Below are 115,343 nucleotides of genomic sequence, written 5' to 3'. Positions count from 1 at the left end.
TAAGGACAGGATTTGATGACTTTATTTTAAGTGAAATTTGTTCTCTTTTTGCTGCTATTTTTTTATCTACTTCTAAGGTAAATGATTCATCCTTTGGTTGGTTTGTAATACTTATTTCAGCTTTTGGAGTTTTTGCTTCTTTTATTTGCGTGTTAGAATCTTTATTAGAATTGTTTTTTTTACTTGTTGAATAAGGATTTATTATAAAAAGATCGGTTTCAGAAACTTTTGAATCTTTTTTGTTTAACATCCAGTTTGTATAGGCAATAAGTTTATAGTTACCTGTACTAAATGTTGTTGGTATAAAAAAATCGCCTTGTCCAGTTGCCTTGTCCAGATGAATTTTGTTCATTAAAACAACCTGGTTTTCTTCGTTGACAATTTTTACATGAGCAATTTTGCTTATGTCACTTAGGTTGTTATTTGATGGATTTAAACAATAAAACTTACAATGTAACGTCTCTCCCGCAACTAAAGTTGTGGTGTTTAAATGAACAAATATATTTTCGCTCGTGGCTTTAGTTATAGTTTCATTTTTACTTAATGAACTATTCTGTGCAATAGCTGTATTAATTGCTATTAACATCACGATACTTATTATTATTTTTAATCTATCCAAAATAAAGGTTTAATGTTAGATGAAATTTTGGTGCAGTCGCCACAAGGTGAGGGAACAAATATAATTACTTCCATATTATCTCGGGATCCATAAAATATTTTCTCAGGCACAGGTGATTTAATTAAGGCAAGTATCGTTGAGCCTGCACAACCTTTAGCGTCCCAACAGTTTAGTAATTCTGCTGATGTACAGTCAAAAGCAAATGGCGGATACGGATCATCTGCAAATAAAGCTCTAAAATCTACAAAGATTCTTTTTGATGAAACAGAAGACACTTCAAAATAACCAATTACCTTCTCATCAGGATTGTCATCTGATTTTAAATTACCGTAATTAAATCCGGGTTGAACTTGAGAAAAAAGGCTTGAAGAAGTAGAAAGGGTCTTTAAAGTGGTATAATACGTATACGATTCTAAGTTTTGAATATATTGACGTACAATAATACTGTAACGCTCATTAAGTACGGGATTTTTGATATCTATAAATCTTATCGGGAGATTGATACGGTCTTCACTCAAACCCACTGTACTCAATAGAATTAAATCATCTGATTTTTTTGTCGAATAGCATATTCTGGTTTCGCCTTCCCTTGGAACAATAAGATATTTTGGTTCCTCTATGTTTGGACTGCCTGAATCCACTATAAGTTTATTACGATTCCAATAAGGAGATACTACTTTGTATGTTTCTTCATATTCGTATCTGTAAAACCGTGATTTTCCGTTTGGATCAAAGCTACTTACCATTATTTGTACGCCTTTATTTCCATCAATAGTTGCTGCTTTTGACTCTACCTCAATTTCATTAACTTCGGTTAAAGTTTGTACTGCAGAGGAATATGATTTTCCATCTTTTGTTATAATGTTTAAGCGATAAGATTTTCCTGGAATTGCCTGAAAATCATTTTTTGAGACATAAAGACCTGAAAATTCCTCAAGTTCAAACTCAAAAGTATTTTTATCACTGTCGGTTACATAAACGTTTGCTCCTTTTTCAAATGTTGGTCCATTTTCCTCAAAACGATATGATTTCGTAATTTTTATTTCCTGTTTTTTTAATTCATTTGTAATATTTGCCTGAACTACAAGTATGCTTTCAAACGTAGAATTTGTTTGAAAAACATATTGCTCTGTACAGCTGCTAATAGAAAAAGAAAAAAGTATTAAAACAAATGTTTTATATAAAAGTCTGATAGGTCTGATTATAAATTCCATTTATTTTGATTATTAAAATTTGACATTATATGTTATGGTCGGTATCGGCACGGAAAATATAGACGTTTTATAAGCTTTTATCTGGCCATCTGTTGTAATAAAAAAGATAGAATAAGGATTATTTCTTCCTAAGACATTATAGACAGATATATTCCAGAAACTATGTGATAATTTTTTTATTTTATGATTGCCTTCAATATTAAAACCAAGATCTAGTCTGTAATAATCAGGAATTCTAAATTTGTTTCTATCACTATATAAGGTGTATTCCATGCCATTATAAACATAACTTCCAATAGGATAGGTAATTGGTCTTCCTGATTGATATACAAAATTACCAGATAAACTATATCTTTTAGTGAATTTATAATTTAATACAGCACTTACTTCATGCGGCTTGTCGAAGTTTGTTGGGAAATAATGTCCATTATTAACTTTTTCATCAATAAACTCGGTATTTATTCTAATAAAAGTTCGTGAATAAGTGTATCCTAGCCAACCATTAAGCTTTCCAGCATTTTTTTTCAGTAAGAATTCAACCCCATATGCTTTTCCTTCGCCTTGCAAAAGCTGAGTTTCGGTATTTTCATTCAGTAATAATTCAGATCCGACTTTATAGTCTAATAAATTATTAGATTTTTTATAATAGCCTTCTAAACTTAGTTCGATATTATCATTATCAAGATTTTTATAAAAGCCCAATGAATATTGTTGTGCTTCTTGTGGAGCAATATTTAAATCAGATAGCTTCCACGAGTCAGTTGGTGATTGAGTCGTATTATTTGTTAGTAAATGTATGTATTGAAAGGTTTTATCATAACTTGCCTTTACGGAGAAATCATCGGTAAACAAATAGCGTGCTGCTATTCTCGGTTCAAAACCGCCATAAGTTTTAATGACTTCATTTTTCTTATAATGTTGTGTTTCAATAACGGTATTGTCATTAATGGGGGCATTACTCTCATAAATTCTTTGTGTTGATTCACCAAGTGCAGAATATGTTGAGTAACGCAATCCTAAGCTAATTAATATTTTTTCATTAAGAGTGTAACTGTCTGAAAAATAAAGAGCAGATTCCAGGGCTTTTTCATCTTCTATATTTATTGGAATTATAGTTGATTTAGGATCTTTAGGATTAAGATATCCCGGGTCAACATTGTAAAGCTTACTAGAAATACCATAATTAAAGGCATGTTTGCTATTAAGTGAATAATTAGCATTGGCTATAATTTGAGTTTCATTTAATTTGTATCCATAATTAAAAGAATTTGGAGTTCCATTATTATAGTCAATATTAAATTTGTAATTACTATTGGTAAATATTAAGTCGGTTTTGCTTTTGCCGCTGAATGCATGATTCCATTTTAATGAAACCAATGCATTACTATATTTATAAACTGAATCAGAAGAAATACTAAAGCGATCTTTACTATAATATAGTGTAGATTCAATATTATTATTGGTGTTTATTTTGTGGTTGTATTTTATAATTCCATCAAAAAATGCTGCCTGACTATTTTTTAAAGATTCATCATCCAGACTCTTTAAAATCCATTCAGAATAAGTAGTTCTTACGCCAACTAATAAGCTGGATTTGTTTTTTACTATCGGAGTTCCTATCGTAAGATTACTGGTAACAGAGCCTATTCCACCTTCGCCAGAAAATTTCTCGGGATTACCATTTTTAGAAGCAATGTCAAAAACAGATGATAATCTTCCTCCGAATCTCGCAGGAATACTACCTTTATATATGTCTACTTTGCTGGTCGTATAGGGATTAACGGCCGAGAAAAAACCTAAAAAGTGAGACGTATTATATAAAACTGCATTATCTAAGAGGATTAAATTTTGATCGTCTTTTCCTCCTCTAACATTAAATCCCGCAGAACCTTCTCCTGTAGTTTTTATTCCCGGTAGAGTTGTAGCAACTCTAAAAATATCTCTTTCACCAAGAACCAGAGGGATGTTTTTTATTCCTTCAACATCAATGCTGGAAACTCCTGCAATAACATTTTTTACATTTTTGTCTGCATTCTGCTTTATAATGACCTCGTCTAATTCATTTATACTTTCATATAAGGTAATGTCTAATTGACCATTATCATAAACCATTAAAGTCTCTGTATCTTTTCTATGATTGATTGATTCAACTTCAATGTAGTTAAGACCAAATGGTACCTGAAGGGTATAATATCCTTCACTATTAGTAACTGTACTTATGTTTTGATCAAGTACTTTAATGCTTACGTTAGAAACTGTTTTTCCTGTTTTTTTATTTTTTATAAACCCTGAAAGTGTATAGAATTTTGACTCTCCACCTTTTTTTTCTTTTCCAACATAGGTAATGCCCGAATTAATATTGTCGTGTTTTAAGGTATCATATTGTTGCTGAAATATAGGTTTTGCTAAAACTATAGCTTCAGTTTTATTTGGCTGAGCAGTGGTTGAAGATTCAAAATAATCATCAGGCAGCGAATCGTAAATAATGCTGTTTTTTGTCAGGATTATTTCTTTGTCAGATATAAAATAATTTAGATCGGTTTTCTCAAAAAGATTAGTTAATATATATTCAATTGAAGTATTCTCGTATGTTTTATTGATGATAATAGTTTCGGTTTTAAGCCAATTTTGATCAAAGTAAAATTTATAATCAGTAATTTTTTCGATATTTTCTAATGCTGATTTTAAATCGGTATTATTAAATTCAATAGAGATATTTTTTGTTTTTTCCTGACTAAAAGATAATGCATGAAAAGCTAATAGAAATAGTGCTAATATAATTTTTCTCATTTTTAATTGGATACATTATTGGAAATAGTGTTTATTTCTTTTATTAAATTTTCAATAAAAACTTTATTGTCTGATTCCTCTAACTGAGCATTGTTATTATAATATTTTTTTATTGTGCTTTTATACTCTGGAAAAATTTTAATAATGTCACTTTTTGAACTGATCCTATAATAGGCTTCTTTGTACTTTAAAATAAATTCGTTTTTTTCTTTAAACTCATCAGTGCTATTTTGATTAACCCCATCAGAAATAGTTTTAGTGTCAATTACTTTTGTTCTGCTCTTATGATGTTTAATATAGAGAATGTTGTTTTTAGAAAAGATAATTTCCTGATAATAGCCAGTCATAAATACGGGACATGAAGGATTCTCGTAGTTTATATTAACAAACTGCTTGTCATAAATACTAAAATTGGCGGTTTTTTCTTTAATTACATTTATCCCCATATAGTCAAATTCGCCAATTGGCCTACAAACTAAAATATCATTGTTAACATCGTATTTAAGTTCGACATTATAATAATCCTGATCTTCATACTTAAGGGAGCCAGTAGTGAATTTTCTTGAAGCATAATAGCTATGGCTCTTGTCCAGTGTTATGTAATAATTTACATGGCGGGAACCATTGTAAATGGCTAAATTTTCCTTCCCAATTGTATTGTCAAACCAATTATTGATTGGAGTTTTATTATAAGTTGTTTGACTGTGGAGGGCGCAAATATTTAAGAATAATCCAAATAAAATAAGGAAAATCGATTTTTTTTGATAATTTTTCAAAAGATTCTGTAGCTTTTAATGAATTGTTTTGGTAATTTCAAAAGTATCAAAAAAATGTTACAAATTTCACGGATAAGTGTTAAATTGTAATATAATATATATGTTTTAAAACGAAAAACCCCAATTCAAATGAATGAATTGGGGTTTTCTATGAATAAACCTTTAGTAAACTAAGATCTGATTACTCTTTTTTCTCCTCACGTGGAGGTCTTTGTAAAAGTGCTTTTCTTGACACTTTTTCTTTTTTAGTTTTAGGATCAACACCTAAGTATTTTACTTCAAAAACATCACCCATGTTAACTACGTCAGTAACATTTTCAGTGCGTTCCCAAGCTAACTCAGATACGTGTAATAAAACTTCATTTCCTGGTGCAGCAGTATATTCAACTACAGCTCCAAAATCTAACATTTTAATTACTTTTACTTCGTAAGCTTCTCCCATTTGTGGTTTAAAAGTGATTGACTTAATTTTAGCCAATACTGCTTCAATTCCAGCAGGATCTGTACCTAAGATTTCGATAACACCTTGCTCATCAACTTCGTTGATTACAATAGTTGTTCCTGTAGCTTTTTGTAATTCCTGAATTACTTTTCCACCAGGTCCAATTAATGCTCCAATAAAGTTTCCAGGAATAGTTCTGGTAATGATTTTTGGTGCATGCGCTTTTACATCAGCTCTTGGCGCAGCAATAGTCTCAGTTAATTTTCCTAAAATGTGTAAACGTCCTTCACGTGCTTGCCCTAAAGCTTGCTCCATGATGTCATAACGTAAACCATCAATTTTAATGTCCATTTGACAAGCTGTAATACCATCAGCAGTTCCGGTTACTTTAAAGTCCATATCACCTAAATGATCTTCATCACCTAAAATATCAGACAATACAGCAAATTTATCACCGTCAGTAATTAATCCCATAGCAATTCCAGAAACTGGCTTTACCATTTGAACTCCAGCATCCATCAAAGCCATTGTTCCAGCACAAACTGTTGCCATAGAAGAAGAACCGTTAGATTCTAAAACTTCAGAAACAATACGGATTGTGTAAGGACAATCAACAGGAATCATGTTTTTTAAAGCTCTTTGAGCTAAGTTACCGTGACCAACTTCTCTTCTTGAAGTTCCTCTTAGAGGTTTTGCTTCACCAGTTGAGAAAGGAGGGAAATTATAGTGTAAGTAGAATTTCTCTTCACCTTGTTCAGATGGAGAATCAATTTGGTTAGCTTCTCTGGAAGTTCCTAAAGTTACTGTTGCCAAAGCCTGAGTTTCTCCACGTGTAAATAAAGAAGAACCGTGAACTCTTGGTAAATAATCAACTTCACACCAGATTGGTCTGATGTCTGTTGTTTTTCTACCATCTAAACGAACTCCTAATTCTAATACTACATTACGAACAGCCTCTTTGTTTGTTTTGTAGAAATATTTAGAAACTAAATCTCCATCAGCAGCTAATTCTTCTTCTGTAAATAAAGCTTTTACTTCTTCTTTTACTTCAGCAAATGCAGCGCTTCTTTCGTGTTTAGCCGATCCAACTTTTGCGATATTATAAATTTTATCGTAAGCTGCAGCTTTTACTTTTTTGTAAATTTCTTCGTTTTCCTTCTCACCTTCGTAAGTACGAATTTCTTTTTTACCAAAAGCAGCCTGCAAACGCAATTGTGCCTGAATTTGAACTTTAATAGCTTCGTGAGCAAATTTAATTGCTTCAACCATTTCAGCTTCTGAAATTTCTTTCATCTCTCCTTCAACCATTGCCACAGAATCCAAAGAAGCTCCAATCATCATATCGATGTCTGATTTTTCTAATTCTGTTCTGCTTGGATTGATTACAAATTTTCCGTCGATACGTGCAACACGTACTTCTGAAATTAAGTTATAAAAAGGAATATCTGAAACAGCTAATGCTGCAGATGCAGCTAAACCAGCTAAAGCATCTGGCATAACTTCTCCGTCATGAGACATTAATTGAATCATAACCTGTGTTTCAGCATGATAATCGTCTGGAAAAAGTGGACGTAAAACACGGTCAACTAATCTCATCGTTAATACTTCGCTATCACTAGGGCGTGCTTCTCTCTTAAAGAAACCTCCTGGAAAACGTCCAGCTGCTGCAAATTTTTCGCGATAATCTACCGTTAATGGTAAAAAATCAACATTTGGGTTAGCGCTACGTGCAGATACAGCTGTTGCAAGTATCATCGTGTCGCCCATTCTTACTACTACCGAACCGTCAGCTTGTTTAGCTAAACGACCCGTCTCGATTGTGATGCTTCTGCCATCACCTAAATCGATCTTTTCTACAAATAATTGTGGAATCATAATTTTTCCTTATTGGTTATACAATGGGTTTTAGTTGTGTTGTAGTTGTTGTGTGTAGTTGTTGTTTCTAAAACCCAATGAAAAACCAAACTTTTTTTAATGTCAATATCAATTTCAAAAATCAATATTAATGTGTTTGTAAAGTTAAAAATCTAAAATCTGATTTTTAAAATTTTAAATAAAAAAAGAGGCACTTTCGCACCTCTTTCCTATATTGATTATTTTCTGATATTCAATACTTTGATAATCTCACGATATCTGTTGATTTCTTTCTTTTTCAAGTAATCCAACAGAGCTCTTCTTTTACCTACTAATAGTACAAGTGAACGCTCAGTGTTGTAATCGTGACGATTTTTTTTCAAGTGCTCAGTTAAGTGTGAAATTCTGTAAGTGAACAATGCAATCTGACCTTCTGCGCTTCCAGTGTTTGTTGCATCACCGTGTTGTGCGAAAATCTCTTCTTTCTTTTCTTTAGTTAAATACATTCCAATATTATTTAATGATTTTTATGTATGTCTTCACAACTTTTGTAAGACGGGTGCAAAAATACATCTTTTTTCTGAAAAAATAAATTTAAAGATTGAAAATTTTGAAGATTAAGTAATTTAAAGTTCAATTAATGTCATTTTGATGATTTGTAATGCTATATTTTTTAGAATAATTTCGCAACCTCTTGATTTACAAACTCCAAAAAGCGTTCATCAGCTTCAGTAAACGGATCGATAACATGACTGTCAATATCAATCTGGCCAATGTTTACTCCATTAACAAACAATGGAACCACAATTTCTGATTTTACTGTAAAGCTACAAGCAATATAATTGTCCTGAGCAGCAACATCAGGAACCACAAAATTAGTATTACTTTCAGCAACTTGTCCGCAAATACCTTTTCCAAAAGGAATTACAGTATGGTCTGTTTCTGCACCTATATAAGGACCAAGATGTAAGGTTTTATTTTCGTGATTCGCAAAATAAAAGCCAACCCAGTTATAGTATTCTATATTTTCGTTTAATAACTGGCATATTGCCAATAATTTTTCGTCTCTAACGTTATTGTTGTCAGCAACAATAGCACTTATTTTTGGTTGTAATTCCTGAAATGTCATGATATAAAAATTTTATACAAAAGTATTTAAAGCTAATATCAAAAAATACATAAATTTGAAAAAAAATTCTCTTGAAAAAATATTTATTACAATTTAAACCTTTCTTGATTTTTATAGGCACTTTCTTTTCGGCTTATATTGTGCTGACCCTACTTTATAAATTTTATTTGAACAGTTTTTCGGACAATGATGTTGATGGAATAACTACTATTGTGAGTCATAATTTAGAACAGTTAATGCAGTTATTTAATTGTGATGTCATTATTCATAAAAGTGTATTACATCCTTATTTTGAAGTGTGGTATAAGGGAAAGTTTACAATCAGAATTATCGAAGGTTGCAATGCAATAAGTGTTATTATTCTATTTGTCTCTTTTGTAATTGCTTTTTCCGGAAAATTCAAAACGACTTTATTGTTTATAATAGCAGGAAGTGTTTTAATCTATATTTTAAATGTGCTTCGCATTGCAATTTTAACTGTTTTGCTATTTTCGTTTCCTGAAAATGAACATATTTTGCATGGAGTTTTGTTTCCTTTAATTATTTACGGATTGGTTTTTATCTTATGGGTATTTTGGGTTAATAAATTTTCAAAATATGCTAAGTAAATTATTGGAACATAAGGTTAGAATTATAATCACAATATTTATTGTAATGTGTTTTGGATTGATAAGAACTTTTGAAAGTCAATTGTTTTATGATCCATTTCTGGATTATTTCGAGTCGAATTTCAAAAATTGGCCATTTCCTCCGTTTGATGTTTTTAAGCTTTTTTGCGGACTTTTCTTTCGATATTTTTTAAATACTATCCTATCGTTGATACTTATTTATACACTATTTCGCGATAGAGAAATTTTAAAGTTCAGTACTTTTCTTTATGTTTTTTTTTTAGCACTGCTCTTAATGTTATTTTTTGTGATTCTGAATTATTTCCCTAATGGGAATTGGTTGCTTTTTTACGTTAGAAGATTTATTATTCAACCGATATTTGTTTTGCTTTTCATTCCTGCATTTTATTATCAGCAGGTAAATTTTAAAAAATAACATTTCATTTAATCTTTTCTGCGGTTTTTTAAATAGTTTTGCAGTATGAATTTAAAAAAGTGCACAGGATTATTTTTAGCGTTCCTATTGTTGGTTTCCAACATTGGGTTTGCTTTTGATGTGCATTATTGCGGAGGAGAAATTGCCTCTGTTTCCTTAAATACTTCAGTTTCGGTATCTCCGGAAAAGAGATGTTGCGGATCTTCCGAAAAAAAATCATCTTGTTGTAAAGATAAAATAGTGCATATCGAAAAGAAATCGGATAATGCTACTTTCAAAATATTCTTTTTTCAAATTGCTTTTCCGGCAGTAATTCAGGAATACAAACCAATTGCGTTTTTATCTGTTCCGAATTTCAAAAGCAATCAAATCATTTCGTATTATTCTGATGCGAATGCGCCCCCCTTATTCAAATTATACAATCAATATATTTTCTACTCCTGATTTTAATGTTTTAGAATCAAGTCTTTTTGTGGCTTGAAATGCACTGTTTTTAGTTTCTCTAAACAGTTTTCTAATTACTATTAAAATCATTTTTATGAAAAAAAATATCATGTTTTTTGGTATGATTTTGCTTTCAGTATCTGTTTTTTCTCAGGAAGATTTACAGGAAGTAAAAGTTACTAAAAAGCAAAAAGGAATAAAAAAATCCTATACACTTACTTCCAATACAACCGTAATTACAAGTAAAGAGTTATTAAAAGCCGCTTGTTGTAACCTGGCCGAAAGTTTCGAAACCAATCCGTCGATCGATGTCAATTTTTCTGATGCTTTAACGGGAACTAAACAAATAAAAATGTTAGGTTTAACAAGTCCGTATTTAATGATTACGGAAGAAAACATTCCGTCAGTTCGTGGTGCTTCTCAGGCCTATGGATTATCTTTTACACCCGGAACCTGGATAGAAAGTGTTCAGATTACCAAAGGAGCCGGTAGTGTAATTAACGGTTATGAAAGTATTTCGGGACAAATAAACACGGAGCTTTTAAAGCCTCTAAGCGATATTCCGTTTTTTCTGAATGCTTACGGTTCTACCGATGCCCGTTTTGAATTGAATACGCATTTCAATAAAAAAATATCCGATAAATGGGCGACAAGTTTGTTCGTTCACGGAAACACCCGTGTAGCTAAAAACGATATGAATAATGATGGATTTCTTGATAATCCGTTAGGGAAACAAATCAATATTTTAAATCGATATCAATATTATAATCCCGAAAGTGGGTTGGTTAGTTTTATCAATTTCAGATATATGAATGATAAAAAACAAACAGGAGAGGTTGATTTTGATAAAGACAGAGATCGCGGAACAACAAATCATTGGGGATCAGAAATCAATACTGAACGTTTTGATGTGTCGACTAAAATTGGTTATGTTTTTAAAGATATGCCTTACCAGAGTATTGGTTTTCAAAACGCTTTTAACAGTCATAATCAAAATTCTTATTTTGGATTGAATCTGTATAATATTAAGCAGAATAGTTTTTATTCGAATTTAATTTTTAATTCGATTATCAATAATACGAAGCACAAATTTACCACGGGTTTAAATTTTACTTATGATCAGTATCAGGAGTTTGTGAATGTAACAGATTATAGCCGAATTGATAACTCAGTTGGAGCATTCTTCGAATACACTTATGATAACACAGATAATTTCAGTTTAATATTAGGAGGAAGAGTGGATAACCATAATCGATTAGGTTTTTTTGTAACACCTCGTTTGCACATGCGCTATAACCCGTGGGAAAATGGGGTAATTCGTTTTTCTGCTGGAAGAGGAAAACGTTCGGCTAATATTTTTGCTGAAAATCAACAACTTTTTGCAAGTTCCAGAACTTTTTCGATATTAGATAATAGTGGAAAAATTTACGGTTTGAATCCTGAAATTGCCTGGAATTATGGAGTGAGTTTTTCACAGAAATTTAGGCTTTTCAATAAAAATGCTGAAGCTGGTTTTGATTTTTACAGAACCGATTTTCAAAATCAGGCTGTGGTCGATTTGATGCAAAGTCCGCAGGATGTTTTGTTTTATAATTTAAAAGGAAGTTCATTTGCGAATAGCTTTCAGCTGGAATTTAATTATGAGTTAATTCATAATCTGAATTTGAGAACGGCATACAAATATTATGATATCCAAACAGATTATTTAAGGGGAACTTTTCAACGTCCGCTTCAGGCCAAACATCGTTTTTTAGGAAATTTAGAATATGAGACTCCACTAAATAATGATAAACAATGGAAGTTTGACTATACTTTTAATTGGTCCGGAAAACAGCAATTGCCATATACCGCATCAAATCCTGTAGAAGATCAATTTCCGGATTTTTCACCTTCATATGCCGTAATGAATCTTCAGATTACAAGAGTTTTTTCGCCAGTTTTCGAAGTATACATTGGTGGAGAAAACATTGGGAATTATAAACAGCAAAAAGCAATTCTAGGTGCCGAAGATCCATTTGGACCGAACTTTGATGCTTCTGTAGCTTACGCTCCAATATTTGGACAAATGTATTATGCAGGATTACGTTTTAAAATAAAATAAGAAATATAATATCAATTTTAAAAATCAATTACAATAACACTAAATAATTAATACAATGAAGAATTTAATTTTAATTGCAATGATCACTTTTTTAGGTTTTTCGGCTCAGGCTCAAACTAAAAAAAATAAGAATTTAAAATATACTACTGAAGTTAATGGAAACTGCGAGCAATGTAAAAAGCGTATAGAAAAAGCGGCATTTAGCGTACCGGGAGTTAAGACTGCCAGTTGGGACATTAGTTCGCATCAGTTGACGGTTATTTTGAATGAAGAAAAAAGTTCACCGGAGGATTTGAACAAAGCCATTGCGAAAGTAGGGCATGATACAAAAGAGGTAAAAGCAACACAAACAGATTACGATAATTTACATACGTGTTGTAAGTACGAAAGAGACTAATATTTTTTAGAAAGCCAAGTATTGGCTTGGCTTTCTTTATCGTTAATTTATCTTTAAAATGCCGTAATTTATTGTGGTTAAACTAAATTATTCTTACTTTCACAAACTTATAAATGTAACCAAACTCATTTTATGAATAATTTTGATTGGACTCAATTAGTCAACCCTGAATTTTATATAACTTTAAGTATCGGCGGTTTTCAAATTGGTTTATACATAGTGCTGTTTATCGTTTTTGCTGAGACAGGACTTTTTGCAGGTTTTTTTCTTCCCGGAGACAGTTTGCTTTTTTTAGCAGGTATTTACAGTCGTGACTTAATTCAAAATGTATTTTATATTCCTAGTGATTTTTTAAATGTTTTTTTGCTTTCAACACTAGTAGCCATCATGGGGGTTTTAGGAAACATGACAGGCTATTGGTTCGGTGCTAAAAGCGGTTATTATTTATTTAAGAAAGAAGATAGTTTTTGGTTTAAAAAGAAGTACCTGTTACAATCAAAGGATTTCTTTGAAAAATACGGTGGAAAAGCAATAATTTACGCACGTTTTTTACCAATTTTCAGGACTTTTGCTCCAATTATAGCCGGTATTGTTTCTATGGATAAAAAGAAATTTATGTTCTATAATATTTTGAGTTCTTTTTTATGGTCCTTTATATTAATTTTTTCCGGACATTATTTATACGGCGTCTTTTTAGAGCAGGGGATAGATCTAAAAGAACATATAGAATATATTATTATTATTATTATAATTATATCTACTTTTCCCGTTTTGCTTAAGCTATTAAAGAAAAGACCGATAGAAAAGATATAAAGTACAAATTCAAGAACATAAAAAAGTCCGAAGTTTAATAACCTCGGACTTTTTTATGTTTAAAAACTACTATGTTTAAAAACTACTATGTTTTTCAAGTATTAAGTTACGTTCTAAATTTTCCGCTAAATCAATTAAGAATTTTATATTTAATTTGGAATTTGAAATTTCACAAATTGATTTTAAATTACCATTCATTTACTTTATTGGCATCCATTTTTAAGAATATAAACAATAAAATAGTGAATCCCCAGAGTCCGGAACCTCCATAAGAAAAGAAGGGTAACGGAACTCCAATTGTTGGAAAAATCCCGATAACCATTGCAATATTCACAAAAAAGTGCGTAAATAAAATAGCAGCAACACAATAACCATAAACCCTGCTGAATTTTGTTTTTTGTCTCTCAGCTAAGTATATCACACGTAAAAATAAACCAACAAAAAGCGCAATTACCACAAGTGACCCGGCAAATCCCCATTCTTCACCAACTGTTGTAAAAATGTAATCGGTATGCTGTTCAGGTACAAACCCACCTTTGGTTTGGGTTCCTTCCAGAAAACCTTTTCCAACCCAGCCACCTGATCCAATGGCAATTTCTGACTGATTTGTATTGTATCCGATACCTTTCATATCGACTGTTTTACCTAATAAAATATTAAAACGATCTCTATGGTGTTGCTTAAAAACGTTATCAAAAACATAGTCTACGGATAAAACAAAAGCAGAAATACCAACTAGTATTATACTGCTTAATATGATATTTCTGTCTACAACTCTTCCTTTAAAATGAATAATCATCAATACGGCTAATGCTATTAGAATAACTACGTAGGGTTCTAAAACAAGTGTCAGGACAAACAATAAAATGGTGATAAAACCTGTCCATACATACCATGACGGCAGACCTTCTCTATATAATACTATAATAAAAATACTGTAGATAAGGGCACTTCCAGGATCGGGTTGAGGTAAAATTAATAATACAGGTAAAAACACAATTGCTAAAGCCTGAACTTGCCTGTTTACGTCTTTTAGATTAATTTGAGTGTCACTTAAATATTTGGCCAATGCCAATGAAGTTGCAGCTTTTGCAAACTCAGAAGGCTGTAATGTGAAACTTCCAATAGCATACCAGCATCTTTGTCCGGCAATTGTTTTTCCGAATACGAATAATCCTGCCAATGATAATAAGGAAACCCCAAAAATAATACTGGCGTATTTTTCATAGAATTTTCCATCAACAAAAAGGACAACGAAAATTAGAGGAATAGTACAACCAATAAAAATTAGTTGTTTTTGATAAGTTCCTTCTGTCGATAGTAATGATGAAGAATAGATGTTCAGCCACCCTAATGTTACTAACGCAGTATAGATAAAAACACTTACCCAGTCGATGTTATTTTTTACACTTTGATTTTTCATTTGAAATAATCTTTGTTAGTTTTCTTTAGTGGTGTCTACAGGTATATTTTTGACTTCTACTTTCGGTTTTACAATTTTAGCTCTCATAACAGAATCTTTTGGAGTAGATTCAATTGCACTCGCTGCTGTTATACCACCAACCTTAGCATACTCGCTTAAAAGACTTTTGTTTAAAACACGAATTTCTAAATCATTTCTTGTGATTTTCTTTCTCAAATATTTTTCGATCATCAAACTGGCAATTGGACCAGCAACAGTTGCACCAAATCCTCCGTTTTCAATCATAATAGCGATAGCTATTTTTGGATTTTCTTTTGGAGCAAAAGCCACAAATATAGAGTGATCTTTAAGCTGAGTTCTTTTTCCGTTTATTTTAGCAAAGTTTTCTGCCGTACCTGTTTTTCCACAAATATCAATACCTTCTACTCTAAGAGCGTAAGCTGTTCCTTTGTTGTACACATCAAATAAACCACTTATTACAGGAGGAAAGTATTTTTGATCAATTGTTGTAACGTGTTTAGTCGTAAACTTAGCATCAATTTTTTTTCCTTCAATCTTTTTAATGATATGAGGTGTATAATAATACCCCTGATTGGCAACTGTTGCCATCATATTTGCTAATTGAATAGGAGTCATTAAAACTTCTCCCTGACCAATAGAATTGGATATAATTGTTGTGCTTCTCCAACCTCCATTAGGGTAAATTTTCTTGTAGGTTTTAGATGTTGGGATATTTCCTTTTTTACCGGTTGGTAAATCATATCCCATAAACTGACCTAAACCAAAACTCTTTACGTGATCACTCCACACATCAACAGCTTGGCCTGGATTTGCATATTTATTAATCATTAGCATGTATACATTTGCAAAATAGGTATTACATGAATTGTAAATACCATTATGCAATTGATGTGGACCAAAACCGTGGCATTTCATAAAACGGCCTCTACCATAACTAAATCCATGATGACACATGAAAGTCGTTTGCTCATTAATAACACCTTCTTGCAAAGCAACCAAACCAGTTAATATTTTAAATGGAGAACCAGGAGGATATTCCGCTAAAAGTCCTCTGTCATATAAGGGTTTTGCAATCGAATCGTGATATAAAAGGGTATAGTTTTTAGATCGTTGTCTTCCTACCAAAATACCAGGGTCATAAGATGGTGCAGTAACTAATGCTAAAATTTCACCAGATTTAGGTTCAATAGCAACAATTCCACCTCTTTTATTAATCATCAATTCCTCTCCGTATTTTTGAAGTTCAGCATCAATGGTTAAATTAATGTCTTCTCCGGCAACAGCGATCGTATCATATTTTCCATTTTTATAGGAACCTATTTCTCGGTTGTATTTATCTTTTTGGATGTATTTTACACCTTTTATACCGCGTAAGATTTCTTCGTAGCTTTCTTCGACACCTTGTTTTCCAATTAAATCCCCACTATTGTAATAAGGGTTTTTAGCAATTAATTTTTCGTTTACCTGAGTGATAAATCCAAAAATATTAGCGCCATAATCTACTTCATAGTCACGAAGCGATCTTTTTTGAAAATAGAACCCTTCGAACTTTCTGATTTTCTCCTGAAAAGCAGCAAATTCACTTTTGTTTAATTGTGATAAAAATACAGAAGGTAATCGCGGACTATATACTCTTGCTTTAGCTACTCTTTTTTCGTAATCTTCTTTTGTGATGTTTAATAAAGAACATAACTCATCAACATTCAGGTCTTCTTTAATGTCGCGAGGAATAACCATAATATCATAAGAAGCCTGATTGGCAACTAATAATTTGCCATATCTGTCATAGATATAACCTCTTTCAGGATAGTCATACTGTTTTTTTATCGCGTTATTCTCTGATTTTAATTTAAATGAATCATCAATAACTTGCAAATAAAATACCCTGATCAGCAGCAAAGATGCTGCGATAATAATTAAAGAGGGCAGCAAAACTTTTCTCATCGTTTATTGGGCTTAATAAGATATATTATTATGATTGAAATAATTATTGTAAAAATTGTACTAAATAAAGTTCGGAGTAGAATATCCCAAATAAATTTAAACTGAAAAGCTTCGAGTATAAATAATATTATGTGATGCAATAAAACAGAAACCAGAATAAACGAAAAGCGCTCAGGTGTCAGGGATTCGTTTAGTTTTATGGTTTGATATTCGTAACTCAATCCAAACGAAAATTTAAAAATATAAGGTCTGTAATAAGCTAGAATAACACATGCTGTGGCATGAATACCTCCTGAATTACAAAACATGTCCATGGTAAGGCCAAGTAAAAAACTTGAAATTATTAAACCTGATCTGTTGCTGTTTACAGGATATAGAATAATATACAGAATGTACGGAAAAGGACTTATGTATCCTAAAAAATTCATATTATTAAAAATAACAATCTGAATTGCCAGTAACATAATAAATCGAAAAATATTGACTAACAATGCGCTATTCATCTTTTTCCTTGTTTTCTAAATTAATAAGTTCTTCTCTGTCTTTACTCTTGATTATATAAACGTGACCTAAGTTTGTCATATCATTAAATAACTTAACTTTTATGACATAATAACTTGAGTTGTCTTTTTTGTAAACAATGTCTACTGTACCAATATTAATTCCCTCAGGAAATATAACAGACTGTCCGCCTGTAACGATAGTATCTCCTTTTTTTACAGAAGCTAGTCTAGGAACATCCTCAAGCTGAACAAATCCTGTACTTTTACCATCCCAGGTTAATGAACCAAAGTGATTTGATTTTTTTAGTTTCGCGTTGATTTGCGATTTCATATTCAAAATACTTATCACTGTTGAATATCTTGGTGATGTGTTATCTATCACTCCAATGATCCCTAAACTATTAATTACTCCCATATCTGGTTTAATGCCGTCATTTGCTCCGGAATTTAACGTAATATAGTTTTCGTGCCTGTTATAAGAGTTATGAATTACTTTTGAAACAATAATGTCAGCAGGTTTTACTCCTTTTACGCTGTCCGCCAACGGTATTTTTGTAGTATCCTCTTTATTAAAAAGGAGGCTTTTTAATCTTGCGTTTTCAAGTACAAGTTCGTCGTTTTCGGTTCTTAAATTCAAATATTCATTAATATGATTGATTTTTTCATAAACACCTCCGCTTAAAAAATTAGCTGAACTGATTACTTTGCTTCTGTGATAGGAATGGGATTGAATGCTGAGAACCAACGAAATACCTAAAAGCAGCAAAAACAGCAATCGGTTACTGTTTCTTATAATAAAATTAAAAATTTGCTGCATTTCTTGTTTGGTTATTTTGTTTCAGGATATGCTTTAAGGTTTCAAATTTTATGAGAGTCAAATTTGATCATTTGACTCTCATAAAAAAAATATTAGTTATTATTTTGAATCTTATTTAATTAAGATACTTTTAAATTTAGCAATGTTTTTTAATGCCATTCCAGTTCCACGAACTACCGCTCTTAAAGGATCTTCGGCAATGTAAACAGGTAAGTCTGTTTTTAGTGAAATACGTTTATCAAGACCTCTTAACATCGATCCACCACCAGCTAAATAAATACCCGTGTTGTAAATATCGGCTGCTAATTCAGGAGGAGTTTGAGATAAAGTCTCCATTACAGCATCTTCGATACGTTGAATTGATTTGTCTAATGCTTTTGCTATTTCACGGTATGAAACATCTACTTGTTTTGGTTTCCCGGTAAGTAAATCTCTACCCTGAACTGACATATCTTCCGGAGGTCCATCTAAATCTTCGATAGCAGCCCCAATCTGAATTTTAATTTTCTCAGCAGTACTTTCTCCCACAAAAAGGTTGTGTTGCGTACGCATGTAATAAACGATATCGTTTGTGAAAACGTCACCTGCAATTTTTACAGATTTATCACATACAATTCCGCCTAATGCAATAACAGCAATTTCGGTTGTACCACCTCCAATATCAACAATCATATTTCCTTTTGGCTGCATGATATCGATACCAATACCAATTGCTGCTGCCATAGGCTCATGAATTAAATAAACTTCTTTTCCGTTTACTCTTTCACAAGATTCTTTTACAGCTCTCATTTCAACCTCAGTAATTCCAGACGGAATACATACTACCATGCGTAAAGCCGGAGTAAACATTCTTTTTTTCAATGCCGGAATACTTTTAATGAACATATTGATCATTTTTTCTGAAGCATCAAAATCGGCAATTACACCATCTTTCAAAGGCCTTATGGTCTTGATGTTTTCATGCGTTTTACCTTGCATCATGTTGGCTTCCTTACCAACAGCAATGATTTTGCCTGATATTCTGTCACGTGCAACGATTGACGGACTATCAATAACAACTTTATCATTATGAATGATTAAAGTGTTTGCGGTACCAAGGTCTATCGCAATATCCTCGGTCATGAAATCAAAAAATCCCATAAGTTTTTTAGGGGTTTAAAATGTTATAAATAATTATCGAACAAAGTTAAACAAATTAATGTTTAAAATGACGTGTTCCTGTAAATACCATTGCAAGATTATTTTCGTTGCAATAATTGATGCTTAATTCATCTTTTATCGATCCACCTGGCTGAATTACAGCTGTAATTCCTGCTTTTTTAGCTAATTCTACACAATCCGGAAAAGGGAAAAATGCGTCACTTGCCATTGAGGCTCCTGTTAGGTCAAATCCGAAAGCTTTTGCTTTATCAACTGCCTGCATCAAAGCATCCACTCTTGATGTCTGACCAGTTCCTGATGAAATTAAAGTTCCGTTTTTAGCAAATACGATTGTATTTGATTTTGTGTTTTTACAAATCTTCGAAGCAAAAATCAAATCCTCTATCTCCTGAGCAGTTGGCTCTGTTGTTGTAACGGTTTTTAAATGCTCTTTATTATCTGTAATAGTATTTCTATCCTGAATTAACAAACCATTAAGACATGTTCTTACTTGTCTTGAAGGCAATTCAACTTCATTTTGAACTAATATAATTCTGTTTTTCTTTTCTTGTAAAACAACAATTGCTTCGTCATCATAACTAGGTGCAATGACAACTTCACAGAATAATTTATTGATTTCCTGTGCTGTAGCTAAGTCGATTTTAGTGTTTGCAATTAAAACTCCACCAAATGCTGATGTTGGGTCGCAAGCCAAAGCAGCTAAATAAGCTTCGCTAATTGTTTTTCTTGAAGCTAAACCACAAGCGTTATTATGTTTTAAAATAGCGAATGTTGGTCCGTCAGTTTTAAATTCATTAATTAAATTTACTGCAGCATCAACATCTAATAAATTGTTATATGACAATTCTTTTCCGTGAATTTTTTTGAACATTGCGTCAAAATCTCCAAAGAAAAATCCTTTTTGATGCGGGTTCTCACCGTATCTTAAAACCTGACCATCTGCAATGCTTTCTTTGTAAATAGTTTCGTCAGTATTAAAATAATTAAATATAGCACCGTCATAATGAGAAGAAACGTGGAATGCTTTTGTAGCAAGCAATCTTCTGTTTTCTAATGTTGTCGCTCCATTTTGTTCTGTAATCAAATCCAGAAGCAAACTGTATTCGTTTACTGAAGCTACAATTACCGTGTCTTTGAAGTTTTTTGCACCGGCACGGATTAATGAAATTCCGCCAATATCAATTTTTTCAATAATATCTTGTTCGCTCGCACCTGAAGCAACCGTTTTTTCAAAAGGATATAAATCAACAATTACCAAATCAATCTGAGGAATATCAAATTCTTTCATTTGCTGAACATCGCTTTCATTATCCTGACGATTTAAAATTCCGCCAAAAATTTTAGGGTGTAAAGTTTTTACTCTTCCTCCAAGAATTTCAGGAAATGAAGTAATATCTTCAACTGGAACTACAGGAATTCCAAGGTTTTTTATAAAATCTTCAGTTCCTCCAGTAGAATATAATGTGACGTTTTGCTCGTGCAATTTTCTAACGATTGGCTCTAGTCCATCTTTCGAAAAAACAGATATTAATGCGGATTGAATTTTTTTTGTTGTGCTCATTGTGTAGTTATGTTTTTCAGACTGCAAAAGTAGTTTTTTTAAATATTATTTTAAAGAAAATTAATGTAACATTCTCTTAAAAAAAACTACTGATGAGTAAGTTAACTTTTATTAGGTTTTTGATTTTAATTTATTGAATTTTACTTTATTGAAAAATACGAAAATATGCTACTTTATTTAAGATTATTAAAGGAAAGTCTAAGCTTTGCCATAAATGCTTTGCGAAATAACAAATTGCGTACATTATTGTCGTTGTTAGGGGTTACGATTGGTATTTTTTCGATTATCGCTGTTTTAGCTGCCGTTGATTCTCTTGATCGTAAAATTTCTAAAGATTTAAGCAGTTTAGATAAAAATACAATTTATTTAATGAAATTTTGCTTTGGACCATCTGAAATTCCACAATGGAAAAGAGAACAGTTTCCAAATGTGAAATATGATGAATATATCGCTTTGAAAAATTCTCTAAACAATACAGATCAGGTTGGTTATCAGCTTTTTGTTAGCAGGGAAAGTTTAAAATATGATTCGAAAACTGTAGCTGATGTAAATATTGTTCCATCTTCTTATGAAATGGTTGATATTGACGGATTGAGTTTTGATAAGGGAAGATTTTATACGGAATCTGAATCCAATTCGGGATCGCCCGTAATTGTTCTGGGTTATGAAATTGCAAACGGACTTTTTGGATCTGATGATCCTATCGGAAAAAGTATTCGTTTGTATGGACAACGTTTTTCTGTTATTGGCGTTATGACAAAACAGGGGGCTGGTTTTTTTGGAGATAGCAATGATACCTCTGTTTATTTGCCGGCTAATTTTTTGCGTAGGATGTACGGTGATAGTGATGCAATGACACCGGTAATTGTATTAAAACCTGTGAAAGGAATCGATATGGATGCTTATAAGGCTGAAGTTGCACAGAAACTAAGAGCTATTCGCGGAATGAAAGCGGGTGAAATTGATAATTTCTTTGTTAATGTACTTTCCGGGTTTACAGATTTTATTGACGGTATTTTGGGTCAGATGAATGTTGTTGGATGGATTATCAGTGGATTTTCTCTTTTAGTTGGAGGGTTCGGAATTGCGAATATTATGTTTGTTTCGGTTAAAGAGCGAACGAACTTAATTGGAATTCAAAAATCACTTGGAGCTAAAAATCGTTTTATATTATTTCAGTTTTTATTTGAAGCGATAATTCTTTCTGTTATTGGAGGAATAATAGGACTTTTAATGGTTTGGGGGATTGCACTGATTTTAACGAAAGTGCTTGATTTCGAATTTGTTTTAAGCTTTGGGAATATAATTTTAGGAACTACGTTAGCAGCTATTATTGGATTAATATCCGGAATTCTTCCAGCAATTTCCGCAGCCAATTTGGATCCGGTTGAAGCAATTCGAACTGGAATGTAGTACGTTTTTTGTGTTATTAATTGTGATTTTTTTTAAAGGACTAGATAATTAGATACCTACTTGTTAGGTATGCAATTTAAATCAATAAATAAATGAGCTTTAACTTGAAACCCGTCGATACCGTTGAGTCTATTTCTAGAGAAGATTTTAAAAAGAACTATTTAGATAAGAGAAAACCTTTAATTATAAAAGGATTAACAAAAGACTGGCCTGCAAGAGAAAAATGGTCAACGGAGTATTTTAAGCAAATTGCAGGAGATATTGAGGTAAAACTAGTTGATAATTCCAAAGCAGATCCTACAAAAGTAATCAATGCCTCTATTGCTAGTATGAAATTTGGTGAATACCTGGATTTAATAAAAAGAGAACCAACACAATTACGCATTTTTTTCTTCAATCTTTTCAAACACAGACCCGAATTAATTAATGATGTAAAAATTCCAAAAGAATTAATGGGTGGTTTTATAGAAAGCATGCCTGCCATGTTTTTTGGTGGCTCAAGCGCCTTCACCTTTTTACATTATGATATCGATTTACCGCATCTTTTTCATACTCATTTTGGAGGTCGAAAACATATTATATTGTTTGACTATAAATGGAAAAAAAGACTTTATTGCGTTCCCAATACTACTTATGCTTTAGAAGATTATGATGTTGCTAATCCTGATTTTGAAAAATTTCCCGCTCTAAAAGGTGTCGAAGGATATGAAGTTTTTATGGAACATGGAGATACTTTGTTCATGCCAACCGGAATGTGGCATTGGATGCGCTACGTAGACGGTTCTTTTTCCCTGAGTCTTCGTGCATGGGATCGATCAATAACGCGTAAAATGGCCAGCGTTTGGAGTTTGTTTATGCATGGCGCGGTTGATAGCGCAATAAAAGTAGTTTTTAGAGAACGTTATGCGATATGGCGTGAAAAGTTAGCTTTTAAAATTGCTGATAGAGAATTGAAAAAGGGAAAACCTAAAAATTAGCAGAATTTAGAATTATCTTTTTCAATTAAAAAAATAAAAAATGGAACGCGCAGAAAAATCCCGTAGGAATGAAATATTGGTAGCAACGGAATTTATTCCGTTGGAAAAATGAAGAGAGAATTTAGAAGTTCCGTAGGAACGATACATTTTCTATTTTAATGATTTAGTTTTGGTTTTATAAGAGGAAATTTTATTCTGTTTCTATCCCATTTAATGATGTCGGAATAATAAGGCTCATTATTTTTCTTATATTTCAAAACAGTATCTTCTTCCTGAGTAGTTCTTCGAATGAAATATAAATCTTTTTCTTTTAAATAAGATTCAATCGCTTTAATTAAATTAAAATAGTTTTCCGATTTTAAAGTATCTAACTTTGATGATATTATAGTTATATTTCTAAAATTATCCTTATGATTTAATTTTATAAACTCAGAAAGTGCAATAGGTGGTATTTCAATTAGGTCCTTAGGTTGTAAATTTATAAAATAAGGAATTGTGTCAAGCGGCTCAGTTATGCAAACACGTCCAATTTTCTCTCTTTGAAAATAGTATATTTTTGAATTATTATCAATTATAAAAGTATTTGTTCCATAAGCTACTCCTCCTGGTAACGGTGGAGGTGGAGGAATATTCGTGTCTCTTGGTTTATTAGAAATATTAGAGATAATAGAATGTTTAGAAATCACATAAGGAGTATTTTGTATTGTGTTTTCTTTTTTGGTGCAATTTAAAAAACATAAACAAACCATTAAAACGCTAAAAAATTTCGCCATAAAAATAAGATTTAAAATAAAGATATAAAAAATCCCATTTGCCTTAGCGAATGGGATTCTATATGTTTCAGAAGTTTTAAAACTATCTAATGGTATTATTTTGAATCAAATCGATATACAAGTTGATCTTGTCTTTCAATTCTTTTCTAGGCGTGATAAAGTCTAGGAAACCGTGCTCTAAAAGAAATTCCGCAGTCTGGAAACCTTCTGGTAAATCTTTACCTGTAGTATCGCGAACAACACGAGGGCCGGCAAAACCAATCAAAGCACCTGGCTCAGAAATATTGATATCTCCTAACATAGCATATGATGCAGTTGTTCCTCCAGTTGTTGGATCTGTACAAAGTGAAATGTAAGGCAATTTAGCTTCAGCTAATTGAGCTAGTTTTACAGAAGTTTTTGCTAATTGCATTAACGAATAAGCAGCTTCCATCATACGAGCTCCACCTGATTTAGAAATCATAACAAAAGGTAATTTGTTTTTGATCGCGTGATCAATACCTCTGGCAATTTTTTCTCCAACAACAGCTCCCATAGATCCTCCAATAAAGGCAAAATCCATACAGCAAATTACAAGCTCTTTTCCTTTGGATTTTCCAACTCCTGTACGTACAGCGTCCTTAAGGTGTGTTTTTTCCATTACATCTTTCAATCTTTCTGCATATTTTTTTGTATCCACAAAATGCAGAGGATCTTTTGATGTCATATTTTTATCTAACTCAACAAATTCGTTGTTGTCGAATAAAATTTCAAAATAAGTAGCGCTTCCAATTCGAACGTGAAAATCATCTTCTGGACTAACAAATAAGTTTCTGGCTAATTCGTCAGCATCAATAATTTTTCCGGTAGGAGATTTGTACCACAATCCTTTCGGAACGTCCATTTTATCTTCTGTAGCGGTCGTAATCCCTTTTTCCTGTCTTTTAAACCAAGCCATTTTTTTAATTTTAAGAATGTAGATTTTAAAGTTTAGATTATCAAAACTGATTCGAAATTTAAATTCCAGGCTTTTTTAGAAGTCCGGAATCTAAATTCAGAAATCTAAAATTTAAAGTGTATTTACGTTATTCAAGTCTGCAAAAGCTTGCTCAAGTCTTGCATTGAATGTCACTTCGCTTTCACGAACCCATCTTCTTGGGTCATAATATTTTTTGTTAGGAACATCAGCACCTTCCGGGTTACCAATTTGAGATTTCAAATAGTCAATGTTTTTAACCATATAATCACGAATTCCTTCAGTATATGCAAATTGTAAATCTGTATCAATGTTCATTTTGATAACTCCGTAGCTAATTCCTTCTCTGATTTCTTCAAGTGTAGAACCTGAACCTCCGTGGAAAACGAAATCTACCGGGTTATGTCCAGTGTTGAATTTGTTTTGAACGAAATCCTGAGAATTTTTTAAGATTTTTGGAGTCAATTTTACGTTTCCTGGTTTGTAAACACCGTGAACGTTTCCAAAAGCAGCTGCAATTGTAAATTTAGGACTTACTTTAGATAATTCTTCGTAAGCATAAGCTACTTCTTCCGGTTGTGTGTATAATTTTGAACTGTCAACATCAGAGTTGTCAACGCCATCTTCTTCACCACCTGTAATACCTAGCTCGATTTCTAATGTCATACCCATTTTACTCATTCTTGCTAAATACTCTTTACAGATCTCGATATTTTCTTCGATTGGCTCCTCAGACAAATCGATCATATGTGAACTGAATAATGGTTTTCCTGTTTCTGCAAAATGTTTTTCAGATGCATCTAACAAGCCATCAATCCAAGGTAATAATTTTTTTGCACAGTGGTCAGTGTGTAAAATTACAGTTGCTCCGTAAGCTTCTGCCAATGCGTGAATATGTTTTGCTCCTGCGATTCCACCAGCAATTGCTGATTTTTCACCTGCGTTAGACAATCCTTTTCCTGCGTTAAATTGTGCTCCTCCGTTTGAAAATTGAATGATAACTGGCGCATTAAGTTTCGCTGCAGTCTCAAGAACTCCATTAATTGTGCTTGACCCCGTAACATTTACTGCTGGAAGTGCAAATCCTTTTTCTTTCGCATAATTAAAAATCTCCTGTACCTGATCTCCTGTAGCTACTCCTGGTTTAATATTGTGTGCCATTGTAATTTTTTTTAGTTGTTTTTAGGTTTTTAGGTTGCAAAAATAAGAATTAATTAGCATTAGAAAGGATAATTTATTCCAAAATTTAAAACCGAGTGCCCAAAATTGTACTCTTTGAACCAGCGGTCTCCCTTCTCATGTGCCGGATTATAAGTCTTGAAGCCTAAATCTAATCGAATTACAAAAAAGCTTAAATCGTATCGTAATCCAAATCCTGTGCCTAAAGCAATCTCAGCTAAATCGTTTACGTTGTTAAATGTTGCCTTTTCATCGGTGACATTATCGAGCACATTCCAGATATTTCCGGCGTCTGCAAAGACAGCTCCCTTAACATCTCCGAAAACCTTGAATCGGAATTCGGCACTCAGTGCAATTTTCATATTTGCCTCGTTAAAATCATCTAAAGCATCGGTACTTCCCGGGCCTAATGAGTAAGGTTGCCACGCTCGATTATCATTTGAACCTCCGGAATAATAACTTCGTGAAAACGGAATATAATCTGAATTGCCAAAAGGAATCGCAATTCCGAAAAAGCTTCGAACGGCCAAGACTTTCTCTTTTCCAAAATCCCAGTGTTTAATGTAATCTACCTCCGTTTTAAGATATTCTGAATATTCCAAATTGAATATTTCGTAATTACCATTTATATTTTTTTGAAGATTAGCTATACTCGAAACAGCAGATAATAAAGTTCCGGCCGATTCTATTTTGGCTTTAAATTGATAGAAAATATTGTCAGCAAGATCTTTTTTAGTTGTTTTCGTAAACGTGTAACTCGAGGCTAATATAAAATCATTTTCGGTCAGACGAACTCTTCGTTCTTCGATACTCTTCACGTCTTGATATTGCTCATCCGCCGGCGTTAAGGCTGTCTGTTCTGTTAAAACATCATTAGTAAACCCAGTCGTTCCTGATGAAATTATTAAATTTCCATCTATATCAACATTTAGAGGATCAACGTTATAATTTCTACCAATTCCATTTAATTCGTCATAAGAAGAGGTGTATACATTAAAATAATTATCAGGATTTAAGTTACGAACAAATTGCGCATTCAATACTTCAAGTTTCGCAGTATTCAAACGTTTTGGAGACCAGTTGTAAGATAATCCTCCGGTAAAATTTTCTTTATCCAAACCAATATTTCGCTGTTTTGAGAAACCTGCAGCAATAATGGTCGAAGGAATCATCCTTTTCGGAATAATTTTTTCGGTTCCAAAAGGCATTAAGATCCTTGGGAAATTAAGTTTGGTGTCAATTCCGTATTCCGAGACATTAAAGAAATTGTCATTAGGGTTAGCCATATCTTTTGATGATCCGACATTTACACGTGCCGAAATTTCTAGTGTTTCAGCTCGGTTAAAAACATTACGAATCGTTTCTGAAACACTGGCTCCAATTCCAAAATCCTGAATATTAGAATGTGTTACATCCAGAGTAGCTCCAAAACTATATTTTTTTCTGGGTGTCAGATATACATTGGCTATTAATGATTGCGCCGTCGAATCTCGTTTATCAACTTCATATTGTATAGAAGGATAATTAAAAATCTTCAGGTTGTTTAAATAACGCGAGGAAAGTGTTGTTCTCGTATCAGAATAAGTGCTTCCTTTATTAATAAAAATAGCATCAGTAATGGCCCGCGGTTTATATTTTAGCTTTTTATAACTGTACAAATTAAAGTTTTTGTAAGTCGTACTATCTGTTATTTTGTTTTTTGCATTGGCTGCCGAATAGTCTGTATAAATGTTTACATCGCTTATTTTATACAATTTAAATGGTTCAGTTCTGCTTGAATCTCTTTCCTGAATATTATTATTGTTAATTTTTAAATTAATGTCTGCCTTATTTTTTTTGCCAATTGTATCTATATCAAAAGTAATATAAGTTGGCTGGAAGAAATATGCACCATGATTTCTGAAATAAGTGGTTATGCGATTTTTTTCTTCTTCAAAATCTGAAGTTTTATATTGCTTTCCGGATTTTAAAACTGAAGGTTCCGGATTTGTTTTATATAAGGAATCTAAAGCCGGAGTTAAAATAGTTGTTCTGATAGAGTCTAAAGTGTAGCCGGGACCAGTAAGAATATTGTAATTTATTCTCGCTTTTTTTGGTGCTATGCTATCAATTGTGTAATCAGTTTTTACATTAAAATAACCATTATTGAAATAATAGAATTTTAAACGTAATAAAGATTTTTTTGTTTTTGTAGTATCAATAATAACTGGCGGTTCACCAGTGTTTTTTAAGAATTCATGTAAACCTTTATAAAAAAATGATTGTCCAAGTCGGTCAACTTGTTTTGCTGATAGAAATTTAGCCTGACGCTCGTACAAGCCCGGATGATTTTTAAATTTAGCCTGATAAGTAGAATCTGGATTTAAATTGGCTAAATTGTACAAATTTAAACGCAATTTATACCCTAACAGAGTTCCATTTGGTTTTTGGTACATCTGATTTGATGCAGTTTCATCATTGGTATTCTTTCCATTAACAAGAATATTATTTTTTACAAGAAGTTTTTTTCCATCAGGAACTCTTTTTACAGCATCACAAGCGCAAATAAATATTGCTATTAGAATAAATGCTATTATTTTTGTGGAATTATTTTTCAAGTGTTCTAAAATATTTAATTCAAAAGTACATTATTTTATGGTTAGTAAAAACCAAATAAAACTTATAACAGGCTTGCATCAAAAAAAGCAGCGTTTTGCAAATCAATTATTTTTTGCCGAAGGAGTAAAAGTAATTCAGGAATTGTTGCAATCCAATTTTGAATTAGAGCATTTATACACGACTTTAAATGATTTTGAGACTGTTCAGCCTTCAAAGCGCACTCTCGTTAATGAACAGGAACTTAAAAAAATAAGTGCTTTGGCAACTCCAAATTCTTGTTTAGCTGTATTCAAAATCCCTGCCGAAAATAAAGTAATCGACTCAGGATTAATCATTGCGCTAGACGATATTAGAGATCCCGGAAATTTGGGAACAATTTTACGTCTTTGTGATTGGTTTGGTGTCAAACAAATTATTTGCTCTAAAGAAACAGTAGATATCTATAATCCAAAAGTAGTCCAGGCCACAATGGGTTCTATTGCCAGAGTAAATGTCAACTATATTGATTTAAAAACTTTTATCACACAAACAAAATTACCTGTTTTTGGAACTTTTATGGACGGTGATAACATCTATCAATCAAATTTGCCTCAAAATGGAATCATTATTATGGGTAATGAAGCCAATGGTATTTCAGCAGAAATTGAAAAAATAGTAACCAGCCGAATCTCAATTCCAAGATTTGGAGAATTACAAAAAACAGAAAGTTTAAATGTAGCTACCGCAACAGCAATTATTCTTAGTGAATTTAAACGAAATAGTTAAGAATTTGTTTTAATGAAAAGTGAAATTAATTAAAATTGCTCGCGATTTCATAGAATCGATATTATCTGTCCAGGGACTAGGTCCTTTTGCAGGGTTATCACGAATTAATTCATCCGTAATTCCAAACACACCTCTGATCGAAGGAGAGAAAATAAAATATTCCGAGAAGATATCAATTCCAAAACCTAGCTCGTAGGCTGCAGTCCAGGGCTTTACTCTGAATTTTCCTTCAAAATTATCATCTTGCGATTTTGAATTGCTTGATAAATTTAATGTAGTCGACATTCCACCTACTAAATAGGGACGAATGTTCCCAGTTCTTAAGGCTGAGAATTTCAATAACAAAGGAAAGTGGATATAGGTGCTGTTTACTTCTCTTAAATAATCTTGTTCCGAAGCCATATTTGGATAATACAGATCACGTTTTGTATAGTACAAACCTGGTTCAAAACGTAAATTAATATATTCCTGCAGTCTTAAATCGGCAACAACGCCGACATTAAAACCAGTAGTCTTTTTTACCTGAATATCAGGACCGGGATTTTTGTAGTCAAATTTAAAATCAAAACTATTAAAACCTAAAAAATAACCAAAATACAGGCGTTGTTTTTGCCAGTTTTCAAGATTGATTATAGGATCTTTGCTAAACATACTTTTAGCAAATTGCGAATATCCTTTTGTCGATAAGACTAATAAAAGTAAGATTACTGTTTTTTTCATACTATTTTTTAGAAGCAGAATAAATGGTTGCAACTCCAAAAGTTTGAGGCATTGCCACAACATCTATAAACCCAATTTTTCTCAAAATATTGTTTAAGGCCTCTCCGTAAGGAAAAACGGCTGCGGATTCTGATAAATAGCCATAAGCCGAATTATCTTTTGAAAATAATTTTCCGATTATTGGAAGTATATTTTTGCTGTAAAACCTATAACCTTGTTTATATGGAGTTTTATCCGGAACTGAAGTTTCTAAAATAACAAATACGCCGCCTGGTTTTAAAACTCTTAAGATCTCAGAAAAACCTTTTTCCAGGTTTTCAAAATTTCGTACTCCAAAACCAACGGTAATGGCATCAAAGTAATTGTCTTCAAAAGGAATATTTTCAGAATCACCTAAAACTAAATCTATAATATTAGAAAGGTTTTTATCTTCAACTTTCTTTTTACCAACTTCAAGCATTCCTGCAGAAATATCCAAACCAATGATTTTTTCAGCCTTAGTCTGAGCCATTAAAATAGCTAAATCGCCCGTTCCTGTTGCGATATCAAGAATTATTTTCGGATTAGTGTCCGATACGATTTTTAATACTTTTTTTCGCCATTTAATATCGATTCCAAATGAAATTACGCGATTCAAATTGTCATAGTTCCCAGAGATGTTATCAAACATTTGGGCAACCTGCTCTTTTTTTCCTAAAGAGGAGTCTTTATATGGGGTTATTTTTTCAGACATTTTTTTTATTTACGCAAATATAATACAAACTGTGTTAACTGTAATTGCGTTTTTAAATTTGTAAATCAAATGTTTTAGAATAAGCTATTTATAAACAGCTGATTTGTGTTTTTGACTCTCACTAAAAGCGGGTATTTTCAAAAAATCACTAAAAGTGGGTATTGTGCAGTGCTTGATTTATGGTCACTTTTGCTAAAGATAAAATGATGAAATTTTAATGATTGATAGAATATAATGACTTAAATCAAATGAATACTTTCTTGCACTGGTAATTTCATTTGTTCTTGTAAGTAGTTTTGAAAGTGTTGTTTTAAACCACAATACTGTTTTTTAAAATAAGTGCAAAATACGTTCTTAGGATTAAATTTGTTTTTGGAAATTTTAATTTTCTTGCCTTTAATATCTTAGTGGTATTTGTTATTAAAGGCTCTTTTTGAGATTTATTCTCAAATAACTTTAAATGTTATTCAGCTAATTCAAATGTTTTAAACATTTGTGATTTTTACAAAAACTACTTCCTGAAAGAGTCAGATCAAAAAAAATCAATCGTTTTAAAAAACATCCTTCAAAAGAGGATGTTTTTTTTATTTATCGTCGAATGTAAGTTTCGTAAGTATAATCATAAAGATGTTTTTCGTCTCTAAAATTTTCTTCAGATTCAACTAATTGCCAGTCGGTTTTATCAATTTCAGGAAAATACGCATCGGCATCAAAACTATGATGTACTTTAGTTATTTCTAATATATCTGCATGCTCCATTCCTAAATTGTAAATTTCGCCTCCGCCAATGATGTATGAATCTTCATTTTCAGGACAAACAGTAATCGCTTTTTCTATACTATCAACGACAATACAGCCTTCCGGATTGTAATCTTTTTGTCGTGTTATTACAACATGAACTCTGTTTGGTAATGGTTTTGGGAAGCTTTCAAAAGTTTTTCTTCCCATAATAATATGATGATTCGTTGTGAGCGATTTGAATCTTTTGAAATCATTTGGCAAATGCCATACTAACTCATTATTTTTTCCAAGAGCATTATTTTCTGCAACGGCCGCTATCATTATAATCATGGTATTCTAACTAAATTTTATTATCGGTATCCTCATTTACTCTGGACTCTAATTGACTGATTCTTTTTTGCTGTAAAGCAACAAGTCTGTCAATTTGTTCTCTTTCCCATTTTTTATTCATGAAACGGTCTGTGATGTAGACTTTTATAAAATGTAAAATGAAGATAAAAAACCAAATTGTAATGCCCCAAATACACCAATTTTGATCTGTGTTAGCTCCAAAATCAAAAAATCTGTTCGCAATAAATAAAAATAAGCTGCCTAAAAGAAAAAGCACAAAATGAAAATATAGGATTTTTTTCTGCCTAAGTCTTCTTCGGGCGTATTCGTATTGTTCGTGCACTTCTTTTTCCATAAGACAATTGATGAATAATGAGGTTATAAAGTTAGAATTTATTTTGAAATCATGGTATTTTTGAGTGTAGAATATTTGGATTCAGGAGATTGATAAATGAGAAACACAAAATTATAGGTGCTTTAAATTATTGATAAGGTTAAAAAGAACAGCTGTTTTTGCTATTATCATAAATCGGTAAGGCAGCTATTGAATGTTCAGCTGAATTTCTGTAATTTAGGTGTATAAATCTAAAAACTAAATAGTTATGTCTTTAAAGAAACAATTTATCAAAACAAAACCAGTGTGTAAAGTTACATTTTCTGTGGAGGCTAAAGATGCAAATTCAGCTGCTGTAGTAGGAGATTTTAACAATTGGAATCCGGAAGAAGGAACTTTGAGTAAGTTAAAAAACGGAACTTTTAAAGCAACTTATGACTTAGTGAAAGATGCTATTTATGAGTTCAAATATGTAATTGACGGATTATATGTAAATGATCCTGAAGCTGATTCTTATAAATGGAATGATTTTGCAGGAAGTGAAAATAGTGTTTTAGTTGTATAAAAAAATCCGCTCAACTAAGCGGATTTTTTTATTTATACAGCAACACTTCCTTTTATGCCAGCATGTGGTTCATAGTCTAAAAGTGTAAAGTCGTTATAATCAAAATCAAAAATATTTTTGATCTCTGGATTTAAAATCATTTTTGGCAATGATTTTGGCTCTCGGCTTAATTGCAGCTCTAATTGCTCGATGTGATTGTTGTAAATATGTGCGTCTCCAAAAGTGTGAATGAATTCGCCTGCGTCTAAATCACAAACCTGGGCGATCATCATAGTTAGCAATGCATAAGAAGCTATATTAAAAGGAACTCCTAAAAATATATCAGCACTTCGTTGGTATAACTGACAAGAAAGTTTGCCTTTTGTCTCACCTTTTTCAATATCGGGACTTGAAACATAAAACTGAAAAAAGGCATGACAAGGAGGTAAAGCTGCCTTGTTGTTGGCAACGTTTTCTTCAAATGATTTTTTCGTGTCTGGTAAAACAGATGGGTTCCAGGCTGAAACCAACATTCGGCGACTATTTGGGTTTGTTTTTAGTTCTGTAATCAACTCAGAGATCTGATCAATTTCTTCGCTGTTCCAATTACGCCATTGATGCCCGTAAACGGGTCCTAAATCTCCATTTGAATCTGCCCACGCATCCCATATTTTTACTCCGTTTTCCTGAAGATATTTAATATTGGTGTCGCCTTTTAAGAACCAAAGCAATTCGTAAATGATAGATTTTAAGTGTAATTTTTTGGTCGTAACCATTGGGAAACCTTCACTTAAATCAAAACGCATTTGGTAACCAAAAACACTTTTTGTTCCTGTTCCTGTTCGGTCTCCTTTTTGGCAACCGGTTTCTAAAACATGTTTTACTAAATCTAAGTACTGCTTCATGATTGCTTTAAACTTTAGGCTCTAAACTTTAGGGCTTTTTCCTAATATTTAAAGCTTGTTTTTTTTATAGTTTTGCTTTAGCTTATAGACTAAAGCTTATGGCTTACAGCCTAAAAATTATCTTTTCGAAATTTCGTCTCTAATTTTTGCTGCTTTTTCATAATCTTCCTGAGAAACGGCCTGATCTAAAAGCTCGTTTAGTTCCTGTAAAGTATGTTTTGCATAGACATCACCAGATTGGTTGCTTTCTTTTTCATGACCAAAAGTCTCCGGATTAGAAAGTACGTCGTCAATTTCCTGAGCACCAGAATCGGTGTCCGCAGTATTCGATTTTAAATAAATTCCCGCTTTATCCAAAATGTTTTTATAAGTGAAAATCGGAGCGTTAAAACGCAGCGCCAATGCGATTGCGTCAGAAGTTCTGGCGTCAATAATTTCTTCTATTTTATCTCTCTCGCAGATTAAGCTTGAATAAAAAACACCATCAACCAATTTGTGAATGATCACTTGTTTTACAACAATATCAAATCTTTCAGCGAAGTTTTTGAATAGATCATGTGTTAATGGGCGAGGAGGTTTTATTTCTTTTTCTAAGGCAATAGCAATCGATTGGGCCTCAAAAGCTCCAATAACAATTGGTAATTTTCTTTCGCCATCAACTTCATTCAAAATTAGGGCATAAGCTCCATTTTGAGTTTGACTGTATGAAATTCCTTTTATGGACAATTTTACTAGACTCATATATATGGGTAAAAAAGGGCAATTAATGCCACATTTTAATACTTTTTTTGATTGAAAAATAAAGGTGCAATTTTAATCAAAAAATATGGAACAAAAAAGCTACCTAAAACAAAGATACGATTATCTTGTTTTTAGGCAGCTATATTTTTATAGAGAATTTTAAATTAAGAATGTTGTGCTTTAAAAGCTTTTAATTTCTCAATTAATTTTGGTACAATTTCGAATGCATCTCCAACAACACCATAATCAGCAACTTTAAAGAAAGGTGCTTCAGGATCGCTATTGATTACTACTTTTACTTTTGACGAATTGATTCCGGCAATATGCTGAATCGCTCCTGAAATTCCAACTGCAATATATAAATTTGTTGCAACTGGTTTTCCTGTTTGTCCAACGTGCTCGCTGTGAGGTCTCCATCCTAAATCAGAAACGGGTTTAGAACATGCTGTTGCAGCACCTAATACAGCCGCTAAATCTTCGATTAATCCCCAGTTTTCCGGACCTTTTAATCCACGTCCTCCAGAAACTACTACATCAGCATCAGCGATAGATACTTTTCCGGTTACTTTTTCTACAGATTCTACTTTTACACCAAAATCATTGTCTCCAATAGATGGGTTGAAGTCTTCTTCAGTTGCAGATCCTGCACTTTCAAAAATTCCGTAAGAGTTTTTAGCTAAACCAAGAACTTTTACATCTGTACTGATTTCAGTAATGTTGAAAGCTTTGTTTGAGAAAGCATTTCTCTTTACCTGAAAAGGTGAAGTACTAACTGGTAATCCAACAACATTTGAAGCAAAACCTGCATTTAGCGCCACTGCCACTAATGATGAAAGGTAAATACTGTCTGTTGTAGAAGAAAGCAATACTAATTTTGTCCCTTCTTTTTCAGCAGCCTGTTTTATAACATCGGCGTAAGCCTTAGCTGTAAAGCCTGCTAATTTATCGTTGCTTACTTTTAGAACTTTATCAACTCCGTATTTTGACAATTCGCTTACGTCGCTCGTATTTACAGTCAAAGCCGTTACGGTTGTTCCTAATGATTCTGCTACTTTTTTAGCGTAAGAAGCTAATTCAAAAGCAACTTTTTTAAATTTTCCTTCTGCAGATTCTGCATATATTAATATTGACATAATTTTTTGTTTAGAAGTTTAAAGTTTGCTTCGCCTGTTCGAGCAAAGCTCTCGGGTCAGGTTTCAAGTTCATAAACTGAGACTGAAAACTGAGACTAAATACTGATTACTAGATTACCTTCGCCTCGTTGTGTAATAAATTAACTAACTCATCTAAATTATCAGGAGAAACTAATTTCACTGCTGATTTAGGAGCTGGTTTTTCAAATTTCACTGCTTTTGTATTTACAGGAGCATCAACTGGTTCAAGAATAGTTAAGGCTTTTGTTCTTGCAGTCATAATTCCTCTCATGTTCGGAATACGCAAATCTTTTTCTTCAACAAGGCCTTTTTGACCTCCAATAATTAAAGGTAGGGTAGTGCTTACAGTTTCTTTTCCACCATCTATTTCACGAACTGCTTTTACATTGCTTCCTTCAACTGTTAATGAAGTACAAGAGTTTAAAAAGTTAGAACCTAAAATTCCTGCAATCATTCCAGGAACCATTCCACCATTATAATCTAAAGATTCTTTTCCTGCAATTACTAAATCGTAACCCCCATTTTTAATTACTTCAGCTAATTGTTTTGCAACGAAAAAACCATCAGTTGGATTAGCGTTTACACGAATAGCTTCGTTTGCGCCAATTGCCAATGCTTTACGCAAAGTTGGCTCTGTATCAGAACCTCCAACATTAACAACGGTTACAGTTGCTCCTTGTTGTTCCTGAAACCAAATTGCACGTGTTAAACCAAACTCATCATTAGGATTAATTACATATTGCACACCATTGGTATCGAATTCTGAATCACCATTGGAGAAGTTAATTTTTGAAGTAGTATCAGGTACATGGCTGATGCAAACTAATATTTTCATAAGTATATATTTTATATTTATAATATGCTTTGACAAATTTAGAAATTAAAATCGGAATAATATACTATGCATGCATAATATTTTTTAAAAACTATTACGTTTTCGAAGATTATGGAATTTGAAGGTGTTTTTGTTTGAATATGGAATTGAAAATTCAGTTATTTAGTCTGATTCATAGGAATTTTGCAATAGCGTTTCATTGAACAGTTGTTAAACTTAAAGGCAATTTATACTACTTTTTGATTTGTGTCGTTATTACGATGGAATTTGCTGAAATCAGAATTAAACAAATAAGCCAGAGTTTGTCTAAAAAATGTTTTTACGAAAGAAACAATCACAATTATATCGATTTCGTAAATATCACAATAAATTTTTAAAAGTTAAAAGCAAAGAAGAGGAGGAAGTTCGTGTGATTTTAAATTCAATTTATGCTTTTAAGTTATTTAAAATATTTATTTTTGCTCTTCAGAAAATTCAACATACAATATAAATATGAGAACAATACAATTTAGAGAGGCCATTTGTGAAGCGATGAGCGAAGAAATGCGTCACGATGAATCCATATATTTAATGGGCGAAGAAGTTGCAGAATACAACGGAGCATACAAAGCTTCAAAAGGTATGCTTGCTGAGTTTGGCGAAAAAAGAGTAATTGATACTCCAATTGCTGAGCTTGGTTTTACAGGAATTGCAGTAGGATCAGCTATGAATGGTTGCCGTCCTATCGTTGAATATATGACTTTCAACTTCTGTTTAGTTGGTATTGATCAAATTATAAATAACGCTGCTAAAATGCGTCAAATGACAGGAGGACAATTTAATGTACCTATCGTTTTTCGTGGACCAACTGCTTCTGCAGGTCAATTAGGAGCTACTCACTCTCAGGCTTTAGAGAACTGGTTTGCAAATACTCCGGGTCTTAAAGTTGTTGTGCCTTCTACTCCTTATGATGCAAAAGGACTTTTGAAATCTGCTATTCGTGATAATGATCCTGTAATTTTTATGGAATCTGAGCAAATGTATGGTGATAAAGGTGAAGTACCAGACGGAGAATATACAATTCCATTAGGAGTTGCTGATGTTAAACGTGAAGGAACAGATGTTACTATCGTTTCTTTTGGAAAAATCATCAAAGAAGCTTTTATTGCTGCTGATGAATTAGCTAAAGAAGGAATTTCATGTGAAATTATCGATTTAAGAACAGTTCGTCCGATGGATAACGAGGCGATCTTAAAATCAGTTAAAAAAACAAATCGTTTAGTAATTTTAGAAGAAGCGTGGCCATTTGCAAGTATTTCATCTGAAATCACATATATCGTTCAGGAACAAGCTTTTGATTTTCTTGATGCGCCAATTCAACGTATTACAACTGCAGATACTCCTGCGCCTTACTCTCCTGTTTTACTAAAAGACTGGTTGCCAAACGCAGCTGATGTAGTAAAAGCAGTAAAGAAAGTAATGTACAAATAATCAAATAAACAATACTTATAAAACTTCATCAGTCATATTAATTGATGAAGTTTTTTTTTTGCCAGATGATGAAGAAAATAATTTTACTCAGCCTGTTTTTTGTATTTGCACTTGCGAATATAGTTACTGCACAAACTAAAGTGAGCGGAATTGTTTTGGACAAACTGAATCAGCCTATTCCGTTTGCAAATATTGTTTTTAAAGGTTCAAACACAGGAATAGTTTCCAATGAAGATGGTCGTTTTTATTTGGAATCACCCAATACTTATACCGCTTTATTAGTTACATCTGCTGGATTTTCGGATAAGGAAATTCCACTAGAAAAAGCTGTAAATTATAATTTTAAAATAGTTTTAGGCGAAGCCGAAGCTTTAAACGAAGTTGTAATTTTTACCGGAAAAACATCTAAAAAGAATAACCCGGCATTAGATATTTTGAGGAAAATTTGGGAAAGAAAGCGTAAAAACGGTTTGTACCAATTCAATCAATATGAAATGCAGAAGTACGAAAAAGTCGAGTTTGATATGAACACGATCGATAGTGCTTTTATGAAAAATAAACTCTTCAAAGGAATGGAGTTTGTGTTTGATCATGTGGATACTTCTGATGTTACCGGAAAAACATATCTGCCAATCTTTATCAATGAATCAGTTTATGACGTTTATGGCGACAATAAACTGAAGAAAGTAAAAGAGAATATTAAAGGAAGTAAAACCTCTGGTTTCAATGGAAATCAACAGATTTTATCTTTTGTAAAAGATCTTTATTCGGATTATAATATTTACGACAATCACCTTACATTTTTTGATAAAAGTTTTACAAGTCCGCTTTCAAAAACTGGAATTGACGTCTATAACTATGTCTTAAAAGACAGCGCTTATATCGATAAAAAATGGTGTTATAATATTGTTTTTTATCCAAGACGTAAAAATGAGTTGACTTTTAAAGGAGATTTCTGGGTAAACGATACCACTTTTGCTATCAAGAAAATTAATATGGGTGTTACTAAAAGCGCCAATATTAACTGGGTAAAAGATATTTACATCGAACAGGAATTTGATGTAGAAAATGACTCTGTCTTCCTTTTAACACGAGATTATATGATGTCTGATTTTGCCTTGAATAAAAAGGAAAAATCAAAAGGGGTTTATGGAAAACGAACCACTTTATATCGAAATCATAAATTCAACATTCAGAAACCCGAGAAGTTTTATAAAGAAGAGGTCAATTATATAGACAATGCCGTTTACGATCGGCCTGATGAATTTTGGGACGAAAATCGTTTCGAGAAATTAAATAAGGACGAACAGGGTATTTACAAAATGTTAGATACTTTACAAACCGTCAAACGATTTAAGCAAATTTATAGTTTAGTTTCTATTTTAGGAAGCGGTTATGTCGAGTTTAAAAACTTTGATTATGGCCCAATTTTCTCCACATTTGGATACAACGAAGTCGAAGGGTTAAGAGTACGTGTAGGTGGACGAACCTATTTTGGACCAAATGATCCGTGGCGTATACAAGCTTATACGGCCTATGGTTTTGATGATAGTAAATTTAAATATGGTGTTTCTGGAAAATGGATGGTTGATAAGAAAAAACGATTCATCATTTCCGGAGGAAACAGGCGGGACATTGAACAAATTGGTGCGAGCTTAACCACAACAAACGATATTTTAGGCCGAAGTTTTGCTTCTTCTGCGCTTTTCACAACGGGAAGTAACGGGAAATTAACCAATATTAATTTGAGTAACATTTCATTTGAAATGGAACCCATGAAAAATTTCGTTGTTCAGGCAGGACTTTCTTATAGAACTTTAGAATCGGCTTCACCTACTTTTAGTCTGGATTATTATACCACTTTGCCAAGTCCTTCAAATCCTGCAGGAGTTGTTGCAAGTGCGGTAACACAATCTGAAGCTAATATTCAATTTGAATTTATGCCAAATCGTAAAACTATTGGTTTTGGAGTAGAACGTGACCTTGTTGATAGTCCGTTTAGTCATTTCTTTGTGAACTTTAGTTATGGTTTAAAAGGAGTTTTTAATAGTGATTTTGCTTATGAAAAAATACAGATTTACTATAAACAACCTATTATTATTGGTGCTCTGGGAAGATCGAATGTTATTTTGGAAACAGGAAAAACTTTTGGTACAATTCCGTTAGGATTAATGAGTGTAATTCCGGGTAACCAGACTTATTTCACAATTGAAAACACGTTCAGTAACTTGAATTTCTACGAATTCATTACAGATCAATATACTACTTTGCAATGGAATCATGATTTTGGAGGAAGATTATTCGCCAGAATTCCATTTATGAGAAAATTGAACTGGAGAGAGTTTGTTGGTGTAAAAGGAGTTTACGGAACTATTTCAGACGCAAACAGAGCTATCAATGCTTCAGATCAGCCTTATAATGCACCGGAAAATGTATATTGGGAATATAATGCCGGAATCGGAAATATCTTCAAAGTGTTTAGAATCGATTTCTCCTGGAGAGGAAGTTATTTAAATGCTCCGGATGCTAATAAATTTGCAGTAAAGGGATCTTTTGGATTCTATTTCTAAAAAATAAAAATTATTGCCACAAAGACGCCAAGTCGCTAAGATTATTTCTTTGCAACTTGGCGTTTTTCTATATACTATATTATTTCAAGCAGATTTTGCAGATTTGAGCTGATTAACGCAGATTTTATAATTTCAGTTTAAGGAAATGAATCTGATAAATCTGCAAAATCTGCGCGGAAAAAAACTTTGCGACTTGGCGTCTTTGCGAGATTCTTTTTTATTTAATTTTGGATTAGACTTAAAATCACATTATGCAAGAAGCAATCGATTTTCTATCAACTAAAAATCCAATATTTCAGGAAATTATTGAGAAATATGGTTTACCTCCAATTCCGAAACGCCCTCAGGGTTTTGAAACTTTGGTATTGTTAATTCTTGAACAGCAAGTCTCTATAGATTCGGCGAAAGCCACATTTTTAAAAATAAAATCTTATACAACTTGCAATCCTGAAAATATGTCGATTTTATCAGATGAAGAATTTCGATCTTTAGGTGTAAGCCGTCAAAAAACAAAATATATCAAAATTTTGGCTGAGGCAGTATTAAATAAAGAACTAGATATAGAAAGTTTAGCTTTAAAATCTGCAAAACAAGTTCGGGAAGAACTTATAAAATTAAAAGGAATTGGCAATTGGACAATCGATATTTATTTAATGTTTTGTTTGCAGGAACCGGATTTGATTCCACTGGGAGATATTGCAGTGGTTAATACAATCAAAGAATTGCTGGATATTCACGACAAAAATGAAATGGAAATTCATGCTGAACAATGGAGTCCGTATCGCTCTTATGCGACCTATTTACTCTGGCATTATTATTTAAATAAACGAAATCGCAAGATTACTTATTAACTATCTGTTATATAAATGGAAAGTATATTAATTAATGAATAAAAAGCATAGATTAATGTACTTTTTTCATTGTAAAAAAGGATTGTTTAGTTACTTTTGCAATCGAATTTATAGAAATAATAAAAAACGAAAATGACCGCAGACAAACTAACGACTTTCGATGTATTAATCGAAATACCAAGAGGAAGCAGAAATAAATACGAATACGATTTTGAAATCAAAAGAATGCGTTTTGACAGAATGTTATTCTCTTCAATGATGTACCCGGCTGATTACGGATTTATTCCGGAAACTTTAGCTCTTGACGGTGACCCTCTTGATGTATTGGTTTTGATAAATGAACCAACTTTTCCTGGATGTGTTATAGAAGTAAAGCCAATTGGTGTTTTTCACATGGCAGATGATAAAGGACCAGACGAAAAAATCATTTGTGTACCAGTTTCAGATCCAATCTGGAATTCATTAAATGACCTTTCAGATATTAACGGACACCTATTGAAAGAAATCGAGCATTTCTTCCAGGTTTACAAAGACCTTGAAAACAAAAAAGTTGATGTTGAAGGTTGGGGAGACGTAAACGAAGCATTTGCAATTATTGCGGAGTGTACTAAGCGTTTTGAGGATATCGAAAATAAACCAGAGGGATTATTTAGTATTAAATAATTTTAGCCCTATTCTATTATAAAAAAAGCAATACTCCGTCAGGAGTATTGCTTTTTTGTTTAAATTCGTTTTAGTTAGTTTGTTGACTATTAACCAAAACCACTAAAACATTATGAATGCATTTATGATTTACTTGCCAATTGTTATGGCAATTATTGGATTACTTTTCATGGGAATAAAAAGGACCTGGGTTTTAAAACAAGATGCAGGCGACGGGAAGATGAAAGAGATTTCAGATCACATTTACGAAGGTGCTCTGGCGTTTTTAAAAGCAGAATACAGATTACTTACATTTTTTGTAATTGGTGCCAGTTTAGTATTAGCCGGAGTTTCTTTTATCGTTCCTACCACACATATATTAATAGTAGTTGCTTTTATTTTTGGTGCCTTTTTCTCAGCCTTAGCTGGAAATATGGGAATGAAAATAGCAACTAAAACGAATGTCAGAACAACTCAGGCCGCACGTACAAGTCTGCCTCAGGCACTGAAAGTTTCTTTTGGAGGCGGAACCGTAATGGGTTTAGGCGTTGCAGGTCTTGCCGTTTTAGGATTAACAGGTTTCTTTATTGTTTTCTTCCAAATATTCATGAACGGAACCTGGACATCATCTGAGGATATGACTAAGGTTTTAGAGACTTTAGCCGGATTTTCGCTTGGTGCAGAATCAATCGCATTATTCGCCAGAGTTGGAGGTGGAATTTATACAAAAGCTGCTGACGTTGGTGCAGATTTAGTGGGTAAAGTAGAAGCTGGAATTCCCGAAGATGATCCTCGTAATCCAGCTACGATTGCTGATAACGTTGGAGATAACGTTGGAGACGTTGCAGGTATGGGAGCCGATTTATTTGGTTCGTACGTGGCGACAGTTTTAGCCGCGATGGTTTTAGGAAATTATGTAATTAAAGATATGGGTGGTTCTATTCAGGATGCTTTCGGAGGAATTGGGCCAATCTTGCTTCCAATGGCAATTGCCGGTTTCGGAATTTTATTTTCGATTATCGGAACTACGTTGGTAAAAATATCTGATGATAATGCTAAAGAAGCACAAGTACAAAAAGCATTAAATATAGGAAACTGGGTTTCAATTGCCTTAACCGCAATTGCATGTTTCTTTTTAGTACAACATATGTTGCCGGAAACAATGCAAATGAGTTTCTTTGGAGAAGGTTCTAAAGATATTTCATCAATGCGTGTTTTTTATGCGACTTTGGTAGGATTAGTAGTTGGTGGAGCAATTTCATCAGTAACAGAATATTATACTGGATTAGGTACAAAACCAGTAATGGCGATTGTACAAAAATCATCTACAGGAGCTGGAACAAACGTTATTGCCGGTTTGGCAACTGGAATGATTTCTACTTTCCCAACAGTTTTATTATTCGCCGCAGCAATCTGGATTTCTTATGCTTTGGCTGGTTTTTACGGAGTTGCTTTAGCGGCCTCAGCAATGATGGCAACTACAGCGATGCAATTAGCAATTGATGCTTTTGGTCCAATCTCTGACAATGCCGGAGGAATTGCTGAAATGAGTGAATTGCCGAAAGAAGTGCGTACCAGAACAGATATTTTAGATTCAGTAGGAAACACGACTGCAGCAACCGGAAAAGGTTTTGCGATAGCATCAGCAGCACTGACTTCATTAGCTTTGTTTGCAGCTTATGTAACCTTTACAGGAATTGACGGAATCAATATTTTTAAAGCACCAGTTTTAGCCATGTTATTTGTCGGTGGAATGATTCCGGTAGTGTTCTCAGCATTAGCTATGAATTCTGTTGGAAAAGCGGCAATGGATATGGTGTACGAAGTACGTCGTCAGTTTAAGGAAATTCCGGGAATTATGGAAGGAACCGGAAAACCTGAATATGGGAAATGTGTTGAAATTTCTACAAAAGCGGCTTTACGTGAAATGATGCTACCGGGAATTTTGACGATTGGTTTCCCAATTGCAATTGTGTTGTTAGGTAAATTGGTTTACGGAGATAACAATCAGTTAATTGCTGAAATGTTAGGAGGATATATGGCAGGAGTTACTGTTTCAGGCGTACTTTGGGCAGTTTTTCAAAACAATGCCGGAGGTGCCTGGGATAATGCTAAAAAATCTTTTGAAGCCGGAGTTATGATTAACGGTGAAATGACCTATAAAGGTTCCGATGCACATAAAGCTGCGGTGACTGGAGATACTGTTGGAGATCCGTTTAAAGATACTTCCGGGCCTTCAATGAACATCTTGATTAAATTAACTTGTTTGATTGGATTGGTAATTGCTCCAATTTTAGGAGAAGGCCATTCGTCTTCGGCTATGGCTGAAAAAGGTTCTTGTTGTAAAATGGAAATGCATGCAGCCGGTGCTTCTAAATGTGGAGATTTGTCAGGAATGACAAAAGAAGAATGTATTAAAATGTGCAAAGAAAAAGGATGTACCGCTGAAGAAACAGCAAAATGTCTGGCTCATTATGATGCAAACGGAAAATACACGCACCAAAAAACAGATTGTTTTGATACAACTAAATACAGCAAAAATAGAGTTGAAGTTAATTTGTCTACCGCAAATGGTGTTACAGTTGGAACGGTAACCAAAACTGAAAACGGAAAAACTACAACAGAAGTTTATGAAGGAACTGAAGAAGAAGTGAAAGCAAAAATTGAAGCTACGAAGTAAATTTCAGTTAGTTATAACAAAAATGCCTCTAAATTTAGAGGCATTTTTTATTTAGTGTAAATCCGTGGAATTTGTGTTTCTAAAACAATCCGTTTAATTCAGCATCAATTCTATTAATGATGTTTCCTAAATCTTCAGGATTATCGACGAAGTTAATATTATCAACATCAATAATCAATAGCTTTCCTTTCGTATAAGTCTGAACCCAGGCTTCGTATCTTTCATTTAATCGGCTTAAATAATCAATAGAAATAGAGTTTTCGTATTCGCGTCCACGTTTGTGAATCTGTCCTACTAAATTTGGAATAGAACTTCTTAGGTAAATCAATAAATCAGGAGCTTTTACTAATGATTCCATCAATTCAAACAATGAAGTGTAATTTTCGAAATCACGACTTGTCATTAATCCCATTGAATATAAGTTGGGAGCAAAAATATAAGCATCCTCATAAATCGTTCTGTCCTGAATAATTTTTTTTCCGCTTTCGCGAATTTGCTGCACCTGACGAAACCTGCTGTTCAAGAAGTAAATCTGCAAATTAAATGACCAACGTTCCATTTGGTGGTAAAAATCATCTAAATAAGGGTTGTCAACAACATCTTCATAATGTGGTTCCCATTTAAAATGTTTGGCCAATAATTTAGTCAAAGTTGTTTTTCCAGCGCCTATGTTTCCTGCTATTGCTATGTGCATTACGGTGTTACGATTTTATAATTGGTAATTTCTTTAGTTGTAAAAATAGATAAAATTTGGTCTTTGTAGCAGAATTTATCAAAGCTTTTTTGTAAAATTTCAATTTCAGAAAAGGTATCCAAGTCAGCACTTGTTTTGTCTGTAAAATAGAGCAGATTAGCTTTTCTGAAAATGTAAGAATTTGGATTTATAATTTCGATTTGGTCATAGTCAGGGATTTTTCCTAAAGAAGTCGTTTTTCCGAAAATATCACAAGAAAAGAAATTGTTTTTTTTTATCAATCCAATAAAAAGTATTAAAGTCAGTTTGGTAATATTTTATACCTTCTGTTAAAGGGGTAGAAACCGTTTTGTATTCATTTTTTAAATAATCAAAAAGACCAATTTGTTGATTTAAGGTGTTGAAAATCCACAACTGATTTTGGGTTGACATGCCAATGGCTGGTACAACTATAGGAGTGTTGTTTAAAGAAAAATTAATTTCTGTCATTTTGTTTAACTGATTGTCCAATAAAACAGCGGTATTAAAATCTTCATAAAACAAAACTATTTTAAGAGGATTTAAAATGTCAACTTTGGTAATATTTCCTAATGATACATTTTTGTACTCAAAACCTCATCTCCTTTAGTTTTTCTAAAAACATTATCTTTAATATGATAAGAAAATCCAAAAGAATCATATCCTAAGAAATCATCAATAGCAGTATTAAATTGAGAGATTAAAGTCGCGTTTATTTTTTTATTTTGTGCAGAAACAGCTGATAATGAACAGGCTATAAAAAATAGAATTAAAATTTTGCGCACTGTTTTGTTCATAAGAAGTAGGTTTCAAAAGAGCCAAATTACAAAAAACTATGTACGAAATGGTTTAAATAGCCTATTAAGTTGGATTTTTTCTTTAAAACGTTTCAGAATTGCAACAATCTAATTAACAGCTGATTTCGTCGATCGGTTATTGGTATTGATATATTTAATTTTTAGTATTTTAAAATTAATAATACATTTGAGAGTAAGTTTTATTGATTTACTCAATTTTAAAATAAAAGAAATGAAAAAAATATTCTTATATATGTCTTTAATGCTTGTATTTACTCAAATGCGTGCGCAAAAAGACTTTCAGGGAATGGCTGTTTATGAGTCAAAAACGCAGGCACCTAAAATGGATGGAATGCGGGCGAATAGAGATATTACGCCTGAAATGCAGAAAAACATGGAAGAGCGTATGAAAAAAATGCTGGAGAAAACCTTTATTTTAAATTTTGATAAGTCGGCTTCTATTTACAAAGAAGAAGAAAAGTTAGAAACTCCGGGACAACAAGGCGGCGGAATGCGTATTATGATGAATTCTTTTATGGGTGGTGGAGGAACTTTTTACAAAGATGTAAAAAGTAAATCATATACAGTTGACAAAGAATTTATGGGAAAAGAGTTTCTGGTTATAGATTCTCTGCCAAAATTAAACTGGAAACTTGAATCTGAAACAAAACAAATTGGAGGTTACACTTGTTATAAAGCAACTGCTGTGAAAGAAGCCAGTAAAACTGATTTTAGAAATTTCAGACCTAAAAACAATGACGATAAAAAGTCTGAAGATAAAAAAGACGAGACTAAGAAAACTTCAGGAGAAACTAAAACCAATTTTCAGGATAATTTTGAAATTCCAAAAGAGATTATTATAACAGCTTGGTATTCTCCGGAAATCCCGGTAAATCAGGGTCCAGAGAATTATTGGGGTTTACCTGGTTTGATTTTAGAAGTTAATGATGGAAGAACAACAATCCTATGTTCAAAAATTGTTTTGAATGCGAAAGATAAAGCCGAAATAAAAGCGCCTACAAAAGGAAAAGTAATTTCTCAGAAAGATTACGATGACACCGTTATTAAAAAAATGGAAGAATTTAGAGAAATGAACCGTGGTCGTGAAGGTGGTCCGGGTGGCGGGCCAGTACTGATTAGACGTTAATTTTTTTAGCACATCATCCTTAGATTTTTTTCATGAAAAATATACTTCTCTTCGTTATTTTCTTAATGACGTCTATAACTTTTGCCCAAACTGTACGTTTTGATGGTGTTATTCAGGACGAGCAAAAAAATCCGTTGGAAATGGCCAATATTATGGCGGTTAACAACGGGACAAAAGCAATGGATTCATACGGAATTACAAACGATAAAGGAAAGTTTCAGCTGACTTTAAAGCCCAATACTTCGTATATGGTAAAAGTGAGTTATCTCGGAATGAAATCGAAAGAAATTGCGATCTCAACTAATACTGAAAATATAGTTCAGAATATTGTGATGGACGGCGCAGGAATTGAACTTGAAGGCGTTGAAATTGTACGTGAAATGCCGGTTTCTATAAAAGGAGACACTATTGTTTACAATGCCGATTCTTTTAAATCGGGAACTGAAAAAAAACTGGAAGATGTCTTAAAAAAATTACCCGGAGTTGAGGTAAATGCCGACGGTGAAATTGAAGTTGAAGGAAAAAAAGTCAGCAAATTAATGGTGGAAGGAAAAGATTTCTTTGATGGAGACACCAAACTTGGGGTTAAAAATATTCCTGCCGATGCAATTGATAAAATTCAGGTTTTGCGAAATTATAATGAAGTTGGCGCTTTAAAGGGTTTGGAAAACGATCAGGATAATGTCGCGATGAATATCAAACTGAAAGAAGGCAAAAAGAACTTTTGGTTTGGTGATGCAACTGCCGGAATTGGAGTTGCAGAACTCGACAGCCGTTATATTATTAATCCGAAATTATTTTATTACAGTCCGAAATACTCCATTAATTTAATTACCAATTTTAATAATATTGGCGAATTGCCATTGACAGCCCAGGATTATTTTAAATTCACGGGCGGATTTAAAAATATGATGAAGAAGGGTGGAAGCAATTTTAATGTTTCATCAAATGATATTGGAATTTCACTTTTAAGAAATAATCGAGCTAAGGAAATAGAAACGAAATTTGGCGCAACCAATTTTGCTTACTCCGTTACAAAAGCCTGGAATATTAGTGGTTTCGGGATACTTTCTACTTCAAAAACAGATTTAGAAACCAAATCTCAAACGACCATTTTAGATTCTGGTGATCAGCAAAAAAGAGACGAATCAACGCATCAAAAAAATAATTTGGGACTTTTTAAATTGAGTTCAACGTATAAACCCAATGATAAATTTCAGTTTGATTATGATATTTTAACAAAATTGTCCAAACAAGATGAAGATACTGAATTGCTCCGTGAAGCCGTAGAGAATAATGTAACTTCAATTGAAACAATCTTCACAAATAAAAAGCAAAATCCCACATCAATAAACCAAAATTTGAGTTTGTATTATACTCAAAGCGATAAAAATATTTTTGCTTTTGAGATGCAGCATTTGTATCAGGACGAAAACCCGTTTTATAATGCTAATTTAAGAACATTACCATTTGATTTGTCAGGTTATATTACAGATCCAAAACAAAATAGAAATGATTTGAATCAGGATCGCTTTGTAAAAACAAATAAACTCGATGCTAAATTGGATTACTATTACATGGTAACGCCAAAAAGCAATATTAATATCACTTTAGGGAATACATATTCTTATCAGGATTTCAACTCACATATTTTTCAGATGTTGGATAATGGAGATCGAAATGATTTAAATGATCCTGAAAACAACAATCAGGTAAATTATAATTTTAATGATACTTTTTTAGGTTTTCACTATAAGATTTTGTCCGGTAAATTTACATTGACACCCGGAGTAAGTCTGCATTCCTATTCAATGACAAACACACAGTTGGGAACAGATTATTCTCAGAGCTTCACCAAAGTATTACCTGATTTTTTTGCCCTGTATCAAATCAAGAAATCAGAGACATTGACTTATAATTTCTCTTTGTCAAATGATTTTACAGATATAAATCAGTTGGCGGCGGGTTATGTTTTATCAGATTACAGTAGTTTGTTTAGAGGAAATCGATTTTTAGAAAATGCCACTTCGCAAGTTCATTCGCTGCGCTATTTCAAATATAATATGTTCAATTTTGAGAACATTTTTGCCAATGCAACATACACGAAAAAAGTAGATGCCATTAAAACCAAAGCTGATTTTGATGGGATAAATCAATCTTCAGTACCCTATAATTCTAACTTGGCAGATGAAACTTTTTCAGGAATGGGAAGTTATGGACGTTCTTTTTTAAAGAATTATAAAGCATCTGCAGTTGCAAGTTTCAATTGGTCGAAATTTAATAATATTCAAAATAACGCATTGGCCACTACAGAAAGTTTTACTCAAAGTTATACCGTAAGGGCTTCAACAAATTATAAAAACTTTCCGAATTTAGAAGTAGGATACAACGCCTTAATCAATCAATACAGCGGTTCGACCTATTATACAGACAAACCTTTTGCACGATTGGATTATTATTTTTGGAATAGTTTTTCGTTTGTTTCAGAGTATGAATTTTATCATTATTATAATACTGATAAAACGGTTGACAATGAATATGATTTTCTAAGTGCCAGTTTGATTTATCAAAACAAGGACAGCAAATGGGAATATAAAATTGCTGCAACCAATCTATTAAATACAAGATATCTTAATGATGACAGTTTCTCACAGTTTTCTACACGAGTTTCACAATACACGGTTCAGCCTCGTTACATCATCTTTTCGATGAAATATAATTTATAGTATTTTAATTACAAAGCATCTTTTTTGTGATTTGTTTAATCAGGAATGCAATATCTTTACGCATGATATTAACAGCCAAAAATTTTAAGTATGCGTAATTTTAAATGGAGTTTCTTATTCTTTTTTTGTGTAACATTTGTTTCGTTTTCTCAAACAAAAGGCATTCAAAAAGGAACTTATCTTTCTACAAATAAAGGACAAAAAATCAAATTGAATTTATTAGAAGAGAATAAGTACGAGCTGGTTTTTTATTCCGGGGATTATGAGATTAAAGGGGATTCTCTTTTATTTTCGCAAAAAGTAAAATCAGAAAATGCTTTTGATCTAGCTTTTGCAACTGATAAAAAAGCACAAAAAATTAAAATCAAGTTTTTAGATCCTTCTTATTATTCGTTCTATATCGGAACACAAAAATCAAATGATCCTGTTCAGTATCAAAAAATCAATGATATCAGAACTAAAATTGATCCGGACTTTATCCAGACAAATTTAGAGTTTGAATTGGATAAAGCAGATTATTTGTATTTGGTTTATGAAGATTACAATGGAGAAAGTAAATTGTCAAAATTTGCTTTGCCAAAAGATGTTTCTGAAGTGACTATCAATTATCAATTGGCCGTTTTAGACGATTTAAATATTGCCGGTTTTTTTGATCAAAAAACAAATGAGTTGAGAATTTCTGAGCAAAAAGGAAAGAATCCGTTAGTTTTTTTAAACGAAAAAGATACACCTCTAGCTGCAGTTTCAAAAGTTATTCCAGTTGAAAGTCAAACTATTTCAAACTGGACTTATCCGGGAAAGGAAGCGCTAATGAGTGATGATTTTGGCGCAGATGCTACGGTTGATAGCGCCGCAGTTGTTGTAGATTCTTATCCTTCAACTAAATTCGATTTTAAATTTAAGATTGAAAACAATTTAAAAAATGCTCTTTCAGCAACAAAAAATAAACTTTTGGTTGTGTATGCTGATAGTAAAAATGCTTCAGCAAAAAGTGATTTTGATACTTTTATAAAAGATCAGGAAGCGCAGGTAGGATATACTATGTATGATGCTTATCATGCAGAATACGATCTTTTTAATTATTATTTGGCTTCCGCCGAAGATAAAAAATGGCTGAAAACGAATAAAATCACAGACAATCCAGGCATAATTGTTTTGAATGAAAATGGAGCTATTTTAGCAACTTCAAAATCTAATTTGAAAGACAAACAGGCACAGTTTAATTATTATGACGGATTCTATAAAAAAGCGCAAAGAGTAAATGCTTTTCTGTCTTTTGATAAAGTGATTAAAAATAAAAAAACTACGGATGCAGATTTGATTATGGCTTTTAATAAAGCAGCTGTTCTCGAAATGCCTTACGATTATGATTATGCTGAAACAAGTACGGAGAATCCCGAGGATTTTAAGCTTGTAAAAGTGACGTTAGACAAAAAAACAGTTTCTCAAACCTGGAAAAAATTAATTGAAGCACATCAAAAAGATACAAAACCAAATATGTATCTGGTAGAAACAATTCTGAAAGAAATTAAAAATCAAGGTTTCTATAAGCAATTTTTTAATGAAGACAAAGTGCTGACCGATACTGATTTTCTGTCTATTGATTATTTGATAAAACATGCTGATGCAATAGAAACTCAAAGAGTAGCTTTTAATGAAAAAGAAGGAGAAATACATTTGGTTGGTAATGTAATTGCTGAAATTACTTCAGCACTGCAACAAAATGCCTATATAGAAGTAGATGGAATTTCCGGAGAAGCAAATAAAGACAAGACAATATCAGTTTATAAAAACTAATTACTGCCGGAAAAGGAAATTTTGAATGTTATAAAAATTACTTTGCCTATTTAGGTGAAGTCGAAGATAAAGACGGTTCAAATACGAGTTACTTAAAGGAATTTAGTAGTTATTTCAATGCTAATTTAGCAATTGATAAAGGAGGTGCCATTGAACGATTAGATGAAATGTATGCAACTTTAGACCCAATTTCTGATTACTCTTATAATGGATGGAACGCGTTTAAAGAATACCATTCAAATTTATGCAACTCTGCGGCTTGGATGGTAGTTTTAAAACCTGCTAATGCTAACTTTTTAAAATCTGCAATAACCTGGTCTGAATATAGTTTAGTGGTTACTAAAAACAATCCTTATTATTTAGATACTTTGGCGCAGCTATATTATAAGGATGGACAAAAACAAAAAGCTATCGAAACTCAAACACTGGCAATAAAATATTTAAGTGCTGAGACAGAGCAGGAAACAGCTACTGAAATCCGTGAGACCCTAACTAAGATGCAAGACGGAACGTACTAGATTTCTGTTATTAAATAAAAAGCAAACCCGACAAATTTTAAATCTGTCGGGTTTTTGTTTGGTTATAAGAGAAGAGTTTTCTTCAGAGATCTTTCAAATTTAAAAAGAGCGTTTTTTGTAGATAAATTAGTAAGTTTGGAATACTAAATTAAAACTTATGAAAAACAAAATGATCTTAGGTTTGATTATTTGTGGAGGACTTGCTTTTTCGCAAACAATCAAAAAACCTTTAGTTGCGGCAATAACTGATAAGGATCTTAGAACTGATATGTATCAAATGGCTGGTGACCATTTTAACGGTCGTGAAGCTGGGACTTTAGACGAGTTAAAAGTATCGATGTGGCTGGCCAATAAAGCCAAAGAAGCAGGAATGGCTCCGGCTGGAGATGACGGAACTTATTTTCAGTTTTTTGATCTATTCAGGCATCAGGTAACTCCCAATACTAAATTTAAAATTGGACAAAAAGAATATAAACTTTGGAAAGAAGTTTTGGTAGCAGAAACCACAAATATTAAAGTAGAAGGTTCTTTAGTATACCTGGGTGCAGCAACAAAAGAAGAAATTGAAAAAGCCGATGTTAAAGGAAAAGTAGTTGTTTTATTGGCTTCAAAAGAAGGAATTGCAGATGATATTTCGCTTTTTGACAGACGTTATCCAGGATTAGTAAGAAACAAATACTATGATCTTGTTGTGAAAAAAGGTGCCGTGGCACTTATTATGGTTGCCGATGAATTAGCTGAACAAAGCTGGTCTCAGGTTGAACCACAGATGACAAGAGGGATTTATGGTATTGAAGGTTTCCGTGATAAAATTGGTTCAACAATGCCGGTTTTCTGGGTGCATGGTAATCAATTAGACTATTTAAAAAACACGAAAGATGTTTTGTCTGCAGAAGTAGTTTCGGAAACCTATAAATATCCATCAGTAAATGTGGTTGGAACAATTGCAGGAACGGATCCAAAATTGAAAAACGAATATGTTCTTTTTAGCGGACACCAAGATCATGATGGTGTACGACAAAAATACGGTAAAGATTCAATTTATAACGGAGCTGATGATAATGCGAGTACTTGTGTGGCGATGTTAGCGATTGCAAGAGCTTATAAAAAACAACCGGGAAAAAGAACAGCCTTGTTTGTATTTCATGGTTCAGAAGAAAGAGGTTTGCTAGGGTCACGTTGGTATGCAGCACATCCAACAGTTCCTGAAAAAGATATTGTAGCTGTTTTAAACGGAGATATGATCGGCAGAAATAATGTGAATCAGGCCGCTTTATTAGGTTCTAGCTCTCCACATGAAAACTCTTCTGATTTGGTTGCTATTGCTAAAAAAGCAAATGACGAAGGACCAAAATTTGATTTGGATAAACTTTGGGACAGACCAGAACATCCGGAGTATTTTTACTTCCGTTCAGATCATTTGCCTTATGCCCGTAAAGGAATTCCGTCTGTGTTTTTTACAAGTGTTTTACACAGTCAATACCACACGCCAATGGATGAAGCTGAAAATATCGATTATGTAAAACTGAGAAAAATGACCGAGTGGATGTATCGCACAGGATGGATTTTATCAAATGATGCAACTCGTCCTAAAACTTTACCGAATGTAAAGCTGGAACGATAAGGTAGTTTTTGATATAATAAAAAACCCGATTTCTAATTTTTAGAAATCGGGTTTTTTTATGTTTAAGATTAAATAAGTTGTCAAGAAAAATCTAACAATCTAAGTTAGTCTAATAATCTATAATTACAATCCAAATTCCGCTTTTACTTTGTCAACGAAATCAAGTTTTTCCCATGTAAACAATTCAACAGTAACCGTTTTTACATGTCCTCCCGGAGCAGAAAAAGTTTTAGTTACTACTTCTGGTTTACGTCCCATATGTCCGTAAGCAGCAGTTTCACTGTAAATTGGGTTTCTTAATTTTAAACGTTGCTCAATAAAGTAAGGACGCATATCAAAGATAGCTTCTACTTTTTTAGCGATTTCACCGTTTGTTAAGTTTACTTTAGAAGTTCCGTAAGTATCAATAAAAATACCCATTGGTTCTGCAACTCCAATTGCGTAAGAAACCTGTACTAAGATTTCATCAGCAACTCCTGCAGCAACTAAGTTTTTAGCGATATGACGTGTTGCGTAAGCAGCACTTCTGTCTACTTTACTTGGATCTTTTCCAGAGAAAGCACCACCACCGTGAGCTCCTTTTCCACCGTAAGTATCAACAATAATTTTTCTTCCTGTTAAACCAGTATCTCCGTGAGGTCCTCCAATAACGAATTTTCCTGTTGGGTTAATATGGTAGTTGATTTTATCATTAAATAAATGAGCGTGAGCCGGATTTTTAGCGATAATTCTTGGAATAAGGATTTCGATAATATCTTTTTTGATTTTAGCCAACATTGTAGCTTCTTCATCAAAATCATCGTGTTGCGTTGAGATAACAATCGCATCAATACGAGTTGGTTTATTATCGTCACTATATTCTAAAGTTACCTGAGATTTTGCATCCGGACGTAAATAAGTGATTTCTTTGTTTTCACGTCTTAGGATTGCTAATTCCTGTAATAATTTATGAGATAAATCTAGTGCCAAAGGCATGTAGTTTTCCGTTTCGTTAGTGGCGTAACCAAACATCATTCCCTGGTCACCTGCACCTTGTTCTTCTGGCTTAGCTCTGTCAACACCCTGATTAATATCAGCTGATTGCTCGTGAATTGCTGATAAAATTCCACAAGAATTCGCTTCAAACATATACTCGCTTTTAGTGTAACCGATTTTACGGATTACTTCGCGGGCAATTTGCTGCACATCAAGATAAGTATTCGATTTTACTTCACCTGCTAAAATTACCTGACCTGTAGTAACAAGAGTTTCACAAGCTACTTTTGAGTCAGCGTCAAATGCCAAAAAGTTATCAATTAATGCATCCGAAATTTGATCTGCAACTTTGTCTGGATGCCCTTCACTAACAGATTCTGACGTAAATAAATAAGCCATAATAATTTATTAAATTAAAATTAAGCGAGGAGAAATAATTGCTGAAAAGGCTAAAGGAGAATTCCTGCTTTAGCATTTTTTAATACTGAAATCAAATCTTCAGCATTCATAATGAACCATTTCATTATGAAGAGGTTGCAATCAGTTCAAATTTTTCCTCTGTATTCGCGTGCAAAGGTATGAAACCATTTTGATTTGCAAATTAAAGTTCAACTTTTTTTATTTTTATAAGCAGAAATTTAACATAAGCATACTATGTTGATAGGGTAATAGAAATTAATTTAGTTTTTATTTGGTCGATTAAAAAATAGTTCGCACATTTGCCTCATCAAAATAAAAGAAAAAATGAAATTAACAGTTTGCAATATGTCTTGTATGATGCCGGAGCCTTCCGCAGAGACGCTATTGTAGTTTATTTTCAAACATCATATATAGAACCTCTGCACATCGCAGAGGTTTTTTTTTGTTCAAAAATGAAACAACTGTAAATCCTTTTTAAGCCAAAACATTAATTAATCAGAAAAAAAACAATGAAAAAAATGTAGTAATCGTTTTAGGTCTTTTGATATTTTCGCGTATTTATGCTCAGGAAAATAAAACAGCGCAGGATACTTTAAAGAATAATGAATTATTAGAAGTTAGAATAGTGGGGTCGAGAAGTAAAAACAGGGTAAAAACTGATGTGCCGGTGCCGGTTGATGTTTTTAATATTTCTGAAATAACAAAAGGATCGCCCCAAACCAGCGTCACTCAAATTTTAAATTATGTTACGCCGTCTTTTACAAGTAATGCAACATCTACTGCCGATGCTACAGATCACGTTGAGTCACAGATGAAGGATTAAACGAATTAGCAGTGATTTTTTAATCATTGTAGTCCTTTAATCTGTGGCAAAACCAAACCATTTATGGGTAGTATAAAATTTTATTGTTAAATATCAATATTTGATTTGGTAGTTCGGAAAATACTTATTACATTTATTCTATCGAATTAGTCGAGTTTAAAAATGAGAATTAATTTTAAATAAAATGAAAATGAAAACAATAGCAAGAACAAATATGATGTGTTGTAGTATGATGCAAATGTGCATCCAACCTTGCTGTTGCCAAAAGTAAAAGATAGAATCTTTGTTATAGTTAAACTATAAGCCCTTTTGGTCGCCATCCGGAAGGGCTTTTTTCATTTCAACATTTAAATTTTAAATCATGAACACATTAGATATAAATACAATCGCATTTCAGTACTTATTGAGAACGGATTCTCAAAAAAACAATAATAAATCTGAAGAACCAACAAGTGAAGCTGTAAAGTATAATCCGGAACACTATATAAAAGGTCAAAAATCTTTATTATTTCATATGTATGATCTTGAAGAAGAAGATCTCTACGTCTAAACAATATCAAATTTCAACGAAACAATTTCAATAACAATATATTATAGTACTAACAATACCTAAAATTAAGAAATCATGAGCGCACAAAAATTTGCAACAAACGCATTACACGCAGGACACGACGTAACTAAAAATGCAGGAACCAGAGCGGTGCCAATTTACCAAACGTCATCATACGTTTTTAATAATGCAGATCATGCTGCCAATTTATTTGGCCTTGCTGAAGCTGGATTTATCTACACCAGATTAAATAATCCAACAAACGATGTTTTAGAACAACGGTTAGCCGCGCTTGAAGGTGGACTTGCAGCAGTTGTTACAGCCTCCGGAGCATCGGCAATTGCGACAACCTTTTTGACCTTGCTAAAAGCAGGCGATCATATTGTAGCATCAAATAGTTTATATGGGGGAACTTATAATCTATTAAAAGTAACTCTGCCAAGATTAGGAATTACAACCACTTTTGTAGATCCTTCAAAACCTGAAAACTTTACTAAGGCAGCAAAAGAAAATACGAGAGCTTTCTTCGTAGAATCTTTAGGAAATCCAAAATTAGATGTTTTAGACCTGAAAGGAATTTCGGTGGAAGCCAAAAACTTCAAAGTACCTTTTATTGTAGATAATACAGTTGCGACTTCGTATTTATTAAAACCAATTGAGCACGGAGCCAACATCGTTATTCATTCATTAACCAAATATATTGCAGGAAACGGAACTTCATTAGGAGGTGCAATTATCGACGCCGGAACTTTTGACTGGTCGAACGGAAAATTTCCTGAATTTACAGAACCGTCTGCAGGATATCACGGTTTGGTTTATCACGAAGCTTTAGGAAATGCCGCTTTTATTGCAAAAGCGCGAATTGAAGGTTTGCGTGATTTTGGTGCGGCTTTGAGTCCGTTTAATGCTTTTCAAATTATTCAGGGATTGGAAACTCTGCCAATCCGAATCAAAAAACACAGCGAAAATGCTTTGGCTTTAGCCGAATGGTTAGAGAAACAGGAAGAAGTAGTATGGGTAAATTACCCAGGATTAAAATCGAATAAATATTATGATTTAGCACAGCAATATTTGCCGGAAGGACAAAGTGGAATTATCACTTTTGGATTAAAAGGTGGTTTTGAAGCGGCTAAAAAAGTGGTAGATCAAACGAAACTATTTTCGCTTTTGGCAAACATTGGCGATACAAAATCATTAATTATTCATCCTGCAAGCACAACCCATCAACAATTGTCTGATGATGAGCAGTTAGAAACAGGAGTTTCAAAAGATTTAGTTCGACTTTCTGTTGGAATTGAAGATATAGAAGATCTTATTGCTGATCTGCAAACGGTTTTTGAAAGCGTTACACAATCACAATATAGCATCAATAAAAATTAGGTTTTTTTGTTTTTTGTTTGAAAAATTGCCTTTAGCGATGTGGTGTTGCTAAAGGTGATTTTTTATGAGAAGAAATTCACTATAAAAGTTTTTTCACCATATAAGTCATATAGTAGAGACGCGCTTTAGCGCGTCTAAATACAATACAGGTTTAATAGAATCACACAGCAGTGCGTCTAAAATTATGATGTTGATAATTAAATGAACTTATATGGTTCAAAATTAACCCCAATAAATAAAAATTATGTCAAAGCTTAAAATTAATATCATCCTTTTCGGAATTGGAAATATCGGAAGCACTTTGATTAATCAGATTATTGAAAGTCAGGAATTTTTTCTTCAGAGTAAAAATATTGATTTTCATTTCCCGATTATCACCAATTCTACAGTTGCCTTTTTTGAGAAAGAAGGAGTCGGATATGCCTGGGAAACCAATTTCAGAGAATTGGCTGTTCCTTTTAAAATAGAAGATATTGTAGAATTTGCTAAAGAAAATGAATTCGAGAATCTGATTGCGGTTGATGCGACGGCTAGCGACGAATTAATTGGGCATTATAATACATTGATTCAGAACGGATTTAATATTGTAGCGGTAAATAAAAAAGCCAATACATTGCCAATTGATCTTTACAAAGAGATAAGAGAAAATTTAAAAAAGTATGACAAAGAGTTTTTGTATGAAACCTCAGTTGATACTGGTTTCCCTGTTTTACAAACTTTAAGAGACTTGTATTATTCAGGAGAGAAAATCACAAAAATCAGAGGTGTTTTTTCGGATAATCTGAGTTATGTTTTTAATCGATTTTCTACCGAAGAAAATTCTTTTTCATCAATCTTAAAAGATGCGAGTCTGTTAGGATTAATGCGTTCTACTTTTAAGGAAGATTTATCCGGAAATGATACCGCAAGAAAATTATTGATTTTGACAAGAGAGATTGGGAAGGATTTTGATCTTTCAGATATAAAAATCAACTCTCTTATTAAGGAAGAGCATCTGGAGAAGAATGGAATCCTCAATAAAGAAGCAGTTGACAAATCATTTAAAATCGCAAAAATCACTCAGGCCGACAATCATGTTTTAAGATATGTAGGAGAATTTGATGTGGAGCGAAATTTATTAGAAGTTAAATTAATTTCGGAACCCATTACTTCTGCAATTGGTCAATTAAAAGGTTCTGACGCTATCTTCGAAATTTATACGCAATCATATGCTAATGTTCCAATTGTTATTCAGGGTGCGTCTCCTTGTAAACAAGCGATTTCCAGAGGAATTATTACGGATATTTTGAAAGTGGCTGAAAAAATTAAAAATAAGGAAGCAGTCTGGCTTTAAAAACCAAAGGCTGAATGACTTTGTGAAGTTCTTTGATAAACTGATTTGTGGAGATATTGTAAGTAAAAATGACTTTTTGTAAGTTTTTTACTTTTGTTTTGTGAGACAAAAGTTTTGTAAGATGTTTTATATCCTAAAAAAGTAATTTTTTGTCGGATTTTCGTATTAATTTATTATTTTTTATTTGTGTAATTAAAATAATATTTGCATATTTGTTAAACCCAAAAGCTACTGAATCAATGAACTTAAATGTCTATAAAATGTTTTGCGCCATTTCGGTTAATACCGTTGGGAAGTCTTTTGCTTAAATTGTAAGAAAATAACAATATTATATGCAAAGCCTCCCAATAATTTTAGGAGGCTTTTTAATTTTATAACAAAATGCAAGAATTTAATTTAATAAATAAATCACAGATGAATAAATCCCTACAGATGAACAAGATGTTCACTGTCGCATTTATTTGCGTACGCGTCTGTTGATTCCAAAAGAATATATGAGTTTAAAAACTTAAACCCTTTTGGCATCCTAAACCAAAAGGGTTTTTTTATTTCATCCGGCTGGGTTAACATTAAAATAAACGAATAATAAAGATAAATACACAAACTAAACTAAACTTAAATATCATGAGCACATTAAACTACTTATCAAGAAAATTTTCAACATTGAAAAACAGGACAAAAAAAAATAATCCTCCGCCAAAAAACGAATTGATCCATCCAAGATTCGGAATAACAGAAACGGATCAAAAAGCAGATAAAAAAGAACCAAACTCTTTATTGTTTTTGATGTATTCAAAAGAAAATGAAACGCTTTTTATCTAAATCGAAAAGTATCATAAAATAGGGCAATACCTGCTTAATTTTACTGGGCAATTTGTTCGGTAATTTTTTGCGTATACTAGTTTTAGTTTGAATTATATTTATGAAATTGAGGAATCAGTTTCGATAAAATTTGTTTGTTTAAGAAAATAGTAGTTAATTTGCATCTTTAAGTTCAAAAACGTATTGAAATGTTATAAAGAAAGGACGAGGGATTAGACCCGATGAATCCTTAGCAACCCTTCGTTAACGCGAAGAAGGTGCTGCATTCTACCACGCCCAAACGTGGAAAGATAACAATAAGATTTTTCTAGTTTCACTCTAGACTTTCTTTCTAATATTTCCACATACAAATCAATAATACAACAGATTTGAAATTGGAAAATATACCAAACCCCATTATAATTCAGGATTTCATCACAGAGAGTGGTGCATCATATCCGTCATTACCCTTAAGTTTTACACTTTCTGGCTTACCATTGCATACGGCACCTATTGTTTTGGTCAATCATGCTTTGACCGGAAACGCACAGGTAACGGGAGAAAATGGTTGGTGGAACGATTTAATTGGCGACGAAAAAACAATTGACACCAACAAATACACTGTTTTGGCATTTAACGTTCCGGGAAACGGAAATGATTCTTTCATAATTGAAAACTATGAGGATTTTACCACCAGAGATATTGCCCGAATATTTATAAAGGGGATTAGAGCCTTGAAAATTGAACAGGTTTATGCGATTATTGGAGGTTCTGTTGGTGGAGGAATTGCGTGGGAAATCCTGGCGTTGGAACCAAATATTACCGAAAATTTAATTCCGATTGCAACCGACTGGAAATCGACCGACTGGATGATTGCTAATTGTTATCTCCAGGAGCAAATTCTGAACAATTCATCAAAACCGATTGAAGATGCCAGAATTCATGCAATGTTGTGTTATCGTTCTCCAGAATCATTCAAAGAAAAGTTTAAGCGTACGATCAATCAGGACCTTTTAATTTTTAACATAGAAAGCTGGTTGGCACATCACGGCAAAAAGCTACAGCAACGTTACCAGTTATCATCTTATAAATTAATGAACCAGTTGCTCAAAACAATAGATATTACTCGAAATAGTGCTGATTTCGAAGCTTTAATATCTAAAACAAATGCATCGATTCATATTATCGGAATCAATTCGGATTTGTTTTTTACACCAAAAGAAAACCTGGAAACTTTTCAGGAGTTAAAGAAGTTTAAAGACAATGTTTTTTACAGCGAAATAGATTCGGTTCACGGACATGACGCTTTTTTAATCGAGTACAAACAATTAGATCATTTACTTGCCGATATTTTTAAGGCAGAAACAATAGAAAAATAAAATGAAAATATTAAAATTTGGAGGTAAATCGTTATCAAACGGAGAAGGACTAAACAAAGTAGTTTCAATCATTACAGATAAAGTAAATCAAGGAGAAAAAATTGCCGTTGTAGTTTCGGCCCGAGGAAATGCTACAGATGAATTAGAAGATATTTTAAGAATTGCAGCGAAAAATGGAAACTATAAACCTTTGTTAGAAAGTTTTAAAGCGTACCAAACTTCAGATTATCCGCAAGTCGATTTATCAGAAGAGTTTAATATTTTAGATAAACTTTTTGAAGGCGTAAGCCTGATTGGCGATTACAGTAATAAAATAAAAGATCAGATTTTATCTAAAGGGGAATTGCTTTCTGCTAAATTATTGACTTCAATTTTAGTTGGAAAAGGAATTCCTGCCAATTTTGTTGACACCAGAGAATTGCTTAAAACCGACTCGAAATTTGGAGATGCGCAGCCATTAGAACAGCTTTCTAAGAAAAACGTAATCAATTATTTCAAGCTTCATAACGGTTCAACTGTAAATATCGTTACAGGTTTCATCGGATCAAATAATAACAACGACACAACCACTTTAGGAAGAAACGGAAGTAATTACACAGCATCATTAATCGCTAATTATTTAGATGCAGAAGAACTTCAAAACTTCACACACGTAGACGGGATATACACTGCAAATCCGGATTTAGTTGCTGATGCCAAAAAAATCGAGTATTTGTCTTTTAATGAAGCAAACGAGTTGGCTAATTTTGGTGCAACAATCCTTCATGCAAAGACCATTATTCCGTTATTGGAAAAAAATATACCGCTTCGTATTTTAAATACTTTCAATCATGAAAATAGAGGAACTTTAATTACGTCAGATTCTGCTAAAGAAGGAATCAAAACCTTATCAGTTTTAGAAAATGTCTCTTTAGTAAATCTTGAAGGACGTGGTTTGCTTGGAAAAGCCGGTGTTGATGCCCGAATTTTCAAAGTTATGGGTGATCACAATATCAGCGTAAGCATTATTTCGCAAGGTTCTTCAGAAAGAGGAATTGGGCTTGTTGTGGCAACTGAAAAAGCAACAACAGCAATGGTTGAATTAGAGAAAGAGTTTGAAAATGACTTTTATTCTAAAGATGTAAATCAAATTACAGTAACAGATAATGTTTCAGTAATTTCGATTATTGGTCAGGATTTGAGTACTTTCCATAAACCATATACCGCCTTAATCAGAAATAAAATAGTTCCAATCTTATTCAACAACACCGTAACGGGTAAAAACGTGAGTTTAGTTGTTAAGAAAGAAGAACTAAACAAAGCTTTAAACGTAATTCACGGAGAAATTTTTGGAGTTTCTAAAAAAATCAACATCGCTATTTTCGGTCACGGGTTAGTTGGCGGAACTTTAATCAATCAGATTTTAGAATCAGCTTCAGCTATTGAAAAACGTAAAGGCGTTAAGCTAAATGTTTTTGCAATTGCGAATTCTAAAAAACTGCTTTTAAATAAAAACGGAGTAGCTTCAGACTGGAAAAATGATATTGCAAGTAAAGGTGAAGGATATACGATAAAAGATATTATCGATTACGCAAATGAATATCATTTAGAGAATTTAATTGCGATCGACAATACCGCAAGTGCTACTTTCGTAGAAAACTATATTCCGCTTGTAGAAAGCAGTTTCGATTTGATTTCTTCTAATAAAGTTGCCAATACTTTGAGTTATGGTTTTTATAAAGAATTAAGAAAATCTTTGGCAGATAACCAAAAAAATTATTTATACGAAACCAATGTTGGTGCAGGTTTACCATTAATTGATACGATAAAATTATTACACCTTTCGGGCGAAAATATCACCAAAATAAAAGGGGTTTTCTCTGGAACATTGAGTTATTTATTCAATAATTTCTCTGCAAAAGAGGTTCCGTTTAGCGAAATTTTGAAAGAAGCAATTGACAACGGATACACAGAACCGGACCCACGTGAGGATTTATGCGGAAATGATGTGGGAAGAAAATTATTGATTTTGGCGAGAGAATTAGATTTACAAAATGAATTTGAAGAAATCTCCATTCAGAATTTAATTCCGGAACATTTACGTGATGGAAATGTATCAGATTTCTTAACTAAACTAAAAGAATTCGACCCAATTTATGAGAAAATAAAAGCAGATCAACAGCCAAATCATGTATTAAGATACATTGGTGAATTGTCTGGAGATTTACAAAACGATAAAGGAATTTTGGAAGTAAAATTAGTTTCAGTACCTTCAGATACTGCTTTAGGAGGACTTAAAGGTTCTGATTCCTTCTTCGAAATTTATACAGAATCTTACGGAGATCGTCCAATCGTAATTCAGGGAGCCGGTGCAGGTTCTGCAGTAACAGCGAGAGGCGTTTTTGGAGATATTTTGAGATTGTCGGATAAAGGATAATTCGATTTTATTCCCGAAGCTTCGGGAGCAGATTTTAGAGTTTTGATTTCTGATTTGAACTCAAACAAAAACAAAAAATGAAAAAATGAAAGTAACCTTAAACAGAGTAAACGACGCGTTTCATTTCAAACTAAAAAATGAAAGAGGTCATGTAGTTGATGTTGATAGCAGAGCTGAATTTGGCGGAAGCGATTTAGGTGCAAGCCCAATGGAATTAGTATTAATGGGTGTTGCGGGATGCAGTGCGATTGATATGATTTCAATTTTAAAGAAACAACGTCAGGAAATAACATCCTTTAATGCTGAGGTAGAAGGCGAGCGTGTTCAAATTGAAGAGGCAAAACCTTTTAAGGAAATCAATGTAGTTTTTTATTTAGAAGGCGACATCAATCCTGAAAAAGCACAAAGAGCAGCACAACTTTCTTTCGAGAAATATTGCTCAGTTGCCAAAACAGTTGAACCAACTGCAACCATAAAATATAAAGTTGTATTGAATAGCGAAGCGTTATAAGAATTAGAAAATTAGTCAATTAAATTAGAGAATTAGATAATTCTTAACTGATATTAAGTAATAAAGTCGCATAAATCCTTAGTGTATCTCTGAGTTTCTTTGCGAGTCTTTGTGAAATTATAAAAACAAGCGGATTAGTGCTAATCAGTGCAATTCGTGTTAAACAAAAAAATAATGAGCGATCAAGAATTTGGTTTTGAAACCCAGGCCATCCGTACACATTTAGAAAAAACACAATTTCAGGAACATTCAACTCCTTTGTATTTGTCATCAAGTTTTGTATTTGAAGATGCAGAAGATATGAGAGCATCTTTTACAGAAGAAAAAGTACGTAATATTTACTCTCGTTTTAGTAACCCAAATACCACAGAGTTTGTAGATAAAGTTTGTGCTATGGAAGGTGCTGAAGCTGGTTATGCTTTTGCAACAGGTATGGCTGCTATATATTCTACATTTGCCGCATTGTTGGATTCAGGTGATCATATCGTTTCTGCAGGAAGCGTTTTTGGATCAACTCACGCACTGTTCATGACTTATTTTCCAAAATGGAAAATTGAAACAAGCTATTTTGATATCAATAAACCGGAAACAATAGAAAGTTTTATCAAACCAAATACTAAAATTTTATATGCTGAAACACCTACAAATCCAGGTGTAGATGTAGTTGATTTAGAATTGTTAGGCGCGATTGCGAAAAAGCACAATTTGATTTTAATAATCGATAATTGTTTTGCTACGCCTTACATTCAACAGCCTATTAAATACGGTGCACATATAGTAATCCATTCAGCAACAAAATTAATGGATGGACAAGGTCGTGTTTTAGGAGGAGTTGCAGTTGGAGAAGCAGACTTAATTCGCAAAATATATTTGTTCTCAAGAAATACAGGTCCGGCAATGTCGCCATTTAATGCGTGGGTTTTGTCAAAAAGTTTAGAGACTTTGGCTGTTCGTGTTGACAGACATTGTGAAAATGCTTTGAAAGTGGCTGAGTTTTTAGAAAATCATCCAAATGTAAATAGTGTAAAATACCCGTTTTTAAAATCACACCCAAAGTATGAGATTGCCAAAAAACAAATGCTTTTAGGCGGTAACATTATTGCAATTGAAATTAAAGGCGGACTTGAAGCAGGAAGGAAATTTTTGGACAAAATCAAATTATGTTCACTTTCAGCAAATATTGGAGACGTAAAAACAATTGTAACGCATCCTGCATCAACAACCCACAGCAAATTGTCTGTTGAAGAAAAGCTTGCAGTTGGAATTACAGAAGGTTTAGTTCGTGTTTCTGTAGGTTTAGAAACAGTAAAAGATATTATTGCCGATTTAGATCAGGCGCTTTCTTAAAGAATTTTAGATTGTAGACTGTAGATTTTAGATTATAATAATAACGATTTTTGACTGTAAATTAAATGCAGTTGGAAATCGTTTTTTATTAAAAACCAATCGTGTTTATAATTTGAAAAAAAAACTTTATGTACATTTATCTTTTGATGCATCATTGAATTTAAATTACATTAACGAATTAAATTGATGGGTTAAGTAGAATATAAATCTGATTCTGTTATTTTTCTCATGGAAAAAGTCTATTTTTGTTGTAGAAAAACATGTAAGATATTTGATTTCAATCAGAAATCTAAAATCTGCAATCTAAAATATTTAAAACGTGCTTTCAAAGAAAACAAAATACGGAATTAAAGCTTTAACTTATTTGGCCAGACGTGAAAACAACGAGCCTGTACAAATTGCTGAAATTGCCAAAAGCGAACATATTTCGATTAAATTTCTGGAAAGTATTTTATTGTTACTTCGGAACTCCGGTTTTCTTGGAGCAAAAAAAGGAAAAGGCGGTGGATATTATTTGATCAAAGATCCAAAAGATATCAGCATGGCTAAAGTATATCGCATCCTTGAAGGGCCAATAGCATTGCTTCCTTGTGCCAGTCATAATTTTTATGAAAAATGTGATGATTGTGACGATGAGTCAACCTGCGCCGCAAGACGTTTAATGACTGAAGTTCGTGATAATACGCTTAAAATTCTTGAGAGTAATTCTTTGGCGGATATCGCTTTTTAATCAATTCTATTCTAAATAAAATAAAAAGAAAGACCATTTCAAAAAATATTGAAATGGTCTTTCTTTTTATAAAATGATTGTTGTTTGTCTAAAAAACTAATTTATATCCTGCCAGGAAAAGCATTACAGCAATAGCATTTCTAAGAAATAAATCGGGAACTTTTCCGCTTAACATGCTTCCTATAAAAATTCCCGGAAGTGATCCCATTAATAATTGGCCTAATAAACCTAAATCTAAATTTCCCATAGAGGCATGTCCTATTCCTGCAACAAGAGTTAAAGGTACGGCATGAGCAATTTCTGTTCCAACTAAACGTGGTGTTGGTAAAAGAGGATAAAGAAAAAATAAAGTTACAGTTCCTAATGCACCTGCACCAATAGAAGTAAGAGTTACTGTTGCTCCTAACAATACGCCAATTCCAATAGTCAACATATTTTGAGTATGACTTTCACTATGAAATTTATCTCCGGCGTGTTTTTGAGAAAACACTAAAAGTTTCTTTTTAAACAAAATAGCTATTGATGTAAAAAGAAGTGCCCAGCCTAAACTATATTTGATTACGGCATTTATAGTAGAAATATCAGTTTTAATGCTGTGTAAAATCCATAAAGTAATTAAAGATGCCGGAACACTGCCTAATGTTAGCCAACCTGTTATCTGCCAATTTATATTGCTTTTTTTATGATGCACAAATACACCGCCCATTTTAGTAAAAGCAGCATATAATAAATCGGTACCAACGGCTGTTGTCGGAGGAATACCAAACCACAATAATATAGGTGTCATTAAAGAACCGCCGCCAACACCTGTCAACCCCACTACAAAACCAACGAGTAAACCCGCTATAACAAGACCGATTTGAAAATCCATAATAAAAATTTGCCGTAAAAATAACAACAATTTTATAATTATCCTATGGAAATGGTAGACTTTAAAAAATGTATTTAAAAACCAAATATTATTTTCGTATTTATTGTTTGAAATACATCGATACAGCGCTTTATTTGTTAAAATAATCTGCTTAAGCATTAAATATCTCTCTAAGATGTAATTAAAGGATTATGAGAGGGTTAAAAAAATAAAAATATTGTTTTGATATTTAGAAATAAATAGTATTTTTGCAAAGTAATCTACTAAGCCGATAGGGTAATGGATTTTTGTAAAAAAGAATAGTAGGAATATGGAAAAAGAATTAAAGATAAATAGTGTTGATGTTAAATCTGATACGCCATTAAAAGAAAAACTATGGGTTATTATACCCGTGGTTTTGTTGGTAGGTTTATTGACTGTATTAGTATATAATCATCATACTGAATTTTCATGGAATAATTTTGTTTCAGGATTTAATCAGGAATTTTTAGTTTTTTTCTTTATTGGTGTTTTTGCACAGTTGGTAGACGGAACTTTAGGAATGGGTTACGGAGCGACTTCAACTTCTTTTTTGTTGGCTTACGGAGTTCCACCAGTAGTTAGTAGTACAGGAGTTCACGTTGCAGAAATGTTTACAACAGGAGTATCAGCAATTTCGCATCATCGTTTTGGAAATATTAATAAAAAACTGGTAAAGCATTTGTTGATTCCAGGGGTTTTAGGATCAATTACAGGAGCTTATTTATTGTCTGATATTATTAATGGCGACGTTATAAAACCATTTATTGCAGTTTATATGATTGTTTTGGCGATCATCATTATTAGAAAAGCTCTGAAGAAAACTATAATTAAAAAGAAAACCAAAAAATTAGGAATTTTAGCTGGTTTTGGAGGTTTTATGGATTCTGTTGGCGGAGGAGGCTGGGGGCCAATTGTAACTTCTACATTGTTAGGAAGAGGTAGGAATCCTCGTTACACTATTGGTTCTGTAAATGCAGCTGAGTTTGCAGTTTCATTTGCAAGTGGAATTACCTTCATGCTTTTTGGAGGAATTCATGGATGGCAGGTTATTATTGGTTTAATTACAGGAGGAGTAATTGCAGCGCCATTAGGAGCGTATTTGGTAAATAAAATCAAAAGAAAACCAATGATGATTGCGGTTGGAATTTTAATAATACTATTGAGTTTAAAAACATTATCTAAATTATTGTAAGCAGTTTTTAGAAAGGAAAAGAGAATATGAGCGCACCAATTATACAATCATTATTAGATATAACAAAAGATTTTTCGCTTGAAGAAACCTTAGCTTTTTTAGCAAAGGAGTTTCCTGGGAAAGTGATTTTTTCGACTTCATTTGGTCAGGAAGATCAGGTAATTGCTGATTTTATTGCAAAAAGTAATCAGGATATTACCATTTTTACTTTAGATACAGGAAGATTATTTCAGGAAACTTATGATGTTTTTCATAAGACATTAAAAAAATATAAAAAACCAATTGAGGTTTATTTTCCAGAAGCAACAGCAGTGGAAAATTTACTAAAACAAAAAGGACCGAATAGCTTTTACGATTCGGTTGAGAATAGAAAAGAATGTTGTTTCATCCGAAAAGTGGTTCCGTTAAGAAAAGCTTTAGCAGGAAATTCAGTTTGGATCACAGGTTTAAGGGCTGAACAATCTGAAAATAGAAATGATCTTCAGCTTTTTGAATATGACGGAGGTTTTGAAATCATCAAATTCAATCCATTATTAAAATGGACTTTAGAAGAAGTTGAAACGTATTTATCAGAAAACAATGTTCCGCAAAATGCTTTACACAAACAAGGTTTCGTAAGCATAGGATGCGCGCCATGTACAAGAGCAATTTTTCCGGGAGAAGATATCAGAGCTGGAAGATGGTGGTGGGAATCAAGTCATAAGGAATGCGGATTGCACAGCGCTAAAAAAGAATAGAGAGAATAGAAGCAAGAGCATAGAGCAAAGAATAAAGAGAGTAGAATAAAACAATAGTTGAGAATTTTAGAGTCACCACATACTTTAAGCCTGAAATTTGAAACTTTTAAACAAAAAACAATGAGTTCAGTATTAAAAACAAACGCTTTAGAGAGTGAAGCAATATACATTTTCAGAGAAGTAATTTCACAGTTTGATAAACCGGTTTTACTTTTCTCTGGAGGAAAAGATTCTATAACATTAGTACGTTTGGCGCAAAAAGCCTTTTTCCCTGCTAAAATTCCGTTTCCTCTTTTGCACGTTGATACGGGACACAATTTTCCTGAAACGATTGCTTTCAGAGATAAATTGGTTGAAGAATTAGGTTTGGAATTAATCGTTCGTAATGTTCAGGACGCTATTGATGAAGGAAAAGTAGTTGAAGAAACTGGAAAATATTCTAGTAGAAACAGTTTACAGACCATTACACTTTTAGATGCAATCGAAGAATTTAAGTTTGATGCTTGTATTGGTGGTGCGCGTCGTGATGAAGAAAAAGCAAGAGCTAAAGAACGTATTTTTTCTGTTCGTGACGATTTTGGTCAATGGGATGAAAAAAATCAACGTCCGGAATTGTTTGATATTTTGAACGGAAAAATAGAAAATGGTCAAAACGTTCGTGTTTTTCCAATTTCAAACTGGACAGAATTAGATGTTTGGAGTTATATCGAAAAAGAACACATCGAGATTCCATCCATTTATTTTTCACATAAAAGAAAAGTTTTTTTGAGAGACGGTTTAATCTGGTCGCATTCTCCTTTTGTGTATCAGGAAGAAGACGAACAAATCGAAGAACGAATTGTTCGCTTCAGAACCGTTGGAGATATGAGTTGCACAGCCGCTGTTGAATCATATGCAGCAACAATCCAGGAAGTTGTTGGAGAAATCAGAACTTCAACTATTTCCGAAAGAGGTGCCAGAATCGATGACAAACGTTCTGAAGCCGCAATGGAAAAAAGAAAACAACAAGGATACTTTTAATAATTATGAGTTATGAATTATTAATGCAATTCAGGACGTCTAAAAGTAAAAATCAGAAAAACAAAAACATACAGATTATAAGTTTCTAAGAATACCTGAAACTTGAAACCTGAAACAAAATTACAAGAATGGAAGTTTTAAAAATAGCAACAGCAGGAAGTGTAGATGACGGAAAAAGTACTTTAATTGGAAGATTATTGTATGATACAAAATCATTGACTACAGATAAAATCGAGGCAATCGAAAAAAGCAGTAAACAAAAAGGCTACGATTATTTGGATTTTTCTTTAGCAACTGATGGATTAGTAGCAGAGAGAGAACAAGGAATTACAATTGACGTAGCTCACATTTATTTTTCGACTGCAAAGAAAAGTTACATCATTGCCGATACTCCGGGTCACGTAGAATATACAAGAAACATGGTTACAGGAGCTTCAACTTCTCAGGTTTCTATCATTTTAATTGATGCCAGAAAAGGCGTAATTGAGCAAACGTACCGTCACTTTTTTATCAATAATTTATTGAGAGTAAAAGAGGTAATCGTAGCGATTAATAAAATGGATTTAGTTGATTATTCTGAAGAAGTTTACAATAAAATTAAAGCCGATTTCCAGGCACTAAATGCTAAAAGTACTTTCAAAGAGCAAAACGTAAGTTACATTCCGTTAAGTGCAATCAATGGAGGAAACGTAGTTGATAAATCGGAGAATATGCCATGGTACGATGGTCAAACGGTATTGGAACATTTAGAAGGATTACATGCTTCTGATGTTTTTGAAGCAGGAAAAGCACGTTTCCCGGTTCAGACGGTTATTCGTCCAAAAACAGAAGAATATCATGATTTTAGAGGTTACGCCGGAAAATTATACGGAAACTCCATTAAAGTTGGAGATGCTGTAACAGTTCTTCCTTCTTTAACAGAATCAAAAGTTTCAAAAATTCACTTTTTCGATAAAACATTTGATGAAGCTGTTGCAGGTTCATCCATCACAATCGAACTAGAAAATGATATCAATGTGACAAGAGGCGATATGATTGTAAAATCATCAGAACTTCCAAAAATTGAAAAAGAAATCAACACAACAGTTTGCTGGATGGACAGTAAAAAACTGGTTGCAGGTACAAAATATATTGTACAGCACAACACAAACGCAGTTTTAGCTAAAATAGAAAGTATCAAAAATACAATCTCAACAGATTATTCAGGAACTAAAGAAGCATCACAATTAGCAATCAACGAAATTGGAGAAGTAAGTATCAAACTAAGCAAGCCTTTATATTTTGATGCCTATAACGATAATAAATCAAACGGAGCTTTCATCTTAATTGATACAGCAACAAACACCACAGCAGGAGTAGGATTTATCAGGTAAACCTGCTGTAAGCTTTAAGCTATAGGCTTTAAGCTAAAAACATATCTCCGGTATTTAGGAAAGCTTAAAGCTTATTGCCTAAAGCCTAAAGCAAGAAAGTAAAAAAGCTTATAGCCTAAAGCTTAAAGCCTAAAGCGTAAAAAAAATGGAAAGTTTTAGAACAGAAATAGAAAATCCGATAGTTCAAAAAGAGATTATCGATTTAGAAAAAAAGATTCATTTATTCCGTGGAGGAAAAATTGATGACGAGCGTTTTCGTAGTCTTCGTTTAGCGCGTGGAATTTACGGACAACGTCAGGAAGGCGTTCAAATGATTCGTATTAAATTACCTTACGGTAAAGTAACAAGCGAACAATTGGTGCGTATTACTAAAGTTTCTGACGAATATTCTACAGGACGTTTGCACATTACAACACGTCAGGATATTCAGATTCACTATGTGAGTTTAGACAGAACACCAGAACTTTGGGCAAATTTGGCTAAAGACGATGTTACGTTGCGTGAAGCGTGTGGTAATACCGTTAGAAATATTACAGGAAGTGAATTAGCTGGTGTAGATGTAAACGAACCATTTGATGTTTCGCCTTATGCACACGGCATGTTTCAATATTTATTAAGAAACCCTATATGTCAGGAAATGGGACGTAAATTCAAAATTTCGTTCTCTTCATCTGATGAAGATACAGCTTTGAGTTATTTACACGATTTAGGATTTATTCCGAAAATTGTAAATGGCGAAAAAGGGTTTAAAATTGTTTTTGGCGGAGGTTTAGGGTCACAGCCTGCCCACGCCGAATTACTTTCGGAGTTTGTTCCGGTAAACCAAATAATTCCAACAGCAGAAGGAATCATCCGTATTTTTGACAGATATGGTGAGCGTGCAAAAAGAATGAAAGCACGTATGAAATTCTTAATCAAAGAAATGGGAAGAGATGTTTTCCTTGATTTGGTTGAAAAAGAGAAAAAAGCAATTGCTTTTGAAACCTATGAAATTGATACAACTGCTTTTGACGGACCAATTCCGGAACCATTATTAGAAGTGCCACAAGTTACAATTGAAGATACTGAAGCGTATGAAGCGTGGAAAAAATCAAATGTAATTGCTCAAAAACAAGCAGGTTATTATGCTATTGGAATCAAAGTTTTATTAGGAGATTTTTATACGGATAAAGCCAGATTATTAGCCGCTTTAATTAAAAATTACGCAGCAAACGAATTACGTTTTTCATTGCGTCAAAATATTGTAATACGTCACGTAAAAGAAGAAAATTTACCTTTCTTTTATCAGGAATTAGCGAAATTAGACTTTGTTCATTTAGGTTACAATTCTACAGTTGATATTACAGCATGTCCCGGTACTGATACTTGTAATTTGGGGATTGCAAGTAGTACCGGTATTGCAGAAGAATTGGAAAAAGTGATAAATGCCGAATATCCACAGTACTTAAACAATCGCGAAATCGAAATTAAAATTTCTGGTTGTATGAATGCTTGCGGGCAACATAATATGTCAGCAATTGGTTTTCAGGGAATGTCTATCAATTCAGGAAAATTAGTAGCTCCCGCTTTGCAAGTTTTGTTAGGTGGAGGAAGATTAGGAAACGGCGAAGGACGTTTTGCAGATAAGGTAATCAAAATCCCAAGCAGAAGAGGACCAGATGCTTTGCGTACTATCTTAAATGATTTTGATGCCAATGCAAACGGAGAAAAATTCCTAAACTATTACGATCAAAAAGGAGAGAAGTATTTCTATGAAATTTTGAAACCTTTTGCAGATGTAACCAATTTAACAGAAGCTGATTTTATTGATTGGGGTAATGCAGACAATTATGTAAAAGCAGTTGGAGTTGGAGAATGTGCTGGTGTTGTGATCGATTTAGTAGCAACTTTATTGTTAGAAGCTAAAGACAAATTGACTTTCGCGCAGGAATCTTTCGACGAAGGAAAATGGTCAGATGCTATTTACCATGCTTACGCCGGATTTGTAAATGGAGCCAAAGCTTTATTACTTTCAGAAAATGAAAAAACAAACAATCACGCAGGAATTGTTGATTTGTTTGATAATGTTTTCATTGTAACTGGTAAAATAGAATTGGCAACATCATTCAAAGAATTAGTGTATCAAATCAATCAAAATGAGCCTTCAGAAGCTTTTGCAAAACAATACATTCAGGAAGGAATTGCATTTTTTGATACAATTGAAAAATATAGAGCTCAAGAATTAGCAAATGCTTAATACAATAAAACCCAAAGTAACTTTAGTCGGTGCAGGTCCTGGTGATCCGGATTTGCTTACGCTGAAAGGCGCAAAAGCATTGGCTGAAGCGAATGTGGTTTTGTACGATGCATTGGCCAATGAAGAAATACTAGCATACGCTCCTAAAAATGCTATCAAAATTTTTGTTGGAAAAAAGATAGGAAATCATGCTTATACACAAGATCAGATCAATCAATTAATTGTTGATAACGCTTTGACTTACGGAAGTGTGGTTCGATTAAAAGGCGGAGATCCGTTTATTTTTGGACGTGGAAGCGAAGAAATAGAATTTATTGAAAGTTTCGGAATTGAGACCCTTGTCGTTCCTGGAATTTCTTCAGTAGTAGCGGTTCCGGCAAGTTTGGGAATTTCAATTACAAAAAGAGGCGTTTCAGAAAGTTTCTGGGCGATCACAGGTACAACTTCTGACAGAAAATTATCTGAAGATGTAGCTTTGGCCGCACAGTCATCAGCAACAGTAGTTATTTTGATGGGAATGCACAAATTGCCTCAAATTATCCATTTGTTTCAAAAAGAAGACAAAGGAGATTTGCCCGTAGCGATCATTCAAAACGGAACAACTTTAGAAGAAAAAACAGGAGTTGGAACAGTAAATTCGATTCTGGAAATTGTAAAAGAGAAGCAACTGAGTTCGCCGGCAATCATTGTTCTGGGAGAAGTTGTCAGAGAAAGCAATAAATTAAAAGGCTTTTACGAAGAATTTTTATCAAAAGAAATTATCAGATAAAGTTCCGAAGGGGCGACGAAGGAAATGTTCCGTTAGGAACAATTCGTCGGTAAAAAATAAACGTTTCAATAAAAATGTTCCGTAGGAACATCTGATTGGTTATCCGATTCAATAAAATCATCTAATTTTGATTGGATAAAAAAAGAGTAACATGGAACAGAATGAATTATATCCAATATTCTTAAAACTTCATAATTTGAATGTTTTAATTGTGGGTGGAGGAAATGTCGGATTAGAAAAGCTTTCTTTTTTGCTGAAGTCAAGTCCAAATGCCAATGTTGAGGTTGTAGCGCCCGACTTTCATTTAGAAATTAAAGTTTTAGCCGAAAATCATCCTTCAATTAAATTGACGGAATCGAAGTTCAAAAAGAAAATGCTCAAAAAACGCCATATGGTAATCGCTTGTACCGATGATTTAAAAGTCAACAAAAAAGTATACGATTTGTCCCGAAAGCGTTATTTGATTTGCAATATTGCCGATACACCAGATTTATGTGATTATTATCTAGGCGGAATCGTAACAAAAGGAAATGTAAAAATCGCCATTTCGACCAACGGAAAATCGCCGACAACTGCTAAAAGATTGCGGGAATTTTTCGAAGAGGTAATCCCGGAGGATATTAATACGATGGTCGAAAACCTGAATGAATACAGGAAAACCTTAAAAGGTAATTTTGAAGAAAAGGTTAAAAGAATGAACGAGATAACCGATTCATTGAAAAATAAAGAGTAGCAATTACACAAAGAAATCAATGATAAAAATCATTGGCAGTAGAATAAATTATTCGTTTCTTTGTATTATTAAGAATGATTATAAACAACAACCATAATGATTAAAACAGATATACTAATAATTGGAGCAGGCCCTACAGGTTTATTTGCCGTTTTTGAGGCAGGATTATTGAAATTAAAATGTCATATTTTAGATGCATTGCCACAAGCAGGAGGACAACTTTCAGAATTGTATCCAAAAAAGCCTATTTATGATATCCCTGGTTTTCCGGAAGTTTTAGCAGGAGATTTAATTGATAACTTACAAGAACAAATTAAGCAGTTTGAGCCAGGTTATACATTAGGAGAAAGAGCTGAAACAATCGACAAACAAGAAGACGGAAGTTTCATTGTAACATCAAATAAAGGGACTAAATTCCACGCGCCGGTAATCGCTATCGCTGGAGGTTTAGGAAGTTTTGAGCCACGCAAGCCACTTATTGAAGATATCGAGTTTTATGAAGATAAAGGAGTAAAATACTTCATCAAAAATCCGGAGAAATTCAGAGATAAAAGAGTTGTTATTGCCGGAGGAGGAGATTCAGCTTTGGACTGGAGTATTTTCCTAGCGAATGTAGCTTCAGAAGTAACCTTGATTCACAGAAGAAATGAATTTAGAGGAGCTCTTGATTCTGTAGAAAAAGTACAGGAATTAAAAACGTCTGGAAAGATCAAATTAATTACACCGGCAGAAGTAATCGGAATTAATGGTGCTGAGCATGTTGAATCTTTAGATATCGAAGAAAACGGCGCACACCGTAAAATCGAAACTGATTTCTTTATTCCACTTTTCGGATTGACACCAAAATTGGGTCCAATTGGAGACTGGGGACTGGATATCGAGAAAAATGCAATTAAAGTAAATAATGCCTTAGATTACCAGACAAACATTCCGGGAATCTTCGCAATTGGAGACGTAAACACGTACCCAGGAAAATTAAAATTGATTCTTTGTGGTTTTCACGAAGCAACTTTAATGTGCCAGGCCGCATATCAAATTATCAATCCAGGTAAAAAATATGTTTTAAAATATACAACAGTTTCCGGAGTAGACGGTTTTGACGGAACACGTAAAGAAGCGCCGAAAGCAGTTGTGAAGGCGATAGTTTAGTCTAAGGTACTGAGATAATAAGGTTCTAAGGGACTAAGAATTCATATAAAAAGCTCAAACTTGTTATCAAGTTTGGGCTTTTTTTAATCCCATAGGGATGTCATGTTTATAGAATTAATGGCATCTATTGTGAAAAGCCCCAGCGGGGCGACATATAATTATTTATAAAAATCATATCGCTCCGCTGGAGCTTTGGTTAAACCCATAATTGTTTGCTATAAACATTATGCTCCAATGGAGCTTTATTAAAAAGTTATTGCTAGAATTTAACTAAGGTTCTAATTTTTTTATATAAGCCCAAACTAAATAGTTTGAGCTTTTTTAATCCCATAGGGATGTCATGTTTATAGAATTAATGGCATCTATTGTGAAAAGCCCCAGCGAGGGACATATAATTTTTATAAAAATCATATCGCTCCGCTGGAGCTTTGGTTAAACCCATAATTGTTTGCTATAAACATTATGCTCCAATGGAGCTTTATTAAAAAAGGTATTATTAGAATTTAAACGGAGGTTGTAAATAATTTTATTGTAGATGTTTTTAAAACATAGCCAGTGGTTTTAACCACTGGAGCGCAATGTATATCGCAATGCATGATCACAATCCATAATTTCGATCCGTCTCCCACGGTTGAAACCGTGGGCTATATTTGAAAAAACATAAGACAAACTTTAACCTGAGACCCTTAGTGTCTTAGATCCTCAGAACCTTAAAAAAAAACTTGCAAGTCGCAAGGCTATTTCATACCTTTGCACCGTTCCTAAATTTATTGAAAGTTATCACGAAAGGCGGAGGGATAGACCCGATGAAACCTTAGCAACCCTTTATCATAAAGAAGGTGCTAAATTCTACTTTATACAAATTCATAGTATTAAAGATAGATAACACAAATACATAAAGTATTTCCTCAACTTTTCCTGACAACCTTACAATATTATTTTACTGAATTCACAGTATGATGAGCGAATCATTGGCGCATTTATGCCATCATCGTTCCCGCTGTCCGCAATATCTTTTATCCGCCACGGCGGATAAAAGGATATTTGCTCCCATCGGGGCTAATTAGCCTGCAATAGTGAATTCTTGGAATCAATTGGAATCAAGATATCGAACTAAACCTGTTAGGTTTAAAATCGGAATTATAATTAAAAAAAGCTTAGTGTCTTAGCGTCTTCGTGGCAAAAGGCAAATAACATGGCAATAACAATTCAGGAAGCAATTAAAAAAAATATCCTAATCCTTGATGGAGCAATGGGAACAATGTTGCAGCGCTATAATTTCTCAGAAGAAGATTTCAGAGGAGAGCGTTTCAAAGATTTTCCGCATCCGTTAAAAGGAAACAATGATTTACTATCCATAACACAACCACAAGCAATTCGCGATGTTCACGCTGCTTATTTTGAAGCTGGTGCAGACATCGTAGAAACCAATACTTTTTCAGGAACTACGATCGGTATGGCCGATTATTTCCTGGAAGATTTGGTTTACGAATTGAACTATGAATCGGCTAAAATTGCCCGTGAAGTAGCAGATGAATTCACTGCTAAAAATCCGAACAAACCACGTTTCGTTGCCGGTTCAATCGGACCGACCAACAGAACGGCAAGTATGTCGCCAGATGTAAACGATCCAGGTTACAGAGCTGTAACTTTTGATGATTTGCGTATTGCTTACAAACAACAAGTTGAAGCCTTAATGGATGGCGGATGTGATTTGCTTTTGGTGGAAACTATCTTCGATACTTTAAATGCTAAAGCAGCACTTTTCGCGATCGAAGAAGTAAAAGACGAACGTAATCTTGATATTCCAATCATGGTTTCAGGAACGATTACCGATGCTTCTGGAAGAACACTTTCCGGGCAAACAGTTGAAGCGTTTTTGATTTCAGTATCACATATTCCGTTATTAAGTGTAGGATTTAATTGTGCTCTTGGAGCCGATTTATTGAAACCGTATTTGAAAACATTATCACAGCATACACAGTTCAATGTTTCGGCACACCCAAATGCAGGTTTGCCAAACGCATTCGGACAATATGATGAAACGCCAGAACAAACTCAGGCCTTAATCAAAGAATATTTAGACGATAATTTAATTAACATAATTGGTGGTTGTTGCGGAACAACTCCAGATCATATTCGATTAATTGCTGAGGTTGCGAAAGATTATAAGCCACGTGTGGCGCCGGTATTGGTTTAAGAAATGCTAGAAGAAAAAGAAGAGATTAATGAAAAGCCTAAATGGATATGGTCAGTTGTGCTTTTGACGATAGTCATTTTATTTATCCTTTTTGTCTCTAATAACGCTAATAAATATCAAAGGTATAAAGAGACATTCAAAGGCGAAACCATTGGATTTACAACTAGAATTGAACACGCAAATAAAACCTCTTCTTTGAAATATTACTTTTATTCAGATAAGAAAGTTTTATCTGAAGTTTCTACGAGAGGATATGAAGGTGATGAATATGAATTAATAAATAAGTTTTACAAAGTAAAATATGATTTGAATAACCCTGAAAAAGGGCATTATATTATTTTAGAAGAGGAATTAAGTCCCGATTCACTCACACTAGTTAAAGCAGGTTTTACTAAAACAAAATATTATATATATGATGCAGGAGTTACTTGTAAATATATAGAAAAGTCAAAATGGAAATAACCAATCAATGGTTTCCATAAGATTGATAAAGAGAACTAAGTAAAAGTTCCAGAGGAACGAAATGTTGGTAGCAACGGAATTTATTCCGTTGATGATGAGAAAAGATACAAAAATAAAGTTCCATAGGAACGACAGATTGGTAGCAAAAAAAATATTTCAACAACGATAATTGAAATCGTGAAAAATATAAATCGTTTTTTGAAACTGATACCGCGTGAGGGATAGAAGTGAAAAGCCCACAGACCAATGGAGTGATAACGGAATTGGTCGAGGACTTGTAACGTAACGGATAGCCCGGTTCGCCGCGGCGAAACACGCCCAAAATAAGATTATTTAAAAACGAATATACCTACAAGGTTTCGAAAACCTTGCAGGAAAACACAAGAATAAAAAAACTCAGAACCTTAGAATCTTAGGGCCTTAGTAACTTAGAAAAAATGGCAGAAAAAAGAAGAGACCTTGTATTAGCAGGATTAGAACCGTTGATTATTACGCCCGAAAGTGTTTTTGTAAACGTTGGGGAACGTACGAATGTAACGGGTTCGCGAAAATTCCTTCGCTTAATCAAGGAAGAGAAATATGACGAGGCGCTTGATATTGCAAGACAACAAGTAGAAGGTGGAGCACAAATCATCGATATTAATATGGATGAAGGAATGCTTGATGGTGTTCAGGCAATGACAAAATTTTTGAATTTAATTGCATCAGAACCGGATATTTCGAGAGTGCCGATTATGATCGACAGCTCGAAATGGGAAATCATCGAAGCAGGTCTTAAAGTAGTACAAGGAAAAAGCGTTGTCAACTCCATTTCGTTGAAAGAAGGCGAAGAAGCCTTTATTCATCACGCCAAATTAATCAAACGTTACGGAGCGGCGGCGATCATTATGGCTTTTGACGAAGTAGGGCAGGCAGATAATTTTGATCGACGAGTTGAAATTTGTCAGCGTTCGTATGATATTTTGGTTAATAAAGTTGGTTTCCCTCCACAGGATATTATTTTCGATTTGAATATTTTCCCCGTTGCAACCGGAATGGAAGAACATCGCTTAAACGCGTTGGACTTTTTTAGAGGTACAAAATGGGTTCGCGAAAACTTGCCTCACGCGCATATTAGTGGTGGAGTGAGTAACGTTTCGTTTTCTTTTAGAGGAAATGATACGGTTCGTGAAGCTATGCACTCGGTGTTTTTATACCACGCAATTCAGAACGGAATGACAATGGGAATCGTGAATCCGGAAATGCTTTCGATTTATGACGATATCCCAAAAGACTTATTAGAACACGTTGAAGACGTAATCCTGAACAGACGCGACGACGCGACAGAGCGACTTTTAGATTTTGCTGAAAACGTAAAAGGCGAAGTAAAATCAGATGAAAAAGCGATTCAGGAATGGCGTTTAGGAACCGTTCAGGAACGTATTACGCATTCATTAGTAAAGGGAGTTGATGCTTTTATAGAAATTGATGTTGAAGAAGCTCGTTTAGCGGCTGTAAAACCAATCGAAGTAATCGAAATCAATTTGATGACCGGAATGAATGTCGTTGGAGATTTATTCGGAAGTGGAAAAATGTTCCTGCCACAGGTGGTAAAATCAGCTCGTGTAATGAAAAAAGCGGTTGCGTATTTATTGCCATATATTGAAGCAAGCAAACAAGCCGGAGACAAACAAGGAAATGGAAAAATCCTGATGGCAACTGTAAAAGGAGACGTTCACGATATTGGTAAAAATATCGTTTCAGTCGTTTTGGCCTGTAACAATTACGAGATTGTAGATCTTGGCGTTATGGTGCCTCCGGAAAAAATTATTGCAGCTGCGATTGAACACAATGTAGACATTATCGGTTTAAGTGGACTAATCACGCCTTCGCTTGACGAAATGGTTTATTTGGCCAAAGAATTAGACAAACAAGGAATTAAAATACCGATTATGATTGGTGGAGCAACGACTTCGCGTGCACATACCGCCGTGAAAATCGCTCCGCAATATAGAGAAACTGTAATTCACGTAAACGATGCTTCGAGAGCGGTTACGGTTGCAGGAAATTTATTAGATCATAACCGTAAGATATATGCAAGCGATATTCGTGCAGAGTACGATGCGTTTAGAGAAACGTTTTTAAATCGATCAAGAGATAAAAACTTCCTGACGATTGAACAAGCGCGTAAAAACAAATTACAATTGGACTGGGATGAATATACGCCAACCAAACCAAAAGTAATTGGAGCACAAACTATTGAAGTTGATCTGGATGTTTTGGTTCCATATATCGACTGGACGCCGTTTTTTAGAACATGGGAATTGTTCGGAAAATATCCGGCGATTTTGACCGATGAGGTTGTGGGAGAACAGGCAACTTCTGTTTTTGCCGATGCTCAGGAAATGTTGAAAGTGATTTTGGCAGAGAAAAAATTAACGGCAAAAGGTATTTACGGTATTTTCCCTGCCAATCAGGTTGATGATGATGATATAGAATTGCGTGATGAAAACGGAAAAGTTCTGGAGAAATTCTTAACGCTTCGTCAGCAGTCACAAAAAACAAAAGGCGCTCCGAACATTGCCTTGTCTGATTTTATTTTACCAAAAGACAGTGGAATTACAGATTATATCGGAGCATTTTGTGTAACAACAGGTTTTGGTGTTGATGAATGGGCAGCCGAATTCGAAAAAGATTTAGACGATTATAATTCGATTATGGTTAAAGCATTAGCCGATCGTTTTGCTGAGGCTTTCGCCGAATATTTACACGAAAAAGTACGTCAGGATTTTTGGGGTTATGATGCCGAAGAATCACTTTCGACAGAAGACTTAATCGAAGAAAATTATAAAGGAATTCGTCCAGCGCCAGGATACCCGGCTTGTCCGGATCACCTGGAGAAACCAACGATTTGGAAACTCTTAAATGTAGCTGAAGAAATTGGAGTAACGCTGACGGAAAGTATGGCAATGTGGCCTGCATCATCCGTTTCCGGATATTACTTCGGAAATCCGAAAAGTAAATATTTTGGACTCGGAAAAATAAAAGAAGATCAGGTGATAGACTACGCTAAACGTCGTAATGTCTCCACTGAATACGCAAGCAAATGGTTAAACCCTAATATAGCAGACTAAAAATAGTTTCAGGTTTATTTAGTTTCAAGTTTCAGGTTCTCTAAAGCAACTTGGAACCTGAAACTTGAAACAAAAGAAGATTATTTGATTATGTTTTTTGATTCAGATTTTTTACACAAACAACTCAAAACTCATAATTCATAACTCATAACTTAAATAATGAAAGTAACAGAACATATAGAAAACGCCAAAGGAAATACCTTATTCTCATTTGAACTTATTCCGCCTCAAAAAGGGAAAAGTATTCAGGAATTATACGATAATATCGATCCGTTGATGGAGTTTAAACCACCGTTTATTGATGTAACGACTTCGCGGGAAGAGTACATTTATATTGACAAAGGAAACGGTCTTTTAGATAAAAAATTGACTCGTATGCGTCCGGGAACGCTTGGGATCTGCGCTTCTATAAAACATAAATACAATGTAGATACTGTACCGCATTTGCTTTGTGGTGGTTTTACACAGGAAGAAACAGAATATATGCTCGTAGATTGTCAATATTTGGGAATCAATAATGTAATGGCACTTCGTGGAGATGCCATGAAAGACGAACAGTCTTTTGTTCCTAAAGTGGGAGGGAATAGTTTTGCTATAGATTTAGTTCGTCAAATCAATAATTTGAATTGCGGAAAATATCTGCATGAAGTAATGGATATCGACAACAAAGCTGATTTTTGTATTGGCGTTGCAGGTTATCCGGAGAAACATTTAGAATCTCCATCTTTACAATCTGACTTAAAGAGATTAAAAGAAAAAGTAGATGCAGGTGCTGATTATGTAGTAACACAAATGTTTTTTGATAATGCTAAATATTTTGAATTTGTTGCAAAAGCAAGAGAAATAGGGATTACAATTCCGATTATTCCTGGAATTAAGCCAATTGCTGTTCAAAGGCATTTACAGATTTTGCCGCAGATTTTCAGAATCGATTTACCAGAAGATTTAATCGATGCTGTTGATAAATGTAAAAATAATGCTGAAATCAAACAAGTCGGAATCGAGTGGGCGATTCAGCAATCTCTTGAATTAAAAGCGGCTGGAGTTCCGGTTTTGCATTATTATTCAATGGGGAAATCTGAGAATATTCGCCAGATTGCGAGTCAGATTTTTTAAAGATAAACACTGAACTTTGTCAAAGTTTTAAACTTTGACAAAGTTGTTCCAGTACAGTTTTCATTCCTTGGAATGAAATGAAAGCTTGGAATTTGGATTTTTTTTAATTTGGAATTTAATTTTAAACATTATGGAAAAAGAAGAATTACAAGCAATCGCCTCTCAGTTAAAACATCCAACAGGAGAAAAAGGGATAGAAATGGCCAACATGATGCATGAAACCAACATCAACATGACGCGTCATTCTGTTCAGAATCTAAATATAAAAGCCGGAAGTTCTATTTTAGAATTAGGTCACGGAAATGCGCGACATGTAGAATTTATATTCGAACAAGGAGAGAACCTGAAATACTATGGACTCGAAATGTCTGAATTAATGTTTCATGAAGCACGCCAGATCAACAGAAATTTTGTCTCTCAAAAACAAGCTTTCTTTTCGCTTTACGACGGAAATATAATTCCGTTTGAAGATGCCTTTTTTGATAAAATATTCACTGTAAACACCATTTATTTTTGGAGGGAGCCAGAAAAATTGCTTTCAGAAATATACAGGGTTTTAAAACCAGGTGGAGTTTTCTGTATCACTTTTGCAGAAGAAAGTTTCATGAAACAGCTTCCATTTACCAAATTCGAGTTTAAACTTTACAGCACTGAAAAAGTGGAGCAATTAGTGCAGAAAACGCTGTTCAAAATCTTATACAAAGAGACTTTAACCGAAAAAGTAAAAACGAGAACAGGAGAATTGGTTGATCGGGACTTTACTACGATTGTTTTAGAGAAATAGTTTTTGAACTCTTTTTTTGAGTAATTTAATTGATTTTTATTTCAGGTTTCCATTTCAGCAAATCCTAATACTTTAAAAAATTATGGACGTTAAAAAAATCAATTTTCTGCAAAGCTACAGCAGTATTTTATTACTCCTTGGCGGAATTATACTCGGCAGTATTTTAGGGTTGTTTTATGGTAAAGATGTCCTGGTTATAAAACCACTCGGTGATATTTTTCTAAACTTGCTTTTTACAGCTATTATTCCACTTATATTTTTCACAATTGCTTCTTCTATTGCCAATTTAGAGCGAACTGAAAAACTAGGTAAACTGTTTGTAATTATGATTGTCGTTTTTCTTACAACAATACTAATTTCTGCTATCGTAATGATTTTGGCTGTTTATCTTTTTCCAATTCATCAAAATATCATCATTTCTAAAGTTCCAGTCGAAAATATAAAATCCGGGAGTATTGGAGATCAAATCGCGCAATTGTTGACCGTAAATGATTTCTTCGAATTACTGTCCCGAAAAAGTATGCTCGCATTAATTATATTTTCTTTTTTAATTGGGTTTGCAAGCTTGCAATCAGGAGAAAAAGGAAGTGCTTTCAGAAGTTTTTTGGATTCAGGAAATGAAGTGATGAAGCAGCTTTTGAACATGATTATGAAATTAGCGCCAATTGGTTTGGGAGCTTATTTTGCCTATCAGGTTGGAGTTTTTGGACCGCAGTTATTTGGAGTTTATGCCAAACCTTTGGGTGTTTATTATGGAGCTTGCATTTTTTACTTCTTTGTATTTTTTAGTTTGTATGCTTTTGTTGCAGGTGGAAAAAGAGCTTTTCTTGTATTTTGGAGCAATAATATTACGCCAGCTTTAACCGCAGTCGGAACTTGCAGTAGTATCGCAACGATTCCTGCAAATTTGGAAGCGGCCGAAAAGATGAACATACCAAAACATGTTCGAAATCTCGTTATTCCACTTGGAGCGCCTTTGCATAAAGACGGTTCAAGCATGTCTTCCATTTTAAAAATAACGGTTCTTTTTGCCATGTTTGGGAAAGATTTTACGGAGCCATCAACCATACTTTTAGCTTTAGGAATTACAGTGATTGTTTCCATTGTCGAAGGCGGAATTCCGAATGGTGGTTATATAGGAGAAGTTTTGGCAATAACCGTTTACGGATTGCCAATGGAACAAGCTTTGCCCGTCGCTATGATTTTAGGAACATTGGTTGATCCAATTGCAACATTATTAAACGTAAATGGCGATTTGATTTGTTCGATGGTGATTTCGCGGTTTTCCGAAAAAACAAAATGGTAAAAAATAAAATTTATAACTATTTCAAAATAATATAATGAATTCAGTCTTACAAAACGATCTCAACGATTTCGGAAATATTTTAGAAGAAGCAAAACAACAAGGAATAGATTTTCTAAACAACCTGGAAAATGTTGCAACTTCTAATAAAAAATCAATTGATTATAGCAGAGAATTAAACGAATTAGGTTTAGGCTCTTTGGCTACCCTCGCAGAATTTAATGAACGATTAGCACCTTTAATGGTTGCTTCGCCGGGACCAAGATATTGGGGGTTTGTTACGGGTGGTTCAACCCCTGCTTCAATTGTGGGTGATTGGCTGGCTTCGGTTTATGATCAAAATACTCAGGCTATAAAAGCACAAGGTGGTGCCTCGGCTTTAATTGAATTTGAAACTATCAATTTGCTGTTGCAGTTATTGAGTTTGCCAAATTCTTTTTTGGGAGGATTTGTAACCGGCGCAACAATGTCGAATTTTACTTGTTTAGGCGTAGCGAGACAATGGTTTGGGAATCAATTAGGAAAAGATTTTGCCAAAAGCGGAATTTCGGAAACTATAAATATTCTTACTGCCACACCACATTCTTCTTCAATAAAATCATTGGCAATGTTGGGGATTGGAAGTAATAATTTCACTACAATTAAAACTGTTGAAGGCAATCGTGAAGCTATTGATATTGCTGATTTGGAGAAAAATATTCAAAGTTTAAATGGAAAGCCTTTCATCTTAATTTCAAGTGCAGGAACTGTAAATACAGCCGATTTTGATGATTTCCAGACAATTTCAAAATTAAAAGAAAAGTATAAATTCTGGTGGCATATTGATGCTGCTTTTGGAGGATTTGCTGCAGTTTCGGATAAATTTAAGCATTTGGTTGAAGGCTGGGAAGGAGCAGACAGTATTACAATTGATTGTCATAAATGGCTGAATGTACCTTATGAAAGTGCTTTTTATTTGATTAAAAAAGAGCATACCAGTTTACAAATAGAAACTTTTCAGAATTCGAATGCGCCTTATTTAGGAAATCCGTTAGAGAATTTTAATTATTTGAATGTGTTGCCTGAAAATTCAAGGCGTTTAAGAGCGTTGCCGGTTTGGTTTTCATTATTAGCATACGGGAAAGAGGGTTTTTGCGATATTGTGGAGAATAGCACATCATTGGCGATGTATTTTGGTAATGCCTTAATTGAAAATGGAGATTTTGAATTGATGGCTCCCATACGTCTTAATAACGTTTGTTTCACCTTAAAGGGAAATCACAATCAGGAAAAAGTAAGCGAGTTTTTGACCCTTTTGAATGATAAAGGAAAAGTATTTATGACGCCAACGGTATATCAGAATCGTAAAGGAATCAGGGCCTCATTTGTAAATTGGCGTACAACAGAAAACGATATAAAAATAGTGATGGAAGAAATGAAAGCCACTATTTTGGATTTAGAAATTTAATTATTTTAATAAGAAAAAATAAAAGAGCCTGTTGAACAGACAGGCTCTTTAATAACATCAAAAAAAAACAAAAACAAGGATCTAAAAAACAAAAACCATTTTGACTTACTGTCTAACAATCAGTTGAAATGCTGAGTTATGTTGAGAATTACTATTGAAAGTATCAGTAGAATTAAAGAAGTCATTTGTGTATTATTTATATTTCACGAGGCAAATATAACACTATTTATATTAAGTCTAAATAAAAACAATGACAAATTTTGTAAAAAGATCTAACAATTTGAAAACGAGATAATAATAAATTACAAAAGGACATCATCTTAGAAAAGTATTTCCCTATACAATTCATTAAAACCCAGAATATTATTTTGACATGATAAACTTTCCAATTATAATGGGTATTACAAGCGGTGCGGCATTCCTTTTGGGGTTCTTACTGATTGCTTATGCTCGGAAAGTAAATGTAGTTGCAAATAGATTTTTAGGATTGTTTGTTACCACAGTGGGTTTTGCAATGCTCGAAATACCGTTGTTTTATAAAAGCTTTCATCTAAGCCATCCAAATCTGTTTGAAATGATAGGGTTATCCCGGTTTCTTTCTGCACCATTTCTTTATATCAGTATTTTACATTTTACTTCGATCCGTAAAAAACTCAAGCCTAAAAATTTATGGCATTTTTACCTTTTATATTATTTTTCATCTTCAGAATTCCATTTTTTGTCACTGGAAAAAATATTGAATTTGATGAGGAAGAAAGAAAAATAGTTTTTTTTATTTTGAGGACAGCATTGCCATTACAGATACTAATTTATTGGGTTTTATCTTTTGCAACACTCCAAAAACATTTAAAAAGCATAAAACAATTTTCATCCTCTATTGAAAAAAATAATTTACTGTGGCTAGAATATTTTCTCTTGATTTTGTTAGTTATTGTATTTGCGTGGTTTAATCTAATGTTTTTCGGCTTAAAAAATCTAATTGATCTGACACCATTTCTGTATTTGTCTAGCGTTTTTTTTCTGGCGTTTTTTTCATTGCAGCAACGGGAGATTTTTGACTTTAATCAAAGTGAATTAAATGAACTTTCATCTATCAAAATAGATAAAAAAGAAAACTCGAAAAGGGTTTCAGAAAGCCGGCTGAGTGAATTAAATGAAAAATTAAAAACACTCCTACACTCAGAAAAATTATATCTGGACAATGATTTAAGTCTGCCTAAATTGGCTAAAAAATTAGAAGCAACCAGCAACGAAACTTCGTTTTTAATCAACGAATTGTATCAGGAGAATTTCTATAATTTTATAAATAAACATCGTATCGAAGAGGCAAAAATGTTATTGTTGTCTGAAAAATACAGTCAATTAAACATATTAGGAATTGCTTATGAATCGGGTTTTAATTCGAAAACAACTTTTAATACTACATTCAAAAAATATGTTGGTATGTCTCCAACAGAATTTGTAAAATCTAATATTACATTGATTAAAAAAGAAGCTTAAAATCTGTTCGAAAGGGTACATCGGAACATTTGGTTTTTGATTAATATTCAAATTTGCTGGATATTAACTCAAAAATAAAAAACCATGTTAGAACAATCTTTGAAAATTTCGAATTCAATTCTAAAAAAAATTAGCGCTTCTTTAATTCTCGGCCTTGAGTTTTCAGCTTTGTTATTATTGCTTGGAAATGGAGGTAATATTCCCTGGCTGCCACCGGTTTTAGTTTTTTCGGGAGTTGGAGTTTCATTACTACTTTCAATTTTATTTCCGTTTGGGTGGCATTTTTTGGAACAAAAACAAAAAATAAATAGTACTAAAGTCTATGCCATTTTATATAGTGGTATTCGATATTGCATCGCTTTTAATATAGCCAGTTTTGGTTGGAAAAAGTTCTACGGACTTCAATTTATTGTTCCGTCAGAAATCTCCAATATGCCCATGAATCAGCAATCAGGAGAATGGTTAACCTGGTTTTATTTTGGATATTCACATGCTTTTGGAATTATAATAGCAGTAACTCAAATCATTGGGAGTTATTTGTTACTGTTTAGGAGAACATTGTTAATTGGATCAATACTATTGATCTCATTGTTGTTTAATCTGACTTTAATCAATATTTTTTATCACATGAATGCAGGTGCTTTGTTGCAGTCGATATTATTAACGATTGGTGTTTTATATCTGATTTTATTGGATTCAAAGAAATTGATTGATTTTTTCTTTAAATCAAAATCGAATTTACAATCAGTTGATGTCAATGGATTTTTTCCGAAAAACATGCTGCGACTTTCAGCTATAGTGCTATCGTTATTATTTACAATCTATCTGAAGAATTTAATGAAATAAAAAAAAGCTTGTTTAATACTTTAAACGAGCTTTTATATGTAAACTGAAAACTGCTACTGAAAACTACTTCGTAATTTCTCTAAAAACAGCCTCCAGGTTTTTATTCTTCTGGTTCAATTGTAAGGTTTTCAAACCATTTTCGTTGGCAAAATCAAAAATAGCCGGACGCATATCTTTATCCGCTACAAAAGTTAATTCCCAGATCATATCGTGAGTGTTTTTATATGAAGTAATATTTGGAAGCTTTGCTAAAAGTTGTTCTTCTACCTGATAATCAAATTCAACTTCGATAACTTGTTGTTTGTCTTCAGAAACTAAATGATCTAATTTTTTATCAGCAACGATTTGTCCTTTGTCAATAATAATGACACGATCACAAATGGCTTCCACTTCCTGCATGATATGTGTTGACAGAAAAACTGTTTTATCTTTCCCGACATTTTTAATCACATTTCGAATTTCCATTAACTGATTCGGATCCAGACCGGTAGTTGGTTCGTCCAAAATTAAAACATCCGGATTGTGTAATAAAGCATTGGCAAGTCCCACACGCTGGCGGTATCCTTTAGACAGCTGTGCAATTTTTTTATGACTTTCAGCTGACAGGCCTGTCAGTTGAATAACTTCTTCAATTCTTGATTTCGGAACTTTATAAACATCGGCATTAAAAGCCAAATACTCACGAACATACAAATCCAAATACAAAGGATTATGCTCCGGTAAATAGCCAATAGAACGCTGAACTGCTTTTGCGTTTGTCATGACATCATGACCATTTACAAGGGCTGCGCCAGAATCTGCAAGTAAATATGTAGTCAAAATTTTCATCAATGTAGATTTTCCGGCACCGTTTGGCCCTAAGAATCCTACGATCTCTCCTTTTTCAATTTTAAAAGAAATTTCATTTAAAGCTTTTTGCGCTCCGTAACTTTTTGATATACTGTTTACTTCTATCGACATGACTTTTTATTTGCTACAAAAGTAAACAGAAATAGTTTTGATTGCTAAAATTTGCTCTGTAAAGAATTTAATTTTTAGCCCAAACAACGGCATCGTTATTGTTAAAGGAATGCTAAAATAAAATAAATTTCAATTATGAAAAAAATTCTAGTGATGGCTGCATTGGCTATCTGCAGTTTTGCAAATGCTCAAAAAGGAACAATCTTAGTAGGTGGAAGTATTGGTTATTCTTCAGAAACAAGAACTCTTGGTAATAACGAAGTAAAAAACAATGAATTTGATTTTTCTCCGAAGGTAGGTTACCAGTTTCATGAAAATTGGACTGTTGGAGGTGAAGCTTCTTTTGGTTCTTCTAAAACCGAACAAGGAACAAACGAAGACAGATTTAATACTACGAAATTAGGTGCATTTTTACGTTACACAATGCCATTGAATCCAACTTTTTCATTCTTTGCTGAATTAGGATTAGGCTATCAAAGTGAAAAAGACAAAACGTATGCAGGACCAATTACTACAACTGCGAAAGGTGACGGTATGTATGTTGGTGTAACACCAGCTCTTTTTATCAATATGAAAAAAGGTTTTGGTCTAAACTTTAATATTGGAGGTTTAAGCTATGGCACAATAAACTACGAAAACAACGGTCCAGAATATAAAAACTTCGATTTTAATTTTGGTAAAACATTTAATATTGGGGTTTCTAAAAATTTCTAATCTTAGATTATATATTCAATTTTGAAAAAGCATCCGCCGCCGCGGATGCTTTTTTGTTTTTTGCCTGAAATCTTATGAAAATAAAACATTCTTATTTAGCCCCGATAGAAGCGATATCCTTTTTCTGTCCGCCGCGGCGGACAGAAAAAGATATAGCGGATAGCGGGACTGAACGTGTTTTGGAAACGAAAATTTCTGCTTCAAAAAATTAAAATAAGATCTTTCTAATTGAAAATAAAAATGCCAACAAAAATGAAATCGAAACTAAATCATAACTACAAGAATTTTCGATTCCACTTGTTGGCACTAAAAAACAAAAATATATTCAAATGAAATTATACGGTTGCGCCGTTTTCAACGGCAGCTCTCATTTCCTGAGCGGCAGCAACCATTTCGATTAAAGCTTTTTTAGTTTCATCCCAATGACGTGTTTTTAAACCACAATCCGGATTTACCCATAATTGATCTATCGGAATTACAGCCGAAGCTTTTTCCAGCAAACGAACCATTTCAGCACTTGAAGGCACACGTGGCGAGTGAATATCATAAACTCCAGGTCCAATTTCGTTTGGATATTTAAAGTTGGCAAAAGCATCTAAAAGTTCCATTTGAGAACGTGAACATTCAATTGTGATAACATCGGCATCCATATCAGCGATATTCTGAATGATGTCGTTAAATTCACTGTAACACATATGTGTGTGAATTTGCGTGTCGTCCTGAACACCGCTTGCAGAAATTCGGAACGCTTTTACAGCCCAATCTAAATAATTTGCCCATTCTTCTTTCTCAACGGCAAACCTTCGCGAATCGCAGGCTCATCAATTTGAATAATTTTGATTCCGGCTTTTTCTAAGTCTACAACTTCATCACGAATTGCCAATGCAATTTGCGTACAAGTTTCAGAACGTGGCTGATCGTTTCGAACAAACGACCATTGTAAGATAGTTACCGGACCAGTCAACATTCCTTTTACCCATTTTGGAGTCAAAGATTGTGCGTATTTTGACCATTTTACCGTCATTGGATTTGGTCTTGAAACGTCGCCATAAATAACCGGAGGTTTCACGCAACGACTTCCGTAACTCTGAACCCAGCCATTTTTAGTAAATGTAAATCCAGACAATTGTTCGCCAAAATATTCAACCATATCATTACGCTCAAATTCTCCGTGAACCAAAACATCAATTCCGGTTTCTTCCTGAAAACGGATTGTCGCTTCGGTTTCTTTTTCGATTAAATCGTTGTATTGTTCTGTAGTTAATTCACCTTTTTTAAATTTTGCTCTCCAGCTTCTCACTTCAGCTGTTTGAGGGAAAGAACCAATTGTGGTTGTTGGGAATAAAGGCAAATCTAAAGCCTCAATCTGGCTTTTTCTTCTTGTTGCAAAAGTGCTTTTACGTTTGTCATCAGATGCTGTAATTCCGGCAACACGCGCTTTAACTTCGTTATTATGGATTAATTTTGAAGTTTTACGGTTATCATTTGCAATTACGTTTCTTTCAAAATCAATCGAATTTTTAACATCAATTTCGTTAGAAGCGAATTGTTTTAAAAGTATAATTTCGTTGATTTTTTGTTTAGCAAAAGCCAGCCATTGTTTGATTTCCGGCGTAAGCGTTTCATCATTTGTCTCTAAATCTAAATCGCACGGACTGTGAATTAAAGAACATGATGGACCAACGAGAATTCTGTTTTCTCCTAAAGTGCCAGTTGCTTTTTTAATTAATTCTAAAGACTTTTTGAAATCATTTTTCCAGATATTTCTTCCGTCAACAACTCCCAAAGAAAGATTTGCATTTGAAGCCAATTTTCCGGACTCTAAAATGTCATCTAATTGAGACGGACAACGTACTAAATCTAAATGGAAAGTATCAACCGGCAAAGCCAATGCAGTTGCCAAATTCTCTCCGAAACAATCAAAATAATTCGCTAAAATAATTTTAATTTTAGGAAAACGAATATTGATTTCATTGTAAACTTCTGTAAAAGTATTTCTTTCTTTATCCGTTAAATTTAAAGCTAAGAAAGGCTCGTCTAACTGAATATATTCCACATTTTCTGCTTGTAGCTTTTCGAAAATTTCGAAGTAAACCGGAAGCAATTTATCGATAAGATCAATTCGGTGAAAACCTTCTTCTTTTTCCTTTCCTAAAAGTAAGTAAGAGATTGGTCCGATTAAAACTGGTTTTGTGACAATTTTTAAAGCATTTGCTTCTTTGAATTCATTGATTATTTTTTCAGAAAACAATTCGAATTTTTGGTTCTTTGTGAATTCAGGAACAATGTAATGATAGTTGGTATCGAACCATTTTGTCATTTCCATCGCTACAACATCCTGTCCGTCTTTTTGCGCGCCTCTTGCCATGGCAAAATACAAATCGATAGCCGAATTTGTTTTAGCAAATTCCTGATAGCGTTGCGGAATTGCTCCAACAGTTAAAGTCAAATCCAGAACCTGATCGTAAAAAGAAAAATCGTTAGACGGGATCAAATCAACTCCGGCTTCTGATTGTAAATGCCAGTTTCTGCGACGAATGTCTTTTCCGGTTTCGATTAATTCTTCTACAGAAATTTTTCCTGCCCAATAGAGTTCAGAGGCTTTTTTTAGTTCTCTGTTGCTTCCAATTCTTGGATAACCTAAATTATTTGTTTTCATTTTTGATTCAGTATTTTTTACTGAACAAATTTATTGTATTAGATTTTAAAACTTATATTTGGTTATTATTTAAGTAAATAGTCTTTTAAAAATGGTTTTTTTAAGATTATAATACTGTGAAACTCTTTTTAAAGAACCTTTAGCCGTAAAAATTACTATGGAAAATTTAGATAAAACCGATTTATTGATATTGAAACACCTTCAGGAAAATTCAAATATCAACACAAAAGATCTTGCCAGTAAATTATTTCTTACTGTAACACCAGTTTATGAACGTATAAAAAGATTAGAAAGAGACGGATATATTACCAAATATGTTGCCTTGTTGGATAAAAACAAAATGAATCGCGGAATGACGGTTTTTTGTAATGTTAGATTAAAAGAGCACGCAAAAAATGTTGGGAGTAATTTTGTAAAAGATATTGTGGCACTTCCTGAAATTATCGAATGTTATAATATTGCCGGCGATTATGACTTTATGCTGAAAATTTTAGTCAAAGATATGACTAGTTATCAGGATTTTGTAATGAATAAATTGTCAACAATTGAAAACATAGGGAACACTAATAGTATTTTTGTAATGGGAGAAATTAAACATAGTACAGCATTGGAGTTTTAATAATAGTAATTTTTTTGCCACAGATTACACAGATTAAAATGATTTTTTTTATAATGTAGTGTAGATTTTTTTGCCACGAATTTCCCGAATTTTCACAAATCATTGTGCTTAAAATAATTGGTGAAAATTCGGGAAATTCGTGGCGAACAAAACATTTAATCTTTAAATCAAATTAAGCTGCGGCCTATTTTTATTCAATATTATCCTAAAATAAAATGTATTTTTGACGTTTAGATCCTAAATCTAAAATCAACAATCTGAAATCTAAAATAGAAAAATGAACTGGGAACAACTTTTATCACTAAAACGCCAAGGCGATACTAGCAAAAGATTACGTGTAGAACAAGACGACACGCGATTAGGTTTTGAAGTTGATTATGACAGAATTATTTTCTCCGCGGCATTTCGATCTTTACAGGATAAAACGCAGGTTATTCCACTTTCTAAAACAGATTTTGTGCATACCCGATTAACGCATAGTTTAGAAGTTTCGGTTGTTGGACGTTCTTTAGGACGTTTGGTAGGAAAAAAAATTATCGAAAAATATCCTTATTTAAAAGAAATTCATGGCTATCATATGAATGATTTTGGAGCAATTGTAGCTGCAGCTTCATTGGCTCATGATATTGGAAATCCACCTTTCGGACATTCGGGAGAAAAAGCAATTGGGGAATATTTTTCAATCGGAAATGGATTGAAATACAAAGATAAACTGACGGCTAAACAATGGCAGGATTTAATAGATTTTGAAGGAAATGCGAATGGTTTTTCGGTATTAACTGCAAGCCGCCCAGGAATTGAAGGAGGACTAAGGATTTCATACGCTACTTTAGGTGCTTTTATGAAATATCCGAAAGAAAGTCTTCCTAAAAAGCCAACAAACAATATTGCCGACAAAAAATATGGTTTCTTTCAAACGGATAAATTGTTTTTTGAAGAAGTTGCCCATGATATGGGAATGATTCCCAACAAATCTGATGGAGATATTGGTTTCGAAAGACATCCTTTAGCTTATTTGGTGGAAGCTGCAGATGATATTTGCTACACGATTATCGATTTTGAAGATGGAATAAACTTAGGGTTAGTATCAGAAGATTATGCTTTAGAATATCTAATTAAGTTAGTAAAAGATAATATTGGAGTTGCCAAATATAAATTGTTAGAAACCAAAGAAGACCGAATCAGTTATTTACGAGCTTTGGCAATTGGTGCTTTGATTAATGATGCTGTTGATGTTTTTGTGGAGAATGAAGAAGCAATTCTGGCTGGACAATTTCCTTTTGCTTTAACTGATAAAAGCAAATACAAAGCGCAAATGAATGATATTATTAACTTAAGTATTGAGAAAATTTATCAGAGCCGAGAAGTAATCGAAAAAGAAATTGTGGGTTACCAGATTATTCAAACTTTGCTGGATAAATTCATAACAGCATTCAATAATAAATATGACGGAACGGCTTCAAACTACGATAAACTGATTTTGAAAATGCTGCCGGAAAAACATCATTTAGACAAAGGTAATTTATATGAACGTCTGCTTCATATCTGTCATTATGTTTCGCTTTTAACGGATGGAAATGCGCTGGAATTGTTTGAAACAATTAACGGGAGAAAAAATAATTAAATAGAACCAATTAGGTTTAAATAAAAAAATCACCCTATAAAAACATCATTTTTATGCGGTGATTTTTTTATTCTCTTGCATTGAGAAATACTATTTTTGTTATTGAAAAGCATAAACCAAACCAACTCCTAAAACTTGTCTCAACTGGGCTCTTGGACCGTCATTTACTTGGGTTGTTGCTCCGGTAGTTGGATCAACAACATCCTTTTTAGTCTTAATATCATCATCATATACTAAATGTAAACCAATATTTGCTTTTACATATGCATTTACGACAAGATCTAAACGTGTATCATAATCAACATCGACGTTTCCGAATTTATTTAAATAATCGGTATAAAGGCTTAATCTGTTTTCGTAAAATATATTTTTATAAATTTCGCTTTTCATGTATCCGGTAAGCAAAATACCAAATTCGGCTTTTACCTTTTGTCCTTCTTCAACTAATATCTTAGCGGTAGGATCAAGAGGATCTGGTGCATAAACTGCTTTTTTAACACCAAAAGATCCCTGATTGGCCAGGTAGTCATCCAGTACTAAAGTCGTCTTTAAAGTAATTGGAGAGAAGTAAAATGTTCTGTTTTTCTTTTTGTTTGAATTTTCAGCTCCGGCTCCTAAAAAGATATAGGCTGGTGCAAAAGGTTTCGAAATGGCGATATCTCTGTTTGGATAATTATAACCATTCGAAAATTGTGTATTGAAATTAAATTTCGCCGAATAATACCAATTTGAGATAGTATCTTTTCTAAATCCGTAAGTGGAGTTAACAAGAAGTGCATCGTCAGTTTTTCTTAGTTCGGTACCGTCTTGTTTATTTAAACCGTATTTTACAATAAGTTCGTTTACCCATTTGTGATTTCCTTTAGCATAAGTTCTTCCAAATTCACCTTTAAATAAACCTGAAATAGAACTTGTTCCCCCGGCACTCCAGTTCACAAAAGCAATTTCTGAAATATCAAAACCCAATTGATTTTTTTTAGTCCAGTTAGAAGGCAGTTTTGGCAACTGATTAGGGTCTAAAGTGGTTTGGATAATTTGAGCAAAGTTATTTGAAGTATACAAAAGTAACAGCAACAAAAGAGTAGAACGCAATAATTTCATTAGGTTGGTTTTAATATTTTGGTTGTGCAAAATAATTATTTTGAATCGGTTGAAAAAAGATTTACCAAACTTTTAACGTCAATTTTACACAATTGTTGCAATTGATTCACGGTTCCATGCTCAATAAATACGTCAGGAATACCCAAAATTTGGATATCATTTTTGTAATTATTTGTCGCAGCAAACTCTAAAACAGCACTTCCAAATCCTCCATTTATTGTAGCTTCTTCGATAGTAATTATGCGGTTGAAATTAGAGAAAACAGAGTGTAAAACATTGTTGTCTAGTGGTTTAATAAAAGGGAAGTCATAGTGAGCAATCTCATTAGAATTTGAATATTCATTCAGTGCTTCAATAACATTATTGCCTATGCTTCCTGTTGATAAAACTGCAATTTTTGTGCCGCTTTTTAGGCAGTTTGCCTCGCCAATTTTAATTTTTTCATAATGTCCGAAATTTTCTACTTCCCACTTTGGCAGAACACCTCGACCACGCGGATATCGAATTGCGATTGGGTGATTTAGTCCTAATTGAGCGGTGTATAAAATGTTTTGGAGGGCAATTTCGTTGATTGGTGCATAGATAATCATATTCGGAATTGCTCTTAAATAAGCAATATCAAAAACGCCATGATGTGTTGCGCCGTCTTCACCAACCAAACCAGCTCTGTCTAAACAAAAAATAACGGGTAGATTTTGCAAAGCCACATCATGAATGACTTGGTCGTAAGCGCGCTGTAGAAATGTCGAATAGATATTGCAATATACAATCATGCCCTGAGTTGCCATTCCCGCGGCAAGCGTTACGGCATGTTGCTCTGCAATTCCCACATCAAAAGCACGTTCGGGAATTTCATCCATCATAAACTTTAAAGAGCTGCCTGATGGCATTGCAGGTGTTATTCCGATAATTTTATCATTCTTTTTGGCCAAATCTAAAATTGTTAAACCAAAAACATCCTGATATTTTGGAGGTAAATTTTCTTCTGATTTTAAAAGGAGTTCTCCAGTTGCAGCATCAAATTTTCCAGGGGCATGATATTTTACCTGATTTTCTTCAGCTTGCTGTAAACCTTTTCCTTTGGTAGTAACAATATGAAGGAATTTAGGTCCTTTTATATTTTTTAATCTGTTTAATTCTTTAATTAAAGCCGGAAGATCATGACCGTCAATTGGACCTGAATAATCGAAATTCAGGGACTTGATCATATTATTTTTCTTCGGATTTTTTCCTTCTTTTACAGCAGTAAGATATTTTTTAAGTGCACCAACGCTAGGGTCAATTCCGATAGCATTGTCATTCAGAATAACCAGTAAGTTAGCATCTGTTACGCCGGCATGATTTAGGCCTTCAAAAGCCATTCCGCTTGCAATTGAAGCGTCGCCAATAACTGCAATATGCTGTTTGTTGAAATCTCCTTTTAACTGGGAAGCAATTGCCATTCCCAAAGCGGCAGAAATGGAAGTTGAAGAATGTCCAACGCCAAAAGTATCGTAAATACTTTCGCTTCTTTTAGGGAAACCTGAAATGCCTCCAATTTGTCTGTTGGTATGAAAGTTTTCTCTTCTTTCGGTCAAAATTTTATGTCCGTACGCCTGATGTCCAACATCCCAAACTAATAAATCTTCGGGAGTATTAAAAACATAATGCAAAGCAATTGTCAATTCAACAACACCTAAACTGGCACCCAAATGCCCTTCTTTCACAGAAACAACATCAATTATAAATTGACGTAATTCCTGCGCAACTTCTGGAAGCTGTTCTTCTTTTAAAAGACGTAAATCGACAGGATTGAATATGTTGGAGAGTAAATTGCTTTTCATTGTAAGGTAAAAAGCAAATTTACGGTTTTAAATTTAATTTTATTGTGCGATCTATTGCAATACAATTGGTAAAGAATATTGTCTCTTAATTTTTTTTCCGTTTGATTCTCCCGGCTGCCATTTAGGGCATAAGCTTAAAACTCTGATAATTTCTTTTTCTAAAGGCTGTTCAATTGCTGGTTCGGATTGAAGATACGAAACAGAGCCATTTTTTTCTACTGCAAACGAAAGATTAATTTTAAGGTTTTTGTTATTTATATTTTCAGGCTTTTTAAATTCCTTTCCAAAATAATTATAGAATTGCTAAATTCCGCCTGGAAATTCTGCATTGGTTTCAGATACAACTTCTCCGGTGGGAGAAGCGTGAATTGCCACTTTTGCAGCGCTATTTCTCTTGTTTTCTGTTTTCTCAGATTTTAGATTATCATTTTCTTTTGGTTTTACAAACTTAACATGATCAACTTTTGGAGGCGGTGGTGGAGGCGGTACAAGGGTATCGTGTGAATTAGTGATTTTTGGATCACCAACAGAAATATGCTCTACTGGAACATCATCTTGAACAACTTCTACTTTATCAATTTTTTGCTTATTTCCGTTTTTGTCCTGACAGCTAAACAAGGTTGTTCCCATGGCAATAAACAAAGCCAATAAAAATGTTTTATGATAATTCATTTGTGCATACAAAATCCAACTCGGAATTTGAATTGTTAAAGTATCTAATTGAGATTTCTTAAATCTCCCACAGATATTCTGGTTTTGATTTTGGATGAAAAAATGCTGTACTTCATCCGGCAACATCGAAGTGAAATCGACAACGGTTTTTGAACAGCTCAGGCAATAACGGCCATTATCTTTTGGAGTCATTTTGTCCCAGTTTTCTGTGCAAGGATCAGGTATGGTTATTTTGTGTTTTATTTCCATTATTGAATTCTAATCGGTAAAATATAAGAAGATCGCACAACATGATTGTTTAATTTTCCGGGAAGCCAATTTGGAGCTGTCTTCAAAACTCTAATCGCTTCTTCTCCTATTTCTTTCGGAGTATTTTTAATTATGTTGAAATTACTTAAACTGCCATCTTGTTCTATAACAAAAATAATAAAAGCTCTGCCTCTAAATCCTTCTGCTGTTTTTGGAGTAATATAATTTTTGCTAAAAAAATCAAGAAATTTTTTCATTCCATTTTCTGGAACTGGTGCGACGTCTAAATCAGTTGAATTATAAATTATGTGATAATTAAAAGTCCCTTCTTCAATAGAAGTAGAGGGAACTACCGCTCCTTGTGTAATCATGCCGGTAAATTTTTCTTTTGTTTTTTGTTTTTTGGATTCGACCTCATGCCCATAACATGAAGAATGAACCTCATTTTCATCTTGATATTTCTCTGTATTATCAACAATCTCGATTTTATCAATTTTATTTTTATTTCCATCTTTATCCTGACAACTAAATAAAGTTGTTCCCATAGCAATAAACAAAGCCAATAAAAATATTTTATGATAATTTGTCTGTGTATATAAAACCTGACTTGGAATCTGAATAATTAAGCTTTCTAATTGCTCGTTTTTAAACCTTCCACAGATTTTATTGTTTTGATTTTGGATGAAAAAATGCTGAATTTCATCGGGTAACATCAAGGTGAAATCAACGACAGTTTTAGAACAACTCAGGCAAAAACGACCATTTTCATTTGGCGTCATTTTGTCCCAGTTTTCTGTACAAGTTTCGGGAATCGTTAATTTATATTTTCTTTCCATGTTTGAAATTTCAATATTTAAATGTAATAAAAAATAAATACGAAAATCCTTTTCAAAAAGGATGAGGCAATTAATTGTGTTAATCGCCTCAAAAAATCACCTTATTTGAGGCGATTAATTTTAATAAGTAATTAAGAAGAGAGAAAAATATTAGGTTTTATCAATGTTTTTTAAATCTTTAATTCAGGAATAATTATTTCAAAAATGTACTTTTGCAACTATGATAAATCCCTTCACAGACGAATACTTTATGAAAAAAGCTTTGCAGGAAGCTGAAATGGCCTTCGATAAAGGCGAAATTCCTGTTGGCGCTGTTATTGTAGTAGCCAATAAAGTAATTGCAAGCAGTCATAATTTAACGGAATTGTTGAACGATGTTACGGCTCATGCGGAAATGCAATCCATAACGGCTGCAGCAAATTTTCTTGGCGGAAAATATCTTAAAGATTGTACTTTATATGTGACTCTTGAGCCATGCCAAATGTGTGCAGGCGCTTTGTATTGGAGTCAGATTTCGAAAATTGTTTTTGGCGCTCGTGATGAGCAACGTGGTTTTATGGTCATGGGAACAAAATTACATCCTAAAACTACCGTCGTTTCTGGAGTTATGGCCAATGAAGCTGCCGATTTAATGAAACGATTTTTTATTGAAAGACGTAAATAAACACTTCCTTTTTTACTTCAAAAAAATAATTTCACTTAGCGAATTTTCCTCTTAAAAAATCACAGAAAATACTTTACATTTACTACAATATAATTGGCATTTGGCTAGTTATGGTTTTAATAGTAAAATGTTAAAACGTTCTGTCATTTCTTAAAATTCGTAACCCATTAACTCTAAATAAAAGTGAAAGCAAAAGGATTAGTTCTCGTGTTTTGTGTGTTTTTTATTTTTCAATCTTGCGGCAGAAAATCAGCAGCCGATTTCAATTCCGATTTTTCATTATTTAAAGAGTATATAGTCAGTTTCACCGGAGGGATAGTCTCGTCGGAATCTGATATTCGGGTGGTTTTGGCTTTCGATAAAAAAGAATGGAAAGCCAATCAGGTTTTAGACAGCGATTTGTTTGATATTTCCCCGAGTGTTGACGGTAAAGTAGTAGCACTTTCTCCAAATACAATTGCTTTTATCCCGGAAAAAAAGTTGAAACCCGGAACAGAATATCAGGTTACTTTAAACTTAGATAAACTGATCACACTTCCAAAAGAGAAAGAAAAAGATCTTTCGGATTTTAATTTTACGGTTAAAACCATCAAGCAGGATTTTACGATTAATACTGCTGATATTCAATCCTACAGTAAAGAATATCAATACCTGAACTGCGTGCTAAAAACAGCGGATAATATCGATATTGAAACGGCTAAAAAGTTAGTTGAAGCCAAACAAAAAGGGAATAATCTTAAAATTAAATTTGAGAAAAACTCGGGTTCAGGAAAAGAATTCCATTTTATAATTGACAGTATTCAGCGTTATTCTGAAGCCACAAATCTGGAGATTATTTACGACGGAAGTGATTTTGATATTGATCAGAAAGGTCAAATCGATGTTCCGATTACGAATATAAACGAATTTAAAATCGTTAAAGTTGAGGTTCCGGACGGAAGCAATCAATCCGTTTTAATTAACTTTTCTGAGCCCTTAGAAAAGGGACAGGATTTTGCAGGGTTAGTTTCGATTCAGAATACCAATAATCTGAAATTCTCCACTCAGGGAAATTTACTGAAAGTATATTTTAATAATGAAAAAGCACCAGTTCAAAAAGAAGTTACGGTTTCAGTACCGGTAGAAGAAACTGCGGTTTCTTTAGTAGATTCGGCTGCAGTTGTGATTGATAGCGCTGCGGCGGTTGTAGGCGATGCCGTAGAAGTGGTTCAGGAAGAAGAAACCACAGCCGAACCCGAACAAATTTTGGCCGGAGATTTATTGATTGAAGTTTTTCAGGGAATCGAAAGTCAGTATGGCAAAAAAATGGATTCAAATTACACCGAGAAAATATCTTTTGACCAAATAAAACCAAGCATCAAATTCATTAAAAACGGAACCATTCTGCCAAGCTCCAATAATTTAAAACTGAATTTTGAAGCGGTAAACTTAAGTGCTGTAGATGTAAAAGTCTATAAAATTTACAAGAACAATATCCTGCAGTTTTTGCAGTACAATGAATTAAACGGAGCTCAAAATCTCAAGAAAGTGGCTCAGCCCGTCGCCAGGACAACGCTGAATTTAATTGAAAGTAAATTGATAAATCCTGGTAAGTGGAACACTTTTGCGTTGGATTTATCCAAAATAATCACGCCGGAACCGGGAGCAATTTACAGAGTAGAGTTTGTTTATAAAAAGAAATATTCATTATACCAATGCGAATCTTCAGAAGAAGATTCAAATGATGAAGAAGAGGAAGAAGTTGATGAAAATGATGTAAATTATAGTGGTAACTCCTACGACGACTACTATTATGATGATTACGAATGGAGAGAAAGCCAGGATCCTTGTACGAGCTCTTATTATTATAATGCTAAAATCGCAACTAATATTCTGGCAACAGATTTGGGAGTAATTGCAAAAAGAGGCGAGAACAAATCGTATTTATTTGCTGTAAATAATATTGTAACAACTGAACCGGTTTCGAATGCAAGAGTGGATTTGTATAATTTCCAACAACAGAAAATTGGTACAGGAGCAACAAGTAGTGAAGGAATCGCTTCCTTTCAGTTGGATAAATTTGCTTATTTTGCCATAGTTTCCTTAGGAAATCAATCCACTTACGTGAAGCTGGATGACGGACTTTCTTTGTCTGTCAGTAATTTTGATGTTGCCGGCGAAACCCTGCAAAAAGGTTTAAAAGGCTTTATTTATGGAGAACGAGGCGTTTGGCGTCCGGGTGATAATTTGTATTTGTCTTTCATTTTAAATGATGCTTCAAATAAACTTCCAAAATCACATCCAATCAAATTTAGATTAAACGATCCGAATGGAAAAACAGTTTATCAGACGGTTCAAAAAACTAATGAACTAAATCATTATGCTTTTACCGTTCCAACAAGCCAGGACGCACCAACAGGAAATTGGGAAGCGATGGTAAGTGTTGGTGGCGCTAAATTTTACAAAAGCATTAAAATCGAAACAATCAAACCAAATCGTTTAAAAATCAAAAATAATTTCTCCAGAAAAACGCTTTCGTCTTCTTATCCAAATACGAGCAATCTCGAAGTGACCTGGCTTCACGGTGCCATTGCTAAAAATCTGAATGTAGAAATGCAGGCAAAGTTTTCTCAGCAAACAACTACTTTTAAAGGATACGAGAAATTTAGTTTTGATGATTTAGTACGTAAATTCAGCACAGAAGAAATTAATGTTTTCTCGGGAAAATTAAACGAAAACGGAAAAGCATCGGTAAATATTCAACCCAAATTGCAAGGTCAGGCACCAGGGATGCTTCGTGCTTCGTTCATCACAAAAGTGTATGAAGAAGGTGGAGATTTTAGTACCGATGTGATTTCGACGACTTATTCTCCATACAAAACCTATGTTGGAATTAAATCACCGGAACCAAACAAATACGGAATGCTGGAAACCAGAACTAACAATCGTTTTGATATTGTGACGGTTGATGAAAATGGAAGACCAAAATCGGTGAGAAATCTTGAAGTTAAGGTTTATAAAGTAGAATGGCGCTGGTGGTGGGATGCTTCGAGTGATAATTTATCGAATTATAATTCTTCGAATGCCACAACTTCTTACAAAACATTTGTAATCAATACCGATTCAAGCGGAAAAGGAAGTGTTCAGTTTTCATTGACTGATGAAGAATGGGGCCGTTATTTAATTCGAGTTTCAGATAATACAGATGGTCATGCAACGGCTTTAACGGTTAATATAGACTGGCCAATTTGGTCTGGAAAAACACGAAACAGAGATGCTTCAACAGCCAATATGTTAGTTTTTTCTACAGATAAAAAGAATTATGCAGTAGGCGAAAAAGCGCAGATCTCTTTCCCTTCAAGTGAAGGCGGACGAGCTTTGATTTCTATCGAGAACGGATCAAAAGTAGTACAGACCATTTGGGCTAAAACACAAAAAGGAGAAACAAAAGTAGAAGTGCCAATTACTTCCGCGATGGCTCCAAATGTCTATTTTAATATCACATTATTACAACCACATGCATCCACTAAAAATGATTCGCCAATTCGTATGTACGGAATTGTTCCGATTGAAGTGGTGGATAAAAATACCATTCTGGCACCAACACTTTCAATGCCGGATGTTTTAAAACCAGAGCAGACCTTTACGGTAAAAGTGGGAGAAAAAACCGGAAAAGAAATGACCTATACCATTGCAGTTGTTGATGAAGGTTTATTGGATTTAACCCGTTTTAAAACACCAAACGCCTGGGATAGTTTTTATGTTCGTGAAGCTTTGGGCGTTAAAACATGGGATATTTATGATGATGTAATAGGTGCATATGGTGGAAAAATAAATCAGATTTTCAGTATTGGTGGAGATCAGGATTTGGGCGGTGGAAAAGCTAAAAAAGCAAATCGTTTTAAACCTGTGGTATTGTATTACGGTCCGTTTAAATTAGAAAAAGGGCAAACCAAATCGCATCAATTAAAATTGCCGAAATATATTGGTTCTGTTCGAACGATGGTGGTTGCGGGCGATGCCAATACAAGTGCTTACGGAAGTGTTGAAAAAGCAACTCCGGTAAAAAGTCCGTTGATGGTTTTGGCTTCATTGCCGAGAAAAATTTCGCCTTCAGAAAAAGTAACTATTCCTGTTACGGTTTTTGCAACAGAGAATAATATCAAAAATGTTTCGATTCAGATTAAAACCAGCAATGGCTTAAAAGTTATGGGAAGTGCAACGCAATCCTTGACTTTTGCTTCGCCTGATGAAAAAATGGCGTATTTTAATTTAGTTGTAGGTTCAGCTACCGGAATTGCAAAAGTGCAGGTTATCGCCACTTCAGGAAAAGAGAAATCGGTTTATGATGTAGAAATCGATATGACAAATCCGAATCCGGTTACGAATACTTTTACAGATGTGATTTTGCCTCCAAATAGTACCAAAACTATTTCTTGGAAAACATTTGGAGTTTCTGGAAGTAATAAAGCAAGATTAGAAGTTTCATCAATGCCAACCATGAATTTAAATGGAAGATTGCAATACCTTATTCAGTATCCTCATGGATGTGTGGAGCAAACGACTTCTTCGGTTTTTCCACAATTGTATTTAAATGATGTTGTTGATTTAGATGCGACTCGTAAAGGAATTATTCAAAAGAATATCACGGCCGGAATTACAAGATTAGGAAGTTTTCAATTGTCAAATGGTGGAGTGGCTTATTGGCAAGGAAATACGATTGCAGATGATTGGGGAACTTCATATGCAGGTCATTTCCTTATTGAAGCAGAGAAAAAAGGATACGTTTTGCCAATTAATTTCAAATCAAAATGGATTTCGTACCAGCAAAAAGAAGCAAAACAATGGCGTTTTGAACCGAAATACGGGAACGACTTGGCTCAGGCTTATAGATTATACACTTTGGCTTTAGCCGGAAATGCCGACTTATCTTCAATGAACAGATTAAGAGAAACCAAAGGGATTTCGAACGAAAGTAATTTGCGTTTAGCGGCAGCATATGTTTTGGCTGGACAAAAATCAGCAGGATTGAACCTGTTTTTACATAGTAAAATTGAAGACGAATCGAGTAACTATAATTATTACTATTATGGTTCAAGCGAAAGAAACAGAGCCATGGCTTTGGAAACGATGCTGCTGTTAGGACAAAAACAAAAAGCATTTAATATGGCTTCAAAATTAGCCAAACAAATGTCAAACAATCAGTGGATGAGCACGCAGACCACGGCTTATTGTTTGTATGCAATGTCTAAATTCGCCGTTAGCAACGGTCCAAAAGGAATTAATATTCAGTTTAGCAAAAACGGAAAAGGCGAGAGGATAAATACTCAAAAAACAATCGCAGACAGAAGTTTGGTTGTTCAAACGGGGTCTAACAGTGTAACGCTGAAAAACATTAAAAATAACACAGTTTACGTTCGTGTTTTAAATACCGGAATATTACCAATCGGACAAGAGAAAGCAATTCAGAGTGATGTTTCGGCTTCTATTGTTTTCAAAAACAGAAAAGGAAGTGTTATTAATGTTTCTAAAATTAGCCAGGGAACCGAGTTTATCGCTGAAGTTACCATAAGAAATCAAAGAAATGAGCATGTAGAAAATGTTGCATTATCTCAAATTCTGCCTTCAGGTTTTGAAATTGTGAATACTCGTTTTACTGATTACGGAGATGCAACAAACAACATTGCAGATTATATTGATATTCGTGATGACAGAACTAATTTTTATTTTGGAATGAAAGCAGGAGAAACAAAAGTTTTCAGGATTTTGTTGAATGCTTCTTATCTTGGGAATTATTATTTGCCAGGTTTACAATGTGAAGCGATGTATGATAATACATTCTTAGCCAGAACAAAAGGATTCTGGGTTGAGGTGGTAAAATAAAATAATTAGCCACAGATTACACGGATTAAAAGGATTTTTAAATCTGTGTTAATCTGTGTAATCTGTGGTAAAAAGAAACTTTGCGAACTTTGCGTAAACCTTTGCGCTCTTTGCGGTTAATAACTATTAGGTTGAAAAATAAATTAATAGCGTTCTCACAACGCATTATAAATTGGATAAAAAAGAATAAAATAAAATCGGCAATTGTATTTATACTCTTGCTGATTTATTATTTTTCTATTCCTAGAACTTTATTTCAGGAACCTTATTCTACGGTAATTGAAAGTAAGGAAGGAGAATTACTTGGTGCGAAAATAGCCGATGACGGACAATGGCGTTTTCCTGCACAAGACAGTGTACCGGATAAATTCAAAAAATGTATTGTCTATTTTGAGGACGAATATTTCTATAAACATCCCGGATTTAACCCCGTTGCGATGGTAAACGCCATTAAACAAAACAATAAAGCAGGGAAAGTTGTGCGAGGCGGAAGTACGTTGACGCAGCAAGTTATTCGCTTATCCCGAAAAGGAAAAGGGAGGACTTATTTTGAAAAATTAATCGAAATTATTCTGGCAACCCGATTAGAATTGGGGTATTCTAAAAATGAAATTTTAGAATTGTATGCAGCTCATGCGCCGTTTGGAGGAAATGTGGTTGGACTTGAAATGGCTTCGTGGCGTTATTTTGGTGTGCAATCTAGTCAATTATCCTGGGCTGAGAATGCTGTATTGGCCGTTTTACCTAATGCACCAAGTCTAATTTACCCGGGAAAAAACCAGATAAAATTATTAAATAAACGTAATAGGCTTTTACTGAAATTGCATCAGGAAGGCATAATTGACAAGCAGACTTATGAACTTTCAATAGAAGAACCATTACCTCAAAAACCCTATGATTTACCTCAAATTGCGCCTCATTTATTACAGCGTGTGGCAAAAAATGAAGAAGGAACTCGTGTAAAAACGACAATAGATTACGCTTTGCAGAATAGAGTCAATCAAATTGCAAGATATTACTACAATCAGTATAAACAAAATGAAGTAAACAATCTGGCAATTTTGGTTATCGATGTTTCAAATCGAAATGTGATGAGTTACGTTGGAAATGCTCCAACAGATAATAACCATCAAAAAGATGTTGATATTATTGACGCGCCAAGAAGTACCGGAAGTATTTTAAAAACCGCTTTTATATGCCGGAATGTTAGACGACGGTGAATTACTGCCGAATACTTTAGTTGCCGATGTACCAACGCAAATCGCAGGATATACACCGCAAAATTTTAACCTCACATTTGATGGAGCTGTTCCGGCGCATCGGGCTTTGTCTCGATCATTAAATATCCCGGCAGTTTTGATGCTGCAGGATTTTGGTGTGAATAAGTTTTATGAAGAATTGCAAAAATTCAAATTGAGAGACATTAATAAAACGCCGGATCATTACGGATTGTCACTTATTTAGGTGGTGCCGAAAGTAATTTATGGGATTTGTGCCGAACTTACGCAGGTTTATCTTCAACAGTAAATTATTATACTAAAAATCAAGCGAAGTATCGTACAAAAGAATTTGCAGAGCTGAATTATAAAAATGATTTTGAGCCTGATTTTGGTTCGGAATCTGATCAGAAGAATATAATAGGTGCCGGATCAATTTGGTTAACGTATAATGCAATGGAAGAAGTAAACAGGCCAGAAGGAGATGAAGCCTGGAAGTTTTATGACAGCTCGTTGAAAATTGCCTGGAAAACGGGAAACAAGTTTTGGAAATAGAGATGCCTGGGCAATTGGCACCAATTCAAAATATGTAGTTGGAATCTGGGTTGGAAATGCGACAGGCGAAGGAAGACCGACTTTAACCGGAGTGACCAGTGCAGCACCAATTTTATTTGATGTTTTTAATTTATTGCCAAGACAAAGATGGTTTGAAACACCTTATAAAGATTAGAAGAAGTTGAGGTTTGCCGCTTAAGCGGTTATCTGGCGAAAGAAGATTGCCCTAAAATCAAACAATGGGTTTCTAAAAAAGGAAAATCAACAGCCGTTTGTCCGTATCATAAAAAGGTTCATTTAGATAAATCAGAGCGATTCCAGGTAAATAGCAGTTGTGAAAGCGTTGATAATATTGTGACTAAAAGCTGGTTTGTTTTGCCTCCGGTTATGGCGTGGTATTATAAAAGCCAGCATATTGAATATTTGCCTTTGCCTCCGTTTAAAGAAGATTGTCAGGGAACACAAACCACAACAATGGATTTTATTTATCCGAAAACGAATAGTAAAATTTATTTAACGAAGAATTTTAACAGTGAGGTACAGCCTGTAATTTTAAAAGTAGCTTATCTGAAAGAGATAAAGAACTTTTTTGGTATGTTGATGATGTTTATAAAGCAACAACCAAAACGTTTCATGAATTGCCAATTACACCAACCTCAGGGACTCATTATATTACGGTTGTAGATGCTTTTGGAAATGAAATTAGAAGGAAAATTGAAATTGTGAGGGAGTGAGTTTTTTTGAAAATGAATATAATTTAGCCTAAATAGCGCTTTTTGATTTACATCAAAATTTTTACTTTTTTGTTTATACACCTTTGCGGTAAATTAATTATTAAACAAAATTTAAAAATGAAGAAAAAGTATTTTAAGTACATCAACACATTGTTTGTTGTGATTCCAATGACGTTAATTATGGCCTTTGTGGGATTAATGCGTAATTATGGTTTTGGTGAAGATTGGTTTTTAAAGTTTCTTAAGGCTTGGAGTGTTATGTTGCCTGTAGCATATTTAGCAGCCTTTATTATCATTCCGAATGCTAGAAAATTAGCAGAAAGAACAACCTCAAAATCATAATTTACGGAATAGGTTTTTTGTATATTCGTGAATATTAGAAATTGATAAATGATAGAGCAACTCGCTAATTACATCAAAAGCATTATAACTGTTACAGACGAAGAGTTAGCCATAATTCTTTCTTATTTTAAACCGTTAAAGACGGAGAAGAATGAGTTGCTAGTAGTTCAGGGGCAGATGAATCAAAGAAGCTTTTTTGTGGGTTCAGGTTGTTTGCGAATATATTTTATTACCGAAAATGGGCAGGAAGCAACGCGATATTTAGCATTTGAAAATAACTTTGCGACTGCGTTGTGTAGTTTTATTTCAAATGAGCCATCGTTAGAATTTATTCAGGCATTAGAACCAACAGAATTACTTTATATTTCGAGCCCGGATTTTTATCATTTACTTGAAATTATTCCGGCATGGGAAAAATTCTATCGACATTATTTAGAAAACGCCTATGTAACTAATACCAATAGGCTTATGTCTTTCTTAACTCTTGATGCAACAGAAAGATACAAACAGTTGATGGATGTAAATCCGAAGATTATTCAGCGTTTACCAAACAGAATAGTAGCAACTTACCTGAATATTTCACAAGAAACATTGAGTAGATTAAAATCTAAACGCTACTAATTTTCCCCTTACTCAATTGCATTCCTGATTAGATCTTGTAAAAGGTAAAATGAATTATGAAAACTGCTGTCTAGCCCAGATAGGAGCGGTATCCTTTTTCTTGCTCCTTTAGCAAGGAAAAGATACAAGCGGATAGCTGGAAAGAGCTCCTGAAAATAGCCAACGAATTCACGAATTAAAATTAAAAATAATTGGTGTTCATTCGTGTAATTGCTTCGCCAGTTCGCTCTCGCTCGTGTCGTGGCGAAAAAAAACCCATAAAAAACCGCCAATCTTTCGAGAGGCGGTTTTTATTTTATTCTAGAATAACATTTCCTTTTTTATCATAGAAATGGTATTCTAAGTACGTGTAAGCGTCACGAGGTATGATTTTCACCCATTTCTTATGCTCAAAAAACCATTTTGAACGTAATGATGGAAAACCTTTGCTGAGGTATGCAGCCACAAACGGATGTACATTAAGCACAACACTTTTGTGGGTTTTTAAAAGTCGGTCTAAATCTAGTGCGATTTTATCAATGATCAAAATTGGCGCTTCAATTTCGCCATGTTCATTGTTTGGATCTTCTTCTCTAGTTTTAATATTTACTTCTGGTCTTACGCCGCTGTCTTGTAATCTGGACTAAACCAAATTTACTTGGCGGTAATATTTTATGTTTTGCTTTATCGTCGCTCATTTCTTCTCGCAAGAAGTCGAACAAAACTTTCCTGTTTTCAGGATTAGACATATCGATAAAATCAATCACGATGATACCGCCCATATCGCGCAGACGAAGTTGTCTGGCAATTTCAGCAGCAGCGATCATATTTACTTCCATGGCTGTGTCTTCCTGATTGGTCGCCTTATTAGAACGGTTTCCGCTGTTTACGTCGATAACGTGAAGAGCTTCAGTGTGTTCGATAATAAGATAAGCGCCTTTACTCATGGAAACGGTACGTCCAAATGAAGTTTTGATTTGTCTCTCTATATTGTATTTCTCGAAAATTGGAGTGTCGTTTGATTGATAAAACTTTACAATTGATTGTTTTGAAGGTGCAATTTCTTGCAGATATTCCTTCGTTTGATGGTACAACTCTTCGTCATCTATTTGAATACCGCTGAAGGTATCATTAAATACATCTCTTAATATCGAAGAAGCTCTGTTGAGCTCTCCTAATACTTTTGATGGATGATGAGCAGTTGGTAATTTTTTACACATTGCAGTCCATCTGCTAAGCAGGTTCTGCAAATCTTTTTCTAATTCGGCTACGTTTTTGCCTTCGGCTACTGTGCGAACAATAACACCAAATCCTTTTGGTTTGATAGATAGAACAAGTTTTTTTAGACGATCCTTTTCCTTTTTGTCCTCTATTTTTTGAGAAATAGAAACACGGTCAGAAAACGGAACGAGAACAATAAATCTTCCTGCCAATGAAAGCTCAGCGCTAATTCTTGGACCTTTGGTCGATATAGGTTCTTTAACAACTTGAACTAAACAGATTGATTGGCACTTAAAATATCAGTAATGATGCCATCTTTGTCAATCTCTTTTTCAAACTGAAAGGTTTTTAGGGAGAAATCTTTTATTTTACCTGCGCTTACAAGTTTTATGAATTTCAGTTGGGAAGCTAAGTTAGGTCCTAAATCGTGATAATGTAAAAAGGCATCTTTTTCGAAGCCTACATTTACAAAAGCAGCGTTAAGTCCAGCAACTGGTTTTCGTATTTTGGCGATAAAAATATCACCAACCTGAAAGTTGCTTTTCTCTTCTTCCTTGTGTAATTCAATTAGTTTTCCATCTTTTAATAAGGCAAAATCTACGGCTTCAGAACTAGATCTAATGATTAATTCTTTATTCACACTGTAAATTTTTATCTGTTTTTTTCAGAAAATAGAATATAGAAAATAGAATATAGACTTAAAAGCCTAAAATCTGAAATCTAAAATCTAAAATCTTATCTACAGATGGATAAACAATATTTTTAACAGGTATTAACCCGGGGGATTTTAGTAAGCAGTTTCAGTATCAGTTGGCAGTTTTAAGCTGCAGACTGTGACTGAGTACTGAGACTAATTTCCAATTTCAATGAACGTTTAAAAAGAAAAAAGTAGTTTAAAACTACTTTTTCTTTTTGTGACGGTTAGCTCTCGCTCTTTTTTTTCTTTTGTGAGTAGCTACCTTATGTCTCTTTCTTTTTTTACCACTTGGCATATCGTGTCGATTTTATGATTAATTAATAGTATTATTTGCTTCGTTGTTCGTTTTAACTCCCCTACAAATACTTTTGCAGGTTTAAACGCAGGAATGTTGTGTGCAGGAATTTTGATTGTGGTGTTTTTTTGAAATGTTTCTTCCTGTCTTTTCAGCTCTGGTTTTTACGATAAAACTTCCGAAACCTCTTAGGTAAACATTGTCACCAGTTTCTAATGAAGTTTTAACTTCTTCCATAAAAGTTTCTACTGTTGCTTGAACATCTCCTTTTTCAAGGACCAAGTTTCTCTGAAATTTTCGCTACGATATCTGCTTTCGTCATTTTCTTTCCTATTTTATTTTATAAATGATGTACTATTTTTTTGAGTTTGCAAATATAGGAATTAAAAAATATTAATCAAGCTAATTCGTTAAATTTTAATTACATAAACATTTACTTTTGTTTTCAAAGGATTTTACAATGGATTTTCATAAACATATTGATAAGTTGGTATTTACAGAACAAGCGTGATTTGCCATGGCGAAATACGGTCGATCCGTACCTAATTTGGCTCTCAGAAATTATGCTGCAACAGACAAGAGTAGCGCAGGGAATGCCTTACTTTTTCAATTTTTACGCAAGAATTCCTACAGTGTTTGATTTGGCAAATGCATCAGAAGAACAGGTTTTGAAACTTTGGCAGGGTCTCGGGTATTATTCCCGGGCAAGAAATTTGCATAAACGGCTCAATATGTAGCAAATGAGTTAAATGGAGTTTTTCCTGAAAACTATGCATGTTATTAAAATTAAAAGGTGTTGGTGAATATACTGCCGCTGCGATTGCTTCTTTTTCGTATAATGAAGCTGTTCCGGTTGTGATGGAAATGTATTTAGGGTGCTTTCCCGTTATTTTGATATTGAATCGGATATTGGTCTGCCCGGCGACAAAAAAGAATTTACAGAACTGGCTTTTGAATTAATGCCAAAAAATAACCCGGCAATCTTTAATCAGGCAATAATGGAATTTGGCGCTTTGCAATGCGTACCTAAAAGTCCGAATTGTATGATTTGTGTTTTTAACGAAGTTGTGCGGCTTTGCAAAAAAAGAAAGTTGATGCTTTACCGGTAAAATCAAAAAAGTAAAAGTGACGAATCGCTTCTTTAATTATTTGATTTTGGATGACGCTTTAGGAAACACTTAATTCAAAAAAGAACAGCAAAAGGAATTTGGCATATCTATATGAATTTCCTCTTTTAGAAACAGATGAATTGTTGGTTTTGATGTTGTTCAAAAGCAGTTCAGTTTGATATTTTTCCTTCCTATACTATATAGGTATAGAGGAGTGTGCGGAAAGGACTGTTATTCATAAGCTTTCGCATCAACATCTTCAATCAGTTCTGGAAGGTTAAATTAAAGAAAAAATTGCGAACGGCATGAATACCATGATTTAAAAGATTTTCCTTTTCCAATTGTGATTTATAATTTATGGAAAAGCAGGAAATAATTTGCTAAAAAAATGTATCTTTGGGGTAAATACCACTAAAAACTATGAACGGAACTTTAAATAAGGTAATGCTGATTGGCCATTTGGGTGATGATGTGAAAATGCATTATTTTGATGGAGGAAACTGCATCGGTCGTTTTCAGTTAGCTACAAATGAAGTATATATCAACAAAACGACCAACGAAAAAATAACTTCAACAGAATGGCATAATTTAGTTGTACGCAATAAAGCGGCTGAAATCTGTGAGAAATATTTATCGAAAGGCGATAAAATATATGTTGAAGGACGTATAAATCTCGTCAATGGCAAGCCGAAGACGGCACAACGAAATTACGACCGAAATTCAGGTTTACTGAGTTTACTTTCCTGACTACCAAAAAGAAACAGGAAATCATAAGCCACATCAGATCAGGGAATCCACAAAAATACTAACTTTGATGCGTCGAACGAAAGCCTGCCTATAAACGACTTGCCTTTCTGATTGTTTAACTAATCTTTTTTAATTTGGACCCGGAGCCCAGTTTTGTTTTTTACTACAACTTTAGACATCAATTTAATAATTGGTTTTGTCGGAAATATTTATTTTGCTGTT

93 protein-coding genes, 5 pseudogenes and 2 riboswitches (1 of these 100 running past the window's edge) are annotated in these 115,343 nt (G+C 33.6%); of the genes and pseudogenes, 59 read left to right on the top strand and 39 right to left on the bottom strand.

Features of this window, described 5'->3' with window-relative positions; genetic code table 11:
- The 7 genes from IHE43_RS00470 to IHE43_RS00440 all read right to left on the bottom strand — a co-directional run.
- Positions 1–586, bottom strand: partial view of a hypothetical protein gene (locus tag IHE43_RS00470; protein ID WP_192186179.1) — the 5' portion only. 1,166 nt of this gene lie to the left of the window's left edge; the window shows 586 of its 1,752 coding nt (coding positions 1–586); its start codon is at positions 584–586; the stop codon falls past the left edge of the window.
- A 20-nt stretch (positions 587–606) separates the two neighbouring features.
- The gene (locus IHE43_RS00465) at positions 607–1,833 is read right to left on the bottom strand and encodes a DUF4249 domain-containing protein (protein WP_192186178.1); all 1,227 of its coding nucleotides are present in this window, start codon (positions 1,831–1,833) and stop codon (positions 607–609) included.
- Between the two features lie 12 nt (positions 1,834–1,845).
- Entirely contained in the window at positions 1,846–4,623 is a 2,778-nt protein-coding gene (locus IHE43_RS00460; protein WP_192186177.1) for a TonB-dependent receptor domain-containing protein, read from the bottom strand.
- Between the two features lie 2 nt (positions 4,624–4,625).
- A complete protein-coding gene (locus IHE43_RS00455; protein ID WP_192186176.1) occupies positions 4,626–5,399 on the bottom strand; it encodes a hypothetical protein in 774 nt (257 codons plus the stop codon).
- Positions 5,400–5,580: 181 nt separating this feature from the next.
- A complete protein-coding gene (locus IHE43_RS00450; RefSeq protein ID WP_192186175.1) occupies positions 5,581–7,716 on the bottom strand; it encodes a polyribonucleotide nucleotidyltransferase in 2,136 nt (711 codons plus the stop codon).
- Positions 7,717–7,934: 218 nt separating this feature from the next.
- Entirely contained in the window at positions 7,935–8,201 is a 267-nt protein-coding gene (rpsO, locus tag IHE43_RS00445; RefSeq protein WP_192186174.1) for a 30S ribosomal protein S15, read from the bottom strand.
- Positions 8,202–8,368: 167 nt separating this feature from the next.
- A complete protein-coding gene (locus IHE43_RS00440) occupies positions 8,369–8,824 on the bottom strand; it encodes a GAF domain-containing protein (protein WP_192186173.1) in 456 nt (151 codons plus the stop codon).
- 71 nt (positions 8,825–8,895) lie between these two features.
- Between IHE43_RS00440 and xrtF the strand changes: the two genes are divergently transcribed.
- The 6 genes from xrtF (at position 8,896) to IHE43_RS00410 (ending at position 13,623) form a co-directional block, all read left to right on the top strand.
- On the top strand, positions 8,896–9,432 hold the full coding sequence (gene xrtF, locus IHE43_RS00435) for an exosortase family protein XrtF (protein WP_192186172.1): 537 nt from the start codon (positions 8,896–8,898) through the stop codon (positions 9,430–9,432).
- Positions 9,422–9,868: an exosortase F system-associated protein gene (locus tag IHE43_RS00430; protein WP_192186171.1), complete on the top strand. Its 447-nt coding sequence runs from the start codon at positions 9,422–9,424 to the stop codon at positions 9,866–9,868. Before xrtF ends, IHE43_RS00430 begins: the two co-directional genes overlap by 11 nt.
- A gap of 45 nt (positions 9,869–9,913) precedes the next feature.
- Positions 9,914–10,312 carry a hypothetical protein gene (locus tag IHE43_RS00425; RefSeq protein WP_192186170.1) on the top strand — a complete coding sequence of 133 codons (399 nt, stop codon included), beginning with the start codon at positions 9,914–9,916 and terminating at the stop codon, positions 10,310–10,312.
- A 94-nt stretch (positions 10,313–10,406) separates the two neighbouring features.
- Positions 10,407–12,413, top strand: coding sequence for a TonB-dependent siderophore receptor (locus IHE43_RS00420; protein WP_192186169.1), 2,007 nt, complete (start codon positions 10,407–10,409; stop codon positions 12,411–12,413).
- Positions 12,414–12,468: 55 nt separating this feature from the next.
- Positions 12,469–12,810 (top strand): heavy-metal-associated domain-containing protein, encoded by a 342-nt coding sequence (locus IHE43_RS00415; protein ID WP_072970377.1) that lies wholly within the window; start codon positions 12,469–12,471, stop codon positions 12,808–12,810.
- 132 nt (positions 12,811–12,942) lie between these two features.
- On the top strand, positions 12,943–13,623 hold the full coding sequence (locus tag IHE43_RS00410; RefSeq protein ID WP_192186168.1) for a DedA family protein: 681 nt from the start codon (positions 12,943–12,945) through the stop codon (positions 13,621–13,623).
- Positions 13,624–13,810: 187 nt separating this feature from the next.
- Here the strand turns inward: IHE43_RS00410 and rodA are convergent, their stop codons facing one another.
- The 6 genes from rodA to purH form a co-directional block, all read right to left on the bottom strand.
- Positions 13,811–15,046 carry a rod shape-determining protein RodA gene (rodA, locus tag IHE43_RS00405; RefSeq protein ID WP_192186167.1) on the bottom strand — a complete coding sequence of 412 codons (1,236 nt, stop codon included), beginning with the start codon at positions 15,044–15,046 and terminating at the stop codon, positions 13,811–13,813.
- Positions 15,047–15,061: 15 nt separating this feature from the next.
- The gene (gene mrdA, locus IHE43_RS00400) at positions 15,062–17,011 is read right to left on the bottom strand and encodes a penicillin-binding protein 2 (protein WP_192186166.1); all 1,950 of its coding nucleotides are present in this window, start codon (positions 17,009–17,011) and stop codon (positions 15,062–15,064) included.
- Complete coding sequence (locus tag IHE43_RS00395; protein ID WP_074660407.1) at positions 17,008–17,514, bottom strand: rod shape-determining protein MreD; 507 nt, start codon at positions 17,512–17,514, stop codon at positions 17,008–17,010. The genes mrdA and IHE43_RS00395 overlap by 4 nt, the downstream gene beginning before the upstream one ends.
- Positions 17,507–18,331, bottom strand: coding sequence for a rod shape-determining protein MreC (mreC, locus tag IHE43_RS00390; protein WP_192186165.1), 825 nt, complete (start codon positions 18,329–18,331; stop codon positions 17,507–17,509). Before mreC ends, IHE43_RS00395 begins: the two co-directional genes overlap by 8 nt.
- A 111-nt stretch (positions 18,332–18,442) precedes the next feature.
- Positions 18,443–19,471 (bottom strand): rod shape-determining protein, encoded by a 1,029-nt coding sequence (locus IHE43_RS00385; protein WP_026983887.1) that lies wholly within the window; start codon positions 19,469–19,471, stop codon positions 18,443–18,445.
- 55 nt (positions 19,472–19,526) lie between these two features.
- Entirely contained in the window at positions 19,527–21,053 is a 1,527-nt protein-coding gene (gene purH / locus IHE43_RS00380; RefSeq protein ID WP_192186164.1) for a bifunctional phosphoribosylaminoimidazolecarboxamide formyltransferase/IMP cyclohydrolase, read from the bottom strand.
- 165 nt (positions 21,054–21,218) lie between these two features.
- Here purH and IHE43_RS00375 point away from each other — a divergent pair, with 165 nt between their 5' ends.
- Positions 21,219–22,466 carry an ABC transporter permease gene (locus IHE43_RS00375; RefSeq protein WP_192186163.1) on the top strand — a complete coding sequence of 416 codons (1,248 nt, stop codon included), beginning with the start codon at positions 21,219–21,221 and terminating at the stop codon, positions 22,464–22,466.
- Positions 22,467–22,558: 92 nt separating this feature from the next.
- Positions 22,559–23,443, top strand: a complete 885-nt coding sequence (locus tag IHE43_RS00370; protein WP_192186162.1) for a cupin-like domain-containing protein — start codon at positions 22,559–22,561, stop codon at positions 23,441–23,443.
- 155 nt (positions 23,444–23,598) lie between these two features.
- On the opposite strand, the gene IHE43_RS00365 is transcribed toward IHE43_RS00370, so the two are convergent.
- From IHE43_RS00365 to IHE43_RS00350, 4 genes are all read right to left on the bottom strand, one after another.
- Positions 23,599–24,216 (bottom strand): hypothetical protein, encoded by a 618-nt coding sequence (locus IHE43_RS00365; protein ID WP_192186161.1) that lies wholly within the window; start codon positions 24,214–24,216, stop codon positions 23,599–23,601.
- Between the two features lie 82 nt (positions 24,217–24,298).
- Positions 24,299–25,153 (bottom strand): acetyl-CoA carboxylase, carboxyltransferase subunit beta, encoded by an 855-nt coding sequence (gene accD / locus IHE43_RS00360; RefSeq protein WP_056190173.1) that lies wholly within the window; start codon positions 25,151–25,153, stop codon positions 24,299–24,301.
- A 111-nt stretch (positions 25,154–25,264) separates the two neighbouring features.
- A complete protein-coding gene (fbaA, locus tag IHE43_RS00355; protein ID WP_056190175.1) occupies positions 25,265–26,332 on the bottom strand; it encodes a class II fructose-bisphosphate aldolase in 1,068 nt (355 codons plus the stop codon).
- 59 nt (positions 26,333–26,391) lie between these two features.
- Positions 26,392–28,947: a BamA/TamA family outer membrane protein gene (locus IHE43_RS00350; protein WP_192186160.1), complete on the bottom strand. Its 2,556-nt coding sequence runs from the start codon at positions 28,945–28,947 to the stop codon at positions 26,392–26,394.
- 37 nt (positions 28,948–28,984) lie between these two features.
- Between IHE43_RS00350 and IHE43_RS00345 the strand changes: the two genes are divergently transcribed.
- Positions 28,985–29,713, top strand: a complete 729-nt coding sequence (locus tag IHE43_RS00345) for an RNA methyltransferase (protein ID WP_192186159.1) — start codon at positions 28,985–28,987, stop codon at positions 29,711–29,713.
- A 9-nt stretch (positions 29,714–29,722) separates the two neighbouring features.
- On the opposite strand, the gene IHE43_RS00340 is transcribed toward IHE43_RS00345, so the two are convergent.
- From IHE43_RS00340 to IHE43_RS00325, 4 genes are all read right to left on the bottom strand, one after another.
- Positions 29,723–30,433: a porin family protein gene (locus IHE43_RS00340; protein WP_192186158.1), complete on the bottom strand. Its 711-nt coding sequence runs from the start codon at positions 30,431–30,433 to the stop codon at positions 29,723–29,725.
- Between the two features lies 1 nt (position 30,434).
- Positions 30,435–31,166: a bifunctional demethylmenaquinone methyltransferase/2-methoxy-6-polyprenyl-1,4-benzoquinol methylase UbiE gene (gene ubiE, locus IHE43_RS00335; protein ID WP_192186157.1), complete on the bottom strand. Its 732-nt coding sequence runs from the start codon at positions 31,164–31,166 to the stop codon at positions 30,435–30,437.
- 588 nt (positions 31,167–31,754) lie between these two features.
- Positions 31,755–32,237 carry a dihydrofolate reductase gene (locus IHE43_RS00330; RefSeq protein ID WP_192186156.1) on the bottom strand — a complete coding sequence of 161 codons (483 nt, stop codon included), beginning with the start codon at positions 32,235–32,237 and terminating at the stop codon, positions 31,755–31,757.
- 10 nt (positions 32,238–32,247) lie between these two features.
- Positions 32,248–32,592, bottom strand: a complete 345-nt coding sequence (locus tag IHE43_RS00325; protein WP_192186155.1) for a 2TM domain-containing protein — start codon at positions 32,590–32,592, stop codon at positions 32,248–32,250.
- A gap of 247 nt (positions 32,593–32,839) precedes the next feature.
- Here IHE43_RS00325 and IHE43_RS00320 point away from each other — a divergent pair, with 247 nt between their 5' ends.
- Positions 32,840–33,136 carry an isoamylase early set domain-containing protein gene (locus IHE43_RS00320; protein ID WP_056190188.1) on the top strand — a complete coding sequence of 99 codons (297 nt, stop codon included), beginning with the start codon at positions 32,840–32,842 and terminating at the stop codon, positions 33,134–33,136.
- Between the two features lie 32 nt (positions 33,137–33,168).
- On the opposite strand, the gene IHE43_RS00315 is transcribed toward IHE43_RS00320, so the two are convergent.
- From IHE43_RS00315 to IHE43_RS00300, 4 genes are all read right to left on the bottom strand, one after another.
- The gene (locus IHE43_RS00315; protein WP_192186154.1) at positions 33,169–34,020 is read right to left on the bottom strand and encodes a thymidylate synthase; all 852 of its coding nucleotides are present in this window, start codon (positions 34,018–34,020) and stop codon (positions 33,169–33,171) included.
- A gap of 117 nt (positions 34,021–34,137) precedes the next feature.
- Positions 34,138–34,761, bottom strand: coding sequence for a bifunctional nuclease family protein (locus tag IHE43_RS00310; RefSeq protein WP_192186153.1), 624 nt, complete (start codon positions 34,759–34,761; stop codon positions 34,138–34,140).
- Positions 34,762–34,925: 164 nt separating this feature from the next.
- On the bottom strand, positions 34,926–35,894 hold the full coding sequence (locus IHE43_RS00305; RefSeq protein ID WP_192186152.1) for an electron transfer flavoprotein subunit alpha/FixB family protein: 969 nt from the start codon (positions 35,892–35,894) through the stop codon (positions 34,926–34,928).
- Between the two features lie 109 nt (positions 35,895–36,003).
- Positions 36,004–36,750 carry an electron transfer flavoprotein subunit beta/FixA family protein gene (locus IHE43_RS00300; protein ID WP_192186151.1) on the bottom strand — a complete coding sequence of 249 codons (747 nt, stop codon included), beginning with the start codon at positions 36,748–36,750 and terminating at the stop codon, positions 36,004–36,006.
- 492 nt (positions 36,751–37,242) lie between these two features.
- Here IHE43_RS00300 and IHE43_RS00295 point away from each other — a divergent pair, with 492 nt between their 5' ends.
- The 5 genes from IHE43_RS00295 (at position 37,243) to IHE43_RS00275 (ending at position 44,963) form a co-directional block, all read left to right on the top strand.
- Entirely contained in the window at positions 37,243–38,220 is a 978-nt protein-coding gene (locus IHE43_RS00295; protein WP_026983869.1) for a pyruvate dehydrogenase complex E1 component subunit beta, read from the top strand.
- Positions 38,221–38,288: 68 nt separating this feature from the next.
- Entirely contained in the window at positions 38,289–40,790 is a 2,502-nt protein-coding gene (locus IHE43_RS00290) for a DUF5686 family protein (RefSeq protein ID WP_192188127.1), read from the top strand.
- Between the two features lie 251 nt (positions 40,791–41,041).
- The gene (locus IHE43_RS00285; protein ID WP_192186150.1) at positions 41,042–41,641 is read left to right on the top strand and encodes a DNA-3-methyladenine glycosylase; all 600 of its coding nucleotides are present in this window, start codon (positions 41,042–41,044) and stop codon (positions 41,639–41,641) included.
- 132 nt (positions 41,642–41,773) lie between these two features.
- Positions 41,774–42,304, top strand: coding sequence for an inorganic diphosphatase (locus tag IHE43_RS00280; RefSeq protein ID WP_192186149.1), 531 nt, complete (start codon positions 41,774–41,776; stop codon positions 42,302–42,304).
- 112 nt (positions 42,305–42,416) lie between these two features.
- Positions 42,417–44,963 carry a sodium-translocating pyrophosphatase gene (locus IHE43_RS00275; protein WP_192186148.1) on the top strand — a complete coding sequence of 849 codons (2,547 nt, stop codon included), beginning with the start codon at positions 42,417–42,419 and terminating at the stop codon, positions 44,961–44,963.
- A 79-nt stretch (positions 44,964–45,042) separates the two neighbouring features.
- Here the strand turns inward: IHE43_RS00275 and IHE43_RS00270 are convergent, their stop codons facing one another.
- The 4 genes from IHE43_RS00270 to IHE43_RS23410 all read right to left on the bottom strand — a co-directional run bounded on the left by IHE43_RS00270 (position 45,043) and on the right by IHE43_RS23410 (position 46,472).
- The gene (locus IHE43_RS00270) at positions 45,043–45,657 is read right to left on the bottom strand and encodes a deoxynucleoside kinase (protein WP_026983862.1); all 615 of its coding nucleotides are present in this window, start codon (positions 45,655–45,657) and stop codon (positions 45,043–45,045) included.
- Entirely contained in the window at positions 45,657–45,938 is a 282-nt protein-coding gene (locus IHE43_RS23420) for a hypothetical protein (protein ID WP_225585310.1), read from the bottom strand. The genes IHE43_RS00270 and IHE43_RS23420 overlap by 1 nt, the downstream gene beginning before the upstream one ends.
- Complete coding sequence (locus tag IHE43_RS23415) at positions 45,907–46,146, bottom strand: hypothetical protein (protein ID WP_225585308.1); 240 nt, start codon at positions 46,144–46,146, stop codon at positions 45,907–45,909. The genes IHE43_RS23420 and IHE43_RS23415 overlap by 32 nt, the downstream gene beginning before the upstream one ends.
- A gap of 98 nt (positions 46,147–46,244) precedes the next feature.
- Positions 46,245–46,472 carry a hypothetical protein gene (locus IHE43_RS23410; protein ID WP_225585307.1) on the bottom strand — a complete coding sequence of 76 codons (228 nt, stop codon included), beginning with the start codon at positions 46,470–46,472 and terminating at the stop codon, positions 46,245–46,247.
- A 232-nt stretch (positions 46,473–46,704) separates the two neighbouring features.
- On the opposite strand from IHE43_RS23410, the gene IHE43_RS00260 reads away from it, so the two are divergent.
- From IHE43_RS00260 to IHE43_RS00245, 5 genes are all read left to right on the top strand, one after another.
- Positions 46,705–47,619, top strand: coding sequence for a GLPGLI family protein (locus tag IHE43_RS00260; protein ID WP_192186147.1), 915 nt, complete (start codon positions 46,705–46,707; stop codon positions 47,617–47,619).
- 32 nt (positions 47,620–47,651) lie between these two features.
- Positions 47,652–50,345, top strand: coding sequence for a carboxypeptidase-like regulatory domain-containing protein (locus tag IHE43_RS00255; RefSeq protein WP_192186146.1), 2,694 nt, complete (start codon positions 47,652–47,654; stop codon positions 50,343–50,345).
- A 90-nt stretch (positions 50,346–50,435) separates the two neighbouring features.
- The gene (locus IHE43_RS00250; RefSeq protein WP_225585298.1) at positions 50,436–52,142 is read left to right on the top strand and encodes a hypothetical protein; all 1,707 of its coding nucleotides are present in this window, start codon (positions 50,436–50,438) and stop codon (positions 52,140–52,142) included.
- A 167-nt stretch (positions 52,143–52,309) separates the two neighbouring features.
- Positions 52,310–52,660 (top strand): hypothetical protein, encoded by a 351-nt coding sequence (locus IHE43_RS23405; RefSeq protein WP_225585296.1) that lies wholly within the window; start codon positions 52,310–52,312, stop codon positions 52,658–52,660.
- A gap of 157 nt (positions 52,661–52,817) precedes the next feature.
- Positions 52,818–54,284 (top strand): M28 family peptidase, encoded by a 1,467-nt coding sequence (locus tag IHE43_RS00245; RefSeq protein WP_192186145.1) that lies wholly within the window; start codon positions 52,818–52,820, stop codon positions 54,282–54,284.
- Between the two features lie 123 nt (positions 54,285–54,407).
- Here the strand turns inward: IHE43_RS00245 and metK are convergent, their stop codons facing one another.
- Positions 54,408–55,658: a methionine adenosyltransferase gene (metK, locus tag IHE43_RS00240; RefSeq protein ID WP_192186144.1), complete on the bottom strand. Its 1,251-nt coding sequence runs from the start codon at positions 55,656–55,658 to the stop codon at positions 54,408–54,410.
- A gap of 562 nt (positions 55,659–56,220) precedes the next feature.
- Between metK and IHE43_RS00235 the strand changes: the two genes are divergently transcribed.
- The 10 genes from IHE43_RS00235 to IHE43_RS00190 all read left to right on the top strand — a co-directional run bounded on the left by IHE43_RS00235 (position 56,221) and on the right by IHE43_RS00190 (position 66,949).
- Positions 56,221–56,502, top strand: a complete 282-nt coding sequence (locus IHE43_RS00235; RefSeq protein WP_225585294.1) for a hypothetical protein — start codon at positions 56,221–56,223, stop codon at positions 56,500–56,502.
- Between the two features lie 361 nt (positions 56,503–56,863).
- A complete protein-coding gene (locus IHE43_RS00230) occupies positions 56,864–57,052 on the top strand; it encodes a hypothetical protein (RefSeq protein WP_192186143.1) in 189 nt (62 codons plus the stop codon).
- Positions 57,053–57,127: 75 nt separating this feature from the next.
- Entirely contained in the window at positions 57,128–58,432 is a 1,305-nt protein-coding gene (locus IHE43_RS00225; protein WP_192186142.1) for an O-acetylhomoserine aminocarboxypropyltransferase/cysteine synthase family protein, read from the top strand.
- Positions 58,433–58,676: 244 nt separating this feature from the next.
- The gene (locus tag IHE43_RS00220) at positions 58,677–59,765 is read left to right on the top strand and encodes an aspartate kinase (protein WP_192186141.1); all 1,089 of its coding nucleotides are present in this window, start codon (positions 58,677–58,679) and stop codon (positions 59,763–59,765) included.
- Between the two features lie 624 nt (positions 59,766–60,389).
- Complete coding sequence (locus IHE43_RS00215; protein WP_192186140.1) at positions 60,390–60,587, top strand: hypothetical protein; 198 nt, start codon at positions 60,390–60,392, stop codon at positions 60,585–60,587.
- A 188-nt stretch (positions 60,588–60,775) separates the two neighbouring features.
- Positions 60,776–60,884: riboswitch (SAM riboswitch) on the top strand.
- Positions 60,885–60,961: 77 nt separating this feature from the next.
- Complete coding sequence (locus tag IHE43_RS00210) at positions 60,962–61,945, top strand: alpha/beta fold hydrolase (protein ID WP_225585292.1); 984 nt, start codon at positions 60,962–60,964, stop codon at positions 61,943–61,945.
- Position 61,946: 1 nt separating this feature from the next.
- Positions 61,947–64,361 (top strand): bifunctional aspartate kinase/homoserine dehydrogenase I, encoded by a 2,415-nt coding sequence (gene thrA, locus IHE43_RS00205; RefSeq protein ID WP_192186138.1) that lies wholly within the window; start codon positions 61,947–61,949, stop codon positions 64,359–64,361.
- A gap of 85 nt (positions 64,362–64,446) precedes the next feature.
- Positions 64,447–64,872, top strand: a complete 426-nt coding sequence (locus tag IHE43_RS00200) for an OsmC family protein (RefSeq protein ID WP_192186137.1) — start codon at positions 64,447–64,449, stop codon at positions 64,870–64,872.
- Positions 64,873–65,046: 174 nt separating this feature from the next.
- Positions 65,047–66,219, top strand: a complete 1,173-nt coding sequence (locus IHE43_RS00195) for a PLP-dependent aspartate aminotransferase family protein (protein ID WP_192186136.1) — start codon at positions 65,047–65,049, stop codon at positions 66,217–66,219.
- A 319-nt stretch (positions 66,220–66,538) separates the two neighbouring features.
- Positions 66,539–66,949 (top strand): Rrf2 family transcriptional regulator, encoded by a 411-nt coding sequence (locus tag IHE43_RS00190; RefSeq protein WP_012023576.1) that lies wholly within the window; start codon positions 66,539–66,541, stop codon positions 66,947–66,949.
- An 88-nt stretch (positions 66,950–67,037) separates the two neighbouring features.
- Here the strand turns inward: IHE43_RS00190 and IHE43_RS00185 are convergent, their stop codons facing one another.
- Positions 67,038–67,820, bottom strand: coding sequence for a sulfite exporter TauE/SafE family protein (locus tag IHE43_RS00185; RefSeq protein WP_192186135.1), 783 nt, complete (start codon positions 67,818–67,820; stop codon positions 67,038–67,040).
- A 310-nt stretch (positions 67,821–68,130) separates the two neighbouring features.
- On the opposite strand from IHE43_RS00185, the gene IHE43_RS00180 reads away from it, so the two are divergent.
- The 18 genes from IHE43_RS00180 (at position 68,131) to IHE43_RS00095 (ending at position 89,821) form a co-directional block, all read left to right on the top strand.
- Positions 68,131–69,033, top strand: coding sequence for a sulfite exporter TauE/SafE family protein (locus IHE43_RS00180; protein WP_192186134.1), 903 nt, complete (start codon positions 68,131–68,133; stop codon positions 69,031–69,033).
- 26 nt (positions 69,034–69,059) lie between these two features.
- Entirely contained in the window at positions 69,060–69,770 is a 711-nt protein-coding gene (locus tag IHE43_RS00175; RefSeq protein ID WP_192186133.1) for a phosphoadenylyl-sulfate reductase, read from the top strand.
- A gap of 120 nt (positions 69,771–69,890) precedes the next feature.
- Positions 69,891–70,790, top strand: coding sequence for a sulfate adenylyltransferase subunit CysD (gene cysD, locus IHE43_RS00170; RefSeq protein ID WP_072970415.1), 900 nt, complete (start codon positions 69,891–69,893; stop codon positions 70,788–70,790).
- A gap of 128 nt (positions 70,791–70,918) precedes the next feature.
- On the top strand, positions 70,919–72,163 hold the full coding sequence (locus tag IHE43_RS00165; protein ID WP_192186132.1) for a sulfate adenylyltransferase subunit 1: 1,245 nt from the start codon (positions 70,919–70,921) through the stop codon (positions 72,161–72,163).
- Between the two features lie 145 nt (positions 72,164–72,308).
- On the top strand, positions 72,309–74,399 hold the full coding sequence (locus IHE43_RS00160) for a HEPN domain-containing protein (protein WP_192186131.1): 2,091 nt from the start codon (positions 72,309–72,311) through the stop codon (positions 74,397–74,399).
- Positions 74,392–75,168, top strand: a complete 777-nt coding sequence (gene cobA / locus IHE43_RS00155; protein ID WP_192186130.1) for a uroporphyrinogen-III C-methyltransferase — start codon at positions 74,392–74,394, stop codon at positions 75,166–75,168. The genes IHE43_RS00160 and cobA overlap by 8 nt, the downstream gene beginning before the upstream one ends.
- A gap of 151 nt (positions 75,169–75,319) precedes the next feature.
- Positions 75,320–75,901 (top strand): bifunctional precorrin-2 dehydrogenase/sirohydrochlorin ferrochelatase, encoded by a 582-nt coding sequence (locus IHE43_RS00150; protein ID WP_192186129.1) that lies wholly within the window; start codon positions 75,320–75,322, stop codon positions 75,899–75,901.
- A gap of 96 nt (positions 75,902–75,997) precedes the next feature.
- Entirely contained in the window at positions 75,998–77,050 is a 1,053-nt protein-coding gene (locus tag IHE43_RS00145) for an NAD(P)/FAD-dependent oxidoreductase (RefSeq protein ID WP_121322507.1), read from the top strand.
- A gap of 774 nt (positions 77,051–77,824) precedes the next feature.
- A riboswitch (SAM riboswitch) is annotated at positions 77,825–77,939 on the top strand.
- A 306-nt stretch (positions 77,940–78,245) separates the two neighbouring features.
- A complete protein-coding gene (locus tag IHE43_RS00140) occupies positions 78,246–79,250 on the top strand; it encodes a homocysteine S-methyltransferase family protein (RefSeq protein WP_192186128.1) in 1,005 nt (334 codons plus the stop codon).
- A 3-nt stretch (positions 79,251–79,253) separates the two neighbouring features.
- Positions 79,254–79,712, top strand: a complete 459-nt coding sequence (locus tag IHE43_RS00135; RefSeq protein ID WP_192186127.1) for a hypothetical protein — start codon at positions 79,254–79,256, stop codon at positions 79,710–79,712.
- A gap of 437 nt (positions 79,713–80,149) precedes the next feature.
- Positions 80,150–82,825 carry a methionine synthase gene (gene metH, locus IHE43_RS00130; protein ID WP_192186126.1) on the top strand — a complete coding sequence of 892 codons (2,676 nt, stop codon included), beginning with the start codon at positions 80,150–80,152 and terminating at the stop codon, positions 82,823–82,825.
- A 159-nt stretch (positions 82,826–82,984) separates the two neighbouring features.
- Positions 82,985–83,941, top strand: coding sequence for a methylenetetrahydrofolate reductase [NAD(P)H] (gene metF / locus IHE43_RS00125; RefSeq protein WP_192186125.1), 957 nt, complete (start codon positions 82,985–82,987; stop codon positions 83,939–83,941).
- A gap of 130 nt (positions 83,942–84,071) precedes the next feature.
- Positions 84,072–84,725, top strand: a complete 654-nt coding sequence (locus IHE43_RS00120) for a class I SAM-dependent methyltransferase (RefSeq protein ID WP_192186124.1) — start codon at positions 84,072–84,074, stop codon at positions 84,723–84,725.
- Between the two features lie 82 nt (positions 84,726–84,807).
- Complete coding sequence (locus tag IHE43_RS00115) at positions 84,808–86,031, top strand: dicarboxylate/amino acid:cation symporter (RefSeq protein WP_192186123.1); 1,224 nt, start codon at positions 84,808–84,810, stop codon at positions 86,029–86,031.
- Positions 86,032–86,065: 34 nt separating this feature from the next.
- The gene (locus IHE43_RS00110) at positions 86,066–87,475 is read left to right on the top strand and encodes a pyridoxal-dependent decarboxylase (RefSeq protein ID WP_192186122.1); all 1,410 of its coding nucleotides are present in this window, start codon (positions 86,066–86,068) and stop codon (positions 87,473–87,475) included.
- 394 nt (positions 87,476–87,869) lie between these two features.
- On the top strand, positions 87,870–88,241 hold the full coding sequence (locus IHE43_RS00105) for a hypothetical protein (protein WP_192186121.1): 372 nt from the start codon (positions 87,870–87,872) through the stop codon (positions 88,239–88,241).
- A gap of 236 nt (positions 88,242–88,477) precedes the next feature.
- The gene (locus tag IHE43_RS00100) at positions 88,478–88,975 is read left to right on the top strand and encodes an AraC family transcriptional regulator (protein WP_192186120.1); all 498 of its coding nucleotides are present in this window, start codon (positions 88,478–88,480) and stop codon (positions 88,973–88,975) included.
- Between the two features lie 84 nt (positions 88,976–89,059).
- Positions 89,060–89,821 (top strand): hypothetical protein, encoded by a 762-nt coding sequence (locus tag IHE43_RS00095; RefSeq protein WP_192186119.1) that lies wholly within the window; start codon positions 89,060–89,062, stop codon positions 89,819–89,821.
- A 63-nt stretch (positions 89,822–89,884) separates the two neighbouring features.
- Here the strand turns inward: IHE43_RS00095 and gldA are convergent, their stop codons facing one another.
- On the bottom strand, positions 89,885–90,781 hold the full coding sequence (gene gldA / locus IHE43_RS00090; protein WP_192186118.1) for a gliding motility-associated ABC transporter ATP-binding subunit GldA: 897 nt from the start codon (positions 90,779–90,781) through the stop codon (positions 89,885–89,887).
- A gap of 135 nt (positions 90,782–90,916) precedes the next feature.
- Here gldA and IHE43_RS00085 point away from each other — a divergent pair, with 135 nt between their 5' ends.
- Positions 90,917–91,495 carry an outer membrane beta-barrel protein gene (locus IHE43_RS00085; RefSeq protein ID WP_192186117.1) on the top strand — a complete coding sequence of 193 codons (579 nt, stop codon included), beginning with the start codon at positions 90,917–90,919 and terminating at the stop codon, positions 91,493–91,495.
- Positions 91,496–91,830: 335 nt separating this feature from the next.
- Here IHE43_RS00085 and metE read toward each other — a convergent pair.
- A pseudogene (gene metE / locus IHE43_RS00080) lies at positions 91,831–94,154 on the bottom strand (5-methyltetrahydropteroyltriglutamate--homocysteine S-methyltransferase).
- Between the two features lie 157 nt (positions 94,155–94,311).
- On the opposite strand from metE, the gene IHE43_RS00075 reads away from it, so the two are divergent.
- Both IHE43_RS00075 and IHE43_RS00070 read left to right on the top strand, forming a co-directional pair.
- Positions 94,312–94,773 carry an Lrp/AsnC family transcriptional regulator gene (locus IHE43_RS00075; protein WP_192186116.1) on the top strand — a complete coding sequence of 154 codons (462 nt, stop codon included), beginning with the start codon at positions 94,312–94,314 and terminating at the stop codon, positions 94,771–94,773.
- A 277-nt stretch (positions 94,774–95,050) separates the two neighbouring features.
- On the top strand, positions 95,051–96,397 hold the full coding sequence (locus IHE43_RS00070) for a deoxyguanosinetriphosphate triphosphohydrolase (RefSeq protein ID WP_192186115.1): 1,347 nt from the start codon (positions 95,051–95,053) through the stop codon (positions 96,395–96,397).
- 99 nt (positions 96,398–96,496) lie between these two features.
- Here IHE43_RS00070 and IHE43_RS00065 read toward each other — a convergent pair whose 3' ends face one another.
- The 4 genes from IHE43_RS00065 to IHE43_RS00050 all read right to left on the bottom strand — a co-directional run bounded on the left by IHE43_RS00065 (position 96,497) and on the right by IHE43_RS00050 (position 101,078).
- Entirely contained in the window at positions 96,497–97,498 is a 1,002-nt protein-coding gene (locus IHE43_RS00065) for a DUF3078 domain-containing protein (protein ID WP_192186114.1), read from the bottom strand.
- A gap of 35 nt (positions 97,499–97,533) precedes the next feature.
- On the bottom strand, positions 97,534–99,321 hold the full coding sequence (locus IHE43_RS00060; RefSeq protein WP_192186113.1) for a 1-deoxy-D-xylulose-5-phosphate synthase: 1,788 nt from the start codon (positions 99,319–99,321) through the stop codon (positions 97,534–97,536).
- Between the two features lie 303 nt (positions 99,322–99,624).
- Positions 99,625–100,242: a hypothetical protein gene (locus tag IHE43_RS00055; RefSeq protein ID WP_192186112.1), complete on the bottom strand. Its 618-nt coding sequence runs from the start codon at positions 100,240–100,242 to the stop codon at positions 99,625–99,627.
- Entirely contained in the window at positions 100,242–101,078 is an 837-nt protein-coding gene (locus IHE43_RS00050) for an energy transducer TonB (RefSeq protein ID WP_192186111.1), read from the bottom strand. Before IHE43_RS00050 ends, IHE43_RS00055 begins: the two co-directional genes overlap by 1 nt.
- Positions 101,079–101,298: 220 nt before the next feature.
- Here IHE43_RS00050 and IHE43_RS00045 point away from each other — a divergent pair, with 220 nt between their 5' ends.
- The 5 genes and pseudogenes from IHE43_RS00045 to IHE43_RS00025 all read left to right on the top strand — a co-directional run bounded on the left by IHE43_RS00045 (position 101,299) and on the right by IHE43_RS00025 (position 111,073).
- Positions 101,299–101,742 (top strand): nucleoside deaminase, encoded by a 444-nt coding sequence (locus IHE43_RS00045; RefSeq protein WP_192186110.1) that lies wholly within the window; start codon positions 101,299–101,301, stop codon positions 101,740–101,742.
- A 183-nt stretch (positions 101,743–101,925) separates the two neighbouring features.
- Complete coding sequence (locus IHE43_RS00040; protein ID WP_192186109.1) at positions 101,926–107,604, top strand: alpha-2-macroglobulin; 5,679 nt, start codon at positions 101,926–101,928, stop codon at positions 107,602–107,604.
- A 131-nt stretch (positions 107,605–107,735) separates the two neighbouring features.
- A pseudogene (gene pbpC / locus IHE43_RS00035) lies at positions 107,736–110,110 on the top strand (penicillin-binding protein 1C).
- 117 nt (positions 110,111–110,227) lie between these two features.
- A complete protein-coding gene (locus IHE43_RS00030) occupies positions 110,228–110,452 on the top strand; it encodes a DUF2798 domain-containing protein (RefSeq protein ID WP_192186103.1) in 225 nt (74 codons plus the stop codon).
- 48 nt (positions 110,453–110,500) lie between these two features.
- Positions 110,501–111,073 (top strand): Crp/Fnr family transcriptional regulator, encoded by a 573-nt coding sequence (locus IHE43_RS00025; protein ID WP_192186102.1) that lies wholly within the window; start codon positions 110,501–110,503, stop codon positions 111,071–111,073.
- Positions 111,074–111,368: 295 nt separating this feature from the next.
- On the opposite strand, the pseudogene IHE43_RS00020 reads toward IHE43_RS00025, so the two are convergent.
- Positions 111,369–112,913 (bottom strand): annotated as a pseudogene (locus IHE43_RS00020) (Rne/Rng family ribonuclease).
- 370 nt (positions 112,914–113,283) lie between these two features.
- Positions 113,284–113,587: pseudogene (locus IHE43_RS00015) on the bottom strand (HU family DNA-binding protein).
- Between the two features lie 241 nt (positions 113,588–113,828).
- On the opposite strand from IHE43_RS00015, the gene IHE43_RS23990 reads away from it, so the two are divergent.
- From IHE43_RS23990 to IHE43_RS00005, 3 genes and pseudogenes are all read left to right on the top strand, one after another.
- Positions 113,829–114,002: a hypothetical protein gene (locus IHE43_RS23990; RefSeq protein WP_370526753.1), complete on the top strand. Its 174-nt coding sequence runs from the start codon at positions 113,829–113,831 to the stop codon at positions 114,000–114,002.
- Positions 114,003–114,039: 37 nt separating this feature from the next.
- Positions 114,040–114,225, top strand: a complete 186-nt coding sequence (locus IHE43_RS23985; protein ID WP_370526677.1) for a hypothetical protein — start codon at positions 114,040–114,042, stop codon at positions 114,223–114,225.
- A gap of 569 nt (positions 114,226–114,794) precedes the next feature.
- Positions 114,795–115,232 (top strand): annotated as a pseudogene (locus IHE43_RS00005) (single-stranded DNA-binding protein).
- Positions 115,233–115,343 lie beyond the last annotated feature (111 nt).

Origin of the sequence: Flavobacterium sp. MDT1-60 (genome assembly GCF_014844035.1) — a bacterium.
GTDB lineage: Bacteria > Bacteroidota > Bacteroidia > Flavobacteriales > Flavobacteriaceae > Flavobacterium.
This window is presented reverse-complemented; position numbering and strand designations above follow the sequence as displayed.

Bases quoted from the DNA above. Each gene is read 5' to 3' on its own strand.
- metK (WP_192186144.1), bottom strand. From the start codon at position 55,658: ATGGCTTATTTATTTACGTCAGAATCTGTTAGTGAAGGGCATCCAGAC.
- IHE43_RS00410 (WP_192186168.1), top strand. From the start codon at position 12,943: ATGAATAATTTTGATTGGACTCAATTAGTCAACCCTGAATTTTATATA.
- IHE43_RS00070 (WP_192186115.1), top strand. From the start codon at position 95,051: ATGAACTGGGAACAACTTTTATCACTAAAACGCCAAGGCGATACTAGC.
- IHE43_RS00345 (WP_192186159.1), top strand. From the start codon at position 28,985: ATGGTTAGTAAAAACCAAATAAAACTTATAACAGGCTTGCATCAAAAA.
- mrdA (WP_192186166.1), bottom strand. From the start codon at position 17,011: ATGAGAAAAGTTTTGCTGCCCTCTTTAATTATTATCGCAGCATCTTTG.
- IHE43_RS00145 (WP_121322507.1), top strand. From the start codon at position 75,998: ATGATTAAAACAGATATACTAATAATTGGAGCAGGCCCTACAGGTTTA.
- purH (WP_192186164.1), bottom strand. From the start codon at position 21,053: ATGAGCACAACAAAAAAAATTCAATCCGCATTAATATCTGTTTTTTCG.
- IHE43_RS00460 (WP_192186177.1), bottom strand. From the start codon at position 4,623: ATGAGAAAAATTATATTAGCACTATTTCTATTAGCTTTTCATGCATTA.
- fbaA (WP_056190175.1), bottom strand. From the start codon at position 26,332: ATGGCACACAATATTAAACCAGGAGTAGCTACAGGAGATCAGGTACAG.
- IHE43_RS00280 (WP_192186149.1), top strand. From the start codon at position 41,774: ATGACCGCAGACAAACTAACGACTTTCGATGTATTAATCGAAATACCA.
- IHE43_RS00065 (WP_192186114.1), bottom strand. From the start codon at position 97,498: ATGAAATTATTGCGTTCTACTCTTTTGTTGCTGTTACTTTTGTATACT.
- IHE43_RS00300 (WP_192186151.1), bottom strand. From the start codon at position 36,750: ATGAAAATATTAGTTTGCATCAGCCATGTACCTGATACTACTTCAAAA.
- IHE43_RS00450 (WP_192186175.1), bottom strand. From the start codon at position 7,716: ATGATTCCACAATTATTTGTAGAAAAGATCGATTTAGGTGATGGCAGA.
- IHE43_RS00290 (WP_192188127.1), top strand. From the start codon at position 38,289: ATGAAGAAAATAATTTTACTCAGCCTGTTTTTTGTATTTGCACTTGCG.
- IHE43_RS00150 (WP_192186129.1), top strand. From the start codon at position 75,320: ATGGAACAGAATGAATTATATCCAATATTCTTAAAACTTCATAATTTG.
- IHE43_RS00055 (WP_192186112.1), bottom strand. From the start codon at position 100,242: ATGGAAATAAAACACAAAATAACCATACCTGATCCTTGCACAGAAAAC.
- IHE43_RS00075 (WP_192186116.1), top strand. From the start codon at position 94,312: ATGGAAAATTTAGATAAAACCGATTTATTGATATTGAAACACCTTCAG.
- IHE43_RS00095 (WP_192186119.1), top strand. From the start codon at position 89,060: ATGTTAGAACAATCTTTGAAAATTTCGAATTCAATTCTAAAAAAAATT.
- IHE43_RS00415 (WP_072970377.1), top strand. From the start codon at position 12,469: ATGAAGAATTTAATTTTAATTGCAATGATCACTTTTTTAGGTTTTTCG.
- IHE43_RS00025 (WP_192186102.1), top strand. From the start codon at position 110,501: ATGATAGAGCAACTCGCTAATTACATCAAAAGCATTATAACTGTTACA.
- IHE43_RS00270 (WP_026983862.1), bottom strand. From the start codon at position 45,657: ATGCACATAGCAATAGCAGGAAACATAGGCGCTGGAAAAACAACTTTG.
- IHE43_RS00425 (WP_192186170.1), top strand. From the start codon at position 9,914: ATGAATTTAAAAAAGTGCACAGGATTATTTTTAGCGTTCCTATTGTTG.
- IHE43_RS00295 (WP_026983869.1), top strand. From the start codon at position 37,243: ATGAGAACAATACAATTTAGAGAGGCCATTTGTGAAGCGATGAGCGAA.
- IHE43_RS00135 (WP_192186127.1), top strand. From the start codon at position 79,254: ATGCTAGAAGAAAAAGAAGAGATTAATGAAAAGCCTAAATGGATATGG.
- IHE43_RS00060 (WP_192186113.1), bottom strand. From the start codon at position 99,321: ATGAAAAGCAATTTACTCTCCAACATATTCAATCCTGTCGATTTACGT.
- IHE43_RS00110 (WP_192186122.1), top strand. From the start codon at position 86,066: ATGAATTCAGTCTTACAAAACGATCTCAACGATTTCGGAAATATTTTA.
- IHE43_RS23405 (WP_225585296.1), top strand. From the start codon at position 52,310: ATGTATGCAACTTTAGACCCAATTTCTGATTACTCTTATAATGGATGG.
- IHE43_RS00325 (WP_192186155.1), bottom strand. From the start codon at position 32,592: ATGGAAAAAGAAGTGCACGAACAATACGAATACGCCCGAAGAAGACTT.
- IHE43_RS00175 (WP_192186133.1), top strand. From the start codon at position 69,060: ATGAGCGCACCAATTATACAATCATTATTAGATATAACAAAAGATTTT.
- IHE43_RS00285 (WP_192186150.1), top strand. From the start codon at position 41,042: ATGCAAGAAGCAATCGATTTTCTATCAACTAAAAATCCAATATTTCAG.
- IHE43_RS00375 (WP_192186163.1), top strand. From the start codon at position 21,219: ATGCTACTTTATTTAAGATTATTAAAGGAAAGTCTAAGCTTTGCCATA.
- IHE43_RS00365 (WP_192186161.1), bottom strand. From the start codon at position 24,216: ATGGCGAAATTTTTTAGCGTTTTAATGGTTTGTTTATGTTTTTTAAAT.
- IHE43_RS00465 (WP_192186178.1), bottom strand. From the start codon at position 1,833: ATGGAATTTATAATCAGACCTATCAGACTTTTATATAAAACATTTGTT.
- IHE43_RS00105 (WP_192186121.1), top strand. From the start codon at position 87,870: ATGGGTATTACAAGCGGTGCGGCATTCCTTTTGGGGTTCTTACTGATT.
- IHE43_RS00220 (WP_192186141.1), top strand. From the start codon at position 58,677: ATGTCAAAGCTTAAAATTAATATCATCCTTTTCGGAATTGGAAATATC.
- IHE43_RS00430 (WP_192186171.1), top strand. From the start codon at position 9,422: ATGCTAAGTAAATTATTGGAACATAAGGTTAGAATTATAATCACAATA.
- IHE43_RS00215 (WP_192186140.1), top strand. From the start codon at position 60,390: ATGAGCACATTAAACTACTTATCAAGAAAATTTTCAACATTGAAAAAC.
- IHE43_RS00140 (WP_192186128.1), top strand. From the start codon at position 78,246: ATGGCAATAACAATTCAGGAAGCAATTAAAAAAAATATCCTAATCCTT.
- IHE43_RS00370 (WP_192186162.1), top strand. From the start codon at position 22,559: ATGAGCTTTAACTTGAAACCCGTCGATACCGTTGAGTCTATTTCTAGA.
- metH (WP_192186126.1), top strand. From the start codon at position 80,150: ATGGCAGAAAAAAGAAGAGACCTTGTATTAGCAGGATTAGAACCGTTG.
- IHE43_RS00230 (WP_192186143.1), top strand. From the start codon at position 56,864: ATGAACACATTAGATATAAATACAATCGCATTTCAGTACTTATTGAGA.
- IHE43_RS00195 (WP_192186136.1), top strand. From the start codon at position 65,047: ATGAGCGATCAAGAATTTGGTTTTGAAACCCAGGCCATCCGTACACAT.
- IHE43_RS00050 (WP_192186111.1), bottom strand. From the start codon at position 101,078: ATGGAAAGAAAATATAAATTAACGATTCCCGAAACTTGTACAGAAAAC.
- metF (WP_192186125.1), top strand. From the start codon at position 82,985: ATGAAAGTAACAGAACATATAGAAAACGCCAAAGGAAATACCTTATTC.
- IHE43_RS00160 (WP_192186131.1), top strand. From the start codon at position 72,309: ATGGAAAGTTTTAGAACAGAAATAGAAAATCCGATAGTTCAAAAAGAG.
- IHE43_RS23410 (WP_225585307.1), bottom strand. From the start codon at position 46,472: ATGAACAAAACAGTGCGCAAAATTTTAATTCTATTTTTTATAGCCTGT.
- IHE43_RS00255 (WP_192186146.1), top strand. From the start codon at position 47,652: ATGAAAAATATACTTCTCTTCGTTATTTTCTTAATGACGTCTATAACT.
- IHE43_RS00245 (WP_192186145.1), top strand. From the start codon at position 52,818: ATGAAAAACAAAATGATCTTAGGTTTGATTATTTGTGGAGGACTTGCT.
- IHE43_RS23985 (WP_370526677.1), top strand. From the start codon at position 114,040: ATGTTATTAAAATTAAAAGGTGTTGGTGAATATACTGCCGCTGCGATT.
- IHE43_RS00045 (WP_192186110.1), top strand. From the start codon at position 101,299: ATGATAAATCCCTTCACAGACGAATACTTTATGAAAAAAGCTTTGCAG.
- IHE43_RS00115 (WP_192186123.1), top strand. From the start codon at position 84,808: ATGGACGTTAAAAAAATCAATTTTCTGCAAAGCTACAGCAGTATTTTA.
- IHE43_RS23415 (WP_225585308.1), bottom strand. From the start codon at position 46,146: ATGACAGAAATTAATTTTTCTTTAAACAACACTCCTATAGTTGTACCA.
- IHE43_RS00320 (WP_056190188.1), top strand. From the start codon at position 32,840: ATGTCTTTAAAGAAACAATTTATCAAAACAAAACCAGTGTGTAAAGTT.
- rodA (WP_192186167.1), bottom strand. From the start codon at position 15,046: ATGAAAAATCAAAGTGTAAAAAATAACATCGACTGGGTAAGTGTTTTT.
- IHE43_RS00330 (WP_192186156.1), bottom strand. From the start codon at position 32,237: ATGATTATAATGATAGCGGCCGTTGCAGAAAATAATGCTCTTGGAAAA.
- IHE43_RS00305 (WP_192186152.1), bottom strand. From the start codon at position 35,894: ATGTCAATATTAATATATGCAGAATCTGCAGAAGGAAAATTTAAAAAA.
- IHE43_RS00250 (WP_225585298.1), top strand. From the start codon at position 50,436: ATGCGTAATTTTAAATGGAGTTTCTTATTCTTTTTTTGTGTAACATTT.
- IHE43_RS00180 (WP_192186134.1), top strand. From the start codon at position 68,131: ATGGAAAAAGAATTAAAGATAAATAGTGTTGATGTTAAATCTGATACG.
- IHE43_RS00440 (WP_192186173.1), bottom strand. From the start codon at position 8,824: ATGACATTTCAGGAATTACAACCAAAAATAAGTGCTATTGTTGCTGAC.
- IHE43_RS00310 (WP_192186153.1), bottom strand. From the start codon at position 34,761: ATGAGTCTAGTAAAATTGTCCATAAAAGGAATTTCATACAGTCAAACT.
- IHE43_RS00085 (WP_192186117.1), top strand. From the start codon at position 90,917: ATGAAAAAAATTCTAGTGATGGCTGCATTGGCTATCTGCAGTTTTGCA.
- mreC (WP_192186165.1), bottom strand. From the start codon at position 18,331: ATGCAGCAAATTTTTAATTTTATTATAAGAAACAGTAACCGATTGCTG.
- accD (WP_056190173.1), bottom strand. From the start codon at position 25,153: ATGGCTTGGTTTAAAAGACAGGAAAAAGGGATTACGACCGCTACAGAA.
- IHE43_RS00185 (WP_192186135.1), bottom strand. From the start codon at position 67,820: ATGGATTTTCAAATCGGTCTTGTTATAGCGGGTTTACTCGTTGGTTTT.
- IHE43_RS00260 (WP_192186147.1), top strand. From the start codon at position 46,705: ATGAAAAAAATATTCTTATATATGTCTTTAATGCTTGTATTTACTCAA.
- gldA (WP_192186118.1), bottom strand. From the start codon at position 90,781: ATGTCGATAGAAGTAAACAGTATATCAAAAAGTTACGGAGCGCAAAAA.
- IHE43_RS00315 (WP_192186154.1), bottom strand. From the start codon at position 34,020: ATGAAGCAGTACTTAGATTTAGTAAAACATGTTTTAGAAACCGGTTGC.
- cysD (WP_072970415.1), top strand. From the start codon at position 69,891: ATGAGTTCAGTATTAAAAACAAACGCTTTAGAGAGTGAAGCAATATAC.
- IHE43_RS00225 (WP_192186142.1), top strand. From the start codon at position 57,128: ATGAGCGCACAAAAATTTGCAACAAACGCATTACACGCAGGACACGAC.
- IHE43_RS00120 (WP_192186124.1), top strand. From the start codon at position 84,072: ATGGAAAAAGAAGAATTACAAGCAATCGCCTCTCAGTTAAAACATCCA.
- IHE43_RS00275 (WP_192186148.1), top strand. From the start codon at position 42,417: ATGAATGCATTTATGATTTACTTGCCAATTGTTATGGCAATTATTGGA.
- IHE43_RS00030 (WP_192186103.1), top strand. From the start codon at position 110,228: ATGAAGAAAAAGTATTTTAAGTACATCAACACATTGTTTGTTGTGATT.
- IHE43_RS00340 (WP_192186158.1), bottom strand. From the start codon at position 30,433: ATGAAAAAAACAGTAATCTTACTTTTATTAGTCTTATCGACAAAAGGA.
- IHE43_RS00200 (WP_192186137.1), top strand. From the start codon at position 64,447: ATGAAAGTAACCTTAAACAGAGTAAACGACGCGTTTCATTTCAAACTA.
- ubiE (WP_192186157.1), bottom strand. From the start codon at position 31,166: ATGTCTGAAAAAATAACCCCATATAAAGACTCCTCTTTAGGAAAAAAA.
- IHE43_RS00385 (WP_026983887.1), bottom strand. From the start codon at position 19,471: ATGGGATTTTTTGATTTCATGACCGAGGATATTGCGATAGACCTTGGT.
- IHE43_RS00395 (WP_074660407.1), bottom strand. From the start codon at position 17,514: ATGAATAGCGCATTGTTAGTCAATATTTTTCGATTTATTATGTTACTG.
- cobA (WP_192186130.1), top strand. From the start codon at position 74,392: ATGCTTAATACAATAAAACCCAAAGTAACTTTAGTCGGTGCAGGTCCT.
- rpsO (WP_192186174.1), bottom strand. From the start codon at position 8,201: ATGTATTTAACTAAAGAAAAGAAAGAAGAGATTTTCGCACAACACGGT.
- IHE43_RS23990 (WP_370526753.1), top strand. From the start codon at position 113,829: ATGCTGCAACAGACAAGAGTAGCGCAGGGAATGCCTTACTTTTTCAAT.
- thrA (WP_192186138.1), top strand. From the start codon at position 61,947: ATGAAAATATTAAAATTTGGAGGTAAATCGTTATCAAACGGAGAAGGA.
- IHE43_RS00165 (WP_192186132.1), top strand. From the start codon at position 70,919: ATGGAAGTTTTAAAAATAGCAACAGCAGGAAGTGTAGATGACGGAAAA.
- IHE43_RS00420 (WP_192186169.1), top strand. From the start codon at position 10,407: ATGAAAAAAAATATCATGTTTTTTGGTATGATTTTGCTTTCAGTATCT.